This is a genomic window from Aestuariimicrobium sp. Y1814, assembly GCF_050113895.1.
GTDB lineage: Bacteria > Actinomycetota > Actinomycetes > Propionibacteriales > Propionibacteriaceae > Aestuariimicrobium.
Window position 1 is genome coordinate 1 of record NZ_JBNJRW010000006.1, and the last position, 111,236, is coordinate 111,236.

The following is a 111,236-nucleotide window of genomic DNA, read 5'->3' on the forward strand; positions in this document are numbered from 1 at the left end:
CCTAGGTGTTGGAGCGCATGACGTTGGTGACGCGTGCCGGGGTTCGGGTGGCTGGGGGTTGGTCTCGGCAGGCGGTGTGGGGTCGATGGTAGTTGTAGTGGATGTTCCAGATCTGTATTGCCCGGGTGCGTTGGTCCTCGCAGTTGTAGGGCCGGGCGTAGAGCACTTCTTCGGCCAGGATCCGGTTGTAGCGCTCAACTTTCCCGTTGTGGCGAGGTGTGTAGGCGCGGATGAACTGGTGTTGGCGTGCCCAGCCCCGCAGCGAGCGTTCGACGATCGCTGCCCTGTAGGGGTTGCCGTTGTCGGTGACCACGCGGGTGACGCGGGTGATCCCGTGCGCGGCGAACCAGGCCCTGGCCCGGTTGATGAACCCGAGCACGGTGGTGGCCCGCTCGTCGGTCAGGGACTCGGTGTAGGCGAGCCGGGAGTATCCGTCCACGGCGGAGTGGAGGTAGCGGTAGCCGACCCGGGTGCGGTGTTTCGCCTTGTCCTGGTTCGATCCGCGGCCATGGGCCCGCCAGCCGCCGCCCTCTCGCAGCGCGCCGACCTTCTTCACGTCGACGTGGACCATGTGGCCGGGGTAGCGGGCGATGATCCGTGCCGGCGCACGGGTCGGTTCTCCCTCGACGTCGAGCCAGCGGCGATGGTTGAGTCCCAGCCGGGTCAGCCAGCGTGCGACGGTGGCGACGCTGGTCCGGTGCCCACGCTCGTGCAGTTCGGCGGTGATCAGCCGGGCCGACCACTTGTGGTCGCGGCGTAGTTGCTCGATCAACTCCACCACCTGCGGTGGGGTCTGGGTCGGTGAACTGTGGGGTCGGCTGGAACGATCCAGCAGGCCTTCCTCGCCGTGGAGGCGGTGACGGTTGACCCATTTCGACAGACAGGCCCTCGACACTCCGGCCTCGGCGGCGACGTGGGCGATCGGGCGGTGTTGGCACCGGATGACCAGGCGTCGACGTGCTTCAAAGGTCAGCGCGGCATTACGGTGGTGAATCAAGGGCGGGCTCCTCGTTCCGATGGTTGTCTCGCAACTCCCATCCTGCCGAGGACCCGCCCCCTCTCACGTCCCGGCGCGTGCAATCAACCTCATGACCCGCAACACCTAGGCGCTGGCGACCGCCCGCGGACCGCGCGTCAGTTCCGCCAGGGCATGACCCGTGGGCTCCTCGACCAGCAACGGGATCGTGGCGATGCGATCGGTCTGGGCATGGACGCGATCAATGTGCACTGCCTCTCCAGCCGCCCTGGCCGCCAGCAGCGGGTGCGTCGTTCCTGCTGCGGCGATGGACTGATTGATGACCCATGCCCACGGGGTAATCCCGGCACGCCGCAGATCTGCATCCAGATCCACGGCCTCCTGGACCGGGGTGGCATCCGGAAGGGTGACAATCAGGATCCGGGTCAGGTCGCGATCCTGGAGCCGCATCAGCGGGGTGACAACATTCGTCGTCTCACTCACGCCGCGCACGATTTCGCGATGGTACGAACCAGCGGCATCCATCAGCAACAGCGTGTGCCCCGTCGGAGCCGTATCGATGACGACGATCTCCCGCTGAGCACGTGAGACCAGGTGGGAGAATTCCCCGAAGACTGCCACCTCTTCAGTGCAGGGCGAGCGCAGATCTTCGATCAGTTGCGCACGGCCCACCTCGTCCAACCTTGCCCCCTTGGTTGCAAGAACCCGCTCGCGATAGGCGCGCGTTGCCACCTCTGGGTCAACTCGGGACACACTGAGGTTGTCATCAACGGCACCAGACAGGACAGCGTCAAGGTGCGCAGCAGGGTCAGTGGTGGACAAATGGACACGCTTGCCACGCTTGGCCAGGGCCAACGCGATGGCTGCCGCCGAGGTGGTCTTGCCAACCCCGCCCTTGCCCATGCACATGATCAAACCGTGATCCTGCGCAGCAAGTTCATCGACCAGTGCCTCGAGATGCTGGGGGTCTGCCTGGGTGAAACTCACAGGGTCGACCAGGGGCGCAGTCACCGTACTCGCGGCCCCATCGGCAGCCAGCAGTCGCCTCACCGCAGCCAGACCGACGATGCCACCGGCGCGCAACGGAATGTGCGAACACTCGAGGTTTCCCAACGGGTCTGGCAGCCGGGAGATCGCGCCCTGTTCGCGGTCAATGACTGCGCGCGCGAGAGGGTCGGAGCCAGCATCTTCACTGAGGATTCCATTGATCACCAAGTGCTGTTCGGTGATGCCCAACACAGCGAGCTCCTCGGCGGTGCGAGCAGCCTCCTCCAATGTGGCGGTCTGAGCTCGAGCCACCAGAACCAACCGGGTGAGGGTCGGATCACTGAGTCGCAGCAGAGCCTGGGCATACTGCCCACGAGTCTTGTCAAGCCCGGACAACGGGCCCAAGCAGGAGGCGTCACCCTTGCCTTCATCCAGGAAGCTCGTCCACTCCCCGGGCAATTGCAGCAACCTAATGGTGTGCCCCGTCGGCGCCGTGTCGAAGACGACATGGTCATAGGCGAGCTCAACGTTTCGGTCAGCCAAAAGGTCGGTGAACTCGTTGAACGCGGCGATCTCGGTCGTGCACGACCCCGAAAGCTGCTCGGTCACGTTGGCGATCTCGGCCTCGGGCAGGAGCCCACGAACCGGCCCAATGATCTTTTCGCGGTAAGCCTCGGCCGCTGCTTCTGGGTCGATCTCGATGGCGGAGAGGCCCGGCACCTCGGTCATGCGGGTGACCTGGCTGCCGATGGCCTGCCCGAAGACCTGGGCGACATTGGACGCCGGGTCGGTGGAGACGAGGAGTACTCGTCGACCAGAATCGGCGAGGTGAGTGGCGGTGGCACACGCGATCGACGTCTTGCCCACACCACCCTTGCCCGTGAAGAAGGCGAAGCGGGGAAGGTCGTTGAGGAATGCGTGGCTGCTCATGGCGTCGTTACCCATGGTTCAGCAGCACCCCGACTTGGTCTCATCCACGGGGCCGCAGCAGCTCGCCGCCTCCAGGCCAAGGTCACGCGGCTCCTCGTCGCCGAGTCCCGCCAGGCGTCGGAGCTCAGCGCGATCCGGATAGCGACCGGTCGCCACGGTGACATCGTCGACCAGCACCAGCGGCAACCCCGAAGAACCGACAACACGCATGAAGTTTGCGACGACGGGAGTGTTGGCGAAGGCCAATGGATCATTGGCCAAATTGTGACGCTCCAGATCCACACCCATCCCCTGCAAGTGACCAAGATCCGCGGTGAACTTCACCAGCGCATCCTCGACATCCGGTCCACAGACACCGGTATTGCAGCACAGCGCGGGCTCGAAGACGCGAATCCTGGGCCCGACGGCCTGCCCGACGAGCTCCTGCCTCAGCGCCTCAACACGGCCAGCGATGTCATCACGCACGAGTCGCATCCGCTCCATGCCCGTGATCCCTCGCTGCGAAGGCTCATCGGTCACCCACGTGACGATCTCGCCACGCATACCCTCGACTGGGTCCACGTGAGCCTCAGCACCAAGGACCACGACGCGATCGACACGCGCCAGCTGCTCCTGGTCAATCATCTGGGGCGACAGCCCAGCCATCGAAGCACCGATCTCTTCAACGGCTGCCGCCGCTTCGGCATTCACCACCGCACCCGGGGCTGTCCCCGCCGAGTACACCTCGACACCACCCAGACTCCGCATCACCGCTGCCGCGATCTGCGACTTGCCGCCATTTTTCACGCACACGAACAACACCGAGGGCTGAGCGCTCATCACTACCTCCACATATTGAGAATCGTCTATACATCGATTCAACTGGTCGCATCGACACTTGTCAATATGGCGTACTCTGGACCCCATGAAGGACATGACCGACACGCGGGGCGACCCGGGGGACGGAACGGGGCATTGCAGCCCCGAGGGATCAGGTGGTCTGCTCGGGACCGGCGCAGCGACGTCCTTGGCAGCGGTTTTCAAGGCCCTCTCGGACCCCACGCGCGTTCGACTGCTGAGATACCTGGCGGACTCCGCTGGAGGAACAGTCTGCGCCTGCCACCTTCCGGGCGCGCTGGGCATCACCCAGCCAACCCTCTCTTTCCACATGCGCAAACTGCAGGACGCCGGTCTGGTCGACCGCGAACAGCGCGGGCGCTGGGCGCACTGGTCAGTGAGCGCGCAGGCGTTGGTGCCGATTCGCGCCTTCCTCGCCCTGGATCCGTTGCCGTCTACGGGCCAGACAAGCCAACATGAAGATGGTCATCTATACTTCAGCTGATGTCCACTGAGCTTGCCGCTCACCAAGGAGTTCCACAGTGACACCAGCACCCCAGCCCTACCCGAGACCTGACGCGTTTGACCGCCGGCCGATGTCGCGCGAGGACGCCGAAACGATCGCCCGCACCCTGCGCGCCATCGCCGACCCGACTCGACTGCAACTGCTGAGCATGCTTCACGGCAGCAGCGACAAGGAGGCCACCGTCGGCGATCTGGCCGAGCGGCTGGGACTGCGCGCACCGACGATCAGCCACCATTTGAAGATCATGTTCGAGGATGGACTGCTCGATCGAGACCAACGAGGCAGGCAGGTCTGGTACAGCATCCACCCCAACCGTCGCGCCTCCATCGCTGACCTACTGAGGTGAGTCATGAGTGTCCCGCCGAAGGGTTTCGGCGTCCCCCTCGCATCTGAGGACGCGACTGTTCGCGTGACTCAATTGCTGGCATTGGGCGACCCCGACCGGGTACTCCTCCTGTCCCACCTGGCACGCGAGACAACACCACAGTCGGTGGAAGATTGTGCGGCCGTACTGGACTTGGACACGGGCATTGTCACCGACCATCTCAACATCTTGTTCCAGTCGGAACTGGTGACCCTGACCCCTGGTCGCGGTGGACCGCGGTTCAGCCCTGCTCCCGACGCCTTGATCCGCTTCGGCAGGCTCGTGTCAGTGCCCATGAACAGAGACAGCCACGGATCGGCGGCCCAGGTCCCACTCGAGCGACTGGTCGACCGCCTAGCCTATCGATTCGAGTCAATCTTCTCGCGGGAAACCATCGAGCGCTACGTCCACGAGAGTCACGACCTCCTGGCTCAACGAGCCACTGTGACCCAGCACCTGACCGTGCTCACCAGCAAATTCGCCACCGACCGCTTGGCGGCACTAGCCGTCGCCCAAGGACACCGTCGGGGAGTTCCCGAGGTGCTGTTCGTCTGCACACAGAACGCGGGACGGTCCCAAATGGCCGCGGCCTTTCTGCGCAGGATTTCTGGACAACAGGTCCACGTACGCTCAGCTGGCACCACGCCGGGTGGCAGCATCAACCCCGTCGTGGTCGAGGCGCTCGCAGAAGTGGGCATTCCCTTGCTGGTCGAATTTCCCAAACCATTGACCGACGAAGTCGTCATGGCCGCCGACGTTGTCGTCACCCTGGGATGCGGCGACGCCTGCCCAGTACATGCAGGCAAGCGCTACATCGACTGGGTCATTGAGGACCCTCAGGGCATGGCACTGTCTGATGTGCGCACCATTCGCGATAACCTCTACAGCCGGGTTCGGCAGTTGGTTGCTGAGTTGGGGATTACTCCAGAGTGGGAGATGCCAGCGGCTGGACAGCAGCCGACGACATGAGATAACCAGAGCGGTGCACGGTGCGCAGTACATCCTCGGCATCAGTGACGAACAAGGGTTGGATGCGACGCCGAATTCTGCGAATGACAGCACGCAGGTTCCCCACGGCCTCCGCGGTGGGGTCACCATGCCCCAAAGCGATGACCAAATCGGAGACATCGACCACCGACGGCGCGGCCGCCATCAGGCGCTCCAGCACGCGGAACTCCTGCAGGGACGGATGGACCGAACGGTCGCCACAACCGAAGCGGCGTTCCACCGGGTCGAGCCAGAGCCGCCCGCGAACCGTGACCTGGTGACTCGTGCCGAAGCCCAAGTTCGCCAGCGCCCCCGACAACTGGGCCGTATTTGCCGGTAGAGGGAGCAGGCTGGTGGCCCCATTGTCCAGCGCGGCGTATGCCTCGGACGGATCACCATCAGCCGGGAATGCGACGATCACTGCGGTCGACGTCCATCCTGTCACCGCGCGGCAGATCTCGGCCAGCGCAACACCTCGCACGGCCGGCACGACGATGGCATCGGGCTGATCCTCCCCCACGGCGACCAGAGCGACTGCCACGTCCGGGAAGACCTGCAGGTCAATGCCCTGCTCCTGTAATTCCTGACCGGTCCCGACAAATGACGCGCCGCCAACCGCGACAAGAATGACGCGCCGTGGCCAGCGGCGAGGTTCAACCGGGATAGACACGAGCCACTCAGCCAAACTTGCCGGAGATATAGTCCTCGGTTCGCCTGTCGGCAGGGTTCTCAAAGATCTTCGTGGTGTGGTCGTACTCCACCAGGTGACCGAATCGTTGGCCGGTCACAGGATCGGCACTCGCGGTGAAGAATGCCGTCCGGTCAGCAACGCGGGCAGCCTGCTGCATGTTGTGGGTCACGATGACGATGGTGTACTCATCCCGCAGTTCGAGCATCAGGTCCTCGATCGCCAGGGTGGAAATCGGGTCCAGCGCAGAACAGGGTTCGTCCATCAAGATGACGTCGGGTTTCACTGCGATCGTCCTCGCAATGCACAGACGCTGTTGCTGCCCACCGGACAGGCCAAGCGCCGACTGCTTCAGCTTGTCCTTGACCTCGTCCCACAACGCTGCCCGTCGCAGGCATTGTTCAACCCAGTCGGCCATGCTGTCGACCTTCATGTTGATCACCCGCGGTCCGTAGGCAATGTTGTCGAAGATCGACTTCGGGAACGGATTGGGCTTCTGGAAGACCATACCGATACGACGTCGCACCTCGATCGCATCGACATCCTTGGTGTAAATGTCCTGGCCGTGGTAACGGATCACTCCCTCCACCTTCGACCCCGGGATGAGGTCGTTCATACGGTTCAACGACCGAAGAACTGTGGATTTGCCACAGCCCGAGGGGCCAATCAGTGCGGTGATCTCGTGAGCAGCGAACCCCAAGGACACGTCCTTGACGGCCAGGAAATCGTCGTAGTAGATCCTGACGTCATCGCACTCCAACACAGTGCCGGCAGGTGTCGGACCACTCTCGTGGAGGGGCCGAGCCTCGATCCGCTTCATGGTGGTATTCATTGGGTTCCGTCCGTCTCACCAGCGCTGCTGGTACTTGTTACGAATGAGGATCGCGATGGAGTTCATCACCAGCAGCATCCCGAGCAGCAGGATGCTTGCCGCAGCAGCCAGCGTGTGAAAGCCAGCTTGTGGGCGTCCCACCCAGTTGAAGATCTGGATCGGCATGGTGGTGTAGCCGCTCAACAACCCATTGGGGTCAAAGCTGAGGAACACCAGGCCCCCGAGCAGCAACAACGGCGCCGCCTCACCCAGGGCCCTGGACAGAGCCAGAATCGCTCCCGTTGCGATACCCGGGATGGCACTGGGCAGCGTCTGTCGCCACACTGTTTGCAGGGGCGTCGCTCCCAGGGCCAGGGAGCCTTGACGTATCTCACCAGGCACACCTCGCAATGCCTCGCGTGTCGAGATGATGATGACCGGCAGGATCAGCAACGCCAACGCGGTGGCCCCGACGATGACCAGGTTCTTGTTGCCCAGCCCAATCAAACCGAGCAGCGACAGGGTCAGCAGGCCGTAGACGATGGAGGGGATGGCCGCCAGATTCTGGACGTTGACCTCAATGATCTGGTTGATCTTCTTGCGCGGGTCAGCGAATTCTTCGAGGAATACCGCCGCGGCAACACCCAACGGAATCGCTAGCACGGCGGTGGCGCCGATCACCCAGATCGACCCAATGATCGCTGGCCTGGCGCCAGCACGTTCGGGGTTGCTCGCCGGGTACCTCGTGAACAGCCGGGAGTCCATGCGGGACAATCCGTCCATCAGTGTGGTGACAACCAGAGTGACCAGGAAGACCATCCCCACCGCCAAACACAGCCACAGCACCCCGAGGAAGACAAGCGAGCGCAAGCTTCGCTCCCCTCCACTCGCCCGTCCCAGTACCTTCGGGACGCTCGCTGGTTCGGCGGCACCGGCCTTGTTGTGCGCACTCATCAGTAGGCCTGCCTAAACTTGCGAACTACAGCGACGCTGATGAAGTTGATCACCAAGGTGATCGTGAACAGCAGCAGCCCCACAGCGAAAAGGGTGTTGTACTCCAGAGATCCCACGCGGGAGTCTCCCAGCGCTGCGTTGGCGATGAATCCCGTCATGGTCTGACCCTGCTGCATCGGGTTGGTCACGACCTGTGCCAGGTTTCCCGCGGCGATCGCGACGATCATGGTTTCCCCCACCGCGCGCGAGACACCCAAGATCACCGAGGCCAGAATGCCCGAGATGGCGGCTGGGAAGACGACCCGCAAAGAGGTCTGCATGCGATTGGCTCCGAGGGCCGCCGATCCCTGACGCAGCGAGTTGGGCACAGCCGACATGGCATCCTCACTGATGGAGGCGACCGTCGGCAGGATCATGACGCCCATCACCAGGCCTGCCGCCAGAACGCTGAAAGCCCCACCTGACAAGTTGAGCCACCCCTTCAGCACGACACTCTGAATGAAGGTGAGGGCGAAGAGGCCAAAGATGACCGTCGGAATACCTGCGAGAACCTCAAGCACCGGCTTGAGGATCTTGCGCACGGCAGGCTTGGCATACTCCGAAAGATAGATAGCCGCGCCGAGCCCCAAAGGCACAGCAACGAGCAGGGCGATCGCTGCACACCACAAGGTTGCAGTCACCAATGGGAGGACTCCGAAACTGGCTTCGGCGAATCGTGGAGCCCACCGCGTCCCCAACAGGAAGTCTGAGATCGGCACCTCGCGAAAGAACCCTATCGAGGGCACCAGCAGCGCAAGCACGATGCCGAACGTGATCAGAACAGAGAGCAGAGCCGCCAGGCGCAGGAGCGCCATCACGACGATTTCTCCCGGACGTCGTCGCGGCCGAAGCAACCACGCCATGTCAACAGCGGCACCTTGTAGGCCCGCGCCGGCAGGCGTGCCAACCACTGCCGTGGCTGGCACGCCGCCCTCGTCAAGAGATCGAGGCAAGGGAATCCTCGGCGGTCTTCTTCTGCTCAGGGGTCAGGCCGATGAACAGCGCAGCCTCGGCGATTGAGGTCTCATTCTCGACGTAGAAATCGACGAATGCCTTCACCTGAGGCTTGTCCGTGTAGGATTTGTTGGCCACGTAGATGAACAGCGGACGACCCAGCGGGGTGTAGGTGCCGTCCTGAACGGTCGTCTTCGAGGGGGCGACGCAGCCATTGCCCGCATCGATCTGGACAGCCTTGACCTTGCCGGGGTTCTCCTCGACGTAGCTCAAACCGAAAAAGCCCATGGCACCCTTGTCGCCCTGGACGCCCTGGATGGTGATGTTGTCGTCCTCGGACGGTGAGTAGTCAGTGCGAATTGCGCCCTCCTCACCGTTGATGGCCTCGGTGAAGTAGTCGAAGGTCCCCGAGTCCGTGCCAGCGCCAAACAGGTTCAACGGCACGTCGGGAAACTTCGGGTCAACCTGGTTCCAGTTGGTGATCTTGCCCTCTGCGGCAGGCTCCCAAATCGTTTTCAGGTGCGCGAGGGTGAGGCAACTGGCCCAGTCATTCTCAGGATTGACGACGACCGACAGTCCGTCATTGGCCATAACGATTTCAGTGAACTCGACACCGTTCTTGGCGCACTCGGCCTTCTCTTCGTCCTTGATGGGGCGCGAAGCATCCGAGATGTCGGTCTCACCGGCGCAGAACTTCTTGAAACCGCCTCCCGTGCCAGAGGTGGCGACGGTCACATTGACACCCGCTTCCTTGTCCCGGAAGAGATCGGCCGCAGCCTCACTCAACGGGGCCACGGTTGACGAGCCGTCGATGGCGACGCTGCCAGACAGGGAGCTTCCATCTGAATCGGTGGCTGCGGGGGTCTGCTGGCCTCCGCAAGCCACGAGGGTGAGCGCGACAGCGGCAACAACCGCAAGCTTGGGGATCCTGGACAGGGGGTGCGTCACGATGCGTGTTCCTTCCGATACGAACTGGCCGGGCGGCCACGTCATACATAGAAGTCCATCGAAATGAACGCAGGGTTACGCGCCGGATACCAAAATATGCATAGACAGTTATCTACGTAACGATCTGATCACCAGCGGTCGGAGATCGCCCGGTAGGTGGCCATCTTGGTTGCGATGTCGAAGGTGGTGGCAGTCAACATCAGCTCCTGCACCCCAGTCCCCTCGACCAGTGCCCTGAGTTGCTCGGTGACGTGATCATGGGTGCCGACGAACTTGGTGGCCGGGCTCTGCGCCAGCATGATCTGGTCGGTCGCCGACAACTCGTGGGCGGCTGCGGCCTCGGGGGTGACAATGGGCTCGCGGGCGCCGGTGCGAATCGAGAGCCACATCTTCCGAGCAGGTCCGGCCAGGAAATCAGCCTCCTCTTCGGTGTCAGCGGTGATGGCCGAGGTGCAGATCATGGCGTGCGGTGCATCCAGCGACGCCGAGGGCTCAAAGCGGCTGCGATAGGCCTCGAAGACCGAGACGGGGTCCATGCCACCGAAGTGGTGGGCGTAGCAGTAGCGCACCCCGAGCATGCCGGCCAGTTGGGCCGAGTAGCCCGACGAACCGAGCAGCCACACCTCGGGGAAGGAGGTGGGTTCGGGGGTGGCCACCAGGCGCTGCACCATCGGCTCGTCGAGGCGTTCGTCGCCAAGCCAGTGCAGCAGCTGCAGCACGTGGTGGGGGAACTCCTCGACCGAGAGCGCGTCGGTGCCGCGGCGCAGGGCGGCGGCGGTGAGTTGGTCGGTGCCGGGGGCTCGTCCGATGCCCAGGTCGATGCGACCCGGGTAGAGCGCCTCGAGCATCGCGAACTGCTCGGCGACCACGTAGGGGGCGTGGTTGGGCAGCATCACCCCACCCGAGCCGACCTTGATGCGCTTCGTGTGCGCCCCGAGCGCGCTGACCAGCACCGGCGGGTTGGTCGAGACCACCGACTTGGTGTTGTGGTGCTCGGCCACCCAGAAGCGGTCGAAGCCTGCCTCATCGGCCTGCTCGGCCAGCCAGATGGTGTCGTTGAGGGCGTCGGTGGAGGTGTGGTCGGCCTTCAGGCTGGCCAGGTCAAGGATCGAGAGGGGCACGCGGGTATCGGACACAGGAGCATCGGGCATGCCCCCACCCTAGTTGGCCCCGGATTCGGCCTCGATCGCGTCGGGGTCGACGGCGAAGACGACCTTGTGGCCGGCGCCGACGGCCTCGATGCCCTCTTCCCACGACTCCAGCGGCAGCACCTTGCTGATCACCGGCAGCGGGTCGACGACCCCCTCGGCCATCAGCCGCAGCGCGGTCCGGAAGCTGGACGCCTTCTTGCCGCGCGAGCCCACCAGTTCGAACTCGTTCTGGACGAGTTCCATCACGTTGATCTCGGGATTGTCCTTGTAGAACGCGACCAGGACGATCCGTCCGCCCTTGGACAGCACCGGGCCGATCGACTCGAGCACCCCCGGTGCGCCGCTGCACTCGAAGACGGTGTGGGCGCCGTCGCCACCGCTGACCCGGGCCACGTACTCGGCCAGGTCTTCCTGGTCGGTCCGCACGAAGTGCTGGATGCCGGCCGCCCGGGCCTGGTCGAAGCGCGCCTCGTGGCGCCCCAGGCCCGCCATCACGACGATCGCGCCGGCGGCACGGGCCACCTGGGCGCACAGCTGGCCGACGGCTCCCGGGCCGGTGACCACGACGACCTCACCGGCCAGACAGGGGCTCTGTTCGATCACGGCGTGGACGGCCACGGCGGTGGGTTCGGTGAGTGCGGCCGCCAGCAGCGAGACGTTGTCGGGCAGGCGGTGCAGCGCGCGGGCCGGCATCGCCAGGTAGTCGGCCAGGGCACCGTCAGCGGTTCGTCCGATGCCCTTGCGTTCGGGGCAGCGCTGGTACTGCTCGGTGCGGCACCACCGGCACCGCCCGCACAGGACGGCGTCGGTCTCCATGGTGACCCTGTCGCCGACCACCAGGTCGGTGACCACGTCGTCGCCGAGGGCGGCGACCACCCCGGCGGCCTCGTGGCCGAGCACGCGCGGGGCCAGCCCGGTGTCCTTGCCGGTGATCTCCGAGCGGTCCGAGCCGCAGACTGCTGCCGAGACGATCCGGACGAGGACCTGGTCGGCGGCCGGTTCGGGGGCCGGCCGTTCGGTGAGGCTCACGTCATGGGGCTGGGCGGAGTGCTTCACAAGGGCGCGCATGCGACCTATCGTAAGCGAGGGCATCGTCCGCGATGTGACACTTGTCACTACATGTGCGGACATGTATAGACTCACCGCACCACTGTCCCTCAACGTAGAGGTAACCCCATCATGGAACGCAACTTCATCCTTGGTATTGACGCCGGCACCTCGGTGATCAAGGCCGCCCTGTTCGACCGGCAGGGCAACGAGGTTTCCCGCGGGGCGCGCAACGTGCCCGTGCACAACCCCACCCCGCAGCAAGCCGAAGAGAACATGTACGACGTCTGGGAGGCCGCTTCGCTGGCCATCCAGGAGGCCCTCACCGGCTCGGGCGTCGACCCCAGTGACATCCTGTCGGTCGGCCTGACCGGCCAGGGTGACGGCTCGTGGATGATCGGCCCCGACGGCGAGCCCGTGGGCCCGGCCATCCTGTGGACCGACGGCCGCGCCGGCGACATCGTCGAGGGCTGGCTCGAGGACGGCAGCGTCACCAAGCAGTTCCCGATCACCGGCAACGGCCCCTACGCCGGCACCGCCAGCGCCATCCTGAAGTGGCGCCTCGAGAACCAGCCCGAACTGATGGTCGAGGGCAATGTCCACCTGTGGTGCAAGGACTGGGTCGGCTACAAGCTGACCGGTGTGGCCAATGGTGACCCCTCGGACGCCAGCCTGATGGGCATCAACATGACCACCCGCAACTACGACGACGAGGTGCTCGAGATCCTCGGCATCAGCGACGCCAAGGTGGTCCTGCCCGAGCTGCAAAACTCGCACGAGTTGCTCGGCGAGATCACCGAGGAGGCCTCGGGCGTCACCGGCCTGCCCGTCGGCCTGCCGGTCTACAAGGGTTCGGTCGACATCTCCGCCTCGTCGCTCGGCGTCGGCGTGGCCCGCCCCGGTGACTGCATGGCCGTGGTCGGCACCGCCGGCATCGTCACCGTGGCCACCACCGACCCTTCCGGGTCGACCAATCCCCCGGACGTCGGCTGGATGATCCCGCACACCCCGGAGACCTCGATCCGTTCGATGGGCCTGAACTTCTGCACCCCGAACCTGGACTGGTTCCTGCGTGAGCTCGGCGGTTCGTTCCGTCGCGAGGCCGACGCGCAGACCCAGGGCAACCTGTATGAGTACCTCGACCAGGTCGTCGAGTCGACCCCGGTCGGCTCCAACGGGGTGATCTACCACGGCTACCTGGCCCCCGGTGGCGAGCGCGCACCGTTCGTCAAGCCCGACGCCCGCGGCATGTTCAACGGCATCAACAACGCCCACACCCGCAATGACCTGCTGCGCGCGGTCTACGAGGGCGTGGCACTGGGCATTCGTGACTGCCTCGACGCCATCCCGACCGAGGTCAACGTCGTCCGCATGGCCGGCGGCGGCGCAAACTCGCCGGTCTGGGCGCAGATCTTTGCCGACGTGCTGGGCCGCACCATCGAGGTGCCGGCCGGTTCGGAGTTCGGCGCCAAGGGTGCCGCCATCGTCGCCGCCGTCGGCGCCGGGCGGTTCGAGTCCTTCGGTGAGGCCGCTGACGCACTGGTGCACGTGCGCCGCACCTACAAGCCGAACAAGGCGAACACGGCCAAGTACGACAAGTTCTTCGCCGTGTACAAGCGCCTGCGCGAGTCGGCCCTGGACATCTGGGACGACCTGGCTGACGCGGTGGACTTCGCCAACGCCAACTGAGTTGTCTGCGGGGGGCGACCCCCTGCACCCCCGCGGGACCCAGCCCGCGGGGGCGCCCCCGCGGCTTCACTGAACACCCCTTGGGGGCGAGTCACCTGTTGGCTCGCACCCAAGGGCTTTCCCTTTCATGGCACGCTGGGACGAACAGGCAGGAGGAACCATGGCCGTCTTCTACGACTCCATCGAACCCAAGCTGGTGGACTTCATCAACCGCCAGCACATGTTCTTCGTCGGCACCGCCGCGGCCGACGGCAGGGTGAACGTCTCCCCCAAGGGGCTGGACTCTTTCCGGGTCCTCGGTCCCCATCAGGTCGCCTGGCTCAGCGGCACGGGCAGCGGCAACGAGACCGCCGCGCACATCCGCCAGGTGCCGCGGATGACGATCATGTTCTGCTCCTTCGAGCACCGCCCCTGGATCCTGCGGCTCTACGGCACCCCGACCATGGTCCAGCCCGGCGATGACCGGTGGGACGAACTGCTCGCGCTGTTCCCACCGATGCTGGGCGCCCGCCAGATCTACCTGCTCGACGTGGACGAGGCCATGACCGCCTGCGGCTACGGCGTCCCGCTGTACAGCTTCGAGGGTGAGCGGGAGACCCTGCACCTGTGGTCGAAGAAGAAGGGCCACGACGGACTGGTGCGCTACCAGCATGAGAAGAACTCCGTCTCCATCGACGGCTTCGACACCGGCCTGCAGACCGAGGACCTGCTCGGCGAGGACGAGGACGAGACTGTGCCCGCGCAGAGCGGCTCGTCCGCCTGAGCATCTTGTATGAACATGTATAGCCCGGTCGGGTAGGATGTACGCATGCTTCCGAAAGTCCTGATTGGTCACAGCTCCAAGAGCTACTTCTCACTGGCTGACGCCCACCGTTGGGCCGATGTCGTGGCTGGTGAGTTGCAGAACCGCTACGCCGACCGGCCGCACCCCGGCGACGGCACCTTCCTGTGCGTGCCCTACCCGCTGCTGCCGCTCATGATCGACAAGCTCGGCCCCAGCGGCATGGCCCTGGGAACCCAGGACCTGTCGCAGTTCGGCCCCGGCGCCTACACCGGCGAAGTCAGCGCAGAACTGCTCTCGGAGATCGGCAGCCGGCTCACCATGCTGGGTCACCCCGAGCGGGTGAACCTGCTGGGCGAGACCGAAGAGGTCATCGGCATCAAGGCCGGCCAGGCCGCCGGCCACGGCATCACACCGATCCTGGTGGCCGGCGAGCCCGACCCGAGCCACGACCCCCGCGAGGTCATGCAGGCCCAGTTCGACGTCCGGCTCAAGGACGTGCCGCTGGACGCCGAGGTGATGATCGCCTACGAACCGACCTGGGCCATCGGCGCCCCCGAGCCCGCTCCCCCGGCCCACGTGGTCAAGGTGGTCGCGACGATCCGCGAGATGCTGGCCGATCGTCCGAACCTGCGTCTGGTCTACGGCGGCAGCGCCCAGAAGGGCACCTTCAAGGCGATCGTCGACCACGCCCGCGAGGTGGGCAGCACCGAGGGCATCCCGGACGGGGTCTTCCTGGGCCGCTTCGGCCTCGACCCGCACGCCTTCCTCGACGTGGTGGACGAGGTGCGCACCGCCCTGGCCTGACCCCCGGCCGGATTGCCTCCGAATCCCCCCAAACAAGTAACCAGCGGCCTGAACCCCGGGTTTGTCCACCAGCTGAGGCCGCTGGCTTCTACTGTCAGATTCCGGCCGGGCAATCCGGCCCCGACGTCAGGCCAGCACACCCCAGCGGGCGATCGCGGCCCGCAGTTCCTCACCGTCGGCCTCGTCCAGCGGGACACCGGCGGCGGTGGCCTCCATGGCCTGGAACATCGCCCGGACCCCGGCGGCAGCGCCCATCGGGTGGCCCTGGATGGCACCGCCGACACCGAGGACGATGTCACCGCCCAGGTCCTTGACGTAGCGGGTGACGGTGCCCGGGTGCACGCCGCCACCGACGATCGGCATGGTGGCCTTCAGCCCGCCGAGGGGCTCGGTCAGCCGGGCCGAGGTCTGCAGGTAGCTGTTGATCGTGATCGGGTAGCCACCGAAGGGGGTGTTCACCAGGGCCAGGTCGGCCCCGGCGAGGCGGGTCAGCAGGCCGCAGGCCAGGTCGCCGGCCATGCCCGAACCGGCGCTCTCGTAGAACGGGGCGGCACCGGCGAAGTGGCCCAGGATCGGCACCCCGACCTCGTCGCGCAGCATCTGCACCGCGCCGTAGCCGACGGTGGTGTAGGCGACCATCAGCGCCTCGGCGCCGGCATCGACGGCCCGCTTCGCCGTCGCCAGCATCCGGTCGGGACGATCGGTCACGTTCGGCAGGTAGATTGTCCGCTTGCCCGTCTCCTGGGCGGCGCGGTCGGCGGCAGCGCGGAACGCCTCGACGCGCTGCAGCACGGTCGAGTAGCCGGTGTTGCCCATCAGCTCGTCGTCCTTGATCAGGTCGATGCCGCCGCGGGCGGTGTCCTCGAAGATCGCCGCGGCGGCCTCGGGCGAGAGCCCGACGCAGGGCTTGAGCATGTTCAGCAGCAGCGGGCGGTCCTGCACACCGGTCAGTTCACGCAACCCGGACGAACCGTGGCCGGGTCCTCCGAACTGGCTGAGCAGCTCGTCGGGGAACTCAAGTCCGACCAGCTTGGCCTCCATCGAGGTGGAGGCGTCATTGCCGATGACCGTGTTCAGCAGCTGGGCCAGCGAGTCACCCACGTTGACCGCGGGGATGCCGATGGTGGCCAGGTAGCCGACCGGCCCTTCCGGCTGGGTGGTCGTGGTGTCGGCAGCGGGCACCGAGAACAACCGCAGCACCCGGCCCTCGTGGCGCTGCTTCAGTTCCGGGGTCAGCCCGGGCACCTCGACCCACGTCCCTGTGGTCTGGCCGACGGCGAACTTGCCGACCACGGCCCGCACATCGGCCTCGGGTGGCAGGGTGAAGGCGTAGGTGGCTTCGATGAACTCGGACATGCTGCTCCTCTGGTCGTCCGGCCCATCGTACCGAGCAGCAAGACATGTATGTACATGTCTTGACAAGTATGAGAAGGCTCACATAACGTGGTGACCACCGCGATCATGGCGTGATCGGCACGCCTGCGCAACATGATCACGAGAAAACTCCACGCAACGATGCGTCCCCCCAGGAAGCGACAGCCGTGAACTACATCCTTGGAATCGACGAAGGCACCACCAGTGCACGTGCCTTCATCACTGACCTTGCAGGCAACGTCAAGGGCATGGGCCAGGCCGAACTGACCCAGATCTACCCGCGTCCGGGCTGGATCGAGCACGACCCCAAGCAGATCATCAACACCCAGCTCGAGGTCATCCGCGCCGCCCTGCGCCAGGCGGGCCTGTCCCCCAGCGACATCTCGGCTGCCGGCCTGACCAACCAGCGCGAGTCCGCCCTGGTCTGGGACAAGAAGACCGGCGAGCCGATCTACAACCTGATCGTGTGGGCCTCGCGCCAGTCAACCTCCATCGTCGAGGGCTGGGTCGAGCAGGGCCTGGGTGACCTCATCGAGGAGCGCACCGGTCTGATCCCCGACGCCTACTACTCGGCCTCCAAGATCCGCTGGATCCTCGACCACGTCGAGGGCGCCCAGCAGCGCGCCGAGCGTGGCGAGCTGCTCGCCGGCACCGTCGACGCCTGGCTGATCTGGAACCTCACCGGCCGCAAGGAGTTCAAGACCGACGTCTCGAACGCCTCGCGCACGATGATGATGAACTTCCGCTCCCTCGAGTGGGACGACGAGCTGCTCGCCGCCTACAACATCCCGCGCAACATGCTGCCCGAGATCGTCCCCTCGAACGCCCTGTTCGGCGACCTGGAGGACACCTTCGGCACCGCCATCCCGCTGAACGGCGTGCTCGGCGACCAGCAGTCGGGCCTGTTCGGCCAGGCTGCCTACAAGACCGGCCAGAACAAGATGACCTTCGGCACCGCCGGCGTCATGAACATCAACTGCGGCACCGAGCCGCAGCGTGTGGCCGGCCTGACCCCCTCGGTCGGCTGGAGCATCGACGGCCAGACCACCTATGAGATCGAGGGCGTCGTGTTCTCGATGGGCAAGACCATGCAGTGGCTGCGTGACGACCTGCAGCTCATCCACGCCGCCCCCGACTCCGAGTGGTACGCCGGCCAGGTGCCCAGCACCGACGGTGTCTACCTGGTGCCGGCCTTCACCGGCTTCGCGGCCCCCCACTGGGACCCGCACGCCCGTGCCTCCATCATCGGCATGAGCAACGCCACCAACCGCCTGCACATCATCCGCGCCGCGGTCGAGTCGATGGTCTTCCAGACCCGCGACCTGGTCGAGGCTGCCCGTTCGAGCGTCGAAATGCCCGAACTGCGCATCGACGGTGGTGCCGTGAAGAACAACCTGCTGGGCCAGATGCTGGCCGACCAGCTCGGCATCCCGGTCATCCGCCCGAAGAACGCCGAGGCTGCCGTGTACGGCGCCATCACCATCGGTGGCCTGGGTGCCGGCCTCTACAGCGGCTTGGACCAGCTGGCCGAGCAGTGGCAGGTCGACCGGGTCTTCGAGCCCGAAATCAGCCGTGATGAGGCTGACGCCAACTACACCGGCTGGCGTGAGGCTGTCGAGCTGTCGAAGGGCTGGGCCCGCAAGATCAACCGCGAAGCCTGATCCTGCCTCGAGGGGGCGCCATGGGGGCGCCCCCTCGTGCCATGCTTCAAACATGGCCCTGGCCCACCCGGGTCGACGCAACAAACTGATGTGAATGGAGCCACCCGTGAACACCCGCAGCAAGAACCCGAGCACCCTGACCCTCGACGAACACGCCGTGGCCGCCTCGGGGGGTGAACTCCAGCACATCATCACCGGCACCGGGGCGTTGAACAGCCTGGCCGAGGTCGTCACCACCCTGCACCCCGCTGGGCAGGTGCTGTTGCTGCGTGATGCCACCCCCAAGACCATCAACGGTGTCGACCTGGTCGAGACCGTCCGCGGGATCATCACCACCGCCCTGGTCGAGCTCGAGGCCGACCCCGAGTCGCTGGTCGAGTTCGTCGTCCCGGCCAAGGCGGGCCACGACGTGGTCGCCAACGAGGAGACCATCGCCGCCGTGCAGGAGGCCGCCCAGGAGGCGACCCTGGTCATCGGCCTCGGCTCGGGCACCATCGGCGACATCTCGAAGATGGCGCACCACGACGCCCCGCTGGTGCTCGTCCAGACCGCGCTGTCGGTCAACGGTTTCGCCGACCCGCTGTCGGTGCTGGTGCTCAACGGGGCCAAGCGCACCTCGCCGTCGCGGTGGCCCTCGGTGCTGCTGATCGACGACGATGTCGTCTCGCAGGCGCCGGCGCGAATGGCACAGTCCGGCGTCGGCGATGCGGTGGCCATCTGGTCAGCCCCGGCCGACTGGTACCTGTCGAGCAAGCTGGGCATGGGCGGGAACTACGACCCGAACATCTACCTGCCGATCCGCGAGGCCGGCATGGTGCTGCAGGACCCGGACGATGCCGTCGCCCGTGACGGCCTCGTTCACGCCCTGACCCGCGGTGGACTGCAGATCGGCATGGCCGGCAGCACCGCCCCGCTGTCGGGGGTCGACCACCTGGTCAGCCACGTGCTCGACATGGCGGCCATGGCCGAGAACGCCGAGCACGACTACCACGGCACCCAGGTCGGCGTGGCCACGGTGATCGCGCTGTCGCTGTGGGAGATCATCCACGAGCGTGACCTGCTCAACGTCGACACCGTCGAGCTCGAGTACCCCGATGACCTCGAACAGCGCACCCGTGAGACCTGGAACCGCATCGACCCGACCGGCAGCCTGGGCGACGAGTCCTGGAGGGCCGTCGGCAACAAGGCCAAGAAGTGGGCCAGCGCCACCCGCGCCGCGTTCGATGCCGCCGGCGACGAGCACCGCGAACACCTGACCGGTCTCACACCGACCGCCCACTTCGCGGCCGACACCCTGCTGCGCTGGGACGCCCCGACCAAGTTCAGCCAGCTCACCCCGCCGGTGGACGAGGACCGCGCCCGCTGGGCCCTGCTCGCGCTGCCGTTCATGCGTGACCGGCTGACCGTCTGCGACCTGCTGCTGATGCGCGGACTGTGGAACGACGAACTCATCGACGAAGTCTTCGCCCGCGCCGAGCACGCCGGCGGCGGCCTGTGACGTGCTGAAATGGGGGCTGGTGGTCACGCTGACCGCCAGCCCCATTTCTTGCGTTGCACCCGGGGGGGGACGAATGGACGAGCAGACCCGCAGCACGCGCGATTCCTACAACCGGATCGCCGGCGCCTACGACCGCTCCGAATGGCTACAGCGCCCGTTCCTGGGTGGGGCGCGCCGCGAGGTGCTCGCCCATGCCCATGGGCGGGTGCTGGAGGTGGCCGTCGGCAGCGGCCACAACCTGCGCCACCTGCCCGCCGACACGCAGGTCGTCGGCCTCGACGTGAGCACGGCCATGCTGTCCCGGGCCCGGCAGCGCGCCGATGCCCTGGGCCGGCAGGTGGAACTGGTCGAGGGTGACGCCCAGTCGCTCGGTCTGCCAGACCAGGACTTCGACACCGTCGTCTGCCTGCTGGCCCTGTGCAGCATCCCCGACCAGGCCCGTGCCCTGCAGGAGATGTGGCGGGTGCTTCGTCCGGGTGGCCGGCTGCTCACCCTCGACCACATCGAGTACACGCGGCGACCCTGGCGTGGTTTCGAGGCCCGCAAGGCCCGCCCGCGACGACTCCCCCGCGCCGTAGCCGCCGAGGTCGGCTTCATGATCGACAAGCACCGGCGCCGCGGGTTCGGCTTCCTGGAATCGGTGGTGGCGCACCGGCCCGCGTAGGCTTGGCCACCATGACCACCCAGACCCCCCAGCCCCCCAGGGCCGATGTGGCCGATGTGTCCGATGTGCTCGCCGAGCTTGCCGCACTGGACGACCCCAAGGTGCGTGCCATCAACGAACGCCACGGTGACGACCACGGGGTGAACCTGACCGCCCTGCGCGCGGTGGCCAAGCGACTGAAGACCAACCACGAACTCGCCCAGCACCTGTGGGCCACCGGTGACGGAGCCGCCCGGCTGGTGGCACTGCTGATCGCTCGTCCGAAGTTGTTCGGGGCCGACGAGCTCGATGCCATGCTGCGCGAGGCCAACGGGCCCAAGGTGCACTACTGGCTGATCAACTACGTGGTCAAGAAGAGCGCGCACAAAGAGGCCCTGCGGCAGCGCTGGTTCGACGACCCCGACCCCGCGGTGGCCAGCGCCGGCTGGGAACTGACCACCGAGCGGGTCCACAAGAATCCTGAGGGGCTCGACCTGCCGGGCCTGCTCGACCTCATCGAGCAGCAGATGAAGGACGCCCCGGACCCGCTGCAGTGGGCCATGAACGAGACCCTGGCCCAGATCGGCATCCACCACCCCGCCCTGCGCGCGCGGGCCATCGGCATCGGCGAACGCCTCGAGGTGCTCAAGGACTACCCCACCGCCCCGAACTGCACCTCACCGTTCGCTCCGACCTGGATCGCCGAGATGGTGTCACGCCAAGGCTGAGGCCAGTTCCACACCCTCCCCGGACGCAGACGTGCCCGGACCACGGGGGTCCGGGCACGCCGACTCGATCGTCCGAGTGATCAGATCACGATCTGCAGCGGGTTCTCGATGATCTCCTTGAAGCGGGCCAGCCACTGGGCGGCGATGGCACCGTCGGCGGCGCGGTGGTCGACCGACAGGGTGACATTGCACAGGGTGGCGACGGCCGGCTGGCCATCCGCACCCACCACGATCTGCGGCTTGGCCGCACCGACGGCCAGGATGCCGGCCTGCGGCGGGTTGATGATGGCGCTGAACTCGTCGACGCCGAACATGCCGAGGTTGCTGATGGTCAGCGTGCCACCCTCGAGCTCGTTCTGCTGGAGTCGTCCCTCGTTGGCGCGGGCCACGGCGTCCTTGATGGCGCTGGCCAGGCCGGTGAGCGAGGTGTTGGCCACGTTGCGGAAGACCGGCGTCACCAGACCCTTGTCGGAGGCAACGGCGACGGCCACGTCGACCTGCTGGTAGGTGATGGTCGCCTCGTCGGTCCAGGTGACGTTCAGTTCGGGAACGTCGACCAGGGCACGGGCGGCGGCCTTGACGATCAGGTCGTTGACCGAAATCTTCACCGGCGAGGCCTCGTTGAGCTGCTTGCGCAGCCCGAGCAGGGCGTCCATGTTGAGCGCCGACTTCAGGTAGAAGTGCGGGGCGTCACGCTTGGACTGCTGCAGGCGAGAGGCGATCAGGCGACGCAGCTTGCTGTTCGGCACCGGGGTGCCACCCTCGGGGATGGGCTGGGCGGCAACCGGGGCAGCCTCGGCCGGAGCCGCAGCGGCGGCAGGTGCAGCCGCGGCCGGGGCCTGGGCACCGCCGTCGATGGCGGCCTGCACGTCGACCTTGCGGATGCGTCCGCGCGGTCCCGAACCGGTCAGCGTCTCGAGGTTGATGCCGTGCTCGGCGGCCATCTTGCGGGCCAGCGGGCTCACGAAGATGCGCTCACCATCGGCACGCGCCGGGGCCGGGGTCGCCGGGGCAGCTGCAGCGGGGGCGGCTGCCGGGGCGGCCGGAGCCTCGACCGTGGTGGCCGGGGCGGCCAGGTCCTCGGCGATGACCTCGGCCGGGGCCTCCTCGGCGGGGGTGGCCGGGGCGGCTTCGGCGGCCGGGGCAGCCTCGGCGGCGGGGGCGCCACCGAGCTGGGCGAGCAGCGCGTCACCGGCGGCCTTGTCATCGCCGACCTCGAGCAGCACGCCGACCGGGTCACCGACGGTGACGGTCTCGCCACCAGCCCGGACGATCGTGTGGATCGTGTAGTCGGCGTCAGCATCCACGTCGACCAGGGCCTTCTCGGTCTCCACGCAGATCAGCGGCTGCCCCTTCTTCACCGAGTCACCCTCGGCGACGTACCACTTGTCGAGGACGGCTTCGTCGGAGTCTGCCGAAACTCCGGGCATGCGCAGGAAGGTTGCCATGGGTCAGTTCCCCTTCACGATCTCGTTGAGGGCAGCCACGATGTCGGGGGTGTTGGCATTCGCGGCCTGCTCGAGCGCCTTGGAGATGCTCGGCGAGGCCTCGCCACCCATGACCCGCGCCACCGGGGCGTCCAGGTAGTCGAAGAAACGACGCTGGATCTCGTCGGCCACCCAGCCACCGTAGGAGGTGCCCTGGGCACCCTGCTCGACGATCACCACGTTGTTGGTCTTCTTGATCGACTCGCCGACGGTGTCCCAGTCGAAGGTCGCCTTGTCGAGCCAGCGCAGGTCGATGACCTCGCCGTCGACGCCGGCCTGCTCGACCGCGTCGAGGCAGCGCTGCACCATGGACAGGTAGGAGATGACGGTCACGTCAGCACCCTCACGACGCACGGCGGCCTTGCCGAAGGGCAGGACGAAGTCGAGGTCCTTGGGGGCCAGCTGCTCGGTCTTGTACAGGTCGGCGTCGTGCTCGAGCACCGCGACCGGGTCACCGGTCTGCATGGCGGCGTTGATCAGGCCGACGTAGTCCAGGGCGTTGGACGGGGCGATGATGCGGAAGCCGACCGAGGTGGCGAAGATGCCGGCCGGGTCCATCGAGTGCTGGGAGCCGTAGCCGGTGGTGGTGCCGATCTTCATGCGCAGCAGCATGGCCATCGGGTGCTCACCGCCGAACATGTGGCGGGCCTTGGCGATCTGGTTGAAGATCTGGTCGGCGGCGACCCAGATGAAGTCGGCGTACATCAGCTCTACCACCGGGTAGAAGCGGCCGTCCAGGGCGATGCCGCCACCCAGGCCGGTGAAGCCGGCCTCGGAGATCGGGGTGCCCAGGGTGCGGTCGGGGAAGCGGTCGGCCAGGTTCTTGGTGGCGCCACGCGAACCGCCCGACAGCTTGTGGACGTCCTCACCCATGACCACGATCTTGTCGTTGGTCTCCATGCGGCGGTTCATGACGTCGGCGACGACGTCGACGAACTTGCGCTTCTCGAGTTCAGCCTCGGTGAAGTCGGCGGTGTCCTTGACGGTCAGGCCCTCCAGGCTGGGCAACTCGCCACGGATGTTGACATCGATGAAGTCGGGCGAGGGCCACAGCTGGGGACGAATGCGCAGCGCGCCGGGCTTGCCGTCGGGGTCGGCCTCGGTCAGGCGGGCCGAGATGTCCTTGTTGGCCTTGACGCAGCGGGCGGCCAGGTCGTCGAGCTGCTCGCGGGTGGCGAGCTTGCGGCGGATGAGCTGCGCCTCGAGCAGCTGGATGGGGTCACGCTCGCGCCACTCGGCCTCCTCGTCCTTCGAGCGGTAGCCGAACGCCGAACCGGGGAACGGGCCGTTCTGGTGGAAGTAACGGTAGGTGTCGGCCTCGATGATGGCCGGGCCCTTGCCGGAACGCATGTGCTCGAGGGCCTGCTGGGTGGCCAGGTACACGGCCAGGGTGTCCTGACCGTCGACGCGCCAAGCGGGGATGCCGAAGCCGATGCCGCGGCTCGACAGGCGGGGCTCGCCGGTGGCCTCGAACACGTTGGTCGAGACGGCGTACTGGTTGTTCTCAATGAAGAACAGGGTGGGCAGGTCCCAGGCGGCGGCCAGGTTCATGGCCTCCAGCACCGAGCCGATGTTCGAGGCGCCGTCGCCGAAGTAGGTGACCGCCACGTTGTCGGTGCCGGCCTGCTTGTGCGACCAGGCGAAACCAGTGGCGAAGGGAACCGCACCGCCGACGATGGCGTTGGTGCCCATGGCACCCATTTCCTTCCACTGCAGGTGCATTGAGCCACCACGGCCCTTGCAGTAGCCGTCGCTGAGGCCGGCGATCTCGCTCATGGTGCGGTACAGGACGTCGACGACCTCGTCGCTGAACTCACCGTCGATGGTGAAGCCGTCGGGGTTGACGCCGTTGAAGACCTTGGCGAGGAACTGGTGGTGGCCGCGGTGCGAACCGTTGATCTGGTCGGCGACGACCAGGGGCAGCGCGGAGCCGACAGCACCGGCCTCCTGGCCGATGGACGAGTGGGCCGGGCCGTTGATCAGCTTCTGGCCGGCCAGGTTGAGCACCTCTTCCTCGAAGGTGCGGATGAGGTGCAGCTGGACGATGGCGTTCTGGAGCAGCGCGGGGTCGGCCGCGTCCCAGTCTGCTTGGGTCGTCTTGAGTTCCACCCAGGGGGTGTTCGGCTTCAAATTCTTGACGGTAGGCATGGATCCTTGTCCTCATCGAGGCGACATGCGCCTGGGTGTGCGGATGGCACCACCGGGGTGCCGACGTCGGTACGAAAGCGTTTCCCTTAAGCTTGAAGGACAAAACCTTGCTGATGTCCCGTTCCGACGGACAACTGGGAGTATACATGCCTATACATGTATGCACCACGCGTCGGCTGATGCGAGACACCGGCACGGCGACGAAGTTCCATCCACTTCTAGAGAAGGCGCCACGGTGGTAGTCGAAACCCTCAACCGCAAGTCCGCGGTCCCACTGTACGTGCAGCTCGCCGACATCCTGCGCACGAAGATCCAGCACGGCGAGTGGGAACCGGACGAGAAGATCCCCTCCGAGAATGAGCTCAACCGCATGTACGGGCTGAGCCGCATGACCGTGCGGCAGGTGCTCACCAACCTGGTCGACGAAGACCTGTTGTACCGCGTGCACGGCAAGGGCACGTTCGTCGCGCACCGCAAGATCTCGACGCGGTCCCCCTCCTACCAGGGCATCCGTGAGCAGCTCGAGGCCCAGGGCTTCGACACCGACACCGAGATCCTGAACGAGGACCTCTTTCCCGCCGATGCCCGGGTGGCGCGCCACCTCAACATCGAGCAGGGCGACAACGTCTACCGGATCCGTCGGGTGCGGCGGGTCGACAACTCCCCCATCTCGATCCACGAGAGTTTCGTCCCCGAGAAGCTGGCCCCCTCGCTGCTGTCGGCCGATTTGGCCAAGCAGCAGTTGTGCACCGTGCTGGAGCGCGACCACGGCCTGCGGATGGCGAAGGTGCAGGAGTCACTGGAGTCGGCGCTGGCCACCAAGTCGGAGGCCGAGGCCCTGGGTGCTCGCCCCGGCACCCCGGTGCTGCTGCTGCAGCAGCACATCCGCCATGACGACGGGCAGATGTTCGAGTTCACCAAGATCGTCTTCCGAGGCGACAAGGTGAAGCTGGAGTTCCACTACGACTTGTGAGCTTCGGGCTCACTCACCGGGGCAGGACGACGGCGTTGCTGCTCACTGAGGGTGACCCCTGCGCTGGCACTGATCACCAGCACGATCGCCACCCAGGAGCCGACGCCCAGGGACTGGCCCAGGACCAGGGCCCCGATGCCGGCAGCGAAGCCGGGTTCGAGGCTGAGCAGGATCCCGAAGACATTGCGCGGCAGTCGCCGTAGCGCGGCGAACTCCAGGGAGTACGGGATGACCGAGCCGAGCAGGCCGGTGAGCACGGCCAGGCCCAGCAGTTTGGCGTCGACCACCAGGGTCAGTGCGCCGGAGAACCCGATGGGGAGCATGGCCAGGGCACCGATGGACATCGCGACCGCCAGCGGCCCCTGGCCGGGCACCATCGACCCGACCCGGGCGCCGACCAGGATGTAGATCGCCCAGAAGGCCGCCGCCACCAGCGCGAAGAACACCCCCAGCGGGTCGAGGGACGTGGCGCCGCGGAAGGAGTCGAGGCCGAGCAGCGCCACCCCGGCCAGGGCCAGGCCGACCCAGACCAGGTCGCGGGCCCGACGGGAGAGTGCCGCCGAGAGCGCCAGCGGGCCCAGGAACTCGAAGGTGACCGCAATGCCCAGGGGTAGTCGCTGGACGGCGGCGTAGAAGAACCCGTTCATCCCACCCAGGGACAGGCCGAACAGGGCGAGCCACCGCCAGGTGTGCATCGTCCAGCCCCTGACCCGGGGGCGGGTAACGACCAGCAGGATCAGGGCCGCGCTCACCAGTCGGATGGCGCTGACCCCCCACGGGCCGGCCACCGGGAACAGCCCGTTCGCGATGGCGGCGCCGAACTGCAGGGACAGGCAGCTGCCGAGCACCATCAGCACGGCCACCGGCTGGTACCGGTGGCCGGCGGGCTGGGATTCGGTCATCGGGACAGTCTCCCACCACCGGCGGGTGTTCCCGAATCCTGCCCGCCACAGCCAGTTGCCCTAGAAAATTGCAGTTGCCCCCGTTCCGGAACGGGGGCAACTGCAATTTTGTAGGGCAAGTAGGGGTGCCCAGGGGCCGGGTCAGGACTGGCGGGTCTTCAGGGCGTCCTCGAGCGAGGCGAGGCTGATGACCCCGTCGTGGGTCAGGTCGGGGCCGGCCAGGGTGACGGCCGGGTCGTCCGACTCACCCAGGTAGTTGACCACGGTGGCGGCTGCCGGGAACGGGTCCTCGGTGGTGTAGTGGCTGACCGTCACGATGTGGGTGAGGTTCGCGTTCTCGGCTGCCTTGGCGCCGGCCTCGGAGTCCTCGATGACGACGGCCTGGTCCTCGTTGACGCCGAGGGCTTCCAGGGCCATCAGGTAGATGTCCGGGGCGGGCTTCTTGGCCTTGACCATGTCGCCGGCGAAGACACCGGCCATGCGGGCGCGGTTCTCCTCCCCGATGACCGAGGCCAGCACGGCCTCGACCGAACCGACGGCCGAGGTCGAGGCGACCGCGACCTGCCAGCCGGAGTCCAGGGCCTCCTCGATCAGGCGACGCACGCCCGGTCGTCCGGGCAGCTTGCCGGCCTCGACGATCTCGACGTAGGCCGCCGACTTGGCCTTGTGGAACTGCGCGATGCGGGCGTCCAGCTCTTCGCCCTGGCCCAGGTCGTGCTCGGGGTGCTGGGAGAGGTAGTGGCGCAGGCGCTCCTTGCCACCGCCGATCTTGAGCAGCTGGCCATACTCCTCGACGCCCCACTGGAAGCCCACGCCGGCGTCGGCGAAGACCTTGTTGAAGGCGACCAGGTGGCCGTCGAGTTCGGTGTCGGCGAGCACGCCGTCGCAGTCGAGGATCAGTGCGGGGCTCATGCCTGTGCCTTCCCAGCCGAACCGAACAGGTTGATGTGCTCGGTGACAACGGTCTTCATCGCCTCGATCTGGTCGGCGAAGAGCTTGACCGGCTCCCACTTGCCCGACTCCTCGGCGGCCTTCAGGTGGTCCAGCGCGCTGTGCATGTAGGCGAGCTTCAGCGCGGTGGAGATGTTGATCTTGGAAACGCCGGCCTTGATGAAGCGGTCGAACTCCTCGGCCGACAGGCCGGTGCCACCGTGCAGGACGATGCCGATGTCGGTCTTGGCGGCGAACTCCTCGACGCGCTCGAACAGCAGCACCGGGGAGGCCTTGTACAGGCCGTGGGCGGTGCCGAGCTGGGGGGCGATCAGGTCGGTGCCAGTGTCGGTGGCGACCTCGATCAGCTTGTCGACGGAGTAGCTGTGCTTGGCGGTGTCGGAACCGACGCCGTCCTCGACGCCGATGATGTTCTCGATTTCGGACTCGACCTCGACACCGGCGGCGTGGGCCTCTTCGACGACCTCACGGGTCTCGGCCACGGCGGCGTCCAGGTCACGGTCGGAGGCGTCGAACAGCACCGACGACCAGCCCTGCTGGATGGCCTCGGTGATCACGGCGCGGTCGGGGCAGTGGTCCAGGTGCAGCACGACGGGCACGTCGACCCGGGCGGCGGCGAGCTTGGCAGCGGCGGCAAGCTCGGCGGCACCGATGACCTTGAGGGTCTTGACGGAGGTCTGCAGGATGATCGGCGACTTGGCTTCATTGGCGGCGTCAACCACGGCGTTGAGCGAGAGCTGGTCGACGATGTTCACAGCCGGCACGGCGTATCCGCCGGCCTTGGCGGCCTTGGTCAACGCCTTGATGCTGGCGAAAGTCATGGGGGGCTCCTGGTGGGTTCGCGATGGGTTGGTTGAATCATACATGTATATACGAGTGCATACAACATGGCGTGATCTCCCGGACACCAGGGCTGCACCCGGGCCTGCGAACCTATTCGGACGACTCCGCGGACGACTCCTCGGACGACGCCTCGGCGGCCCTGACCCGGGCCTCGAGGGCGCGCAGCGCCTCCCGGCCCGCCTGGTCGGCATCGATGCCTTGGGCGTGGGCACGCAGGACCAGCTCGAGGATGCCCTCCCCCACCTCTTCGGCCGTCACCGGGTCGTCGGGCAGGTCGATCGGCACGTGGTGGTTGCGGGTGCGGCTGGCGACCTTGGTGGCCCGGGCGAGGACCGACAGTGAGTCGGCGATGCCGTCCAGTGCCGAGGTGCGGCCCTTCTCGAGGCGCTTGCGGGCCTCCCAGGTGCGGGTGGGGTCCTCGGGCACTTCGTCGGCGCCGAACACGTACGGATGACGCGCGACCAGCTTGTCGGCGATCCCAGCGGCGACGTCGTCCAGCGTGAAGCGGCCCTCCTGGTCGGCGATCTCGGCGTGGAAGTAGACCTGCAGCAGCAGGTCACCGAGCTCCTCGCGCAGGTCGGCGTCGTCCCCGGTCTCGATGGCGTCGACCACCTCACCGGTCTCTTCGACCAGGTAGGTGACCAGGCTGCGGTGGGTCTGCTTGGCGTCCCAGGGGCATTCGCGTCGCAAACGGTGCATCACCTGCTGCAGCCGCAGCAGTTCGCCACCGGCCGCCGACATCAGCCCTGGGAGTCGAGCGTCGCGGGGCCGACCTTGGACAGCGACCCGTTGGTGTGGCGCAGCGCCAGCTGCTCAGCGTCCCAGCTGCCCACCCGGGGGTTGACCCGCACGTCCATGGCGCTGATCTGCTCGATGCCCTCCTCGGCGCCGACCTCGGTGGCGGCCAGGAAGAAGATGCCGTAGTCACGCACGATCGGGCCGCAGCCCGGGTCGGCCAGGGCGGCTGCCATGTCCTCGTCCTCGGAGACCACGTCGCTCACCTGCCCGTCGGTGAAGGCCAGGTCGTTCTGCTCGACCAGGGCCTTGCCGATCAGCCCCTGCAGCACCATGGTGCGCAGCGCGGGGTTGGGGCTCGACGCGTCGAAGCCGAAGACCCCGGCGCAGGCGGTCTGGGCGTCCTGCAGTTCGTTCAGGCTGGCGCTGTGACCCTCGACCTCGAAGGCGGTGCTGCCCCCGGGCTGGGTGCAGCCGATCATGGTCAGGGCGGCGACGGCAGCCAGCGGGGCGGCAACGAATCGGGCCCGGCGAGAACGGGCGGTGCGTGGCATGGGTTTTCCTCCGCAGTGGTCCGGGATGGTGGCGATGCGACGATCCTAGCCAGTGGTGGCCTCGACCGGTTCGGGGGCCACCACCGGGAAGATGTCGGTGACCAGGGCGGTCACCCATTCCAGCAGTTCCTGGTCGGCCATCAGCCCGCTGGTCACCGAGGCCCGCGGACGAGGCACCAGGACCACATTGAGGGCCTTCTTGATCACGCTGCCGGGGTAGAGCCGCTCGAGCCGCAGCTGGCGCGACTCGGGCAGCTGGGCCGGGGCCAGGCGGACGTTCGTCCCGACCGTGGTGACCTCCTGGATGCCCCGCTCACGGCACAGCAGCCGGAAGGCCGCCACGTCGAGCAGCGCCTGCACCTGCTCGCCGAACTCGCCGTAGCGGTCACGCAGTTCGGTGGCCACCTCGTCGATGTCGGCCTGGTCACGCACTTCGGCCAGGCGCTTGTACATCTCCAGCCGCAGGCGTTCCGATTCGACGTAGTCGGTGGGCAGGTGGGCATCGATCGGCAGTTCGATGCGCATGTCGGCCTCGGGTTCGGTGTCCTCGCCGCGGAAGTTGCTGACCGCCTCACCGACCAGCCGGATGTACAGGTCGAAACCGACGTCGGCAATGTGGCCCGACTGCTCACCGCCGAGCAGGTTGCCCGCCCCGCGGATCTCGAGGTCCTTCATCGCGATCGCCATGCCCGCCCCCAGGTCGGTGTGGGCGGCCATGGTCGACAGCCGGTCGTGGGCGGCCTCGGTCAGCGGCTTGTCCGGCGGGTAGAGGAAGTAGGCGTAGCCGCGCTCACGCCCTCGTCCGACCCGACCACGGATCTGGTGCAACTGCGACAGGCCCATCAGGTCGGCCCGATCGATGATCAAGGTATTCGCCGTCGAAATGTCCAGGCCGGCCTCGACGATGGTGGTCGAGACCAGCACGTCGGCGCGCCGCTCCCAGAAGTCGACCATGATCTGTTCGAGCTGCTTCTCCCCCATCTGGCCGTGGCCGGTGACCACCCGGGCCTCGGGCACGAGTTCCCGCAGCCGGCGCGCGGTCTTCTCGATCGACTGCACGCGGTTGTGGACGAAGAAAACCTGACCCTCACGCGCGAGCTCACGGCGGATGGCGGCGACCACCTGCCCCTCGTCGTAGGGCCCGGCGAAGGTGAGCACGGGGTGGCGCTCCTCGGGCGGGGTGGCGATCTGGGACATCTCGCGGATGCCCGTGATCGCCATCTCGAGCGTCCGGGGAATGGGGGTGGCGCTCATCGACAGCACGTCGACATTGAGGCGCATCTTCTTCAGCGCCTCCTTGTGCTCGACGCCGAAGCGCTGCTCCTCGTCGACGATGACCAGGCCCAGGTCCTTGAAGGCCACGTCGCTGCCGAACAGGCGATGGGTGCCCACGACCACGTCGACCTTGCCGCTGGCCAGGCCGTCCTTGGTGCGGGCGATCTCGGCGTCGGTCTGGAAGCGGCTCATCGGGGCCACGGTCACCGGGAAGCCGGCGTAGCGCTCGGAGAAGGTCTGGTAGTGCTGCTGCACCAGCAGGGTGGTGGGCACCAGCACGGCCACCTGCTTGCCGTCCTGGACGGCCTTGAAGGCGGCGCGCACCGCAATCTCGGTCTTGCCGTAGCCGACGTCGCCGGAGACCAGGCGGTCCATGGGCACCACCGATTCCATGTCGCGCTTGACCTCTTCGAGGGTGGCCAGCTGGTCGGGGGTTTCGACGTAGGCGAAGGCGTCCTCGAGTTCGCGCTGCCAGACGGTGTCGCTGCTGAAGGCGTGCCCCTTGCTGGCCTGCCGGGCCGCGTAGAGCTTGATCAACTCGGCCGCGATCTCCTTGACGGCCTTGCGGGCGCGGGACTTGCGCTGGCGCCAGTCGGCCCCACCCATCCGGTCGAGGCTGGGGTTCTCACCGCCGACGTAGCGGGTGACCAGGTCGAGGGCGTCCATCGGGACGAACAGTCGGTCGCCGGGCTGGCCCCGCTTGGACGGCGCGTACTCGATGACCAGGTACTCGCGGGTGGCGCCCTGGACGGTGCGGGTGGTCATCTCGACGTAGCGGCCGACCCCGTGGTGTTCATGGACGACGGGGTCCCCGGGCACCAGCTCGAGCGGTTCGATCTGGTTCTTGCGCCGGGCCGGCATCCGCCGGGCGGACTTGTCAGCGGCTTGCCCACCGGACAGGTCGCCGGTGGTGAACACGGCCAGGCCGATGGCGGTGGCGCGGAAACCGTGCTGCTGGGTGGCGCTGACGATCGTGATCGTGTGCGCCTCGGGAGCATGATCAAGATCTTCGGCCAGGTGCGAGGGCAGGTCATGTTCGGCGAGCACCTCGTGCATGCGGGAGGCCAGGCCGGGGCTGTCGGCGGTGAGCACGACGCGCTCCCCCCGCGCCAGGGAGTCGGCCAGGTCATTGACGGCACCCTCGACGTCCCCGCGCCACAGCTCGGTCGCCACGATGGCGAGCTGGTGCGACTCGACGTCGTGGGGGTCGTGGGTGGGCTCTGGCTCGGGGGTGGGCTGGGTGTCACCGGCGGTGTCGGTGGTGTCGGTGGCGGTGGGCAGCACGAAGGGTGACAGGGTCCACCAGGACTGCCCGCGCGCCAGGGAGACGCTGCGCACCTCACCGAGCTCACGGTAGGCCGAGCTCGACACGTCGATGGGGGCGCGGCCCCCGCCGGCTGCCCCCGACCAGGACGCCTCGAGGAACTCACGGCTGGTGCGGACCAGGTCGATGGCGCGGCTGCGGACCAGCTCGGGGTCGCTGACCAGGACCAGGGCATTGGTGGGCAGCACCTCGACCAGCAGTTCCAGTCCGTCGACCAGCACCGGGGTGAGGGCTTCCATGCCCTCGACGGCCTGGCCCTCGGCGAGGCGGTCGAGCATGTCGACCAGTTCGGGGTGCTCGGGGATCAGTGCCTTGGCGCGGGCCCGGACCTCGTCGTTGAGCAGCAGTTCGCGGCACGGGCTGGCGGTGACCTGCTCGAGCACGGTGTCGGTGGAGCGCTGGTCGGCGACGGTGAAGGTGCGGATCTCATCGACCTCGTCGCCGAAGAAGTCGATGCGCACCGGGTGTTCCTCGGTGGGCGGGAAGACGTCGACGATGCCGCCGCGCACGGCAAACTCGCCGCGCCGCTCGACCAGGTCGACGCGGTTGTAGGCGGCCGCCACCAGTGCTTCGGCGAGGTCGCGCAGGCTCAGTTCATCACCGGTGCGGATCTCGACCGGCGCCAGGTCGGCCAGGCCGCGGGCCTGCGGCTGCAGGATCGAGCGCACCGCTGCCACGACGACCTTCGGCTTGGGCTCGGTGGAGTTGCCGACGATGCGGCGCAGTACGTGCAGCCGGCGCCCGACGGTGTCGGAGCGGGGGCTGAGGCGTTCATGCGGCAGCGTCTCCCAGGCCGGGTAGTAGCAGACCTGGTCATCGCCGAGCCAGGACTGCAGGCTCGCGGCCAGGGCTTCGGCCTCGCGGAAGGTGGAGGCCACCACCAGGGTCATCCGGTCGGTGCTGGCGGCCAGGGTCGCCGCGATCGCCGCCCGGGAGCTCGCGGGGGTGGTCAGGTCGAGCGCGGGCGCGCCAGCCCGGGCCTGTTCCACGGCCTCGGCCAGTTGCGGATCGGTCGCGAGCAGGTCCACGAGTCCGGTAAGAGTCACCAGAAGAGTTTAGGTGATCGGCGCAGGGCCCTCCGCCACCCGCTACCTGCCCGCCCCCCATTCGGCGGATGCGCAGGTTTCTGCACGGAATCTTCGCCACCAGTGAAGGAAGTGTGACGGAACCTGCGCAAGCGCGGACGTCAGGGGGCCCCATGCCCGAGGTGGTCACCAAGGCCCTCCGTCGCCTGGGTCGGGAGCGTCAGCGGTAGCTACTCGTTGGCGTCGGTGGCCACCTGGGACAGGGCATGGACGAGCTTCTGCAACTCCCGGGCCTGCTTGGTGCGCAGCCGGATGGTCCGCACCGTGCCGCGGGCCACCACCCGTTCCGAGCGTTCCTGGTCGACCCAGCGGCGGCCCACGACCTCCCCCACGCCGAACTTCTGCAGGCTGTCCTCATCGGCCATCAACTCCGCACGGCCCTCGATGATCACGTGCACGAACTGGGTGCCCGCCTCATCGACGATCACCTCGCCGTCGGTGAACCGCATGTGGTGCAACTCGAAGTCATCGGCATCAGAGACGCTCATCTCGACGGCATCACGGCCCACCAGCGGCCAGATGGTCCAGTCGGCCAGCAGCCTGAGCTTGCGGTCCCAGGTCGGGACGTAGCGCCACAGCAATGAGCGCCACATGACCCAGGCCAGGAAGCCGGTGAACTCGCGCCCGTAGAGTTCGGCGATCGCGCTGCGCCGCCCGAGTGAGGCCCCCTGCCCGAAACCGGCGAAGCCGAACTTGTCGGGCTGCTGGCCGCGCGCCCACCGCAGCGTGTTGCGGGCCACCAGGGCACCCTGCTGCAGCGCGAAGATCGCCACCGCCGGGCAGGTGCCCCCGCGTGGGTGCGGGACCACGGCGCAGTCACCGGCCGCCCAGACGCCCGGATGCCCGGCCACCTGGCAGGTCTCGTCAGTGACCACCCGCCCGTTGGCTGACAGCGGCAGCCCCGGGACCTGCGCCACCACCGGGTGCGGTTTGGCGCCGATCGCCGAGATCACCGTGGTGGTGGGGATCGCGGGGGCATCCCGCAGTTGCACCGAGAACGGGGTCACCCCGGTGACCCGCTCGGCATCGACCAGTTCCACGCCCAGCTGCTTCAGCCGACCGGTGGCATAGGCCACCAGTCGGGGGTGGTTGGTGCGACCGCTGGGCCCGAGTTCGGGTAGCACCGCCTCACCGGGGTGGACGAGCACGACCCGCGGGTCCTCAGCCCCGACCCCGGGGTAGATCTTGCGCAGCAGCCGGGCGTAGTCGCTCAGCTCGCCGGCCAGCTCGCAGCCGGCGTAGCCACCACCGGCCACCACGAAGGTGAGCAGCCGTTGCCGTTCGGCCGCATCGTCGGTGTGGTCGGCCTGCTCGAAGCGGTTGACCAGGTGGTTGCGCAGCCGGAAGACGTCGTCGAAGGTTTTCATCATGAACGCGTGTTCGGGCAGGCCCGCGAAAGTCTCGTGCCGGTCGGCGGTGCCGATGCCGATGACCAGTTGGTCATAGGGCAGGCTGCGCCGGCGACCATGATCATCTTCAATGTCGACGGTATGCGCTTCCAGGTCGACGCCGGTGATCTCGGCCACCAACAAGCGAGCCGGGCGCACCATGCGGCGGGCCGAGTTGAGGATGGTGTGCGGCGAGATGCGGCTGGTCAGCATTTCCCCGATGAAACCGTGCCAGACCTGGTAGTTCTCCCGGCTGACGACGGTGACTTCGACCCCGCCGCGCCGGATGGCCCGGCGCAGGCCACGGGTCACGGTGATGGCCACGTAGCCACCCCCAAGCACCACGATCCGGTGGGTCATGTCTCACTGTGCACCCTCGACGGCGCGGCTGTAAATGCCCACTGCCTGTGAATACCCGGCGTCGACCCCAGCGCCGCCGCCAAAGGATCAGGTGTTGAACTTGTTCTGCGCCGCGGGCAAGCCCTCGTTGATGAGGGTCTCGATGGCATCGCAGGCGCGGGCGGCCTCGACCAGCACGTCTTCCCGCAGCTTCGAGGGGAACGGCTGCAACACGTAGTCCGAGGCGGCCTGGCGCCCGGGCGGGCGGCCAATGCCGTAACGCACCCGGTAGAAGTCCCCGCTGCCCAGGTGGGCGCGGGTCGACTTCAGTCCGTTGTGGCCGTTGTCCCCGCCGCCGAGCTTGAGGCGCATTTGCCCGAAGTCGATGTCGAGTTCGTCATGGACGACGATGACCTGCTCGAGCGGGATCTTGTGGAACGAGCACAGCGCCCGGATGGAACGCCCGGACTCGTTCATGTAGGTGCGGGGCTTGGCCAGGACGACCTTGACAGCGTCCCCGACGGCACCGAAGCCGGTGGCCCCGAGCCGGGTCTCGGCCACATCGGCGTACATGCCGCGCGGCGCGGAGAACGAGGCGTTGCCCCGCCTGGCTGCCTCGTCCGCCACCAGGAAACCGACGTTGTGACGGGTCGCGGCGTAGGCGGGGCCCGGGTTTCCGAGCCCCGCCACCAGCCAGGGTGCCGTCATGACGCGATCACCTGAGTCCTGCTCACTCCTCTTCGGCAGCAGCCTCGGCCTCGCCGGCCTCGGACTCGGGAGCGTCGTGCTCGATGCCGGCCTCGGCCTCAGCCTCGGCCAGCTCGGCATCCAGCTGCGCCTGGGTCGGGGCGTTGGTGATGTTGACCACCAGCAGCTCGGGGTCGCCGTCGACCTCGACGCCCTCGGGCAGGGTGACCTGGCCCTGCAGGATCTGGGTGCCGGCCTCGAGGCCCTCGATCGAGATCTCGATCTCGCCGGGGATGGCGGTGGCCGGGGCGAGCACGGTGATCGCGGTCAGCTCCAGGCCGACCAGGGTGGTCGGGGCGGCCTCGCCGACCAGGCTGACGGGCACCTCGACGGTGACCTTCTCGCCACGCTTGACAATGACCAGGTCGACGTGCTCGATGGAGCCGCGGATCGGGTCACGCTGCACCTGCTTGGGCAGGGCGAGCTGGGCCTCTTCGCCGGGGATCTCGATCGACAGCAGGGCGTTGGCGGCGCGCAGGGCCAGCAGGGTGGCGTGCCCGGGCAGGGCGATGTGGACGGGATCGGTGCCGTGGCCGTACAGGACGGCGGGCACCTGGCCGGCGCGGCGCAGGCGACGGGCAGCGCCCTTGCCGAACTCGGTGCGGGTCTCTGCGTTCAGAGTGATTTCTGCCATGACTTCTTCCTCAACCTCGACATTGGATGGCTCGCGAGGGAGGGCGGACAAACTCCTGGTGGAGCTCGTCGATCACGGACAGGCGTCCCTCGCCAAGCAGCCCAGCCATCCTAACGGTCGGCGCGCGGGGCGAACAAATCCGGCACGGGGATTTTCAGGCGGGTTCGGTGACGTCGGCCACCTGCGCCTGCAGCACCTCGATGACGTCGTCACCGGCCATGGTGGCGGCCACCCCGTGGGCCCCGGCACCCAGCGAGACGGTGCGTCCCCGCATGGTGGCATCGGCCACCACCGGCCAGGCGGTGAGCGACCCGAAGGGGGTGATGGTGCCGCGCTCGTAACCGGTGGCCTCGCGGGCCGTGGTGGCATCGGGCATCGAGAGCCGGTTCACGCCCAGCAGCTCACGCAGCTTGGGCCAGCTGATCTCCCGGTCGCCGGGCACGAGGACGAACAAGTAGTCGCCCTCGCTGCGGCGCACGACCAGGCTCTTGATGATGTCGCCCGGCTCGACACCGCGGGCTGCGGCGGCCTCGGCCAGGGAACCGACTCGTCCGTGCCGGGTGATGGTGAACGCGGCACCCGAGGCCACCAGGGCGTCGTGGGCGCGCTGCTCGGGGCTGGGTTGGCTGGTCACCCGGCCCGGCCTCAGGCCTGTCCGTTGAACAGGCTGGTCACCGAACCGTCCTCGAAGACCTCGTGGATCGCCTTCGAGATCAGCGGGGCGATCGAGAGCACCGTCAGCTTGAGGATGTCGACACCGGGCGGGGTCGGCAGGGTGTTGGTGACGATGATCTCTTCGAACGGGGAGTTGTTCAGCCGTTCGGCGGCCGGGCCCGACAGGATCGGGTGAGTGGCCGCGGCGATCACCTTGGCCGCGCCGCGCTGCATCAGCGCCTCGGCGGCCTGGCAGATGGTGCCGGCGGTGTCGATCATGTCGTCGACCAGCAGGCAGGTCTTGCCGACCACGTCACCGACGACCTCGTGCACGTCGACCGTGTTGGCCTTGTCGGGGTCGCGGCGCTTGTGGATGATCGCCAGCGGGGTGTGCAGCCGGTCGGTCCACATGTCGGCGAGGCGCACTCGTCCGGCGTCGGGAGAGACGACGACCAGGTCCTCACTCGAGCTGTACTTGTTGCGGACGTAGTCGGCCAGCACCGGCAGCGCCCACAGGTGGTCGACGGGGCCGTCGAAGAAGCCCATGATCTGGGCGGCGTGCAGGTCGACCGCCATGATGCGGTTGGCGCCGGCGACCTTGAACATGTCTGCCACCAGCCGCGCCGAGATGGGTTCGCGTCCGAGGTGCTTCTTGTCCTGTCGCGCGTAGGGGTAGAACGGTGCGACCACGGTGATCCGCTTCGCGGAGGCCCGCTTCAGCGCATCGACCATGATCAACTGTTCCATCAGCCATTCGTTCACCGGGGCACAGTGCGACTGGATGACGAAGGCATCCGAACCACGCACCGACTCCTCGAAGCGGACGTAGATCTCACTGTTGGCGTAGGCCAGTGACCGGGTGGGCACCAGCGGGACGCCCATCAGGTCGGAAATCTCCTGGGCAAGTTCAGGATGGGCGCGCCCCGCGAAGAGCTTGATCTCCTTGTCATTGGGGCGCTTGACACCAGTGGTGGTCGTCACTGCTGGTCCTCCGGACGGTTGGTCTGGGCGTTCACATGGATGGTCTCGGCGTCGATCAGGATCGCACCGGGCTGAAGAACAGTACCGCTCTCGACCTCGACACCGCCCACGTAGCTCAGCGGCGCGACGGTGGTGTTCTCACCGATGGTGGCGTTGCGGACCGCCACAAAACCTGCAGCGGTGGTGTGCTCCCCGAGGACGGCGCCGGGGCGCAGGTGGGCGTAGGGCCCGACCACGGCGCCGGCGCTGACCACGGCCAGTTCGGCGTGGCTGCGGATGATGGTGGCGCCCTCCCCCACCTCGACGTCACGCAGGGTGGTGTCGGGGCCGATGGTGGCGCCGGTGGCGACCGAGGTGGCGCCGGCCAGTTGGGTGTTGGGCAGCAGGGTGACGTCCTGGGCCAGGTCGACCTCGGACTCGATCCAGGTGGTCGCCGGGTCGAAGACGGTGACCCCGGCACGCTGCCACTTCTCGACGATGCGGCGGTTCATCTCGGCGTTCATCCGGGCCAGCTGCACCCGGTCGTTGACGCCCTCGGTCTGCCACAGGTCGTCGATGATGTGCGCGCCGACGCGGTGGCCCTCGGCGTTGGCGATGGTGATGACGTCGGTCAGGTACAGCTCGCCCTGGGCGTTGTCGGTGTTGAGGTTGGCCAGGCCGTGGCGCAGCACCTGCGCGTCGAAGACGTAGATGCCGGAGTTGATCTCTTGCACCTCGAGCTCTTCGGGGCTGGCGTCCTTCTGTTCGACGATGCGGGCCACCCGGTCACTATCGCGGATGACGCGACCGTAGCCGGTCGGGTCGGTGATCACCGCGGTCATCACCGTGGCCTGGTTTCCGGCCTCGCGGTGGGCCTGGACGAGTTCGGCGAGCGTCTCGCCGGTCAGCATCGGCACGTCACCGTAGGTGACCACGACCTCGCCCTCGATGTCCTCGAGCCCGGTCAGGCCGCAGCCGACGGCGTGCCCGGTGCCGCGCTGTTCCTCCTGGACGGCGGTGCGGACCTCGGGGGCGATCTCACCGAGGTGCTCCAGAACCTGTTCGCGGTTGTGGCCGACCACCACGACCAGGTTCTGCGGGTCGAGCGCCGAGGCCGCCGAGACCGCGTAGCTGAGCATGGTGTGCCCGGCGACCCGGTGCAGCAGCTTCGACAGGGACGACTTCATCCGGGTGCCGCCGCCGGCCGCGAGCACGACGACGGCGGCGACGGGCTGCGCTCGTCCGGGGTCTGGGGTGGTCGGGTCCTGGGGTGGCTGGGTCACGGGGTCCTCCGCTTCACGGCTGTACGGGCTGCCGGACTGGCGCTGCCCACTCTAGTGGTTCGGCACCTCGGCGAAGTCAGCCAGTGGGGGGTGGTGCGCGACGAGGTCGTCCAGCACCTGGCAGGCCAGCGGGTAGGAAGCGACCAACGGGTGGTGCAGCAGCGCGAGCAGCGCGTGGCGACGTGACCGGGTGAGGGCGGCGGTGATGGTGGTGTTCTCGACGTACTTGGCGTTGGTGACGATGCCGCGGGCGTGCGGCCACAGGTCGTCGACCGGCAGCGGGTGGACCCCGTCGCCGTCGACCCGGCAGGGCACCTCGATGACATCGTCGTCGGCCAGGCCGGCGATGGTGCCGCGGTTGGCGACGTTGAGCACCAGTTCGGCGGGCCGGTCGTTGGCGATGGCACCCATGATGGCCAGGGCGACCTGGTCGTAGCCGCCGGTCTGCAGGTCGGCCTGGTCGCGTTCAAAGGAACCGGCCGCCTCCCGGTTGCTGGCCATGTAGGTCTGTTCCCGGTCGAGCCGCGTCGCCTCCCACAGGGCGTGGGCGCCCGGGGCCCCACCGAGGGCGGCGACCGCGTCGTAGAAGCGGCCCTGCTGTTCCTGCAGGTAGGCGCCACGGGGGGCGGCTGCATGCAGGTCGGCGGCCAGCGCCTCGCGGGTGAAGTAGTAGAAGTGCAGGTACTCGTTGGGGATCGCCCCGAGGGTCTGCAGCAGTGGCGTTCCGAACAGCCTGCCCTCTTCGAAGGTCTCGAGCAGGTCGGCCCGCTCCAGCAGCAGCGGCAGCACGTCGGTGCCGTCGACGTGGAGCCCCCGCAGCCAGCCCAGGTGGTTCAACCCGAGGTAGTCGAGTCGGACGCGGGGCTCAGCGGTGGTTCCGGCTGGCCCGGTCGGCCCGGTGGCGCCCGTGCCGACGGGGCCCAGGTCGTCGGGGACGAGGCCGCCGAGCTGCAGCGCACCGAGCGCCCGCCGGGCCAGCCCGACCGGGGAATCGCAGATGCCGATGACCCGCTCGCCCAGGCCGTTGCCGTCGCGGCCGTGGCGCATCACCTGGGTGATCACCCCGGCGGGGTTGGTGAAGTTGATCACCCAGGCGTCGGGGGCGTGGGCCTTGACGGTATCGACGAAGTCGAGGGCCACGGGGATGCTGCGCAGGGCGTAGGAGATGCCACCGGCACCGACCGTCTCCTGCCCGATGATGTGGTGGTCGAGGCAGATCCGTTCGTCGGTGGCGCGGGCTGCGGTGCCACCCACCCGCACGGCCGAGAAGACAAAGTCGGTGCCATCGAGGGCTCGTCCGAGGTCAGTGGTGGAGACAACAAGCGGGGCGTCGGGGGCGCCGTCGGCGAGTTCGGCCAGCACCTGGGTGATGGCCCGCAGGCGCAGACGGTCGGTGTCGTGCAGGCGGACCTCGGTCACCCGCCCGGGCAGAGTGTCGGCCATCAGTGCGCGGTAGACCAGCGGGACGCGGAAGCCGCCACCGCCGAGCAGGGTGAGTTTCACCCCCTCAGCTTGCCACCAACTGTCGCCCCATTTCAGGCTGGTGACGGGTCGTGCAACAAAGCTCCCCGGGTAGGAGTCGAACCTACGTCGCTTGTCCTGATTCAAAGTCAGGCGGGCCCTGCCGGCAGACCAACCGGGGAATGTTGCCGGCCACTGGCCGAGCAACAACGACACTCTACGGAATGCGCGCACGGAAAGCATGTCGGCGATGACACGCCGCACCGGGGCGGCCTTTGGCGCCGGCCCGCCCGATCGGGGAGACTGACCGGGTGACCCACCAGCCCGATTCGTCCCTGCCCAGCGCCCGGCCCGCGTCGGGGCAACGGACGAACGGCCAAGCACTCCCCCGGGCCCGACGCGTCCGGGTGCGGATGACCAGCGCCGAGCGCCGCGAGCAGTTGATCGAGGTGGCCAAGTCGCTGTTCGCCGCCAACGGCGTCGAGGGCACCTCGGTCGAAGAGATCGCGGCCACCGCCCAGGTCTCCAAGCCCGTCGTCTACGAACACTTCGGCGGCAAGGAGGGGCTCTACGCGGTGGTCGTCGACCGCGAGTCACGCAACCTGCTCGATTCCATCCGCACCTCGATCATGGTCCAGGGCAGTTTCCGCGAGCTGATCCAGCGTGGTGCGATGGCCCTGCTCGACTACATCGACACCGAACCCGACGGCTTCCGGATCCTGGCCCGTGACTCCTCGGTGGGCAGCAGCGGCGGTTCGTTCGCCAGCATCCTCAGCGACATTGCCGCCAAGGTGGAAGACCTGCTGGCCCGGCCGTTCGCGCGGCAGGGCTATGACCCCGCCTTCGCGGGCCTGTACGCCCAGGCGCTGGTCGGGCTGGTCGCCATGGCCGGGCAGTCCTGGCTCGACGTGCGTGAGCCCGCCAAGGAAGTGGTCGCCGCGCACGTGGTGAACCTGGCCTGGAACGGCATGCGCAACCTCGAGTTCGAGCCCGGGCTGATCGACACCGACCCCCCGCACCCGACCGACTGAGCCCGACTCGCCCCCTACTGCTGGGCCGCCGCCTGGGCCAGCAGCAGGACCCGCAGGTCGTCCCCGATGCGTTCGAGCCGCTCACTCGACAGCGACCCGAGCAGCGACTCCTCGGTTGCGAGCAGGCTGTCCAGCGCGGCATCGACACGCAGCTTGCCCTGCTCGGTGAGCACCACCAGCACACCCCGGCCATCCACCGGGTGGCTGTCGCGGACGACGAAGCCGCGCTCGACCAGGCGGTCGACGCGATTGGTCATGGTGCCGGAGGTGACGTGGGTTTCCTTCAGCAACTGCCCGGGAGTCAGGTGGTAGGGGTCCCCGGCCCGCCGCAGGGCGGCCAGCACGTCGAACTCCCAGATCTCCAGGCCGTGCTCGGCGAAGGCGCTGCGCCGCGCCATGTCCAGGTACTGCTCGAGGCGTTTGACCCGTGACCACAACGCCATCGGTTCCAGGGGCAGGTCGGGCCGCTCACGACGCCAGGCAGCAATCAGTTCATCCACTTCGTCCTGCATGCCCTGCATTCTTTCACGGAATCTCTCCACGTCGAGAAACCCCCCTGGGCTCAACTGACCGGCCGCGCCCCCGGCACCGGGCCCACCGCCCGGCGCACCGACCACACCGCCGGGTGAGTCTTCAGGTGGCCGGCCAGGTCCATGGCGACCTCCTCCGACCTGACCAGGAAGGCGCAGGTCGGCCCCGAACCCGACAGCACGGCGCCCAGCACGCCGAAATCACGACCGTGGTCGAGCACCGACCCCAGTTCGGGACGAAGGCTGATCGCCGGCGCCTGCAGGTCGTTGACCAGCGCCCCGCCCACCCCGGCCACGTCGCCGGTGGCCAGGCTGTTCATCAGTTCGGTGGGGATTTCGGTGCTGGGTTCGAGCTCACCGGCGGCATGCATCTCGTCGAAGCGTCGGTACACCTGGGGCGTGCCGAGTCCGTCGCGGGCCATCGCCAGCACCCAGTGGTAGGAGCCGCGGCTGATCATCGGCACCAGCTCGGTGCCTCGTCCGGTGCCGCGCGCGGTGCCACCGATCAGCGCGAACGGCACGTCGCTGCCCAGTTGGCTGGCGAGTTCGTGCAGGTCCTGGGGCTGGGTGTCGAGGTCCCACAGCATCGCGCAGGCCAGCAGCGCCGCGGCGGCGTCGGCCGACCCGCCGGCCATGCCACCGGCCACCGGAATGGTCTTCAGCACCGACATCAGGGCGCCAGCGTCGACCCCGTAGCTCTCGCGCAGCAGTTGGGCGGCCTTGACGGCCAGGTTCGCCTCGTCGCGCGGCAGTGTTTCGGCGCCCTCGCCGCGCAGCTCGACGGTGATTTCGTCGGCCGACCTGGCCTCGATGTCGTCGTACAGCGAGACGGCGTGGAAAACCGTGCCGATCGGGTGGAAGCCGTCCTCGGCGAGGGCCCCCACCTTCAACGCCAGGTTGATCTTGGCCGGAACCCTGACCTTCACCCGGCCCAATCCTGTCTCTTGCACCCGCTCAACCTAGCCCAGAGTGCAGGGACTCGGCGATCTTCGCGAACGCTGTGATGTCGAGCGTTTCGCCGCGCGCCTGCGGGTCGAAGCCCGCCCGTTCGATCACCTCGGACGCCGCGGCCGAGCCGCCGCACAGGCCGGCCAGCGCGGCTCGCAGCATCTTGCGGCGTTGCGCGAAGGCGGCGTCGATGACCTGGAAGACCTGTTCGCGGGTGGCGGTGGTGGCCGGTGGGTCACGCAGGACCAGCCGGACCAGTCCGGAGTCGACGTTGGGCACCGGCCAGAACACCTTCGGCGGCACCGTGCCCACCCGGGTGGCCTCGGCGTACCAGGCCAGCTTCGCCGAGGGCACCCCGTAGACCTTCGACCCGGGGGTGGCGACCAGCCGGTCGCAGACCTCCAGCTGCACCATCACCAGGCCGGTGCGCCAGGTGTCGAACTGGGCCAACAGGTGCAGCAGCACCGGCACCGACACGTTGTAGGGCAGGTTGGCCACCAGCGCACTCGGCGCCGGGCCGGGCAGCGTGGCCACCGCCAGCGCATCGGACTCGACCACCCGCAGCCGTTCAGCCGCCTCGGGCATCCGCTCGGCGATGGTGTCGGGCAGCTGCCGGGCGAGCCGGTCGTCGATCTCGATGGCGGTCACCTCGGCGCCGACCTCGAGCAGCCCCAGTGTCAGCGACCCCAGGCCGGGGCCGACCTCGATGACCACGTCGTCCGGGCCGACCCCCGACAGGGCGACGATGCGACGGATGGTGTTGGCGTCGATGACGAAGTTCTGCCCGCGCTGCTTGGTCGGGGTCAGGTCGAGCCGGGCCGCGAGCTCACGGACGGCGGCCGCCCCCAGCAGCTTCGAGTCCCCGTTCACCGCTGCGCCCCGGCGCTGGTGAGCTGCTGGTGGGCAGGGTCGATCTCGTCCCATTCGCCGTTGAAGGCGGCGAAGGTGTTGGCCCTGACCTGGTCGCACAACTGCTCCAGGCCCACCCCCAGGTGGTCGGCGACATAACGGACGGTGTGGGCGAGCACGTAGGGCGCGTTCTTGCGGCCGCGGGCGGGCACCGGGGTCAGGAAGGGTGCGTCGGTCTCGACCAGCACCCGGTCGAGCGGGGTGATCGACAGCGCCTCCCGCTGGGGGCCGGCCGACCCGAAGGTGACCACCCCGGGGAAGCTGAGCCAGGCACCCCGGTCGAGGCATTCACGGGCGAAGTCGGCATCGCCGCTGAAGCAGTGCATCACGATACGGTTCGGCAGCCCGACCCGGTCGAGCATCTTCAGGATGTCGGCGTGGGCGTCGCGGTCATGGATGACCAGCGTCAGGTCGTGCTCAATCGCCAGCTCGATGTGCCGGGTGAAGCTGTACTGCTGGCGTTCATGACCCTCGGGGTCCCGCGTGCGGTAATAGTCCAAGCCGGTTTCGCCGATCCCCCGGACGACATCAGCCGCGCTGGTCGCCAGTTCGGCGACCTGGGCGAGTTGGTCGTCCAGCAGGTCAGCGGCGCGGGCGGCCTCGTTCGGGTGGATCGAGACGGTCGCCACCACCCCGGGGACCCGGCGGGCCAGGTCGACGGCGTACTGGTTGCCCTCGACGTCGCAGCCGACCTGCACCAAGCGGGTGACCCCGACCCGGTGCGCCAGGCCCAGGCTGGTGTCGGCGTCGAGGCCGGTGTACTCGGTGGTCGTGTCGGCGTGGGTGTGTGAGTCGATGACCGGACGCGGCAGCGGCTCGGGCAGCGGAGGCAGGCCCCAGCCGTCCAGCCGGGCGTCGAGGCCGGTGGGTGTGCTCATCGGTGTCCTCCTGGGCTCGAGTCACGGTCGGCGATCGCGGCAGCGTAGAGCTGCTTGCGGTTGGCGCCGGTGGTCGCCGCCACCTCGGCAACAGCAGCAGACAGCTTCTCACCCTGGGCCATCCGGGCACGCACCAGGTCCAACGGGTCGACCTCGTCGTCGGCTTCCTCGGCGCCCGCGACGACCACGCAGATCTCCCCGCGGGCGTGTTCACCGGCCCACTCGCCCAGGGCGCCGAGCCCGTCGCGGCGGACCTCTTCGAAGGGCTTGGTCAGCTCCCGGCAGACGGCGGCGGGGCGTTCGGCCCCGAAGGCATCGGCGGCGTCGACCAGGAAGTCGACCAGCCGGTGCGGGGCCTCGAAGAAGACCATGGTGCGGGGTTCGTGGGCCAGGTCGGCCAGGCGCCGGCGCCGCGGGCCGTCCTTGCGGGGCAGGAAGCCCTCGAAGCAGAACCGGTCGGTGGGCAGGCCCGAGACGGCCAGTGCCGTCAGCACTGCCGAGGGCCCGGGCAGCGCGGTCACCTCGTGGCCGGCGGCCAGTGCGGCCTGGACCAGCCGGTAGCCGGGGTCGGAGACCAGCGGCATGCCCGCGTCGGAGACCACCAGCACGTCACCCTCGGCCAGGGCGGCCACCAGCTCGGGCGTGCGGTCGGCCTCGTTCTGGTCGTAGAAGCTGACGATGCGGGCCTCGGTGCGCAGGCCGAGTCGGCGCAGCAGGGTGGTGAACCGCCGGGTGTCCTCGGCGGCAATCAGCGGCGCGGCGGTGATGGCGACCCGCAGCGCGTCAGAGGCCTGGCTCGAGTGCCCGATGGGGGTGGCGGCCAGCACCACCCGCCCGGGGCTGTTGCTGGGCCGGGGGCTGTTGCTGGGCCCGGGGCCGTCGGGCTGCGAGCCGTCGGGCTGCGGGCTGTCGAGGTCGTCCGGGCTGGTCACCTGTCCATCCTGCCCGACCCTGCCCTCGCATGCGCATACGATGGCACGGTGACCCGCATGCCCGAGCAGGAGGACACCAGCACCGAACCCGGTGCCGACGAGGTCGTCGCTACGACTCGTCCGGCTGGTTCGGTGGTCTACGGACCGGTGAGCCCCGACCTTGACCCCGCGGACCAGGCCGACCTCGACAGCCTCGACGACGGCGACGACCCGTTCGACGCGGCGTCCCCGGTGAGCGGGTCGAAGCGCGTCCTGAAGCCACTGCCGGTCGGTGAGCCGATCACGCCGGCCACACCGATGACCACCATCGAACGCCTCAAGGACGGCCCGCCGCGCTCGGGGCTGGTCGGTTGGGTCGTCACGATCGCGATCACCCTGTTCGCGTTGGGCCTGCGGCTGTGGCACCTCGACTTCCCGCGCAAGCTGGTCTTCGACGAGACCTACTACCCCAAGGACGCCTGGGCGCTGCTGAACCACGGCTTCGAGCACGACTTCGTCTCCGACGCGAACGACAAGATCGCCAACGGTGACCTGACGGGGCTGTTCATCCAGGGCCCCTGTGCCCGGCCGAACGCCGTCGACGACATCTGCTCGGCCTATGTGGTGCACCCACCGCTGGGCAAGTGGCTGATTGCCTCGGGTGAGTGGCTGTTCGGCATGAACTCGTGGGGGTGGCGGGTGCCCTCGGCGATCTTCGGCGCGCTGATGATCTTTCTGGTGATCCGGCTGGCGGCGCGGCTGGGCCGCTCGATGCTGGTCGGCGCCATCGCCGGCATCCTGCTGTGCTTCGACGGGCTGCACTTCGTGATGAGCCGCATCGGCCTGCTCGACATCTTTCAGGCCACCTTCCTGGTGGCCGCGGTGGCGGCGATCGCCGCCGACCGGGACTGGTTCCGACAACGCCTGGGCAGACACCTGGAGAAGATCGGCCAACCCGACCTCGACGGGAAGTTCGGGCCCGCCCTGTGGTGGCGGCCCTGGCGGGTCGTCTCCGGGATCATGTTCGGCTGCGCGATCGCCGTGAAGTGGAACTCCATCTACGCCCTGGCCGCGATCGGGCTGCTGACCGTTTTCTGGGACGTCTCGGCCCGCCGCCTGGCCGGGGCCCGGGCCCGCTCGTGGTGGGCGCTGCTGCGTGACGGCATCCCGGCGTTCATCTCGATGGTGGTGCTGGCGGTGCCGGTGTACATGGCGAGCTGGATCGGCTGGTTCCGCACCACCGGCGGGTGGGACCGCAACTGGGCGGTCAACCCGAACAACTCCGGCTCGGTACTGGCCGACCTGCCCAACTGGCTGGGGTCGTGGCTGGCCTACCACCGCTCGATGTTCGAGTTCCACACCGGTGACTTCATCAACAACGCCACCCACGTCTACGAGGCCCACCCGGCCGGCTGGCTGGTGATGGCCCGCCCGATCGGCATCGACGCCCAGAACGGCATCCAGCCCGGTGAACAGGGCTGCGAGGCGGTCGGTGACACCTGCCTGCGGGTGATCACCGCGCTGGGCACCCCGACCCTGTGGTGGTTCGCCGCAGCGGCGCTGATCGCCGGGTTGATCTACTGGATCGCCGGTCGCGACTGGCGCTTCGGCCTGCCGATCGTGGCAGCGCTGGCGATGTACCTGCCCTGGTTCCAGTACACCGAGCGACCGCTGTTCTTCTTCTACGCGGTCTGCATCATCCCGTTCACCGTGGTCTGCCTGGCGCTGGTGCTCGGCAAACTGCTGGGGGCACCCACCGACCCCGACCGCAAACGCAACTCGTGGATCGTCTCGTCGGTGGTCGGCATCGTGGTGCTGAACTTCGCCTTCAACTGGCCGATCTACACCGACCAACTGCTCACCCGCCGCCAGTGGATGATGCGGATGTGGTTCGGCTCCTGGATCTGACGCCTGCCCGGATCTGACGCCTGCTCAGACCAGCAGCAGGACTCAGATCAGCAGCAGGAACAGCGCCAGGCCGGCCACGATGGCACCCAGCGCGAGCAGTCCCCAGCCCACCGATTCGGGCAGGGCGGCGTACTTCTGCAGGAACGTGCGGCTCCCCTGCTGGTGCTGGGCGACCTGCCCGTAGCCACCCTGGGGAGCCACCTGCTGGGCGGCGGGGCGGTAGCCCTGCCCGACCAGCGGCTGGGCCGGGATCGGCTGGGACGGCATCGGCCGCGAAGACGGCGAGGCCATCCCCTGCGGCACCTGCTGCGGCTGGTTCGGGGGCGGCTGGGGAGTCCGTCGTCCGCTCACCGGGGAGTTCTGGTACTGGCCGGGGGTGTCGGTGGGCGCCCACCCCGGGGCGGGTCGGTGCTGCTGGGCCCCGCTGGGGGCCTGCTCCATCGGGAACTGCTGGCCCGGCAGCGAGGTGACCGAGCCGCCCGCCGGGATCGCGCCGGGGCGCGCCTGGCTGCCGGCCTGGGCGGACATCGGCCCGGCCTCGTTCCAGCCCTCCGGGAAGTCGGGGATGCGGTCGGGCACCACGATCGGACGATTGCCCGTGCGCGGCAGGGTGGTCGCGTGCAGCGCATCGAGCGCCGAACGGGCGGTCTGGTAGCGCTTGGTCTCTTCGTCGAACAGCTTCGCGATGAAGCGACCCAGGGGCACGTTCGCCGCGGCGGCGGGGATCTCGGGGGTGCCGTCGGCCGGGGGGCGGCGCCCGGTCAGCATCTCGAGCAGCACCACGCCCACCGAGTACAGGTCCTGCTGCGGGGTCGGGTCTGCGCCGTACTGGGCCTCGGGTGACATGTAGCCCGGGGTGCCGATCACCTCGGTGGCCCGGGTCATCCGCGGGTCACCGATCGGGGCGGCGATGCCGAAGTCGGACAGGTAGGTGAACGGGTCGGGCTTGCCGGGGCTGGCGCTCGGTTCCATCAGGATGTTGGCGGGCTTCACGTCGCGGTGCACCAGCCCGGTCTCGTGGACCGCGACCAGTGACTCGAGCAGCTGCTCGATGATCTTGACAGCGAAGGCGGGCGGCAGCGCGCCCTGCTCCTTGATGATCTGGGCGAGGGAACCGCCGCGGATCAGCGGCATGGTGAACATCACCTTGTCGTCCTCACCGGCCCAGCCCAGCGGGGTGATCACGTGCTCGTGCTCGACCCGCCAACTGGTCTCACGCATGAACCGGATCAGGGAGTCGGAGTGGGACTGCTTGAGCACCTTGCCGGCGCGGTACTCCTGGACACGCAGGTCCCAGACGCGCCAAATGACGCCGCCGCCCCCGCTCGCCAGCGGGTCGACGAGCTCGTAACGACCCGCGAAGACTTCACCCATCGCGCTCCATCTTGCCAGTTGTCGGGCCAAACATCCCCATGCAATCCCCGCCCGCGGGTTGCGCGCGGCGTGGGCAGGGGTGCCGCGGCTGTCTAGACTCGCTGTCATGACCTCACCGCGCTGGACGACCAGACTGCTCGCTGCCCTGGCGGCGGGCGTGGTCCTCCTGGTCAGCGGGTGCGGGTCGGGTGAACAGAACCCCTACGGCCAGCGCATCCAGGGCACCGGCGTGTCGACCGGCGCGCCGCTGCTGCCCGAGGGCGACTCCTGGGACGAGCTGGGCACCGCCGGCACCGATGAGGGTGTGCGCGTCTACACCGTGGAACGTGACCTCGGTACCGATGTCACCATCTCGGTGACCGCGCCCAGCACCCCCGGGGCCGATGACGGCCTGCAGGTGCAGCTGACCGATGCGGCCGGCAACCGGTGCTCGTCGGCGGCCGCCAGCAGCTACGCCTCGGTGCGCGACCCGGTGATGTCGGCCACCGTGGAGTCGACCCGGCGCGAAGGTGACCAGTGCCTGACCGCGACCCGGCTGCTGTTGAGCGTCAGCCGCAGCGGTGAGGCCGAGCAGGCCACGCAGGTGCGGATCAGGCTGTTCACCGTGGCCGGGGTGGAGGACAAGGACTACCCCGAGCACGACGTGGAGCACCAGTTGTCGCCGATCAGCGTGGGCAACAGCACCCCCGGTGAACCCGGCAGTTGGTTGGACGACGCGCAGGTGCTGGAGCCCAACCAGACCGTGAGCGGCTCGATCGGCACCGGTGTGCTGCATACTTACCGAATCGGTTTGGAGTGGGGCCAGGGCATGCAGGTGCAGTTGGTGTTCCCCGACCCCCCGCCGTCGGTGCGCGATCAGGTGGGTGAGGCCGGCCTGCGTGGCGGGCTGTACCTGGTCAACCCGGCCGGGGAGTTCGGTTCGCTGAACCCGGTCTGGTTGTCCCCGGGTGGTGCGACCGATGCCACGCTGGACCCGGCGTTCTACGTGTCCAGGAGCCTGGCGAACCTGCCCGGGTATTACACGCTGGTCGTCAGCGTGTCGAGTACGAAGGAGACCACCGCAGTGCTGCCCTACCAGTTGATCGCCTCGCCCTTCGGCGCCACCAACAACGGCCTGGGCCCGCAGGTGGTCTACGCCACCAGCTCGTCCGGCCTGCCCGAGGGTGTGCTGTGGTCGATGCTGGTGGTCGGTGTGCTGCTGATCATCGCCGGCATGGCGCAGGTCACCCTGCATCGCCAGCAGCACTGACCGGGGTCGGCCACCATGACTGAGGACCGCACCGTGGCGGCGAGCCGTGTCGTCCGGGCCACCCCGCAGCAGGTGTTCGCGGTGGTCGCCGACCCCCGTCGGCACCCCGACATGGACGGCCGCGGCAACACCACCGCCGCCCAGGACGCCACGCCGATCACCGCAGCGGGCGTCTCGTTCCTGATGTTGAACAGCAACGGCAAGGTGCGTGAGAACCGGGTGGTCGAGTTCGAGGCCGACCGGCTGGTGGCGTGGATGCCCTGCCCCGTGGGCGGTGAGCCGTTCGGGTTCCTGTGGCGCTGGGCGGCGGTGCCGAACCCGGACGATTCGGCCACCAGCGTGGTCACCCACAGCTACGACTGGACGACCCTGACCCGCGAGGACCTTTTCGAGGAGGCCCGCTCGGTGAGCGTGGCCGACCTGGACCGTTCCCTGGCCCGGTTGGCCGCCCTGCTCGAGAACTGAGCGGGCGCCGACTGGGCCTGGCTCAGTCGGCGGGGCGCAGGAGGCGTCGTCCGAGCAGGCCCACGACGAGCACCGCGATGCCGGTGAGCAGCACCGGCCAGGTGAGGGTGGCCACCAGCAGCAGGCACAAGGCGATGCCGAGGACCTGCAGCGCGCGGGGGTAGCGGCGGCCCTCGCGCTGCCGCAGCGCGGCCAGGTTGGCGACGGTGTAATAGAGCAGCACCCCGAAGCTGGAGAAGCTGATCACCTCACGCAGCCCACCGAAGGCCACCAGCACGCTGACGACCACCGCCAGCACGACCTCGGCGCGGTGCGGCACCTGGAAGCGCGGGTGGATGCCGGCGAACCAGGTCGGCAGGTCACGCTCGCGGGCCATCGCCAGGGTGGTGCGCCCGATGCCGGTCATCAGGTTCAGCAGCGCGCCGAGGCAGGCCAGGGCGGCGGCCACGGTCACCGCGAGCGCCAGCGCCCCGGAGGGGTCGATCATGGCGGCGGCCTCGTGCACCGGTCGGGTGCTGGCGGCCAGCGCCTCGACGCCGAGCCGGTCGAGCAGAGTCAGCGCCACCACGGTGAAGACCACCAGCGCGATCGCCAGAGCGGCCAGGATCGCCCGGGGAATGGTGCGCGCGGGGTCACGCACCTCCTCCCCCATGGTGGCGATCCGGGCGTAGCCGGCGAACGCGAAGAACAGCAGGCCGGCCGACTGCAGCACGCCCAGCAGGCTGGGTTCGATGCTCAGCCCGGCCAGGTGGCTCGGCCCGTCGGCGAGCAGGTTGCCGGTGGCCCAGACCAGCAGGACGGCCAGCACGACGGCCACGATGATGCGGGTGGCCAGCGCCGTGCGGGTGATGCCGCGGTAGTTGATGGCGGCCAGCACGAGCACGGCTGTGACTGCCACCAGCCGCTGGGCCCACCCGCCGGGCACCACGTAGGCGGCGAAGGTGAGCGCCATCGCCGCGCACGAGGCGGTCTTGCCGATCACGAAGCACCAGCCGGCGGCGAAGCCCCACCACGGCCCGAGCTCGGCTCGTCCGTAGGCATAGGAGCCGCCGGCGACCGGGTGGACGGCGGCCAGCTGCGCCGAGGAGGTGGCATTGCAGTAGGCCACGACGGCGGCCAGCAGCAGGCCGACCAGCAGTGCGGCCCCGGCCGCCTGGGCTGCCGGGGCGAAGACCGCGAAGACGCCGGCGCCGACCATGGACCCGACGCCGATGACAGTGGCGTCGCCCAGCCCGAGTCGCCGGGCAAGCGTGGATTGGCTCACGTCGGCTGACCCTAGTGGCGCAAGGTGTCCCCCGGGTGAACGCGACCGCCGCGGGGTGGACGGGCTGCGGGTGAACGGGCGCATCCCCCCAGCAGTGTGCATCGACCGGCCGACAACCGGCCTTGACAGCCCTTTCCACCCCGGTCGATGCACGTTGCTGGGGCCAGGGCCGACGGAATGGGTACCGCGGCCGGCTCGTGATAGAACGGCCCGGTGACCGATCCCAACCTCATCCGCGTCGAGGGCACCGAGCGGACCTTCCACCGGCTCAAGGTGTTGGCCGTGCTGCTACTGCCCCTGTCGATGTCGCTGATGGCGCTTTCGGCGGTCAATGTGGCGCTGCCCACCATCGAGGTGGGGTTGGGGGCCAGCCCGACCGATGTGCAGTGGATCCTGTCGGGCTATGCGCTGGCGTTCGGGGTGTCGCTGATCCCGGCCGGCCGCGCCGGTGACGTGCTCGGACGAGGCACTTGGTTCCTGATCGGGTTGGTGCTGTTCCTGGGTGCCTCGCTGGTCTGCGGGCTGGCGCCGAACCCACTGGTGCTGAACGCCGCCCGCATCGTGCAGGGGGTCGGGGCCGGCATCTTCTCACCGCAGGTGACCGGCATGATCCAGCAGTACTTCACCGGGCAGGGCCGGGCGAAGGCCTTCGCGCTGTTCGGGCTGGTGATCTCGGCGTCGGTGGCTGTCGGGCCGGTGCTGACCGGCACCATCATCCAGGCCATCGGCCCCGAGGACGGCTGGCGCTGGGCGTTCTTCATCTACATCCCGATCGGGCTGCTCGCGGTGGTGCTCGGGTTGCTGTGGTTCCCCTTCGAGAACGAACGCCGACGCCGCGCCGGCGCCCCCGAGCTGGTGGGTCGCAAGCTCGACCTCGACCCGGTCGGTTCGGTGATCCTGACCCTGGCGATCCTGTGCCTGATGTTCCCGTTCATGGCCCACGCCGCGTGGGCGTGGTGGCTGCTGCCGGCCGCCCCGGTGCTGGCCTGGCTCTGGGTGCGCTGGGAACGGGCCTATGCGGCGCGTGGTGGGGCCCCGATGGTCGACCTGTCGCTGTTTGCCTACCGCTCGTTCCGCAACGGCATGCTGGTCTCGGGCACCATGTTCCTCGGTGTGGCCAGCACCTTCGCGGTGGGGGCGATCTTCCTGCAGTCCGGTCTGGGGGTGGCCGTCGTCCTGGTCGGGCTGGTGGGCCTGCCCAATGCGATTGTCAGCGCGTTCTCGTCGGTGTGGTCGGTCAGGTACGTACTCAGCCACGGCCGCCAGCTGATCGTGGCGATGCTGCTGCTGATGGCCACCGGCACCCTGCTGAGCATCGGGGTGGGGTTGCTGGTGCCGCACGGGGCCCCCTGGTGGCTGCTGTCGTTGACGTTGATGCTGAACGGCTTCGGCATGGGTGTGGTCGGTTCGGCCAACCAGACCCTGGCAATGCAGGACGTGCCGCCGCAGCACGGCGGCACCGCCGGCGGCATCAAGCAGACCGTCGAACGCATCGGGGCCGCACTGGGCAACGCCATGGTCGTCGGGGTGCTGTTCACCCTGGTGCCGCGGGGGTGGACGACTGCCTTCGCCGGCGCCTACGGCATGATCCTGGTCTGCATCCTCGCTGCGGCCGCGCTGGCCGTGCTGGACGAGCGCCAGCACCGTCGTCCGGTCGGCCCTTCAGCCGCGGCCGGCTGATCAGCCGCGCCCGGCGGTGCGGCGCCCGAGCAGGGTCGCGACCACCGCACCGACCAGCAGCATGCCCATCGGGATGAGCAGCGCCGAGCGCAGGCCCACCTCGTCACCGACCAGTCCGAGCAGCGGCGGCCCGACCAGGAACGCCAAGTAGCCGATCGTGGACGCCAGGGCCACCCGGGCGGCCGGGTTCGGGCCGGAGTCACCGGCCAGCGACAGGGCCACCGGGAAGCCGAGTGCCGCGCCCAGCCCCCACAGCACCACCGCGGCCGACGCCACCACGACGTTGTCGACCACGCTGACCAGCAGCACTCCGACTCCGCCGAGCACGGCGCTGGCGGCCAGCGCTTGGGCTCGTCCGAGTCGGGCAATGACCGGGCCACCGGCGAACCGGCCGAGGGTCATCGAGGCGGCGAACACCGCGTAGACCACCGACCCGAGGGCCGGGTCGAGGCCGTGGCCGTCGACCATGACCAGCGGCAGCCAGTCGTTGGCCGCACCCTCGGCCAGGGCCATCGCCAGCACCACCAGGCCGGTCAGCAGCAGCCGCGGGTCGCGCCACAGCCCGGACTTGTCGGCGGCACCGACCGGCCGGTCGCCGGGCTCGGCTCGTCCGGTGGCAGGCGGCAGGTGGCGGATCGCCCACAGGAACAGCACCAGCCCGACCGCGCCGACCGCGATCAGGTGCCAGGTCACCGGCAGCCCGGCGGCGATCGCGACGATGCCGGCCACCGCGCCGACGACCGTGCCCAGGCTGAAACCGCCGTGCAGCAGCGGCAGGAAGGGGCGCTGGATGATCTTCTCGACGTCGGCGCCCTCGACGTTCATGGCCACGTCGGCGCCACCGGAACCGGCGCCGAACAGGAACAGCCCGGCCACCACGAGCCCGGCCGAGCCGGCGGCAGCACCCAGGCCGATGGTCGGCATGCTGGCCACAATCCCGATGTTGCCGACGGTGATCACCGGCCGGGCACCGAAACGGATGCACAGCGGGCCCGAGGACAGGATGCCGACCATCGAACCGGCCGACAGCCCGAGCAGCACCAGGCCCATCTCACCGGTGCTGGCGTCGAGCAGGTCGCGGATCGCCGGTGTGCGAGTCACCCAGGACGACAGGGCCAGCCCGGCGAGGAAGAACAGCGAGAACAGCGCCCCCCGGCGCTGGGCAATGGTCGAGGTCACCCGCGGAGGGGCTCAGTCGCGGTCGAGCAGGTGGCGCAGTACCGTCACCACACCCTGCTCGGCGTTGGTCGGGGCCACGTAGCGGGCCCGTTCCTGGATGCCGGGGTGGGCGTTGCCGATCGCGAAGGACAGGTCGGCGGCATCGAGCATCTCGGCGTCGTTGTAGTAGTCGCCGAAGGCCACGGTCTGGGCGCGGGTCACCCCGAGGGCATCCTGCAGCGACTGCACGGCAGTGCCCTTGTTCGAGCCGGCGGCCATGATGTCGATCCAGTGCTCGGCTGAGTGCACGACCTGGTGGGTCCGGCCGACCGGGGCCAGCTGCCCGTTGATCAGTTCGGTGGGGTCACCGAAGTCGTAGATCGCCACCTTGAGGATGTCGTCGCCGATCTCGCGCAGGCTCTCGACGCCGGTCAGCTGGCTGAAGTACTCCCCCACGTGCTCGACGAACGCCTCGTCGGTGCGCTCGACCCAGGCCCCGCCGCGCCCGCAGAGGATGACACCCAGGTCGCGCCCGGACTGCTCGGCGATGTCAATGATCCGTTCGACATCGACGGGGGCCACGGTGCTCATCGAGACGATCGTGCCCTCACGCACCACCATGCAGCCGTTCTCGGAGACGAGGGTGTTGATCTTGGGGAAGTCGGTGAACATCCCGCTGAGGGTCGGGTAGGGACGTCCGCTGGCGGGGACGAAGCTGATGCCGGCCTCGTCCAGGTCGTCGATCAGCTCGGCGAAACCCTGCGGGATGCGGCCGGACTCGTCGAGCAGGGTGCCGTCCATGTCGCAGACCACCAGGCGCACCTCGTGGTCGCGTGGGTCGACCTGGTGCCAGGTCTCATGGGGGCTGTGGACGGGGGTCTGCTTGGTCTGGGTCACCCGTCGAGGCTAGCTGTTGCCCGTGAACGGCAGGTGACGAGCCCGGTGGGCGGGACCGTCGTCGGCCCCCCGGCGGGTTAGCGTGACCGGGTGAACCCGAGCACCCAGAACCCGTATGCCGCCTTTCTGGCACCGTCCCGGCAGCGGGACTGGGTCGAGCCCGAGCACGACTGGTGGCACTGGCGAGACCAACGGGTGCACGTCGCCCGGGCCCGGCCCGCCGAGGCTCCGGTGCGGGTCATCGTGGTGCACGGCGCCGGTGGGCACAGCGGGGCGTTGTGGCCGTTGGCCGGGCTGGTCGCCTCACGCGGGCTCGACGTCGCCGCCCCCGACCTGCCGCTGTACGGCCGCACCGAGGTGGCCGACCCGGCAGGGGTCCGCTACGGCGACTGGGTGGACCTGTTGGTCGACTTCGTCACGGCCGAGGACGACGGACGACCGCTGCTGCTGCTCGGTGCCAGCATCGGCGGGCTGCTCGCGGCCGACGTCGCTGCCCGCAACCCCCGGGTCGACCACGTGGCCGCGACGTGCCTGCTCGACCCCTCGGACTGGCGGGCGATGGCCGCCATGACTCGCTTCGGACCGCTCGGCGTGGTGGGTCGTCCGCTGTCGTTGCTGGTCGAACGGTGGTTGGGCGACTCGCGACTGGCGCGGGTGATGCTGCCGGTCAGCTGGGTGGCGAACCTGGCCCGGATGAGCCGCAACCCCGAGCTGTCCCGGATGTGCGCCACCGACCCGCTGGGCGGCGGCGTGCGGGTGCCGGTCGGGTTCCTGACCAGCTACATCGGGTTCGGCCACACCCCGCCGGGGCAGGTGACCACACCGGTGAGCCTGCTGCACCCGAGTCGTGACGCCTGGACGCCGGTGGCGCTGAGCACCCGTTACCTGGCCCGGGTCGCCGGCCCCAGCCGGATGGTGCTGCTGCGTGAATGCGGCCACTTCCCCATCGAGGAACCGGGTTTGGACGACCTGGTCAGCGCCATTGACGAGATCATCGCCGGGCTCAGCCAGGTGTGACGTCTGGCCCACGGCCGGGCACCCTCGTCCGAGTTTGCGCAGGTTTCGACACGGTCCCATCTCTGGTGGCAGTGATTCCGTGATGGAACCTGCGCATCCGCGAATCTGGGGGCGGCGAGGCTGGGGTCGGACGACCGGGTCCGCGCGATGAGGAGCCCAGCCGCGAGGGGTCAGGCGACCGACTTGGCCCGCCATTCGGCCTGCTTCTGCTTCCACAGCTCGCGCAGGTCGGGGTCCTCCATCACCAGCCGGACGGTCTGGCAGTCCTGCGGGCCCGTGGCTCCCGGCACACACAGCGAGCAGGGGTCCCCGGGTCGCAGCGGACACTTGGGGGTCGCCAACTTGCTTGCCATGGTTCAAAATTCTACGAACCCGCCCTGATCCTCCGAGCACCGCCCCCGGCAAAGGCCCTGTCGGCCCCACGGCCGGGAGCGTATCCTCAACAGAGTCGGACGACGGCGTCCGCGACGAGAGGCAGCAATGCGCAACGTCACCTATTCCCTCGCCATGTCCCTGGACGGCTACGTCACCGACACCGACGGGTCCCTCGACTGGAGCGCCCCCGACGAGGAACTGTTCCGGTTCGCGACCGAGGAGGTGCGCCGGGTCGGCGTGCACCTGCTGGGGCGGCGGCTCTACGAGACCATGCGCTACTGGGACGAGCAGGACCCTGCCGGGTTCACCCCGGACGAACGCACCTTCGCCGACCTGTGGAACCCGCTGCCGAAGGTCGTGTTCTCGGCCTCCATCACCGAGGTCGACGCCAGCGCCCGGCTCGCCACCGGCACCCTGCAGCAGGAGATCGCCGCACTCCGCGCCCAGCCGGGCGAGGGGTCCATCGGCATCGGCGGGGCCAACCTGGCCGCCCAGGCCGCCGACCTGGACCTGATCGATGAGTACCACGTCAGGGTCTGCCCGGTGCTACTGGGCGGTGGCACCCCCTTCTTCGCCCACCACGGCCACCTCAGCAGGCTGGAACTGGTCGAGTCACGGTCGTTCGACTCGGGTGTGGTCTACCTCGGCTACCGCGTACTGCACTGACCCTCACTCGGCGCGGGACTGCTCCTCGAGTCGGTCGAGTTCGGCGTCCAGCAGGTGCGCCCGGTCCTGGGCACGCTGCAGCACCACCCGGAAGGCCAGCACCAGCAGCACGAACCCGCCACCCAGCGGCACCACCCACCACCAGCCCCAGCCCAGCGAGTCCTGCCAGATCGCGATGACCACGGTGGTGACCATGAACGCCACCAGCAGGCTCACCAGGACGGCAAGGGTGCGGTTCACGGGTCACTCCTGGGGCGGGTCGGTTCGGCCCGATCCTAGCGAGCAGGCGATCGCCGCCCCGGCGCCGGCCACGCCCGACGCCCGACGCCCGACGCATCATCCTTTTGGCTGACCTGTCAGCCCGCCCAGTGCCCGATGTCCGGACCCCACCCGGCGAGGTGGACTCGATGTCATGGCACAACCTGGCTTCCTGTCCCGTTTCCCTGACCTGTTGACCTCACGTCGCGGTGCCCGGGTCGCGCTCGTCCTCGCGGCGGTCGCGTTCGTGGCGCTGTTCGGCCTCTTCGCCGGCGCCGAGGCGCCCGCGCGGTCGGGTCAGGCCCCCGCGACCGCCGAGTCGTCACGGGTCGCCGCACTGCTGAATACCTTCCCCGACGCCGACCGGCAGTCGGTGCTCGTGGTGGCCGTCCGCGAGGACGGCGGCCCCCTGACCAGCGCAGACCTCAGCGCGCTGACAGAACTGCTGCCCCGGCTCGCCCCCTCGTCCGCCGGTGGGGCCACTGGTGGGGCGACCGGGCCGATGGTCAGCGACGACCAGCAGGCCGCGCTGCTGGTCACCCCGATCACGGTCGGGGCCGACAACACCGAGACCGCCGAGGTCATCGCCGGGCTGCGCGCCACGGTCGGCGAGCACACCCCCGACGGGCTGGTGTTGCAGGTCACCGGTGGGCCCGCCTTCGGGGCTGACGTCGCCGCCGCGTTTGACGGCGCCGACCTCACCCTGCTGCTGGTGACCATCGCCATCGTCGCGGTGCTGCTGGTGGTCACCTACCGTTCCCCGGTGCTGTGGCTGGTGCCGCTGGTCGTGGTCGCGCTCGCCGACGGCCTGGCCGGACGAGTGGCTGCCGCGGTGGGCTCGTTCTGGCACCTCGAGTTCGACGCCGGGATCATCAGCGTGCTCGTGTTCGGCGCGGGCACGAACTATGCCCTGCTGCTCATCTCGCGCTACCGCGAGGAACTGGGGCACACCAGCGACCACCGCGCTGCCCTGGCCACCGCATGGCGCCACACGGTGCCGGCGATCCTGGCCTCGAACGTGACCGTGGTGCTGGCCCTGCTGGTGCTGCTGCTGGCCGGCATCCCGATGACCCGCGGGCTGAGCATCCCGGCCGCCGCGGGGCTGCTGGTCGCGCTCGCCGCGGTGTTGCTGGTGCTGCCGCCGCTGCTGGCGGTGTGCGGGCGCCGGGTGTTCTGGCCGTTCATCCCCCGCCCCGGGGACGAGGCTGCCGGGCCGGGCCCGTGGCGGGCCGTCGCCGAGCGGGTGGTGCATCGTCCGGTGGTGGCGCTGGTCGCCGGGCTGGTGCTGCTGGGGGTGATGGCGCTGGGGCTGCTGGGCACCTCGGTCGGGCTCGACCAGTTGCAGAAGTTCCGGGTGCAGTCGGAATCTGCCAGCGGCCTGCAGACCCTGTCGGCCCACTTCCCGGCCGGTGAGGCCCAGCCGATCCAGGTCGTGGCCGACAGCGACGCGGCGGCCGCGGTCGTGGCCGCCGCCGGCCAGGTCGAGGGGGTGGTGCGGGCCCACCCGGTGGCCACCACTGCCGACGGCACCCTGACCCGGATCATGGTGACCAGCCAGTACTCCCCCAGCACCCCCGAAAGCCTCGAGCAGGTCAACGCCCTGCGTGCCGCGGTCCACGCCGTGCCGGGTGCGAATGCGCTGGTGGGCGGCGCGGTGGCCACCGAACTGGACGCGCGGGCCGGCAACCAGCACGACCTGTGGCTGGTGGCACCGCTGGTGCTGGTGGTCTGCTTCCTGGTGCTGGTCGGGCTGCTGCGCTCACTGGTCGCGCCGGTGCTGCTGTTGCTCGTCAACGCCGCCAGCGCGGTCGCGGCCATCGGCGCCGGGGCCTGGTTGAGCCGGGTGCTGTTCGACCAGCCGGCACTCGACTTGCAGGTGCCGATCCTGGCGTTCCTGTTCCTGGTGGCGTTGGGCATCGACTACACCATCTTCCTGGTGCACCGCGCCCGCTCCGAGGTGGACCGGCTCGGCACCCGTGCGGCGATGGTCGAGGCGATCGCCCACACCGGCAGTGTGATCACCAGCGCCGGAATCGTGCTGGCCGGGGTCTTCGCCGCCCTCGGCGTGCTGCCCCTGGTCACCCTGGGCCAGCTCGGCCTCGTCGTGGGTGTCGGGGTGCTGGTCGACACCCTGGTGGTGCGCACTGTGATCGTCCCGGCGATCTTCAGCCTGGTCGGCGAGCGCAGCTGGTGGCCCGCCCGGCCCGGGGCCGGGGCGCCGTCGCGGTCGGCCGGTCGTCCGGTCGAACACGGCCACGCCGAGCAGACAGAATGGGTCCATGAGCCTGGTGCACCTGCCGCTGTCCAGCGCTGAGGGTGCCCTGCCCCGCGCGGGCGGCACCGTGCGCACGATGACGATCGGGCAGCACGTGATGGCGGTGCTGCTGAGCGTGATCGGTGCGGTGCGGGCGGTCGCCGCGGGCGTCGGCTGGCCGGTCGCGGTGGCCGCCGCGGTGGCGGTGGTGGCCTGGCACACCGCCGGGGCCGCGCTGGCCCGCCGCTCGGCCCCACCGCGGGTGGTGGTCGGCTGGCTGGTCGGCCTGGTCGTGGTCTGGGTCGGCGCGGTGGTGGTGTCGTCGGAGTTCGTCTGGTTGGCGTTCCTGCTGTGGCTGCTGGCCGGTCACCTGCTGCCGCTGCGCTGGGGGTTGCTGCTGTCGGTGGGGGTGCTGGTGGTCACCGTGGGCGCCCCGCTGCTGCACCACGGCACCACCAGTTACGCCGACGTGCTGGGCCCGCTGGTCGGTGGCGTGTTCGCGTTCGCGATCTCGCGCGGCTACCTGCAGCTGCTGCGTGATGCCGCCGAACGGGAGCGGCTGTTGACCTCGCTGACCCGCGCCCAGCAGGAAATGTCGGACCTCCAGGACGAGCTGGCCCTGGCCCAGCGCGAATCGGGCGCGATCGCCGAACGCATCCGCATCTCCCGCGACCTGCACGACACCGTCGCGCAGGAACTGTCCTCGATCAGGCTGCTGTCGCATGCCGGCAGCCAGCGCAGCGACGACCCGGACGCCACCCGCACGCTGGCGCTGGTCGAGTCGTTGGCCGCCGACAGCCTGTCGGCGGTGCGCCGCATCATCGCCGCCCTGGCGCCGGCCGAACTGGACGATGCGGCGCTGGTTGCGGCCCTGCAACGGATGCTCGACCGGGCCCGGGCGGAGGTGGGGCTGGCCACCGAACTGCACGTGGACGAGTCGCTGCCGCAGTTGCCCACGACCGTCGAGGTGGCGCTGTTGAGGACGGCCCAGTCGGCGCTGGCCAACGTCCGGCTGCATTCTGCGGCGCGGCGGGTGGTGGTGAGCCTGGTCGACGACGATGGCACGGTCCGCCTCGACATCACCGATGACGGGGTGGGTTTCGACCTCGCCGGCTGGGAGCGGGCCGGGGAGACCTCGGGCAGCTACGGCCTGCGGTTCATGCGGGCCCGGCTGCGTGACCTGGGCGGTGGGCTCGACATCGACAGCAGCCCCGGTGCGGGCACCTCGGTCTCGGCGCACGTGCCGTTCGAGCGCTTCCGCGCTGAGCCGGTCCAGCGCGTCCGCGCTGAGCCGATCAACCCAGAACCGCAGGAGAAGCCATGACGACCACCGTGCTGCTGGTCGATGACCACCCCGTCGTCCGCAGTGGGTTGCGTGCCGTCGTTGACGGTGGGGACGTGCGGGTGGTCGGCGAGGCGGCCACCGGTGAAGAGGCGATCACGCTGGCCGCCGAACTGCACCCCGACGTGGTGTTGTGCGACCTGCGGCTGGGTGAGGGGCTGGACGGCATCCAGACCACCGCGCGGCTTCGTGCCCTCGACCCGGCCCCGGCGGTTCTGGTGCTGACCACCTTCGACCGTGATGCCGAACTGCTCGGTGCCATCGAGGCCGGGGCGACCGGCTACCTGCTCAAGGACGTCGACCCGTCGGCGATCATCGACGCGATCCGGCGGGCGGCTGCCGGTGAGATGGTGCTCGCCCCGGAGCTGGCCACCCGCGTGTTCAAGACCATGCGCAGTCCCCTGCCGAAGCTCACCGAGCGGGAAGTGGACGTCATGCAGCTGCTGGCCGAGGGGGCCACCAACCGGCAGATCGCCCGGCAACTGTTCGTCACCGAGGCCACCGTCAAGAGCCACCTGGCGCACATCTTCACCAAGCTCGACGTCGACAGCCGTTCGCGGGCCGTGCACGTGGCCCGCCAGCGGGGCCTGGTGTGAACCTGCACCGGGGTCCAGATTCCTGCCGGTGGTTCCGCAGCCGGTGGACGACGGGTTACTATTCCGGCATGGCCACGACCGCACGCACCCACGCGATGCCGTCCTTCGTCATGCCCGCGGGCTGTTGTTCGTGTTGTCGCGACTGACTCCCTGACGCCGTTGGCTCGGGAGTCGCGCACCGCAACCCTCCCGACAACATGCCAGCACCAGGAGCACAGCCATGACCCTCGACCTCGTTTTCGTCGGCGCGAACGCCGGCCGCACCGCCCTCGCCCAGTTGACCGCCGAGCTGGGTGTCTCCGTCCGCATCCTCGCCGAGCGCGTGACCGTGATGGAGATCTTCCCGGTCAACATCCTCACCATCGAGCTGGCCGCCAGTGACCCGCAACGCGACGAGGCTGCGTCCTGGTTCGCCCGCCGCGGCATCCACCAGCTGGCAACTGCGGCCTGACCCACCCGAACCCGCGTCATCTGCGAGGATTCGACCATGACGCAACGCACCACGTACCTGCTGGTTGACGGCGAGAACATCGACGCCACGCTGGGCGCGTCCATCCTGCAGCGGCGGCCGACGCCGGCCGAACGCCCGCGCTGGGAGCGCCTGCTCAACCACCTGCGGGACGCGTGGGACCAGCCCGTCACCGGGCTGTTCTTCCTCGCCGCCAGCAGCGGCGAACTCCCCCTGCCCTTCGTGCAGGCGCTCACCGCCATCGGCTACCGGCCGGTCCCCCTGTCCGGGGCGCCCGACCAGAAGGTCGTCGACATCGCCATCCAACGCACCCTGGGGGCGCTGCTCTCCCGGGACGCCGACGTCGTGCTCGCCTCCCACGACCGCGACTTCCAGACCGACCTCGAAGCCCTGATCGACGGACGACGGGTGGGCCTGGTGGGCTTCGAAGAACTCTTCAGCGCCGGCCTGCGCGACCTCCAGCAGCAGGGCGTCCAACTCTTCGACCTGGAAACCCACGTCGGCGCCTTCAACGAGAAGCTGCCCCGCCTGCGGATCGTCCCGATCGACGAGTTCGACCCGAACGACTACCTCTGACCTGCAGCGTCGCGGACGAGGTCGAGGATCGCGGCCTGAGCAGCGGCGACCTCGACCGGGGTGGACACCTTGACGTGGCGCATGGCGGTGCTGCCAGTCAGCAGCCCGGCGGGGTCGTCCAGACGCGAGCCCTGCAGCAGGGTGAGCGAGACCCACTTGCCGAACGGGGTGAGCGCCGCCATCCCCCAGCCGTTGTAGCCGTACTGGTGGGCGCCGTAGCCGATGGCGTGGTCGACGGTGTCGACCGAGAACCTGACGTCGGGCAACGCCCCGAGGACCATAGGGTGACACACCATTATCTTGCTTGAAGAAAGCTGTGCCGTGACAACCACCCCGCCAGCGGAGGGCACCCGAGCCCGTCGCCGCATCCACCCCGCCTGGTGGGTCGCCGCCGTCACGTTCCTGGCCCTGTTCGGGGCCGCCGGGTTCCGCGGGGCACCCGGCGCACTGATGGTGCCGCTGAACGAGGAGTTCGGCTGGACGATGAGCGAGATGTCGGTGGCGGTCAGCCTCAACCTGGTCCTCTACGGCCTGATCGCCCCGTTCGCCGCCGCACTCATGGAGCGATTCGGCATCCGCCGCGTCGTCTCGACCGCATTGGCGCTGGTCGCCCTCGGCGCGATGGGCAGCGTGTTCATGACCGCCTCCTGGCACCTGCTGGCGTTCTGGGGGGGGTCCTGATCGGCGGCGGCACCGGCTCGATGGTGCTGGTGCTCGCGGCCACGATCACCGACCGCTGGTTCGTCACCCGCCGCGGGTTGGTGATGGGCGTACTGACGGCGGGCCAGGCGACCGGTCAGCTGCTGGTGTTGCCCCCGGTCACCATGATCGCCGAGAACATCGGCTGGTGACCCGCCACTCTGATCATCGGTGCCGTGGCGCTGGCGGTGATCCCGCTGGCGGCCTGGGTCCTGCGCGACCACCCCTCCGACGTCGGGGTGCTGCCCTACGGCGCCGAGCCCGAGACCTGGGTGGCGCCGCCCCGGGCGTCCGGTGGGGCGATGGCGCGGGCACTCGACAGCCTGCGGTTCGCGGCCGGGCACCGGTCCTTCTGGGCGCTGGCCATCGCCTTCGCGGTGTGCGGGGCGACCACGAACGGGCTTGTCGGGGTGCATTTCATTCCGTCGGCGCATGACCATGGCATGCCTGCGGCCACGGCTGCCGGGTTGCTTGCCGCCGTCGGGGTCTTCGACATCGTGGGCACGGTCTTCTCGGGGTGGTTGACCGATCGGTTCGACCCGAGGGTCCTGCTGGCGGTCTACTACACCTTCCGCGGGGTGAGCCTGTTGCTGTTGCCCTGGCTGTTGTCGGACGCCCTGCACGTGAGCATGATCGCGTTCATCTGTTCTACGGCCTTGACTGGGTCGCCACCGTTCCCCCCACCGCGGCGCTGTGCCGGACCATCTTCCGGGAGCGCGGCACGATCATCTTCGGATGGTCTTCGCCTCCCACCAGGTCGGCGCGGCAGTCGCCGCGTTCGGCGCGGGGGTCGTCCGGGATGCCTTCGGCGAGTACACCTACGCCTGGTGGGCGGGTGCGGCGACCTGTGTCATCGCCGCGGTGCTCTCGATCGTCACCCGGGAGCCGCGTCCGGTTGAGGTGGCGCCACGCGCCCCGATGCCAGCACCACGCTCGTGAGGTCGCAGCAGGTGTCGTCCCACTAGGATCAGCGCATGTAGGCACGGTGACACCCGAGCAACGCGAGCTGGTCAAGCAACTCGCGCGCTACCAGGGGCACATCCCGATCTCTCGTGATGAGTTCCTGAACCGCTACCCCGCCACGGACGGGGCGCAACTGGGTCGAGACCTGCTGCGCGAGGCCATCGCAGACCGCGACCCGACCCGATTCGTCCTTGCCATGACGCTGGGGGACAGCTTCGGGGCCATCGACGCCTCCTTGGCCCCCACCCTCGCCGAATTGACCTACGAGGACTGGCACCAGTCCAACGAATGGGTCGTCGACCTCCTGGATGACCTCCGAGACCCGACCACTGTCCCTGCGCTGCTGCAGGCCGCCCGCTGGCTGCCGGACTACATGCTCCAGGAGGACGAGGTTCGAGCGCTGGCAGTCAAGGCAGTCTGGGCGCTGCGCCACAACCCGTCCCCGGACGCGATCGATGCCCTGCGCGAACTCACCACGCATGAGCACCCCAACATCGCCTGGAACGCCACCGAGAGACTCCACGAACGCTGCGTGATGACGACCTCGGGGGGTAAACCTGCACTCCTTGCGCACGTGCAACGAATACACGCCGCCGGCGCTGATCGGGCTGCATTCCTTGCACTGGTGCAACGATCGCAGCCTGGGCCGTTCAGCCGGGGACGACGAGGCCCGACCTGAGGAACGACGAAACCCCGCCCAAGCACGACGAAGCCCCCGACTCGGCACAACACCTGTCGGGGGCTCTTCTTGTGGTGGAGCTAAGGGGATTCGAACCCCTGACCTTCTCATTGCGAACGAGACGCGCTACCAACTGCGCCATAGCCCCTGGATGCCACGGGACGACGCCCGGACAGCGTCGTCCACATTACCACCGCCAACCGCGCCCATGCCAATGACGGCATGGGCGCGGCCTGAGGGGATGTCACGACGCGTCACTGGCGAGGGTTTGGACCTCGTGACGCGCCGCCAGGAGAAACGCCTTGGCGATCGAGGACCCCGGGGTCCGGCGAACATCTTCAACCACGGCTGAGGTGTCGCCCTGCAGGAAGCTCAGCCCGTTCTGCAGCGACATCAGAGCATTCGAGACGGTCGGCACCTCGTCGCGCAGCAGGTCCAGGTCAGCCTGAACCTTCTGCTGTTTGGTGGCCTGGCCGCGCAGGTTGCTCACCTGGCTGCGCAGGCTGTCGACCTTCTTCTGGGCCTCCACGATCAACGCGATGCAGGCGGCCAGGCCGACCGCCCCGAACGGGCCGAGGATGAGGTAATACCACTTCTTCTTGTCCAGGGCATCAGCCGCCCGGGCGGCCTCGTCGGCCTTGGCCTGGGCTCGGGTGATGTCGGCCGCCAGGTCGTTGCCGATCCCCGCCAGGGTGTGGCAGTCGTCGATGATCGAGTTCAACGATGCCTTGACCTGGTCGTTGGCGGCGGTGACCTGTTGGCTGACCTGCGCCATGTTGGCCTGGATCTGGCCGAGCGCGGTGGCCAGGTTGTCCGCATTGCCCGCCTCCACCGCCGCATCGGCGGCATCCAACGGGGCCGTGGAGGCGTTGGCTGCCGAGACGATTGCCGTGCACGCCCCCTCGACGTGGCCGACCATGGCGTCCATGGTGGTCGCCATGGCCGACTGGATCGCCGCCGCATTCCCCGGCAGACCGGTCACCGCCGACGCCGCCGCCTGGGCCGAGCGCACGTTGGCGATGGCCGCCGACATCAACCCGGTCATGCTGCTGCATCCAGCTTCTGGGCCGTGTCCTTGACGAACTCGCTGATGATCACGCCCTGCGGCGCCTGCTCCTTGGTCACGCCGGTCATCTGCTGCTTGATGATGCCGATGTCGCCCTGCACCCGGACAATGGCGCTGTTGGCAGTGGTCAACCAGATCTGGCGCATGATGTCGGTGCTGATGATGCCCTTGTTGAGGTTGCTCGACAGCGTCCCGAGGTCTTCACTGAGGAAGCTCCAGGCGTTGCGCATGTCTGAGGCGGCGTCGACGGCCGTAAGGGCCTGGTTGCCCAGCGCCTTGAATCCTGACCTCATGCCCTGCGCGAGCTTCACCTCGGCCTGGAGGTGCGCCTTCTTGGAAATCAGGTCGGCCTTCGCATCCAGCAGGCCGGCCAGCGCCAGGCCCGACCCGACCGCGCCGCCGACGCCTGCCACGATCACCGCGGCGCCCCCGATCATCAGGGCCGTGGACAGGCCGGCGGTGGCGATCTCGGCCAGCGCCCCCACGAGAATCATGATGCTGCCACCGACCACGGCGAGGCCGCTGAGGACGATGCCGGTGATGGCGCCTGCCACCTTGCCGTCGATGTCGCTGACCTGCTTGTCGATACCGGCCAGCACACCGTTGTCACCGTCCACGGCAGCATTCAGGTTGGTGACGGTGGAGCTGAACGATGCGACGTCGCCGGTGAGATCCGTGTTCAGGCCCTGCAGCAGCACCACCACTGCCTTCGCGTCGTCCTGATAGCCGTCGGCGGTCTCCTTGACCGCGGCCAGCGCGTTCAGCCACTCCTGCTTCGTGGCACCGGGCGGCAGGCTGGTGGCCACCGCCTGGTGCACGTCGAAGTAGTTCGACATGTTGGTGATGTTGCTGATGATCTGGGGCTGGATGTCATTGAGGTAGTGGTTGGCATGGGCCTTTGCGGTGGCGATGCCGGCGTTGACCTCAGTCTCGAACTTGGCCAGGGTGTCGAAGCCCTTGAAGCTGACATTCGGCTGGCTCAGGACGGTGTTGCAGTAGCTCTGCATCTGCATGCCCACGCTGAGCTGGGTGTTGTTGGCAGTCATCAGGTCTTCGATGACCGGCGGCTTGGTGGGGGCGAGTAGCAGGGACATGGCGGGACTCCTTGGGGGTGAGGGGTAACGGAGGTGAGGGGTTGGTCGGACGAGGGGGGTCGGCGGACGAGGGGTTGGTCGGACGAGGGGTTGGTCGGACGAGAGGTCGGCGGACGATGGGCTTGGCGCGCGGGGGCACCAGCTACACGAGGCGCGCCCCACGGACATGGGTGAGGTGGCGCTTGATGCGCTCGGCCTCGGCGGTGAGCTTGTTCCACTGGGCCATCGCCCCCGGTTGGAGTCGGGCGAACTCGGTGCGGTCGTCGGTGTGGCTCCACTCCTCGTAGCCGGCATGGACAGCCGCCCAGCCGTCACGAATGCCGGTGACGGCGGTGAGGGCCTCCTGCATCGAGGTGGCGAAGAGGTTCTTCTGGGCCTGGGTGGCGCTGGCCACAGCAATGAGCAGGTCGACTGCGGCGATGGCCTGGTAGGCGATGGCGAGTTCGTCGTTGTTGGCCTGCAGGTCTTTCAGGGCCGAGGCGTACTTCTCCGTGCCCTTGAACCCGGCCTTGATGGCGCTGACCACGAAGCTCACGTCGGGCACCTTGCCGTCGGAGTTCTTCGTGCCGGCGTCCTTGGTGGCCTCGGACTTCTCGGCGGCACTGAGCGAGCCCAGCAGCGCCTCGGACTCGAGCACGCCGTCGTCGGAGTCCGCGCCGCCGGCATCGGCCGCATCGGCGTCGTCGTCCGACTCCCCGTCACCCGAGTCCCCGTCGTCGTCCTTCTTGTCGCCGTCGTCCTTCTTGTCGTCCGGCTTCTTGTCGTCATCGGGCAGGCCCTTGGTGATGGTGGTCAGCAGGCCGATACCGAAGTCGGTGAAGGCATCACCGGTGGCCAGGGCTCCGTCGACGATTGCCTGGATGTTCTCGGAGATCTTCCTGGTCAGCTCTTCCACCCGGGCCAGGGTCTGCTTGGCCTCCGCGGCCAGGGAGTCCTGGGCCAGCTTCAGGGCAACGTCAAGCCTCTTGCTGACCCGGTCGATCTCGGCGTTCACGCTGGTCAGGCGGTCGACGGCGGCATCGGCACTGACCAGCGTTTCGCCGGTGCTGTCGGCGACGGCCTTGAGCGTCTCGGTGACGCCCTGCCAGCACAGTTCGGCGTCGGCGGGGGCCCGGTGGGACTGGTCAGCGGCCTTCAGCAGTTCCACCAGGTTGCTCAGTTCGACCGTGAGGTGAACGAAGTCGGGTTCCACCAGTTCGCCGAACTGGTAGGACAGCTGCTTGAGGTCTCGCTGGTGGGCCGCGACGGTGACCGCCAGGCCGGCGTCAATGCCGGTGAGGTCGAGGCTCTGCTGGGTGGCGACGAGCAGCGAATCGGCGCGCCCGGTTTCGATCGCGGTCAGGGTCGAGGAGTACGAAGTGAGGATCCCGCGCGGGCCCAGGGGGTTGTCGCGGCCATAGGGGTCTGTAGGCATGAGGGTCTACCCAACTGTGAGGGGATGTGGTGGCGACTGCCACGATGTTGAGTAACATCGTTACCCAGTGATCGGCGACCCGCCACCCCTTTGATCATGAGAATCACGTAATGAAGCCCGACTCCGCATTCAGCGTTGTCAGGCTCGACAACCGCGGTGAACGCCCGGGCGGTCAGTGCCGGGCGGCGGGGCGGTACTCGCTCAGGTCGACCTCGATCAGCGGGTCACCGCCGTCGATGAACAGCCGTCCCTCGGGGGTCAGCGCCGCGGCGATTCGCCGCAGGGCCTGGGCCCGGTTGCGGGGGTGGCGCCCGTCGAAGGACCCCACCCGAATCGCGAACGCCAGGTCGAACGGCTCCAGGTCGAGGATGTCGAAGTCCTCGGCGGCGACGCTGCGCACGCTCATCCGGCCGGCATCGATCTCGTCGGTGGCCAGGTGATAGATCTGCAGCACACCCTTGTCGGAGCGGTCGATCACCATCACATGCCCCTCGGGGCCGACCTTCCCGGCGACCGCGCGGGCTGCTGATCCCGGCGCTCCCCCGATCTCGAGCACCCGCATGCCCGGCTCCAGTGGCAGCGCCTCGACGATCTCGCTGAGGCGGGCGGACAATCCGGTCATGGCTCCCCCATCGGCACTGATGGTCCCGGAGACGCGGCCCGTCGCCGGTACGCAGATGCTAGTCAAGCCACAGTCGCGATGGCCGGCTTTCAGCGTAATTCACAGGCAGCCGTCCCACCGGGCAGCTCGTGGCGGTGGGCCGCGACCCAGCGGTAGACCGGACGAGCCAGCCCCTGCCCCACCCGGCCGGCCAGCGCCCATCCGACCCAGCACCAGGGCACCGAGCAGGTCCGCAGGGCGGCCGTGATCGCCGCCGCCCCCCAGCTGGTTCGTCCATCGGCACCAACGAAGGGCACCTCACGACGGCAGCGCTCGGCGTCCAACCCATAGGCAGTGACAGCGGAAGGCGACAGCGGGCGCACCGCGCACCGCGAGCGGCGTTTCAGCCAGGTCGCGGTGCGGGTGCAGAAGCCGCAGTCGGGGTCGTACAGCAGGACCGCGACGCCACTGGTCGTGGTGTTCAGGCGTGCTGGTCCTCGGCCAGGTGCGGCGGCTGCACCGACCAGGCCGGGGGTTCGTCGTTGCCGGCCTCCTCGTCGGACTCGGCAATCTCCTTGGTGGCATGCACCTTGCCGGCGGCGTGGTGCACCGGCGCGTAGATCGTATACAGCTGCAGCGGTTCGTCCCCGATGTTGGTGACGTTGTGCCACGACCCGGCCGGGATGATCACGCAGTCACCGTCACCGAGCTCGGCGGTGAAGTCCAGGTTGTCCTGCGACGGGCCGATCTCGGCGCGCCCCCGGCCGGCGTCGACGCGGATGAACTGGTCGGTCTCGGGGTGTTCCTCGAGGCCGATGTCCTCACCGACCGGGATGGACATCAGGGTCACCTGCAGGTAGCGCCCGCTCCAGACCACGGTGCGGTAGGTGGCGTTGTGGACGGTCGCCTCCTCCAGGTTGAAAGAGGTGGGGTGGGGGCCGTTGTCGCTGATCGTCATGGGTCATGTCCTTCCGGTCGCCGGTCTGGTTCCGACTCTAGCCGTGCCGCACCGCCGGATGCCCTCGGGACCGGCGAACGGGGGCCACGCAACGCCCGGCAGGCACACTCCGCGACCATCGCCGGGCACCCGCCGATCCCCGGACCCGCCCGGCGCCGACACCCGCCGACGACATACCCTCGAAGTCATGCGACTCGGAATTGACCTCGGCACCACCCGCACCCTCGTGGCCCGCGTTGATCGGGGTAACTACCCGGTGGTGAGCTTCTTCGACACCGACGGCGACGCCCACGACCACTTCCCGAGCGTGGCAGTGGCTCACCCCGAGCGGGGCCTGCTGTTTGGTTTCGAGGCCATCGCCGCCGCCCGCGACGAGGACCTGCGCCTGATCCGCTCGTTCAAGCGGCGGTTGGCCTACCCCGATGTGAATGCCGAGACCACCATGAGCGTCGGCGGCAAGTTGGTGCCAGTGGTCGATGTCATCACCGGCTTCCTCGGCGCGCTGCGCACCGCGCTGGCCGAGCGCTCCTCGATCAGTGACGAGTTCGACGGCGACGAGACGATGGTCGCGGTGCCCGCCCACGCGCCCGGCATCCAGCGCTTCCTCACCCTGGAGGCGTTCCGCCGCGCCGGGTTCACCGTGCTCGGCGTGGTCAACGAGCCGTCCGCGGCCGGCTTCGAATACACCCACCGGCAGGGGCGCACGCTGAATTCGCGGCGCACCAGGGTGATCATCTACGACCTGGGCGGTGGCACCTTCGACTCGTCGCTGATCAAGGTCGACGGCACCGCCCACGAGGTGCTCGACACCGCCGGCCACAACCGGCTCGGCGGTGACGACTTCGACGCGGCGCTGGCGCAGGTGGCCGTCGCGCAGGCCGGGCTGCCCTGGGGTGAGCTGGGTCGGCGCCCCTACGAAGACCTGGTCGACGAGTGCCGCACCGCCAAGGAGTCGATCAACGCGCAGACCCGGCGGGTCACCGTCGACGTCAACGACGCCCCCGTGACGGTCCGCATCCCCGACTTCTACGAGGTCGCCGGTGAGCTGGTCGACCGGACCGTGGCGACCATGTCACCGCTGATCGGGCTCGACGCGCAGGGCAACCCCAGCCTCAACGACACCGAGGTCGCCGGCATCTACCTGGTCGGCGGCGCCTCCGGCCTGCCGCTGGTGGCCCGCCGCCTGCGTGAGCAGTTCGGACGACGCGTGCACCGCTCCCCCTACCCCGCTGCCTCGACGGCGATCGGGCTGGCGATCGCGGCGGACGAGTCGGCCGGGTTCAGCCTGCAGGACCGGCTCTCGCGCGGCTTCGGGGTCTTCCGGGAGGCCGACGACGGCCAGGGCATCAGCTTCGACCAGATCTTCGACCGCACCACGGTCACCGGCACCGACACCTTCGAGGTGATCCGGCGCTACCAGCCCCAGCACAACATCGGCTGGTTCCGGTTCGTCGAGTACGCCTCGGTGGACGAGCAGGGCCTGCCCACCGGCGACATCGTCCCCTTCGCCGAGATGCTGTTCCCCTACGATCCCGCCCTGCGCGGGCAGGACCTCGAGGGCCTGCCGATCACCCGCATCGGCGAGGGCGGCATCATCGAGGAGCGCTACCTGATCGACCCGCACGGCATCGTCGAGGTGCATGTCACCGACCTGTCCAGGGGGTACCAGATCAGCCGCGTCCTGGGCGAGAACTGAGGTTCGTCCGGCTCACTCGCCGACGGCGCGACGGTAGTCGTCCGAGTCGACCGAGAGGGTCTCTTCGGTCACCGGCACGTCGGAGTCGATGGGCTCGGCGGTGACCGGGGTGGTGTCGGGCGCCTGCAGAGCCGGCATGGCCAGGTCGATGGTGCGCACGGTGCGCGGCACCATCGGCCTCGAGACGTAGGTGGGGGCGGTCACCGGGATCGGGTCCCACAGTGAACCGGTGGGTTCGATCGGCCCGCTGAGTTCGATGGAGTGCTCGACCCCCTCGGGTTGGGCGGCCTGGCGCAGCGGCGCCACGTCGAGGGCGATGGTCTCGTTCTGCCAGCCCCTGGTGAGCTGTTCCATGCGCGCGTCGAGCACCTTGTTCAGCGAGATGACACTGAAGCGGGCCACGACCAGGAACGCCGCCAGCAGTCCGGCGGGGATGACGGGCACCCACCAGGCCACCCGCACCGCGGGGATCGGCTGGAACGCGAACAGTCCCACCGTGACCAGCAGCGCGGCCAGCAGGACGAGGACGACGCGGAGGCGGCGACGGGCCGCCAGCCGGTGCGACTCACGGATCTCGTGGACGCCGGCCGAGCGGGTCAACGGGGTCGAGACCTCCAGCAGCGGGTCGTGGCTCTCGGTCGACAGCGGGTCGCTGGAACGCTTCAGGACGGTCATCGACTCGGCGAAACGATCAGTGGTCTCGCCGGGGACGGTCTCGCGACGCGACGCCAGCCACGGAATCAGGTAGGCCAACCAGCCCACCACGAGGATGGCGAAGATCAGTCCTGAACCCATGCCGACAACCGTAGGGGCCCCGGCGCCGGGGTCCGGCGACCGGCGGCGGCGTGTTGGCCGAAACGTGGCCGACGACCATGATCGGCGACCGTCCACCATGATCCGTTCACCATGATCGGGGGGCTGGGCGCCGGCCTGGTCGATGGGGGCCGCACCGCGGCTCTGCCAGGCTCGGGGGGTGACCGATCTCGAACGCGCTGCGGACGCTGCTGCCCGGCAGCCCTCGCGGCGTGACCCGGTCGCGGGGGCGCTGGCGGCCGAGGGCCCGCTGCGGCTCGCGGAGGCCGAGGCGCGGCTCGTGCTCCAGGACCGCTCCCTGGTGCGGGTGGTGCGCCTCGGCGGTGAGAAGCTGCGGGCCGAGCGCGGGGGCCGGGCACCGGACCCGGAACAGTGGCGGCGTCGCGGACGCCCGCCCCGGTGGTCGGCGATCGTCGGGCTGCTTGTCGTGCTCCTGGCCCCGTTGCTGTCCGCGCCGTTCAGCCGCTGGTTCCCGTATGCGGATGCGGGGGCGGCGCGGCGGTTCTTCCTCCTGCTCGGTGCGAGTTACGCGGTGGTGTGCTTGCTGCAGCTGGAACTGCTGGTGCGCTGGGTGCGTGATCCCCTGGGCTGGGCCGGGACGCGCCTGGTGGCGTCGCTGCTGGTGCTGCTCATGCTGGTCGTCCTGCCGTGGTTCGTGGTGCCGGCGCTCGCGATGGTGCCCGGGAAGGTGGCCGTGCTGGGGGTGGTCCCGTTCACCCTCGCGATGGTGCTGGCGGCCGCGAACCTCTGGGCGGTGGGTTCCGAGCGGACGAGGGCCCATGCGTAGCGTGCGGCGATCGAGGAGGTGACCTCCCTGCTGCGGGAGGACTCGCCCGTCGTGGGCGCGGGTGCCGAACCTGCGGCGGACGGGGTGCGCGGCGCCGCCGGGGAACTGCGCCGCACGCTCAGGCGAATGCCCGAGGCCGACCGTACAGCGCTCGAAAGCACCTGCACCGAAGTGCTCGATGCCCTCGAGCACCGGGGAGCGGTGTCGCCGCAGCTCGTAGCGCAGGCCCGGACGACGCCGCTCGGGCGCTGGCACGAGCTGGACTGACGCCCGGGCTGGGCTGGCGCCCGAGCTGGGTCAGAATTCGACCACCTGCACCTGCTGGCCTGCCTGCACCGCCTCGACGGACTCGTCGAGCACCACCAGGGCATTGATGTTGGCGAGGTCTGCCAGGTTCGCCTGTTCCCGGCGGGGGCTCACCTCCACCGAGCGGGTGCCCCGGTCGGTGGTGAGCGTGGCGCGGGCGAACTCGTGCACGCCGGGCAGTGACCGGATGACGCTGCGGGTGATGGCCCGCACCGGTGGGCGGACGACCGGCTCGGTGCCCATCAGCTTGCGGATCAGGGGCTGGACGAAGGCGTGGTAGGACACATAGGCGCCGAACGGGTCGCCCGGCAGCATCACCATCGGCACCTTGTCCTCACCGATCAGCGCGAAGCCCTGCTGGCGCCCCGGCACGATGTTGACCTCGGCGAAATCGGCGGCCCCCAGCGAGGGGACGACCTCGCTGAGCAGGTCCCCGTCCTCTTCACGGAAACCACCGGTGGAGATCACCAGGTCGGCGCGGATCAGCTGGTCGGAGATCGTCTCGCGGACCTCGTCAAGGTCTTCGGAGACCACCCCGATGCGCCACACCTGGCAGCCCTCGGCCTTGGCGGCGGCGGCGAGCATGTAGCCGTTGGCATCATGCACGTGGCGGTGGCTGGGCAGCGGTCGGCCGGGTTCGACCAGCCCGCGCCCGGTGGAGATCACCACGATGCGGGGGCGCGGCCGGGCGAGCACCTTGTCGATGCCGGCGGCGGCGAGCAGGCCCAGCAGGCGGGGGTCGAGCGAGACGCCGTGCGGCACGAGCACCTGGCCGTCAGCCACGTCGGAGCCGGCCGCACGCACGTGGCTGCCGACCTGGACACGGCGGGTGACCTCGAGCTGGGTGCCCCCGATGCCCTCGGGGTCGGGGGCGACGGCCTCGGTCATCGACTCGACCATGACGGTGTCTGCGCCGTCCGGCAGCACCTGGTGCTCCTCGACCCACAGCCCGGCGTTCTCGGGCAGAGTGCCCTCGACCGACTCGACGACCTGCAGCAGCGGCCACTCGCCGTCGGCGAAGTCATCGGTGAAGTCCGCGGCGCGCACGGCGTAACCGTCGGCGGCGGCCGTGCTGGCCCGGGGCAGCGGGGCCGGGGCGATGATCTCTTCGCAGATGGCCAAGCCGTCAGCGTCGAGCAGCTGCATGCCGAAAGGGGTGAGTGGTTCGACCAGGCTCAGAAGGTAGTTGCGGTGATCGGCCAGGCTGCGCAGCCCGTCGGGGCCGACCTCCGGGCCCGGGGGCAGCGTCGGGCGTGGCGCCTCGACCACGGGCTCTTCTACTGGCTTCTTCCTGCCGAACAGTCGCATGCGACCTACGATAGGTGAATGCCCTCCGTTCCCCTCGACGCACACTCGGAGCCCCCGCACTCCCACGTGACTCGGGTGGATTTCCCGGTGGCAGCAGCCAAGCGGGCATTGCGCAGCGAGGCCCGTCAGCGGCGCCGTGAGACCCCACCCAAGGTGCGCCAGGCCCGTGACATCGCCCGGCTGCGCCACCTGTTGCCGCAGGTGCCCAATGACGCGGTGGTGGCGTTGTACCTGTCGCGCGGGGACGAGCCCTCGACGCTGGAGGCGGCGGCCGTGCTGTGGCGACGTGGCCAGCGGATCCTGGTGCCGGCGTTGACCGACACCCCCGGCGCTGCCCGGCGGGACCCGACCTGGGCCTGGTACCGCGGCCCCTCGGACCTGCGACCCGGCTACCTCGGCATCCCCGAACCCACGGGGCCGGCCCTGCCCGCGGCGACCCTGCACGAGGCCGACCTGGTGCTGGTCTCGGGCCTGGCCGGTGGACGAGACGGTTCCCGGTTGGGCGCCGGGGCGGGCTGGTTCGACCGGGCCCTGGTGCACACCCGGCCGGGAGCGCGGGTGCTGCTGGTGGTCGACGAGCAGGACGTGTTCGACACCCTGCCCCACGCGGAGCACGACCACCGGGTCGATGCCCTGGTCACCGAGGTCGGCACGATCCACGTGGCCGACACCGGGACGACGGTTGAGCTTGTCGCCGCCGGTGAACAGCACGCTGCGGGTGAACAGCGGTCGGTGGAGCACTGCGCGAACACGTAGAATGCACGGTGGCCACCGTGAAGGTCGGCCCGTCTGCCCGCTGTCACCCCAGGATGAGTCGATGCCCACGTACCAGTACCGCTGCAAAGAATGCGCCAACGACCTCGAGGTCGTGCAGAAGTTCACCGATGCCTCGCTGACCGAGTGCCCGCGATGCCGTGGCGAGCTGCGCAAGGTGTACAACGCGGTCGGGGTCGTGTTCAAGGGGTCGGGCTTTTACGCCACCGACAACCGCAGCAAGAACACCGCCTCGGTGCCGGCCGGCGGCGACGCGGGCAAGAGCGCCAGCAGCAGCGACACCTCGGCGTCGACCACCTCGAGTTCCTCGGACTCGTCGCCTTCGTCGAGCAGCCCCGCCCCCAGCTCGAGCAGCACCACTTCGTCCTCGGCGCCCGCCAGCGCCTGAGCCTGTTCCCGGCCCGCTTCTCCGGGCCGGCCGGTGACGTCCGTGGGGGATCAGCGAAGATTTCCTGTGGACAACTGAACACTTGGGCCGGTCCGGCGCCATGACCGTGGTGTGAGCGAGAACTCCCCTCCGCGCCCCTGGCGCACCCGGTTGACCACCTTCCTGCGCTGGCACCGCCGCTGGGTGGCGGCGGTGGCGGCCGGGGTGGCCGTGCTGGCGAGCCTGACCGTGCTGTCACCGGCGGCACCCGATCATGTCGAGGTGGTGGTCACCACCGCCGACCTGCCTGCCGGCCACCGCCTCACCGCCGGCGACCTGCGGGTGGTCGGCTACCCGCCCGAGCTTGTGCCCGGTGGGGCTGCCGGCACTTCGGACGAGTTGCTGGGCCGGGTGCTGGTGGCCGCGTCGCCGCGGGGTTCGCCGCTGGGCAGCCACTCGGTCATTGATTCCACCCGGGTGCCCGAGGGGCGTCTGCTGGTGCCGGTGCGGGTCGACGACCCGGCGGTGCTGGCCCTGTTGCGAGTCGGCGACCAGATCACGGTGATCGGTTCGGACGACGCGGGCACCCCCGTGGTGCTGGCCAGGCGTGTCCGCATCGCCGCGGTGCCGCAGGTGGTCGACGAAGGTGTGCTCGACACCGGCGGTTCGGCCAGTGGCGTGGTCGTGGTCGACGTGGACGAGCAGACGGCCGTGCGGTTGAGTGCCTGGGCATCGAACCCCGGGCTGTCGGTGTCCCTGGGCTGAGGTGTCCCTGGGCTGAGGGGGATCGCTACTCCTTCAAGGGAAGCTCTTTCCTGAGAAATCGCGGAACATTGGTCCAGTCAGACTGGACTTTCGGCCCTTTCGTGTCGAGACCACCGGGTGGCCTCATGTACCGTACGTCGGCGGTACTGGACCCCAATGCACACCCGGCCACCCCGGCCACCAGTCCCGCACGAAAGGACACCCATGAAGGGCTTCAAGGAGTTCATCCTGCGCGGCAACCTGATCGAGCTCGCCGTGGCCTTCATCATCGGCGGCGCGTTCGCGACCGTCGTCGAGTCATTCACCCAGATCGTCATCGAGCTGCTGGCCAAGGCCGGCGGCGCCCCCAACTTCGACGAGTGGCAGCCCGGTGGCCTCGTGTCGGTCGGCCCGTTCCTGACCGCCCTGGTTGCCTTCCTGCTGCTGGCTGCGATCGTCTACTTCGGCATCGTGAAGCCCTACACCGCGGTCGTCGAGCGCATGAAGAAGAACGACGAGGCCGAAGAGGTCGTCGCCACCGAGGTCGAGGTGCTCACCGAGATCCGCGACCTGCTGGCCACCCGCCAGAACCCCACTGCCTGATCCCCTTCCTCCCCCCGGGCAAGCAAACAGCCCGCGTCCTCCCGGTGGACGCGGGCTGTCTCGTTCCCGGGCACTTCAGCCGTGGTGGGGTGGTTTGTCGGCGAGCAACCTCAGCTCGGCCGGGCCCAGCACCCTGGGGCCGTGGCGCACCTGCTGGTGCAGGCCGTGCAGGTCGAGGGCCGCCCGCACCTGGGCCAGCAGGCTGGAGTACTGCCCCCAGGCGGTGACCAGTCCTTCGGGCACCGAGTGCGGCCAGGGTTCGCGCTCATGCTGGCACAGCGCCCGGTGGGCCTGCAGCCGGGTGGCGTCCCACCCCGAAGCCGCCAGCCAGGTGACCACCCCGGCGGCGTCCGGCCTGCCCGCGGGTACCACAGCCTCGAGTCGTTCCCCGGTCAGCGCGTGACCGATGGCCAGGTGCAGCGCCGCCTCGGCAGGTCCGGCCCCCGCCGGTCCCCCGGGCTCATTCACCGCGCAGCACGGTGCCGTCGGCCACCGGGCCTGCCTGCTCGGCATCCAGTGAGACCGCGCCGACCACCGAGATGTCCTGCCCGAAGCTCCAGTCCCCCGCCACGTCGAACGACGTCGCACCGCGCAGGCCGATCGGGGCCGGGAAGCGGGCATCGAAGTCATGGACCAGCTTGTAGTGGTCCGGGTCGAGGTTCACCTTGACGGTCGCATCGGTGGTGGCCACCAGGCGGAAGGCCTCATCGAGTTCATAGAGGTCGGAGCGCAGCAGCAGCAGTTCATTGGTGGTCTTGACCGGCAGGAAGCGGTCTCGTCCGACGCAGATCGCGGTGGCCCCCTCGAAGACCTCCACCGCCGCGCCCATGGCGCTCTCGATCTGGATGACCTTCGTCGAGGTCTTGTCGGCCGGGTCGACCGTCTTCTCGTTGCGGATCAGCGGCAACCCCAGCACCGAATCGCGGTCGGCCAGCGCGTCGCGCAGCACCACCAGGTCGAACCACAGGTTGTTGGTGTGGAAGAAGGGGTGGCGGTGCTCGTCGGTGAAGTAGTGCAGTTCGTCGTCGGCGGTCTGCGCGGTGTCGCGCAGGATCAGCTGTTCGTCCGCCTTGCGGATCGCCAGGTGACCGCCCTTGCGGTCGTTGACGGTGCGCCGGCAGACCTCGGCGGCATAGGGGGCACCGCTGGCGGCGAACCAGCCGGCGATCGTCGGGTTCGGCGAGGTGCCCAGGTTGTCGCCGTTGCAGACGTTGGCGTAGCGGTAGCCGTTGTCGATCAGCTGGTCGAGCACACCGGAGGCCTGCAGCGCGATGTAGAGGTCACCATGACCGGGCGGGCACCACTCCAGGCCGGGGTCGGCGGGCCATTCCACCGGTTCCAGGTCGTCGGCGGTGAGCTTCGGCTCCCGGTTCTGGACGAAGCCGAGCGGCAGCCCATCACGGGCCAGCTCGGGGTAGGCGGCCAGCGCCTCCTCAGTGTCCGCGGCGGTGCGGAAGGAGTTCATCAGCAGCAGCGGCAGCCTCACGCCGTAGCGTTCACGGGCGGCCAGCACCTGCTTGACGATGATGTCGAGGAAGGTCATGCCCTCACGCAGCGGCAGCAGGTTCTTGGCCTTGTCGAGGCCCATCGAGGTACCGAGCCCACCGTTGAGCTTGATGATGACCGTCTTGTCGAGCGCGTCGCGGGCGGCGTCCTCGTCGACCTCCACGTCGGCCAGCATCGGCGGGTCGAGCAGCGGCTCGATCGTGTCCTCGCGGATCAGGCCGGTCTGGCCCGTCTCGAGCTGGCGGTAGTAGTCGCTGAACACGGCAATGGCTGCCTCGGGCTGGCCATCGGCGCGCATCTTCTCCTGGGCACGTGCAAGTCCGGCATCGCTCATGGCGCCACCCTACCGAGGACGTCACCGGGTTGGTCGCGATCGCCGCCGGGGACTACTCTGGATGGGCCGATGGCCCTGTAGCTCAGGGGATAGAGCAGAGGTTTCCTAAACCTTGTGCCGCAGGTTCGATTCCTGCCAGGGCCGCCCAGCATGCAGAACGCCGCCACGCCCCTCGGGGCAGTGGCGGCGTTCCTCGTTGGTGTTCGACGCGGCGGGCGGTGCGGGCTCAGCCCTGCTGGGCGGCCGCGGCCTCAGCCTTGAGCGCTTCGACGTCGAGCGCCTTGACCTGCTCGATCAGGCTGTCGAGCTGCTTGCCGTTCAGCATGCCGGCCTGGCGGAAGACCAGGGTGCCTTCCTTGAAGGCCATGATCGTGGGGATCGAGGTGATCTCGAGCCCGGCCGCGACGTCACGCTCGGCCTCGGTGTCCAGCTTGGCGAAGGTGACGTCCTCGTGGCGTTCGGACGCCTCGTCGTAGATCGGGGCGAACCGCTTGCAGGGGCCACACCAGTCGGCCCAGAAGTCGATCAGCACCACATCGTGGGCGTCGATGGTCTCGGAAAAGTTGCCGGCGTTCAGTTCGACGGTCTTGTCACCCATGGTTGGGGTCCTCTCTGCAGATGGCGGGCACCCCGTTCGAGGCGCAGACATGTGGTCCAACACCCGGGGGGCTGGTTTGATTCCGGAGGCTAGTTTGGTGCCTCTGTACCTGGTCCCTCGGTGCTTGCAGGAGCAGAAGAGCATACATCTGGAAGCAAAGCCAGGAAAGCGGCCTATGGAGCTGTGCGGCAGCGCTCAGTAGGCAATTTTTCAAAATATTGTTAAGCCTTTTCTGAGCATGGTATTTTTCATGGTATTACCAATTAGCAGGAAAATAAGCCATTGAATATAAAAGATAAAAATGTCTTGTTTACAATAGAGTGGGTTTTCTTTACGATTTAGCTTTTGTATTTCGTTGAAATTTTCACCGTGCAGGATTACCGCATTTGCAGCTGAATTGGCAATGAAAGCAATATTGTTCTTAAAGAAAAGTATTGAATTAATAGGGTTAAATGCTTTATCGAAGCGAATTGTTTTGCAGCGGCTGCGGCGGCGCCATGAAAGTCATCGCCTGCATTGAAGACCCTATAGTGATCAAGCAGATCCTTGATCACCTGAAGCACAAAGCCGAAACCAGCGGGACCAGGGCGTTACCCGAAAGCCGGGCGCCACCGGCTGAGCTGCTCCTGGGTCTGTTTGACTGACGAGCCTGAAGGCCAACGATACCAATCAAAATGCTGCGTTCACAGCGCCGCGGCAGGGATCCGCCGTGCTGGTTGTCGGAAAAGGAGCCGCTAGTGGGAAAGAGGAGGGTAAATTTTCAGCGTTGCTGGCTCCCCGTCAGCCGGATTGGGTTGCATCGCAGGGGTGTCGAAAGAGTCAACTGCGGTCCAAAGCTGTTGGACTTGGGTGAAAAGGGCGTTTATTCTTCCTATACGTTGTCGGCAGCGGGCCAAAAAGGAATACGTCCATGCCCATCGAGGTGAAACCGGCTGTGAGCGCGGGTTCAAGCATATAGCCCGACAGGCGCGTATCCTTGCCGATCACGACACGATGGCGGTGGTCACCGCGACGAAAGACACGGCCAGCCGCCATGCCGACGCGCAAGGCGGTTTCCGCCGTCATCGCGCCTTCGTTGGCTTTGCCACGAATACCGTCTGTGCCGAAATATTTGCGCACCATAAGGTCGATTATCCTGTCGTCGGGTCGCCCTCAAAGGGGACATGCCTGCTGAACCGCGAATATAGAGAAATATCCCGAATGTGCAGTTAACGAATTCTTGCGGTTTCTTTCAGCGCCGCCAATACCGCCAGCCCGTCGCGCAAGGGGCGCGGCTCGTGTGTGCGGATGAAGTCAGCTCCACCTGCGGCGGCGGCAAGCTCTGCAGCGAGTGTCGCGGCCCCGACATCCCCCGGACCACGGCCTGTGAGCGCGCGCAGAAAGGATTTGCGCGAAACAGACAGAAGCACCGGCAAATCGAAGCGCAGCCGCAATTCATCGAACCGCGCCAGCACCGAGAGCGAGGTTTCGGGAGCAGCCCCCAGAAAAAACCCCATGCCGGGATCAAGGACAAGGCGGTTGCGTTTGATACCGGCACCCGTCAGCGCCGCGATGCGCGCGTCAAAGAACGCCGCAATGTGATCCATGATGTCGCCAGCGGGTGCCTCGCGCCGATCTGCCTGCCCGTCTTGCACCGAATGCATAACGACGAGTTTGGCAGATGATTTCGCCAATTGCGGATAGAACGCAGCGTCTGGAAAACCGCGAATATCATTGAGATAGGCCACACCACGCGACAAGGCATAGGCTTGCGTCGCGGGTTGATAACTGTCGAGCGAGACGGGAATGCCATCTGCCTTGAGCGCGTCCAGCACCGGCGCGATACGCGCGATTTCTGTGTCGGACGAAACAGGCGCGGCGTCGGGATTGCTGGATGCCGGACCGAGGTCGATCACATCTGCCCCCTCGGCCATCAGCTTACGCGCCTGCGCAATGGCTGCGTCTGGCGCCAGATACCGGCCTCCATCGGAGAAACTGTCCGAGGTTATGTTGACGATGCCGAAAATGATGAGCGATTTATTCATGGGGGCTTCTATAATAATAATAATCGAGCATGAGTCTCATACGGATGCTCGGGTCGAAAGGGAATCCCCAGGCGAGTAACCTGTTTGCGGTGATCCATTAGCTGATTCCTCGGCGCGCATCTTGATGGCCACCACCCGCCGCATCGGGATCGGCACCCGCACCGGCTCACCCTCGTCCGCAGCCCGCTTCGCCAGCCAGGCCGCCGCCCGGCGTACGGAGAAGTCGCCGATGGTCGGCAGGTAGAGCGCGTTCAGCAGGGCCTCGGCGTCCTCCAGGTTGCTGACGTCGAAGTAGTAGCGCTCGCGGGCGTCCTCGATCTTCTTCAGCCCGTGCTCCAGCAGGATCGGCCCCATCCGCATGTCGAGGCGCACCGGGAACCGGGGCGGGCCCTTCAGCCGGGCGGTCAGCGGCCCCAGCAGCTTCATGTCGGTCACGTTGATCGGACGATAGGTCGGCGTGATGGCCGCGAACATCCCACCCGGGCGCAGCACCCGGGCTACCTCGTCGAGCAGGGCGCCGGTGTCCTCGATCACCGACAGCGCCAGCGACGAGATCACCGCATCCACCGCACCACTGCCGACCGGCAGCGCCAACCCGTTGGCCTGCACGAAGGGCCCGGGGCCCAGCCGGTGCGCGGTCTGGATCTCCTCCCAGGACAGGTCGAGGCCCAGCACGGTGCGACCGTCACGTTCCAGCATGCGGCTCATCGGGCCCGACCCGCAGCCGATGTCGACCACCCGCCGGGACGACCCGCTCACTGCCCGGGCGAGCCAGGTGTGCGGGTTGTGCTCACCGGCGCGACACCGGGCGAGCACCTCGGTGGCCAGACCGGGGCGCTCGTGGTGGAACCTGCTGATGTACTCGGTCCAACGGCCCATGCCCACAGCCTACTCAGCGCCCGGCGTGCTGCAGGGTGGTGACGATGTCGTCGGCAATGTCGTGCAGCACGTGGCCCGGGCTGATCTGGCGTTTCGCGACCACCGACACCAGCAGCGACAACCCGGGCAGGGCCTCGTCGGGGTCGGTGCGGTAGGTGCCCTCCTCCAGTGCATGCAGCAGCGGGTTCGTGCCGTCCTTCCATGGCTGGGTGAGCTTCTTCCAGGACGCGATCCAGCCGTCGGAGATCTCACTGATCGAGGGCACCCCGAAGAAATGCCCCACCGGCGCGTGGTGGCGCAGCGACACCAGCGGCGAGTCGAGGTAGATCAGGGCCAGCCGCAGCCGGGCGTCCAGGTCGCGGCGTTCCTCCAGCGAACCGCGCACCGCCCACGAGCACGGGTTGGGGCAGGTGGGGCCCACATCGGGACGCTGGCCGGCATCGATGGTCTCGTGGTTCATCCCGCACACGGCCAGGGTGTCACCCAGCCGGGAGTGGAACTTGTCCAGGTAGTTCGTGTACCCGGCCACGTCACCCTTGCCGGCGTTGATCGACCGCTTGGCGGTCGAGCGCATCGCCGAGGAGTGCGGGCAGTCGGGGTCGTCGGTGCCCCACCGCTGGCCCACGTCACGGGGCATCTTCAGCGGGTCACCACCGTGGCCCAGCCGCGGTTCCCAGGCCAACTGGCAGAGGTACTCGGCGATCAGGTGGGCGGTGACCACCAGTGCTTGCGGCTCGTGGCGCTCCGAACGCAATTGGATGACCTCGAGCATCAGCTCGTACAGGGGCACCAGTGAGCCGAGGGCGCCGCGCTCCCGGGCGCGGGGTTCGATCGGGAAGCAGCTGCGCTGCAGTTGGCGGCTCCAGTCGCGGCCACTGGCCTGCTTGGCCAGTTCCAGAAAGTCCTCGGCGTCCAGCGAGATGACGCGGTGGCCGATCGAGGCGAACTGGTGGGCGAGCTTCAGGGCCGGGTCGTCCTCGCCGCGGGCCAGCCGCTGGCGCAGCATGGCCTCGGCGGCGTCGAACCAGTGGCCATCGGCCAGGGCGATGAGCCCGGCATTGTCCATCACCTGGTCAAGTGGGGCATTCATGCGGGGCGGCCGAACAGGGCGTCGACCACCCACGCGTGCGGCACCGTCACCGGTTCGTGCCCGGCAACGGTCAGGGTGAGGGGCTGGGCGGGGTCCAGGTGCACCTCGGTCCCGGGGCGTAGGCCGGCGGCAGCCAATTGGGCCAGCAGGTCGTCGTCGGCCTGCACGGCCTCGCTCATCCTGACCAGGACGACGCTGGTCGGCCCGCCGCCCTCCGCCAGCAGTTCACCGAAGGGACGGTTCCCCTCCCGGAACCCCGGGGCCGGCTCGGTCAGGCCGAACACCTCCATGCCGGGGATCGGGTTGCCGTAGGGGGATTCGCGGACGTCAGGCAGCAGTTCGAACAGCTTCTTCTCGACCTCGTCGGAGATGACGTGTTCCCAGCGGCAGGCCTCGGAGTGGACCAGTTCCCAGTCCAACCCGATGACGTCGGTGAGCAGGCGTTCAGCGAGCCGGTGCTTGCGCATCACGGCCTCGGCCAGGGACTGGCCCTCGTCGGTGAGCAGGATGGTGCGATCCTTGGCCAGGTGCAGCAGGCCATCGCGTTCCATCCGGGCGACGGTCTGTGAGACGGTCGGGCCGCTCTGGTGCAGGCGCTCGGCGATGCGCGCCCGCATCGGCGGCACCCCCTCCTCGTTCAGCTCGTAGACCGTCCGCAGGTACATCTCCGTCGTGTCGATCAGTTCACTCATGAGCCAGCCCCTTCCACCCAGACACCACGCCGCATGACCTTCTGCAGCGCACCTCCATCATCGACGATGCACAGGTCGGCCAGTCGTCCTGCCACCAGTTGGCCGACCTGGTCGACCCCGAACCTGCGCGCAGGGGTGGTGGCGGCCATGATGGCGGCCTCACCAACCTCGCGCCCGACCTGGCTGACGACGAACTCGACCGCTGCGCCCATCGTCAGGGTCGACCCGGCAATGGCCCCCAGGGAACCGTCGTCGTTCAGGATCTTGGCCACCCCACCCCGCACGCCCACCCGCAGGCTACCCAGGCCGTAGTCCCCGTCGGGCTGCCCGGTGGCACTCATCGCGTCGGTCACCAGCCCCACCCGGTGGATGCCGGCGGCGTCGATGGCCATCGCGATCACATCGGGGTGCAGGTGGGTGCCGTCGCAGATCAGTTCGACCATGGCGCGGGGGTCGTCGAGCAGCACCGGGATCGGCCCGGGCTCACGGTGGTGGATGGGGCGCATCGCGTTGAACAGGTGGGTGACCACCCCTGCCCCGGCGTCGAGGCTGGCGCGGGTGGTCACGTGGTCGGCATCGGAATGGCCGAAGGCCACCATCACGCCGGCCTCGGTGAAGGCGGCGGTCGCGGCCAGGCCGTGCTCCCGTTCGGGGGCCAGGGTGATCGAGCGCACCGACCCGCCGGAGGCCTCCAGGATCGCCGAGACCCGTTCAGGGGTGGGGTCGACCAGCAGGTCGGGGTTGTGCGCGCCCTTCTTCGCCTCCGACAGGAACGGCCCCTCCAGGTGGATGCCAGCCAACTCCCCCGCCTCGACCAGCGGACGAAGTCGTCCGACCTGCGCGACGACCTCGTCCATCGACTCGGTCACGGTGCTGGCGAACTGGGTGGTGGTGCCGTGGCGGCGGTGGTGGGCGATCGCCGCGGCGACCCCGTCGGGGTCGGCGGCGGCCAGGTCGGTACCGGCGGCCCCGTGGCAGTGGGTGTCGACGTAGCCGGGGATGACCCAGCCGTCGACCAGCTCGGCGGCGGCATCGATCCCGTCACGCACGTCGAGGACCCGCTCGTCCTCGATGCGCAGGGTCAGGGGGCGCGGCTCCGGGCCGGTGTCCCCCGTGACGACCTTGTGCGATGCGATCAGAGTCACGACCGAACCCTCCATCCCCAGTCTGTTGTTGGTGACAGCCTAGGCCGCTGCACCGACAAGGGTGGCGAGATGCCCACGGCTGGGGCACTGTGGGTGCGTGAATGGATCCCCCGGTTCGCCGACTGCTGAATCCCCCGAGTGGGTCAAGCGGGTGAGCGTCAGCCCTGAGCGGTTGTCCGGGTGGGTCGACCGGTTCCGGCAGGGACACGGCCCCACCACCTGGGTCGTGGCCCCCCGGACGGTGCTGCTCACCGCCACCGACGGCGCCCACGCGCTGCTGCACAACCCGTGGGAACCGCTCGCCGAGGACGCCTCACCGGGGGCAGTTGTCCGCCACCTCACCCGCGACCGAAGGATCGGCCTGCTGCTGGGTCGCAAGTCCGCGCACGCGGTGGGGATCGCCGAGGGCGGTGAACTGGTCGCCTCGAAGGTCGACACGTCCTATGTTCAGGGCCGGACGAAGGCCGGTGGCTGGTCGCAGCAGCGCTACGCCCGCCGCCGCGGCAACCAGGCCGACAAGGCGGTCGAGGCCACCGTCGAACGGTGCCTGACCCGGCTGCTGCCCGAGGTGGGGTCATTGGAGGGCCTGGTCTGTGGGGGCGACGCCGCGTTCGTGGCGGCGGTGCTGGACGATGCGCGGCTGGCACCGCTGGCCGCGTTGCGCACGGCCCACCCGGTGCTGCCGGTGCCCGACCCGCGGCTGGACGTGCTCAAGGACGCTGTCGGCCTGGCCCGGGCGATCACGATCGACCTGGACGACCAGGCGATCAGGGGTCGAGCCGCTCGCTGAACCAGGCCTCGTCCGGTTGCAGGGTGCAGGCGACCCGGTCGTGCAGGCGACCCGGCAGGCCCTGCCAGAACTCGAAGCGGTGCGGGCTGACCCGGTAGCCGCGCCAGTCCGGCGGGCAGGGCACTTCACGGTCGGCGTACTCGGCGGTGGCGGCAGCGAACTCGGCCTCCAGCGAGGCCCGGGAGTCGCGCGGGTGCGACTGGTGCGAGACGACGGCGGCCACCTGCGAGGCCTTGGGCCGCTCGTGCCAGTACGCCTCGGCCTCGGCGGCGGGCTGGGTGGTGACGGTACCCTCGATGCGCACCTGGCGGTTCAGTGCCGGCCAGTAGAGCAGCAGCGCGATCCTGGGGTTGTGTTCCAGGGCGATGCCCTTGCGCGAGGTGGCGTGGCTGTAGAAGTCGAAGCTGCCGTGCTCGCCCCGCTCGGCGTCGAAGGCCTTCAGCAGCAGCACCCGCGCGCTGGGCTGCCCGTCGGCATCGACGGTGACCACGGTCATCGCTGCGGGCTCGATCAGCGCGCCGTCCCGCTCGGCCTGCCGGGCCTGGTCGAACCACTGCTCGAACAGCGGCCAGGGTGAGTCGATGTCGCCGGGAATGGGTTCCCCGGCATACTCACGCCGGGCGCTGTGCAGGTCGACCATGGGCCCATTCTGGCACCCGTGCCACAGTCGATTGCCTGCTGCCCCGAGGAACAGTTCGTGCGCCGACGAGGCACCGTGTGCGGGGGTTGGACCTGCGGTGACCGCGCTCGTCACGGGTGGGAGAATCCCCCCATGACGCTGCGTATCCCCACCGACCTGCTGCCCCGCGACGGAAGGTTCGGCAGCGGCCCGGCCAAGGTTCGTCCCGAGGCCGTCGCCGCGCTGGCCGCCAGCCCCCTGCTGGGCACCTCGCACCGCCAGCCGGGCGTGAAGAACCTGGTCGGACGCATCCGCGAACAGGCCGCCGAGCTGTACCAGGCGCCCGAGGGGTACGAGCTGGTGCTCGGCAACGGTGGCGCGACGATGTTCTGGGACGTGGCGAGCTGTTCGCTGGTCACCGAGCGCAGCGCCCACGGGGTCTACGGGGAGTTCAGCCGGAAGTTCGCCGCCGCCGCGCAGCGCGCGCCATTCCTGGCCGAGCCCGTGGTCTTCGAGTCCGAGCCGGGCACCGTCGTACTGCCCACGGCCACCGAGGGTGTCGACCTGTACGCGTGGGCGCAGAACGAGACCTCGACCGGCGCGGCGGCCCCGGTCGTCCGCCCCGAGGGCACCGAGGACGGACTGGTGCTCGTCGATGCCACCAGTTCGGCCGGCGGCATGGCCGCCGACCTGGCCCGGACCGACGTGTACTACTTCGCCCCGCAGAAGAACCTGTCGTCCGACGGTGGGCTGTGGTTGGCGTTCTGCTCGCCGGCGGCGCTGGCCCGGGCCGAGGAGCTGACCACCCGCACCGACCGCTGGGTGCCCGAGTCGTTGAACCTGGCGGTGGCGGCGACCAACTCGCGCGCCAACCAGACCCTGAACACGCCGGCGGTGGCGACCCTGGTGCTGCTGGCCGAGCAGTTGCAGTGGGTCCTCGACAACGGCGGCATGGGCTTCGCCACCGGACGAACGGCTGAGTCGTCGGGCCGGGTCTACGCGTGGGCCGAGGCCCACGAGCTGGCCACCCCCTTCGTGGCGCCGGAGTTCCGCTCCCCGGTGGTGGCCACGATCGACTTCGCCGACACGGTGGACGCGAAGCAGTTGGCTGCCGACCTGCGTGCCAACGGAATCCTCGACACCGAGCCCTACCGCAAGCTGGGTCGCAACCAGCTGCGCATCGGCTGCTTCACCAGCGTCGACCCGGACGACGTGAGCGCCCTGCTGGCCAGCATCGACTGGCTGCTCGGGCAGTACTGAGGCATTCGCCCCAGCCGGGGCGCCCCCGGGGCAGCGGCCCCGGTCAGACGCCTCGGCGCGGGCCGCGGCGGTGGCGCACGGGCCAGAAGGCGGTGGCGACCCCGGCCAGCACGGCCAGCCCGGCAGCGCCACCGATCGCGGCCATCGTGCCGGTGCGCCGCGCGGCCGCCGAACCGTCCGGCACCTGCTCATCACCCGGGGTGCCCGAGGCTGAGGGGCTGGGCGTCGGGGTCGGCGTGGGGCTCGGGGCGGGGGTGATCGAGGTCATCCCGGTCGGGCGGGGGGTGGCCACCACCTGGGCCGGGTTGCCGCCGGTGCCCAGCATGAGCAGTTCTTGTTCCAGGCCCACGGTCAGCGCTTCGCCGGTGCGGGCCACCGGCGAGACGGCAGTGACCCGGAAGTCGAAACCGTTCAGCAGGAACAGCCCCGCCTCACCCCACAGGGCGATGGTCGAGCCGTCGGCCAGGAAGGTCATGTCGCTGACCCCTGCCGGGGCGTCGGCCAGCCGGGTGAGGGTGCTGGTCACCCCGACCTCGGGCTGGGTGTTGGCGCGGTAGATGCCGGGGTTGGCGCCGCGGGTGATGACGTACAGGTTGCCTCGTCCGGACACGCCGAAGGCGCCGGCGTCGTGCGGGCCGTCCTCGTAGGTGAACTCCCATTCCAGCGGGGTGACCTGGTGGTAGCCGGGCTCACCGACGCGCAGCACGGTGATGGTCTCGCGGTTGGCCTGCGGGTCGCCGATGTCGGCGACGTAGAGCACCCCGTTGCGGCTGGCCAATGCCTGCACGCTGGTGACCGGCTCGCTCAGCGTCATCGTCCCGGCGACGGTGCCGGTGGAGTCGACCGCGATGATGTTGCGCGACGCTGCCCCCTGAACGGCCCAGTAGATGCCCAGGTCCTGGTCGACGGCCAGCCCGGTCAGCTCCAGCTGTGAGGTGACGGCGAAGGTGGTGTCCTCCGCGTGCGCGGGCAGGGCCTGGAAGGACAGGCTGGTCGCGAGGACGGCGGCCACGAGGGCGGCCCGGCACCGGCTCAGGCGAGCCATGCGCCCAGCACGACCAGGACCACAAGCGCGACGAGCCCCAGGGACACGACGGCTTTGCGGCTACGGGGGTTCATTCCAGTTACCTTAGCCGCCATCGGCTACCGTTGGCACATGGGTGAGCTACGGCTGCATGCCATCAGCGTCTATGACATCCGGGACATGTTCGGAGCCGATCCGGGCCTGGCCGCGCAGTTGCGCCAGATCGCCTCGGACGCCTTCGTCGTGCCCGCCACTGAACAGCAGCGCAAGCCCAGCATGATCCAGCGGATCGGGCCCATGTTTCGGCGTGACCCGCTGGCGGTGGTGGTGCCGCATGACCACCCGATCCCCTCGGACTGGGAGGCGCTGATCCAGGGCCGCTATGTCGAACCCTCGCGGCTGGTCGCCAGCTGGCGGGTGGTGGATGCGTGGGTTGATGCCAGGGACTACGGGACGACCACGCTGGCGCTGGACCCCGGCCAGGCCGAGGCTTTCGACTTCGCCCTGACCAAGGCTGGCCTGGCTTCGCAGTTCAGCCTGCGGGGCCTGATGGCGTTGGATGCCTCGCTGCCGCTGCGCCCGGCCCACGGCATGCACGTCGGCTACTCGAAGAACCCGCACGCCCTGGCCACCGCCGAGGCCCTGCGCAGCATCGTCGACCAGGTCGACGAGGACTGGCGTGGTGGCGCCGAGCACCTGCTCGCCTTCCTGGACGCCTTTGCCGAGTGGACCCGCCAGGCCCAGCAGGCCGACCGGATGCTCCCGGACCTGTACGTGACCTGGTGGGAGACCAACCGCGCCGAGATGACCACCCAGCAGCCGCAGGCTGAGGCCGGCTACCAGACCGGTTCGCAGCCGCGCCACGGGCAGGGTGAGTGGGACCCGACGGCCCCCATCGTCACCGGACGACAGACCCGCTCGCACCATCCCCGCGACCTCGACCCGACGGCCCCCATCGTCACCGGACGACAGCCCCGCCAGCCCGGCCGCTGACCCTTACGGGTTTCCCAGCACCACTTGCCCCTGAACGGTGCACTTGCCGCCGTTCCGGAACGGGGGCAAGTGCACCGTTGTAGGGCATTTGGCGGTTGGGCGGCGGTGAGGGCCGGAGTGATCAGGCCTGCTTGATCACCAGCAGCAGGTCGCCGCCCTCGGCCTGGACGGTGTCGGTCACCACGACCCGCTCCACCACACCGGAGACCTGCGCGTTGATCGAGGCCTCCATCTTCATCGCTTCGATCACCGCCACCGGGTCGCCCGCGTTGACGGTGTCGCCCTCGCTGACCCGCACGGTCACCGCACCAGAGAACGGGGCCGCGACGTGGCCGGGGTTGGCCGCATCGGCCCGCTCTGCGGCCTGGATGTCGGGCTTGATCGAACGGTCACGCACCCGCACCGGACGCATGGCCCCGTTGAACTGGGTCATCACGACGCGCTTGCCCTTCTTGTCGGGCTCGCCGATGGCCTCCACCGACGCGATCAGGGTCACGCCCTTGTCGATGGTGATGCCCTGTTCGACATTGGGCTGCAGGCCGTACAGGTAGGGCACGGTCGGCACACCGGTCAGGTCGCCGAACTCCTCGCGTGACTCGTTGAAGTCCTTGGTCGGGCCGGGGAACAACAGCCGGTTGAGGGTCTGCTGGCGGTCTCGTCCGGGGGTGTTCAGCAGCGCCTCGTCCTCCGGCTCCACTTCGGTGACCCGCACGGGGGCCGCTCGTCCGACCAGCGCCTTCGAACGGAACGGTTCGGGCCAGCCGCCGGCCGGGACACCCAGCTCGCCGTTGAGGAAGCCGATCACCGAGTCGGGGATGTCGAACTTCTGCGGGTCGGCCTCAAACTCGGCCGGGTCGGCGTCCACGGCCACCAGGTGCAGGGCCAGGTCGCCGACCACCTTGGACGAGGGCGTCACCTTCGTGGGACGACCCAGGATCTTGTTGGCCGCCGCATACATCGCCTCGATCTGCTCGAAGCGGTCACCCAAGCCCAGGGCGATGGCCTGCTGGCGCAGGTTCGACAGCTGCCCACCGGGGATCTCGTGGGTGTACACGCGACCGGTCGGGCTCGCCAGCCCGGACTCGAAGGGGCTGTAGACCTTGCGCACCGCCTCCCAGTAGGGCTCGAGGTCGCTGACGGCTGTGGGGTTGAGCCGGGTGCTGCGCTGCGAGTGGGCCAGGGCGTTGACCAGCGCCGAGGCCGGCGGCTGGCTGGTGGTGCCCGCCATCGGGGCGCTGGCCACGTCGACGGCATCCACCCCCGCGTCGATGGCCCGCAGCAGGGTCGCGGTCTGTCCACCGGCGGTGTCATGGGTGTGCAGGTGCACCGGCAGGTCGAAGTTCTGGCGCAGCGCGGTCACCAGGTCGAAGGCTGCCGGGGGCCGCAGCAGGCCGGCCATGTCCTTGATGGCCAGCACGTGGGCCCCGGCCTCGACGATCTTCTCGGCCAGCCGCAGGTAGAAATCGAGGTTGTAGACGTCCTCGTCCGGGTTGTTCAGGTCAGAGGTGTAGCACAGCGCCACCTCGGCCACCGAGGTGCCGGTCTCGAGCACCGCCTCGATCGCCGGGCGCATCTGCTCGACGTCGTTGAGGGCGTCGAAGATGCGGAAGATGTCGATGCCGGTGGCCGCAGCCTCTTCGACGAAGGCGGTGGTCACCTTGGTCGGGTAGGGGGTGTAGCCGACGGTGTTGCGCCCGCGCAGCAGCATCTGCAGCGCCATGTTCGGCATGGCCTCACGCAGCTGGGCCAGCCGCTCCCACGGGTCCTCCCCCAGGAAACGCAGCGCCACGTCATAGGTGGCGCCACCCCAGCATTCGACGCTGAGCAGTTCGGGGGTCATCCGGGCCACGGCCGGGGCGGCGGCGAGCAGGTCACGGGTGCGCACGCGGGTCGCCAGCAGCGACTGGTGGGCGTCTCGGAAGGTGGTGTCGGTGACCTCGACGTGGTCGGAATCCCGCAGCCACTGCGCGAAACCGGCGGGGCCCAGCTCGGCCAGCCGTTGCCGCGAACCGGCCGGCGGCGGGGTCTTCAGGTCGAGCTCGGGCAGCTTGTCGGCCGGGTCGAGCAGGGTGACCGGTTCCCCGTTGGGACGGTTGACGGTCACGTCGGCCAACCAGCGCAGCACCTTCGTCCCCCGGTCGGCGGGAGCGCGGGAGGTCAGCAGGTAGGGCCGTTCGTCGATGAAGTGCGTCGAGGTGTTGCCGGCCTGGAACTCCGGGTCGTCGAGCACGGCGCGGACGAAGGGGATGTTGGTGGAGACGCCGCGCACGCGGAACTCGGCCAGCGCGCGCCGCTGGCGCTGCAGGGCGGTCTCGAAGTCGCGGCCGTGGGCGGTCACCTTGACCAGCAGTGAGTCGAAGAAGCCGCTGATCTCGACGCCGGTGGCGGTGGTGCCGCCGTCGAGGCGGATGCCGGCACCCGAGGCGGAGCGGTAGGCGGTGATCACGCCGGTGTCGGGGCGGAACCCGTTGGACGGGTCCTCGGTGGTGATCCGGGCCTGCAGGGCGTGGCCGCGCACCTGGACGCTGTCCTGGCTGAGGCCGAGGTCGGCCAGCGACTCCCCGGCGGCGATCCGCATCTGTGAGGCGACCAGGTCGACGTCGGTGACCTCTTCGGTGACGGTGTGCTCGACCTGGATGCGCGGGTTCATCTCGATGAACACGTACTCCCCGGCGCGGGGGCCGGCGGTCTCGAGCAGGAACTCGACCGTGCCCGCGTTCTGGTAGTTGATCGTCTGGGCGAACTTCACCGCGTCGGCGCACATGGCATCGCGCAGCTGCGGGTCGAGGTTGCGGGCCGGGGCCATCTCGATGACCTTCTGGTGGCGCCGCTGGATCGAGCAGTCACGCTCGAACAGGTGGATGACATTGCCCTGCTGGTCGGCGAGGATCTGCACCTCGATGTGGCGGGGGCGCTGCACCGCCTGCTCGACGAAGACGGTCGGGTCACCGAAGGCACCCATGGCCTCACGCATGGCGGCGTCGAGGGCTTCACGCAGGTCGGCGGGGTCCTCCACCATGCGCATGCCGCGGCCACCGCCACCGGCGACGGCCTTCACGAAGACGGGGAACCCGATCTCTTCGGCACCCTTGACCAGTTCCTCGATGTCCTGGGACGGGGCTGAGGAGTTCAGGGTGGGCAGGCCGGCCCGGCGGGCGGCGTCGATGGCGCGCACCTTGTTGCCGGCCATCTCGAGCACCCCGGACGGGGGCCCGACGAAGACCAGCCCGTTGTCCACGCAGGCCTGGGCGAGGTCCGGGTTCTCGGACAGGAAGCCGTAGCCGGGGTAGATGGCATCGGCGCCGGCCTCCTTCGCGGCGCGGATGATCTCCTCGATGTCGAGGTAGGCGCTGACGGGGTGGCCCTTCTCACCGATCAGGTACGCCTCGTCCGCCTTGATGCGGTGCTCGGCCTTCCGGTCCTCATAGGGGAAGACCGCGACGGTCCGCGCCCCCAACTCATAGGCAGCGCGGAACGCCCGCACTGCAATCTCGCCACGATTGGCCACCAGCACCTTGGAGAACATGGGCACAAGACTAGTGGCCAGACCTTCACCAGCAGGCACGCAACCATCGACGCGGGCACCTGGCGCAGGCAGGATGGTGTCATGGAAATCACCGTGCGCGCCGCCGCGCAGGGACGTCGCGTCCCCGAAATTGCCGTTCTGACCGTGCGGGTCAGCCGTGAATCGGCCAACCAGCAGCAGGCTGCCAGCGCCGCGCACACCCTGATGCGCCAGCTCTCCGACCAGGTGCGCCAGATCCAGGCCGATCGTCCCGAGATCGTCGACCGGCTGGTGGTCTCGCCGGTGGGCACCCGCAGTTGGCGTCCGTGGAACAAGGAGGGCAAGCAGTTGCCGATGCAGCACGAGTCGAGCGGACGAGTACAGATCGCGCTGACCGACTTCGACCTGGTGGCCAGGCTCACCCAGGAGTGGAGCGGCGTCGACGGCCTGAACCTGTCCGCGCCGCACTGGGAACTGACCGAACAGTCGCAGCGTGAACTCGAGACCGAGGTGACCACCGAGGCGGTCAAGTTGTGCCGCCGGCGTGCGCAGGTGATGGCGACCGCGTCCGGCTTCGACCAGGTCACCCCGCTGCAGGTGGCCGACACCGGGCTCCTGGAACGCCCCCAGGCCGAGGCTGCACCGGCCCCCATGATGGCCAGGGCCGGCGCGGCATCGGCGGCCGACGAGGGCTTCGACCTGTCCCCCCGCGAGATCCAGGTCCGCATCCAGGTGGAGGCCCGCTTCCGCGCCGACTGACTCGTCCCCTCATCGCCACATGCCCCTGAAAATTGCAGTTGCCCCTGTTCCGGAACAGGGGCAACTGCAATTTTCAGGGGCAACCAGCGGGGGCGAACCTCAGATTCGTCCGATCAGGTCCATCAGGATGCCCTGGGCGAAGTAGACCACGAAGGCAATCGCGGTGGCCCACATCAGCGGGTGGACCTGCTTGGCCTTGCCCTTGAGCACCTTCACCAGCACGTGGACGATGAAGCCCGCGCCGATGCCGACGGTGATCGAGTACGCGAAGGGCATCAGCGCGACCACCAGGAAGGCGGGGATGCCCTCTTCGATGTCGTCCCAGCTGATGGTGGTGGCCTGGCCCATCATCAGGAAGCCGACGTAGGCGAGCACCGGGGCGGCCGCCTCGGCGGGCACCAGCGCCACGATCGGGGCCAGGAAGATCGCCAGCACGAAGGCCGCACCAGTGACCACCGAGGCCAGACCGGTCCGGGCACCCTCGGCCACACCCGAGGTGGACTCCACAAACGAGGTGTTCGACGAGACCGACCCCAGGCCACCGGAAACGGCGGCCAGCGAGTCGACCAGCAGGATCTCGCGCAGCCGCGGCGGGTTGCCCTTCTCGTCGAGCAGGCCACCCTCGGCACCCACGGCCACGACGGTGCCCATGGTGTCGAAGAAGTCAGCCAGCAGCAGTGAGAAGACGATCAGCACCAGGCCGAGCAGGTAGCCGAGGTTGAAGTTGCCGTCGGGCCCGTTGAAGGCACCGAACATGTCGACGCGGCCCAGCAGCCCCAGGTCGGGGGCAGCCCAGGCCGAGGCGTCCGGCAGCACCGGGCCGGGCGGGGACCAGCCGGTCGCGGTCTCGGCGTCGACCCGGGGGCCGATCTTGAAGACGAGTTCGAGGACGACGGCGACCGCCGAGGTCACCAGCATCGCGATCAGCATCGCGCCGGGCACCTTCTTGGCCACCAGTGTGACCAGCAGGAAGAACCCGAACACGGCCACGGCGATCGGCCAGCCGACCAGGGAGCCACCGACACCCAGTTCGAGCGGGGTGCCCGCACCGGGGCGGATGACGCCGGCCGAGACCAGGCCGACCAGGGTGATGAACAGGCCGATGCCGATCGAGATCGCCGAGCGCAATGAGCCGGGCACCGCCCGGAAGATCGCTTCTCGCAACCCGGTCAACACCAGCAGGGTGATCAGGATGCCCTCCCACACGATCAGGCCCATGGCCTGCGGCCAGGTCATCATCGGGGCGAGGGTGAAGGCCAGCATGGCGTTGAGGCCGAGACCGGCGGCCAGGGCGAGCGGGAAACGCCCGACGACGCCCATCAGGATGGTCAGCACGCCGGCGACCAGCGCGGTGGCGGCAGCCACCATCAGCTTCGACTCGTTCATGGCCGCCTCGTTCAACTGGGTGCCGGCGGCATCCAGGAACATCGGCTGGCCGGTGATCAGGTTGCCGTCCTTGTCGGCGGCGGTCCCGATGATGAGGGGGTTGAGGGCGATGATGTAGGCCATCGTGAAGAAGGTCACCAGCCCGCCGCGAACCTCGCGGGCGACGGTCGAGCCGCGCTTGGTGATGTCGAAGAAGCGGTCGAGTTTGCCGGTGGCCGCTTCGGGTTCAGTGGTGGTGTCAGATGGAGTTGGGGCCATGGCCCGAATGCTAGGACCTGTGGCCGGGGCCCATCCAACCAGGATGGGCCCTGTGGGCACCTGTGCAACCAACCCCCTGCCGCCGGGCGGCAGGCGTTCAGGCCGCCCTAGAATGGGCCCATGCTGACCCAGGCCCCCGTGAAACCGTTGGACGAGGACGGCGTGCAGGTGATGGCGATCGGCACCCTCGCGTGGGTGGTCGCCGCGGTCGTGCTGCTGCTGCGCGGAGCCGGCAGCGACTCCAGCGACCAGACCTGGTGGCTGTGGACCTGCCTGGCCGGGGCCGGGGTGGGCGTGGTCGCGCTGGCCTACTGCCTGCGCCGACGCAGCCGTCGCCGGGCAGCCGCGGACGAGGGGCTGGGCGCCCCCGCCGCCGCGACCAAGCAGTAGTCCCGCGCTCGCCCGACCAGCGGTCAGTCGAACAGGATGAAGTCGGGTTCGATGGTGTGGTAGACCGGCAGCGGCAACTCGATGCCGCGCTCCTCGGCCACCACGGCGGAGTGTCCCCCGCAGCCGTGGTCGACGCTCACCACTCGTCCGTCGGCGTCGCTGAACTCGTTGGTGCAGACCCCGAACTGCATGCCCAGGCTGCCCTGGATGCGCTGGAAGTAGCCGCACGAGACACAGTTGTCGGGCGCCTGCCGGGTCATCTGGTTGTCGGGGCCACCGTCACCGGCGAGCCACCGCTCGGCCGCCATCTCACGACCCTCACGGCTGAGGACCCGTTCGCGGCCCAGCCCCAGCTCGGCGACCACCGCGCGGGTCTGGGACCACTCGGCCGGGTCGGCGTCGGCGGCCAACTCACCGCCGGTGAAGCCGGGCTCGAGGCGCGGGTCATTGTCGAGGGTGGGCAGCAGGATGCCGACGCCGATGTCGCCGCCCTGGATGCGGTTCTCCCACGGCAGCCAGTCGGGCGGCAGCAGCGCGGAATCAGTCGGCACCAGCTCGACCTCGTTCACGGTGGCGTACTTGCCGCGGGAGGCCCGCGCCATCGACACCGCCCAGTGCCAGCCCTGGTAGCCCGGGTGCTCGCAGGTGAACAGGTGGGTCACTGCCCGTTCGTCATCGGCGAGCATGCCGATGTGCTCACCGACACCGAAATCCTTGGCGTAGGCCTGGGCGGCCTCACGGGCCTGGTCGATCGCCGCTGCCAGGATGGCGTCAATCTTCGGCTTCCTACGAGTGGCGAGTGCCGCCATTCACAGCTCCAGTTCGTCAGCGACAGCACGCAGCACCGAAGCAATCTTCTGCGCGTGGCGTGAGTCGGGGTGTCGTCCGCGGCGGTAGTCGTTGCCGATCCCGTCCAGCAGTTTGATCAGGTCCTCGACCATGACAGCCATCTGGTCGGGCTTGCGGCGCGAGGCCTTGGACAGTGACGGCGGGACGTCGATCAGGCGCACCGACAGCGCCTGTTCACCCCTGCGGCCCTCGATGACCCCGAACTCGACCTTCTGGCCGGCCTTGAGGCTGGTCACCCCCGGTGGGAGCACGTTGGCGCGCACGTACACGTCGCCGCCGTCCTCCTTCTGCAGGAAGCCGAAGCCCTTCTCCGCGTCATAGAAACGCACCTTGCCGATCGGCACGTCAACCTCTGTCCATTCCGGCCGGAAACCCCGGCATGTTCAATGAGCCCCCAGACTACCGGCTGGCTCACGGTGGGCTCCACCCTGATCCCGTCGATCCTCGCAACCCTTCAGCGGGACCATGACCGGCGCCCGACCAGGACCCGGCCATGACCCGGCCACGCCCGGGAAGCGCTCACCGGGAGCGACCGGGACTCGCCGCCCCCACCGGCTGGCCCTAGAGTTCCCAGGTGGGGTGCCTCCCTGCGGTCGTCCCAGCAGAGCCCGCCCCGCCACCTCAAGACCCCGGACTGCTGCCCATGCCTGAACACCCGACCCGCCGCCCGCCCTGGCGCCGCGGCGCCCTCGGCCAGCGCGGCTACCCGCTGTACCTGCTGTCGATGGTGCAGGGCTCGACCGGGTTCTGGATCTCGAAGATCGCCCAGGACTGGCTGCTGCTGCGCCTGACCGGCGACGTGCAGGCGGTCGGCATCAGCACGGCCCTGCAGTTCGCGCCGGTGCTGTTCTTCGGCCTCTACGGCGGGGTGCTGGCCGACAAGTTCAACGCCAAGTGGCTGGTCGTGCTCGCCCAGGCGATGACCGGCATGTCGGCGCTGGCGATGGCCGTCCTGGCGATCAGTGAGCGGATCGCACCCTGGCACGTGTTCATCGCCGCCACCTGGATCGGTTTCGCCAACGTCATCGACCAACCCGGCCGCGCCCGCATCATCACCGCCCTGTCGGGCCGCTACATCGGCCAGGCGATCTCGTTGAACTCGATCGCCTTCCAGGTCTCCGGCTCGTGGGGCCCGCTGATCTCGGCGGCGGTCGTGGGCGCTTTCGGCCCCGGCTGGGCCTTCGCCATCAACGCCACCGCCTGCCTGGTCAGTTGCCTGCTGCTGGCCCGGCTACCGGTGGACGACCCACCCGGGCGCACCGTCGAGAAGGTGGGCCTGCGCGAAGGCTTGGCGACCATCCGGCAGACCACCGAGATCGGCTGGGCGCTGGCGCTGCTGGCCTGCATCGCGGTGCTGGGCCTGAACATGCCGTTGATCTATGCCGGCATGGCCAACGAGGTCTTCCACACCGGCGTCGAGGGCTACTCGCAGTTCAACTCCCTGGCCGCGGTCGGCGCGGTCACCGGTGGCCTGATCGCCGCCCGACGCCGCGGGACGAGCCGGCTGCGCGAACTGGCGACCTGGCTGGGCCTCTACGGCCTGGTGCTGGTGCTGACCTCACAGGCGGAGGGCCCCTTGGTGTTCGGGTTGTTCGTGATCGCCATCAACACGGTCGTGGTGCTGTTCCAGTTGCTGGCCAACACGCTGGTGCAGGCCAATGCCGACCCGGTCGCCCTGGGCCGGGTGATGAGCCTGTTCACCCTGGTGACCTTCGGCGGCAATGCGCTGGGTGGGCCGCTGATCGGCGGGGTGGTCGACCTGATCGGGCCGCGGGCGACGCTGGCGCTCAACGGCACCCTGCTGCTGGTCGCCATGGTGCTCACCAGCCTCGCGATCGGACGATTCACCGGTCAGCGGCTGCGGATCGGTCCCCGGGGCCTGGTCATCATCGAACCGGAGGTCCCCCGGCACGTCCGGCTGGGGCTGCCGCCGCGTCGTCGGGTCACACCGGACGACGACCCTGGGGCAGCAGGGCGAACGAGTCGCGATAGTAGTCCTTGAGCTGCAGGTGGGAGGCAGCGTCTTCGTCGACCACCACGGTGGCGTAGCGGTGGAACTGCAGGATGCTGGCCGGGCACATCGCCGACACCGGTCCCTCGACGGCAGCAGCCACCGCCTCGGCCTTGGCCTCCCCCAGCGCGGTGAGGACGAGTCGTCCGGCGTCCATGATCGTGCCGAGCCCCTGGGTGACGCAGTGGGTGGGCACGAAACCCGGCCCGAAGAAGCGCGCGTTGTCGGCGCGGGTGCGGGCGGTCAGGGTCTTGGTGCGGGTGCGGCTGGTGAACGACGAACCGGGTTCGTTGAAGCCGATGTGGCCGTTCGACCCGATCCCGAGGATCTGCACGTCGATGCCACCGGCCGCAGCGATCGCCGCCTCGTACTGTTCGCAGGAGGCATCGGTGTCCTCGGCGTCACCGACGGGCACGTGCACGCGCTGCGGGTCGACCCCGAGTGGCTCGGTGAAGGTGCGTCGGATGGTCTCGGCGTAGCTGTTGGGGTCGGTGCGCGGCAGCCCGAGGTACTCGTCCAGGGCGAAGAAGGTGGCATTGGACAGGTTGAGGGTGCCGGCGTCGACCCGCTCCTTCAAGGCGGCGTAGGTGCCGAGCGGCGAGCTCCCGGTGGCCAGTCCCATGACGGGGTCGGGGCGCCGCGCCAGCGCGCTCGCGATGCGGGCTGCAGCAATGCGTCCGACCTGCTCCTCATTGGCGCAGATGATGACTTCCACAGCGTTCCCTTCCACTGACGGTACCGGGGCAGCTTCGCCCCGCCCCTGGGCACCCGTCCTTGGTCACCCGGCCATCACCCAGCGTAGGAACGTGAGCGCCCAGCAGTCGGCATCCGCCCACAGATTCCGAGCATTCGCTCACCGCAAGAGCGCAATTCGATCACTGGCGCGACCACCCGGCGGCAGGCCCGGGGGCTGGGTAGGATCCCGGTATGGCTTCATGGACCGACGGCGCCGAGTACGCGCCCACTGAGCGTCCTGACGGATTCGCGACCCCCCGCACGGCGCCCCTCGACCAGGCGCCGCCGGTGGTCCACCTCGCCAAGGACCGGCCCGTGGACCAGCCCGAGACGTTCCAGCCCAGCGCCCAGTTGCCTCCCCTGGGGAGCCACGGTGTGCCGACCGGCCCCAGCCGTGACCCCAAGCAGGCCTTCGGCACGGTGAGCACGGTGATGACGACCAGCGCGTGGGGTTCGACCCATGCCTCGACCACCACCCTGGACAAGCCCTTCGACCCACATGCCCCGATCAGCACCGGTGACCCCGAGGCGGAACTGGCGACCCTGCCGCCGCCCACCGGGCAGCCGGTCGCCCCCGCCGGCCCCGGCGCCCAGTCCGACCCCGGTCCCCAGCAGGGCCCGGGCGGTTACTCCCCGGGCAACGCTGCGACGGCCGCCGGCCCGGCCCGCTACGACGCCACCGGGCAGCCGCTGAACCCGCTGGGCAGGGCGCTGGCGATGGCCCAGTTCCTGGTCGGCCGCCTGGGCGCGCCGCTGGTGGTCAGCCTGGCGGTGGGGGTCCTGATCTCCCAGTTGTCGTTCGTGATGGTGGTGGTGGCGGTGCCGCTGGCCATGCGCGTGCCCCGCTTCGGCCCCCGCCTGCGGCAGTTCACCGGCCTGGCGGCCGCGGTGGCGCTGCTGCTCGCCTTCGTGTGGAACATCCATGAGGACGTGCTGGCGAGCCTGGGCACCTGGTCGCGCCTGGGTGCCCTGGCTGCGCTGGCCTACGGCATCTACCTGGCCTGGCCGCGCAGCTCCCAGCCGCGGGCACCCCAGCAACCCCGCGCACCCCAGCAACCCCGCGCACCCCAGCAACCCCGGCCGTGAGCGACCAGCCGCGCACCCTCGCCGACGCCATCCGCGGCATGGACGAGCGGCAGCTGGTCACCCTGCTGCTGGCTCGTCCTGACCTGGCCCAGCCCCGCCCCAGTTCGCTCGGCGAACTGGTGGAACGGGCCGGCTCACCCACGTCGGCCGGCCTGGCCGTCGACCGGCTCGACACCTGGCAGCGTGCGGTGGCCGAAGCACTGGCGACCTGCACCGAACCCACCACGGCACGCGCCCTGGCCGGGGCCCTGGACGCCGACCAGTCCGCGGTGCAGTCGGCCCTCGACACGCTGCTGGCCTGGGCGCTGGCCTGGTCGCCGAACAGCCGCACCGGGTCGGTGCTGCTGACCCGGTCGGCCGCGATGGCCTTCGGCCCCTACCCCGCTGGCCTGGCCCCGCCGAGCCCGGCGCCCTTGTCCACCATCGCCATCGACCAGGCCCTGGCCGAAGCCGACCGGGAGCAGCACGAGGTGCTGCACCGGCTGATGTGGCAACCGGTCGGCAGGCTGCGCAACGCGCAGCGCCCCATCACCACCGCGAATGCGGTCACCGCCTCGGAGCGGCTGGTGGCAGCGCGGCTGCTGCGTCCGGTCGCCGATGATGCCGTGGTGCTCGCCCGCGAGGTGGCGATGCGGCTGCGCGAAGGACGCCTGTTCCCCGAACCGGTGGCCCCGCAACCGCCCGCGCTGCCGGCCGCCCAGCCCGACCGGGTGCAGGCCAATGCCGCCCTGGGCACCGCCGTCGAGGCCCTCGAGACCTTCACCACCATCGTCGAACAGCTGGCTCTGCTCACCCCGAAGGTACTGAGCACCGGCGGTCTCGGCCGGCGCGACCTGAAGACCCTTTCGGTCGGTGCGGACGAGGACACCGCCGCGCTGATGCTGGCCCTGGCCCGGCAGGCCGGCATGATCGCCAGCCACGGTCCGCGCTGGCTCGCCACCCCCGCCTTCGACCGGTGGGCCGAGCAGGACCCCTGGCACCAGTGGCGCGACCTCGTCCGCGCCTGGGCACACCTGGACCGCTGGCCGAGCGCGTCGTCCGACCCGCTGCTGCCCGCGGGGCAGCGCAGCATCGTCGGCATGCGCCGAGCGGTGCTGGCCGAGTGGCGCCGGGCACCGGCCGGCACCGCCATGGACCCCGACCTGCTGGCCGCACGCGTGGGTTGGCGCCAGCCCAGCTGGCCCGCAGAGCAGACCAGCCACGCGGCCCGGCAGCTGAGCGCTGAGGCCGCTGCCCTCGGCGCGCTGGCGCTGGGGCGCACCTCGCAGCTGCTCGAGGCCACCGACGACCCCGGCTTCCCACCGCCCACCCACCAGTTCGTGGTGCAGGCCGACCTGTCGGCCACCCCGGTCGGGCCGCTGCAGGTCGCCGTGCGCCGCCGCCTCGACCAGCTCACCGACCGTGGCCCGGACGGACGCCGCTTCACCCCCGCCAGCATCCGCCGCGGCCTGGACACCGGGCTGGGCTCGGAGCAGATCGTCGACTGGCTGACCGCCCATTCGATGACCCCGCTGCCGCAGCCGCTCACCTATCTCATCGCCGACGTCGCCCGCCAGCACGGCCAGATCAGGGTGATGCCGGCGGCGGCGATCATCACCATCGAGGACCCCGCGCTGCTGGAGTCGCTGCTGCGGTCCCCAGAGGCATCGGTGCTGGGGCTGACCAAGGTCGGGCCGCAGGCGGTGGCCGCTCAGGGTGACGTCGTCGAGGTGGTCGAGGTGCTGCAGGGGCTCGGGCAGGCCCCGGTGGCGCAGTCGGCCGAGGGACAGGTGATGCAGGCACCGCGACCACTGCGGGCCACCCACGCCCCGTCGCCGCCCACCGAGCCCGGACCACCGACCCGCGACCAGGTCACCGTGCTGGCCAGGCAACTACTGCTGCCCGACCCGGTCGCGGCCGCCGACGACCTGGTGGCTGCGCTGCAGTCGGCGCAGCGTTCGGGTGACTGGGTGCACGTGACCCATGTGGACGACCAGGGGCGCCCGCGTACCGACACCGCGCGCATCCTGGGAGTTGCTGCCGGGCACGTCAGGTTGGTCCGCCGGGCATCGCCCCCGGTGACCCTGCCGCTGGCCCGGGTCGTCTCGATGGTCACGGACTGATCACGATCACCCAAGAGTCATGAAGAGACTCTGAAGAGTCCCTCAGAACGGCCGGGCTGAGCGGGTTGTTGACGAGGGCTCACCGTAGGGTGTATGCGTGCGATGGGTCATGGTGCAACGGATCTCCGCCATGGTGATCTGTGCCGTGGGCGGAGCCGCGCTGTACCTGTCCCCCACCCAGTTGGGCGACGCCGGCACCCAGTTCGACCAACGCACCCCGTCGGCGAGCGCCAGCACCACCGGCGCGACGGCCGCCCCGAGCGAGGCGAATCGACGCATGGCCGGCACCCCGAGTGCGACCCCCAGCCCGAGCCTGCATGCCGACCGGACGCTGCCGACCCCGATCCGCAACCTGCACCTGGCCAGCAACACCGGGCAGACCTTCACCATCGCCTGGCGGCCCAGCTATGACGCCGCCGGCATTCGCCACTACGTGGTGCTGGCCAACGGATTCCTGGTCGGGCGCACCCAGCAGCCCAGCATCACCCTGGCCTGGGTCAACAGCAACCAGCGGGTGCTGGTGCAGGTGGCCCCGGTCGACGGCAACGGCCTGCAGGGCGAGTGGCGTGCCCTGATGATCGTGCCGCCGCCGGTGACGCTGCCGACCACGGCCCCGCCCACCACCGAGGACCCCACGTTGCTGTCGGTCTCGCCGACCCCGTCGGAGACCCTGCCGGGCACCCCGTCGCCGTCCCTGAGCCCCAGCGTGAGCCCGTCGGTCTCGGCCAACGTGACGCTGGACCCGTGCTCGACCGAGGACAACACCCCGACGGCCACCGCCACCACCTCGACGGCGCCGACCGTTCCCAGCCCGTCGCCCTCGGCCCAGCCGAGCGGTTCAGCTGAGCCGACCTCGTCCCTGTCGAGCGAACCTGGTTCCCCGACCGGCTCCCCGAGCGAACACCCCTCCTGCTGACCCCTCATGGGGTCCCTGGGCACGACGGCGTTCAACGTGAAGGTCGTGCGAACCGCTGGACGATGACATCCGCCGCGAAGCGGTCCTGCTGTGATGGCGGGACGCATGGTGGTCGGACGCGCGGCGGCCACCCGTCTCCCGGGGCGGCACGCCGGCTCGATAGCCTACGGATCGTGAGCGACCGAACCACCAGTCAGACCGAGCAGCAGCAGGACCAGGTACCCATCATCGAGGCGAGCACCCTGCGCCGCGTCGTGCTCACCGTGGCACTGCTGAACTTCGCGTACTTCTTCGTCGAGTTCAGCGTGGCGCTGGTCGCCGGGTCGGTGTCGCTGTTGGCCGACAGTGTCGACTTCCTCGAGGACACCGCCGTCAACCTGCTGATCTTCATCGCCCTCGGGTGGTCGCTGGCCAGTCAGTCGCGACTCGGAAAGCTGATGGCGCTGATCATCCTGGGGCCGGCACTGTTCGCTGGCTGGGAGGCCATCAAGCGGTTCGGCGACCCGAGTGCCCCGGCCGTCGTCCCCGTGGTGCTCGCCTCACTGGGTGCGATCGTGATCAACGGTGTCTCGGCCTGGCTGCTTGCCCGGGTCCGCCACGCGCGTGGCTCGCTGAGCCGGACCGCATTCCTCTCGGCCCGCAACGACGTGCTGGTGAACCTCGCGGTGATCGCGATGGCGCTGGTCACCCTGAGGACAAAGTCCGGGTGGCCCGACCTGATTCTCGGCTGCGGCATCATCCTGCTGGCGCTGCACGCCGCCAAGGAGGTCTGGGAGGTCAGCGAGGAGGAGCGCCTGGCTGCCAAGGCGCTGGCCGGTGAGGACATCGACTGAGGACCCTCACTCCGGGTTCGTCCACCTGTACACGTCGTCAGCACGTCCGCTGAACATGTACGAATTCCGGCGAGACGTGTACATATCCAGTACGTACACCCGTCGGCATCACCCACCCGCCACCCGAGGGGAGCTAGGCGGCCCCCAGCGCCCGGACGAGCCGGTCCTGGATGTCGGCGTCGAAGGCCACCAGTGTGACCTCTTCGACGGCGGTCGGGGTCGCAGCAATGGTCTCGACCGCAGCGGCGACTGCGTCGTCCAAGGGCCACCCGTAGACCCCCGCGCTGATCAGCGGGAACGCGACCGTGCGGGCGCCGAGGTCGTCGGCGACCTCAAGGCTGCGGCGGTAGCAGGAGACCAGCAACGACCGGTCGCGCTCACCGGCGCGGTAGTTGGGCCCCACAGTGTGGATGACCCAGGTCGCGGGCAGGTCGCCCGCCGTGGTGGCGCCGGCATCGCCGGTGGCCAGGCCGTGGGGGAACTTCGCGATGCAGTCGGCGAGCACCGCGGGGCCGCCGGCGCGGTGGATGGCGCCGTCGACTCCCCCGCCGCCGCGCATCGCATTGCTGGCGGCGTTGACGACGGCGTCGACGTGCAGCTGGGTGATGTCGCCGCGGACGATGATCGGGGTCACCATGGGTCTGAGCGTAAGCGCGGGGCGTGGATCACCACGCCCCGCACCACGCACTCTTCTCAGAAGATGCGGTTGACGATCTCGGCCGGGGCCTCGAGCAGGCGCTCGATCTCGTCGTCCAGCTTGACCAGGGTGATCGACGCCCCGGCCATCTCGAGCGAGGTGCAGTACTCGCCGACGTAGCTGCGGGCCACCGTGATGCCCTGGTCGGCCAGCTTCTCGGCCGCGATGCCGAACAGCAGGTACAGCTCGCTGATCGGGGTGCCGCCCAGGCCGTTGACCATCAGCGCCACCCGGTCACCCGAGCTGAACGGCAGGTCGCTGACCACGGGGGTGAGCACCTCGTCGACGATCTCGTTGGCGCTGACCAGCTTCGCGCGGCGACGGCCCGGCTCACCGTGGATGCCGACACCCAGCTCGATCTCGTCGTCGCCGAGCTCGAACAGCGGGGAGCCCTTCGCGGGCGGGGTGCAGGCGGTCAGCGCGACACCCATCGTCCGGGTGACCGAATTGACCTTCTCACCGATGGCCTTGACCTCGGCCAGGCTGGCGCCCTCTTCGGCCAGGGCCCCGCAGGCCTTGATCACGAAGAAGTTGCCGGCCACGCCACGGCGACCAACCGTGTACAGCGAGTCCTGCACGGCGACGTCATCGTCGATGAACAGGGTGTCGCACTCGATGTCATCGGCCGCAGCCATCTCCTGCGCCATCTCGAAGGCCATCTTGTCGCCGGTGTAGTTGTTCACCAGCAGCAGCACGCCCTTCTTGGAGTTGACCCGCTTGGCGGTCTCGTAGACGTAGTCCGACGGCGGGGCCGCGAACACGTCACCGGGACACGCAGCGTCCAGCATGCCCTTGCCGACCACCATGACGTGGGCTGGTTCGTGGCCCGAGCCGGAGCCCTGCACGATGCTGACCTTGTTGTCGTTCGGGGCGTCCGAGCGCATGATCAGGTTGTACTCGGGGACGTAGGTGATGGTGTCGGGGTTGGCCAGCGCGATGCCCTTGAGCATCTCGGGGACGAACTGCTGGGGGTCGTTGACGAACTTCTTCATTGTTCTCTCCTGTGAGTGTTGCGAAGTTGGGGTCAGTGGTCGGACGGGGCTGTCGGTCGGGTCAGTCGGTCGGCCAGGAATCGGCCAGGCTCTCGGCCAGCACCGCGACCGCCATGGCGCCGGCGTCGACCGAGCCGATGCTGCGCTCACCGGTGTAGGAGGCGCGACCGCGGCGGGCCTCCAGGTCCTTGGTGGCCTCGGCCGCCTCACGGGCGGTGGTGGCGAAGGCCCGCACCGCCTCGGCCGCTGAGCTGCCCTTGGCGACCTCGGCCTCCAGGGTGTCGATGGCCGGCACCAGGGCGTCGAGCAGGGTCTTGTCGCCCAGTTCGGCGCTGCCGCGCTGCTTGATGCCCTCCACCGCGGCACGCAGTCCGGCGACCACGTCGTCGGCACTGAACTCATCGGAGCCCTTCAGCTTGCCGCCGAAACGAAGGAAGGCGGTGCCCCAGATGGGTCCCGAGGTGCCGCCGATGCGTGCCGAGAAGGCCATCGCGACCTTGGTAATGAACACGCCCGGGTCGGTGCGGTCGAAGTCGTCCCACTTCTCGTGGACGATCTCGAACCCGCGGGCCAATGAGTACCCGAAGTCACCGTCACCGACGACGGCATCAAGGTCCCCGAAGTACTTCTCGTTGTCGAGGATGGTCTGGGTGAGCGTCGAGATCACACGTTCGACGTCGGCAAGTGTTCCCGGCATGGGCTGCTCCTTCGTCCCGCTCGCAACACCCACGCTCACCCGTGAGGGTGGGAGTGCGAGGGGGTGGTAGGGATATCTGGGCCAGGCCCGACCGGCAGCACTGCAGGACGAGGACCTGTACCCAGAGCCTAGCGACGGCTCCCCCGTGGCGTAAGGGGGTTGACCTCTGGGGGATACTCGACGGTGATGAATCCCACCTCACCGTTGATCGTGCAGTCCGACCGGACCCTGCTGCTCGAGGTCGACCACCCGGACGCCGAAACCGTCCGCATGGCGATCGCCCCCTTCGCCGAACTTGAACGGGCCCCCGAGCACGTGCACACCTACCGGATCACCCCGCTGGGCCTGTGGAATGCGAGGGCCGCCGGCCACGACGCCGAGCAGGTGGTCGATGCCCTGCTGACCTGGTCGCGCTACCCGGTCGCCGGTTCGCTGCTGATCGACGTCGCCGAGACGATGGGACGATACGGTCGGCTGCGGATCGAGAAGCACCCGGTGCACGGGCTGGTCATGGTCAGCCAGGACAAGGCAGTGCTCACCGAGGTGCTGCGTGCCAAGAAGGTGAAGGGCCTGGTCGGTGAACGCATCGACGACGAGACGGTGCTCGTCCACCCCAGTGAACGCGGCCACCTCAAGCAGGTGCTGCTGGGGCTGGGCTGGCCGGCGGAGGACCTGGCCGGTTTCGTCAACGGTGAGGCGCACCCGATCGCGCTGGACGAGGACGGCTGGCAGGTTCGTCCGTACCAGAAGGTCGCCGCCGAGTCGTTCTGGCACGGCGGGTCGGGCGTGGTCGTGCTGCCCTGTGGCGCCGGCAAGACCGTCGTCGGGGCGGCGTCGATGGCGCTGGCCGGGGCGACCACGCTGATCCTGGTGACCAACACCGTCGCCGCGCGGCAGTGGCGTGACGAGCTGGTGCGCCGGACCACCCTCACCGAGGACGAGATCGGTGAGTATTCCGGCGCCCGCAAGGAGATTCGTCCGGTGACCATCGCCACCTACCAGGTGGTGACCACCAAACGTGGCGGGGTGCACCCGCACCTGGAACTGTTCAGCGCCCGCGACTGGGGCCTGGTCATCTACGACGAGGTGCACCTGCTGCCGGCCCCCGTGTTCCGGATGACCGCCGACCTTCAGGCCCGCCGACGCCTGGGCCTGACTGCGACGCTGGTCCGTGAAGACGGACGAGAGGGTGATGTGTTCAGCCTGATCGGGCCCAAGCGCTATGACGCGCCGTGGAAGGACCTGGAGTCGCAGGGCTGGATCGCCCCGGCCGACTGCGTCGAGGTCAGGGTCAGCCTGGACGACGACGAACGGATGGCCCAGGCCCTGGCCGAACCCGACCTGCGCTACCGGTTGGCCTCGACCACCGCGTCGAAGCAGCGGGTGGTGGAGGAACTGGCCGAGCGGCACAAGGACCAGCCCACGCTGGTGATCGGGCAGTACGTCGACCAGTTGGAGGAACTCTCACGCGCGCTGGATGCCCCGCTGATCACCGGCGCCACCACCAACAAGCAGCGTGAGGCGTTGTACAACCAGTTCCGCGCCGGTGAGATCAAGCGGCTGGTGGTCTCGAAGGTGGCGAACTTCTCGATCGACCTGCCGACCGCCGAGGTCGCCATCCAGGTCTCGGGGGCATTCGGGTCGCGCCAGGAGGAGGCCCAGCGACTGGGGCGACTGCTGCGTCCGAAGGATGGCCTGGTGGCCCGCTTCTATGCGGTGGTGGCCCGGGACACCGTCGACGCCGACTTCGCCCAGCACCGGCAGCGCTTCCTGGCCGAGCAGGGCTACTCCTACCGGATCGTGGACGCCGAGGACCTGGACCAGCTCGACCAGGACTGAGCGGCAGCCAGCTGCCCCGTCCGCCCCGCCAACCGCCTCGTCCGGCCCGCCCAACTTCCACATGCCCCTGAACGCACTTGCCCCTGAACGGTGCACTTGCCCCTGTTCCGGAACAGGGGCAAGTGCACCCTTCTAGGGCATGTGGGTGCTTCAGGAGCTGGTGTAGCGCTCGGTCTCGGCCCGCAGCAGGTCCGGGTCCACCGGCACCGTCGACTCGTCCATCACGCCCCACTCGTCCGCGGGTTCGCCGGCCCAGGCGAGGTAGTCCCCCAGTTGCGCCGGCCAGACCACGCGGGTGGCCAACTCGTCCGCGTCGAACCAGCCGTGGGACAGCAGGGTGCGCTGCTCGAGCTCGGTGAAGCGCGAGGTGTCGACCTCGAAGCGGTCCACGTCGACCAGGAAGAACTGTTCGTGCTGCACCAGCACCTGGTCGGAGTAGCCGTGCACCGCAAGCCGCGAGGCCACCGGGCCCTGCAACTGTGACTCGCCCACGACCAG

General features: G+C 69.0%; 111 protein-coding genes, 3 tRNA genes and 2 pseudogenes (1 of these 116 running past the window's edge). 48 read left to right on the plus strand and 68 right to left on the minus strand.

The features are described from left to right. Position 1: 1 nt before the first annotated feature. From ACQE3C_RS08280 to arsD, 3 genes are all read right to left on the minus strand, one after another. Complete coding sequence (locus ACQE3C_RS08280) at positions 2–994, minus strand: IS481 family transposase (RefSeq protein WP_434537931.1); 993 nt, start codon at positions 992–994, stop codon at positions 2–4. 108 nt (positions 995–1,102) lie between these two features. After that, on the minus strand, positions 1,103–2,893 hold the full coding sequence (gene arsA / locus ACQE3C_RS08285; RefSeq protein ID WP_434538717.1) for an arsenical pump-driving ATPase: 1,791 nt from the start codon (positions 2,891–2,893) through the stop codon (positions 1,103–1,105). A gap of 18 nt (positions 2,894–2,911) precedes the next feature. Then, the gene (gene arsD, locus ACQE3C_RS08290; RefSeq protein ID WP_434538718.1) at positions 2,912–3,712 is read right to left on the minus strand and encodes an arsenite efflux transporter metallochaperone ArsD; all 801 of its coding nucleotides are present in this window, start codon (positions 3,710–3,712) and stop codon (positions 2,912–2,914) included. 85 nt (positions 3,713–3,797) lie between these two features. Here arsD and ACQE3C_RS08295 point away from each other — a divergent pair, with 85 nt between their 5' ends. From ACQE3C_RS08295 to ACQE3C_RS08305, 3 genes are read left to right on the plus strand one after another with little or no spacing between them, the layout of a single operon-like run. Beyond that, complete coding sequence (locus ACQE3C_RS08295) at positions 3,798–4,214, plus strand: ArsR/SmtB family transcription factor (RefSeq protein ID WP_434538719.1); 417 nt, start codon at positions 3,798–3,800, stop codon at positions 4,212–4,214. Positions 4,215–4,251: 37 nt separating this feature from the next. Next, a complete protein-coding gene (locus ACQE3C_RS08300) occupies positions 4,252–4,581 on the plus strand; it encodes an ArsR/SmtB family transcription factor (RefSeq protein ID WP_434538720.1) in 330 nt (109 codons plus the stop codon). A gap of 3 nt (positions 4,582–4,584) precedes the next feature. Then, positions 4,585–5,568 (plus strand): three-helix bundle dimerization domain-containing protein, encoded by a 984-nt coding sequence (locus ACQE3C_RS08305; protein ID WP_434538721.1) that lies wholly within the window; start codon positions 4,585–4,587, stop codon positions 5,566–5,568. On the opposite strand, the gene ACQE3C_RS08310 is transcribed toward ACQE3C_RS08305, so the two are convergent. The 7 genes from ACQE3C_RS08310 to ACQE3C_RS08340 form a co-directional block, all read right to left on the minus strand. Next, entirely contained in the window at positions 5,519–6,271 is a 753-nt protein-coding gene (locus ACQE3C_RS08310; protein ID WP_434538722.1) for a winged helix-turn-helix domain-containing protein, read from the minus strand. The genes ACQE3C_RS08305 and ACQE3C_RS08310 overlap by 50 nt on opposite strands. Next, on the minus strand, positions 6,264–7,094 hold the full coding sequence (pstB, locus tag ACQE3C_RS08315; protein ID WP_434538723.1) for a phosphate ABC transporter ATP-binding protein PstB: 831 nt from the start codon (positions 7,092–7,094) through the stop codon (positions 6,264–6,266). Before pstB ends, ACQE3C_RS08310 begins: the two co-directional genes overlap by 8 nt. A gap of 27 nt (positions 7,095–7,121) precedes the next feature. Further along, complete coding sequence (pstA, locus tag ACQE3C_RS08320; RefSeq protein ID WP_434538724.1) at positions 7,122–8,039, minus strand: phosphate ABC transporter permease PstA; 918 nt, start codon at positions 8,037–8,039, stop codon at positions 7,122–7,124. Beyond that, positions 8,039–8,893 (minus strand): phosphate ABC transporter permease subunit PstC, encoded by an 855-nt coding sequence (gene pstC, locus ACQE3C_RS08325; protein WP_434538901.1) that lies wholly within the window; start codon positions 8,891–8,893, stop codon positions 8,039–8,041. Before pstC ends, pstA begins: the two co-directional genes overlap by 1 nt. A gap of 121 nt (positions 8,894–9,014) precedes the next feature. Next, on the minus strand, positions 9,015–9,980 hold the full coding sequence (locus ACQE3C_RS08330; protein ID WP_434538725.1) for a PstS family phosphate ABC transporter substrate-binding protein: 966 nt from the start codon (positions 9,978–9,980) through the stop codon (positions 9,015–9,017). A gap of 128 nt (positions 9,981–10,108) precedes the next feature. Next, a complete protein-coding gene (locus tag ACQE3C_RS08335; RefSeq protein ID WP_434538726.1) occupies positions 10,109–11,131 on the minus strand; it encodes an LLM class flavin-dependent oxidoreductase in 1,023 nt (340 codons plus the stop codon). Positions 11,132–11,140: 9 nt separating this feature from the next. Next, positions 11,141–12,199, minus strand: a complete 1,059-nt coding sequence (locus ACQE3C_RS08340; protein WP_434538727.1) for a zinc-binding dehydrogenase — start codon at positions 12,197–12,199, stop codon at positions 11,141–11,143. Between the two features lie 111 nt (positions 12,200–12,310). Between ACQE3C_RS08340 and ACQE3C_RS08345 the strand changes: the two genes are divergently transcribed. From ACQE3C_RS08345 to ACQE3C_RS08355, 3 genes are all read left to right on the plus strand, one after another. Next, entirely contained in the window at positions 12,311–13,867 is a 1,557-nt protein-coding gene (locus ACQE3C_RS08345) for an FGGY family carbohydrate kinase (RefSeq protein ID WP_434538728.1), read from the plus strand. A gap of 160 nt (positions 13,868–14,027) precedes the next feature. Then, positions 14,028–14,630, plus strand: a complete 603-nt coding sequence (locus ACQE3C_RS08350; protein WP_434538729.1) for a pyridoxamine 5'-phosphate oxidase family protein — start codon at positions 14,028–14,030, stop codon at positions 14,628–14,630. 45 nt (positions 14,631–14,675) lie between these two features. Continuing rightward, the gene (locus ACQE3C_RS08355; RefSeq protein WP_434538730.1) at positions 14,676–15,455 is read left to right on the plus strand and encodes a triose-phosphate isomerase family protein; all 780 of its coding nucleotides are present in this window, start codon (positions 14,676–14,678) and stop codon (positions 15,453–15,455) included. Positions 15,456–15,581: 126 nt separating this feature from the next. On the opposite strand, the gene ACQE3C_RS08360 is transcribed toward ACQE3C_RS08355, so the two are convergent. Continuing rightward, entirely contained in the window at positions 15,582–16,811 is a 1,230-nt protein-coding gene (locus ACQE3C_RS08360; protein ID WP_434538731.1) for a RuBisCO large subunit C-terminal-like domain-containing protein, read from the minus strand. Positions 16,812–16,996: 185 nt separating this feature from the next. Between ACQE3C_RS08360 and ACQE3C_RS08365 the strand changes: the two genes are divergently transcribed. The 4 genes from ACQE3C_RS08365 (at position 16,997) to ACQE3C_RS08380 (ending at position 21,359) form a co-directional block, all read left to right on the plus strand. After that, complete coding sequence (locus ACQE3C_RS08365; protein ID WP_434538732.1) at positions 16,997–18,490, plus strand: FGGY family carbohydrate kinase; 1,494 nt, start codon at positions 16,997–16,999, stop codon at positions 18,488–18,490. A gap of 94 nt (positions 18,491–18,584) precedes the next feature. Further along, complete coding sequence (locus ACQE3C_RS08370; RefSeq protein WP_434538733.1) at positions 18,585–19,988, plus strand: iron-containing alcohol dehydrogenase; 1,404 nt, start codon at positions 18,585–18,587, stop codon at positions 19,986–19,988. A 73-nt stretch (positions 19,989–20,061) separates the two neighbouring features. Beyond that, entirely contained in the window at positions 20,062–20,652 is a 591-nt protein-coding gene (locus ACQE3C_RS08375; protein WP_434538734.1) for a methyltransferase domain-containing protein, read from the plus strand. A gap of 11 nt (positions 20,653–20,663) precedes the next feature. Further along, positions 20,664–21,359: a DNA alkylation repair protein gene (locus ACQE3C_RS08380; RefSeq protein WP_434538735.1), complete on the plus strand. Its 696-nt coding sequence runs from the start codon at positions 20,664–20,666 to the stop codon at positions 21,357–21,359. Positions 21,360–21,439: 80 nt separating this feature from the next. Here the strand turns inward: ACQE3C_RS08380 and ACQE3C_RS08385 are convergent, their stop codons facing one another. Together ACQE3C_RS08385 and ACQE3C_RS08390 are read right to left on the minus strand one after the other, a co-directional pair. After that, positions 21,440–22,807, minus strand: a complete 1,368-nt coding sequence (locus ACQE3C_RS08385; RefSeq protein ID WP_434538736.1) for a dihydrolipoamide acetyltransferase family protein — start codon at positions 22,805–22,807, stop codon at positions 21,440–21,442. A 3-nt stretch (positions 22,808–22,810) separates the two neighbouring features. Beyond that, positions 22,811–24,994, minus strand: coding sequence for an alpha-ketoacid dehydrogenase subunit alpha/beta (locus ACQE3C_RS08390; RefSeq protein ID WP_434538737.1), 2,184 nt, complete (start codon positions 24,992–24,994; stop codon positions 22,811–22,813). A gap of 235 nt (positions 24,995–25,229) precedes the next feature. Here ACQE3C_RS08390 and ACQE3C_RS08395 point away from each other — a divergent pair, with 235 nt between their 5' ends. Continuing rightward, entirely contained in the window at positions 25,230–25,967 is a 738-nt protein-coding gene (locus tag ACQE3C_RS08395; protein WP_434538738.1) for a GntR family transcriptional regulator, read from the plus strand. Here the strand turns inward: ACQE3C_RS08395 and ACQE3C_RS08400 are convergent. From ACQE3C_RS08400 to ACQE3C_RS08465, 14 genes are all read right to left on the minus strand, one after another. After that, positions 25,955–26,869, minus strand: a complete 915-nt coding sequence (locus tag ACQE3C_RS08400) for an EamA family transporter (RefSeq protein ID WP_434538739.1) — start codon at positions 26,867–26,869, stop codon at positions 25,955–25,957. The genes ACQE3C_RS08395 and ACQE3C_RS08400 overlap by 13 nt on opposite strands. Before the next feature lie 141 nt (positions 26,870–27,010). After that, the gene (locus tag ACQE3C_RS08405) at positions 27,011–27,781 is read right to left on the minus strand and encodes an HAD-IA family hydrolase (RefSeq protein WP_434538740.1); all 771 of its coding nucleotides are present in this window, start codon (positions 27,779–27,781) and stop codon (positions 27,011–27,013) included. Then, on the minus strand, positions 27,778–28,641 hold the full coding sequence (locus ACQE3C_RS08410; protein WP_434538741.1) for a class II fructose-bisphosphate aldolase: 864 nt from the start codon (positions 28,639–28,641) through the stop codon (positions 27,778–27,780). Before ACQE3C_RS08410 ends, ACQE3C_RS08405 begins: the two co-directional genes overlap by 4 nt. 112 nt (positions 28,642–28,753) lie before the next feature. Then, positions 28,754–29,404, minus strand: a complete 651-nt coding sequence (locus ACQE3C_RS08415; RefSeq protein WP_434538742.1) for a MazG family protein — start codon at positions 29,402–29,404, stop codon at positions 28,754–28,756. Next, positions 29,404–29,952, minus strand: coding sequence for a hypothetical protein (locus tag ACQE3C_RS08420; RefSeq protein ID WP_434538743.1), 549 nt, complete (start codon positions 29,950–29,952; stop codon positions 29,404–29,406). The genes ACQE3C_RS08415 and ACQE3C_RS08420 overlap by 1 nt, the downstream gene beginning before the upstream one ends. Before the next feature lie 45 nt (positions 29,953–29,997). Continuing rightward, the gene (gene mfd, locus ACQE3C_RS08425; RefSeq protein WP_434538902.1) at positions 29,998–33,600 is read right to left on the minus strand and encodes a transcription-repair coupling factor; all 3,603 of its coding nucleotides are present in this window, start codon (positions 33,598–33,600) and stop codon (positions 29,998–30,000) included. A gap of 206 nt (positions 33,601–33,806) precedes the next feature. Beyond that, positions 33,807–35,384, minus strand: a complete 1,578-nt coding sequence (locus ACQE3C_RS08430; protein ID WP_434538744.1) for an NAD(P)/FAD-dependent oxidoreductase — start codon at positions 35,382–35,384, stop codon at positions 33,807–33,809. A gap of 87 nt (positions 35,385–35,471) precedes the next feature. Further along, positions 35,472–36,071 (minus strand): aminoacyl-tRNA hydrolase, encoded by a 600-nt coding sequence (gene pth, locus ACQE3C_RS08435; protein WP_434538745.1) that lies wholly within the window; start codon positions 36,069–36,071, stop codon positions 35,472–35,474. A 22-nt stretch (positions 36,072–36,093) separates the two neighbouring features. Continuing rightward, positions 36,094–36,744 carry a 50S ribosomal protein L25/general stress protein Ctc gene (locus ACQE3C_RS08440; RefSeq protein ID WP_434538746.1) on the minus strand — a complete coding sequence of 217 codons (651 nt, stop codon included), beginning with the start codon at positions 36,742–36,744 and terminating at the stop codon, positions 36,094–36,096. Between the two features lie 154 nt (positions 36,745–36,898). Next, the gene (locus ACQE3C_RS08445; RefSeq protein WP_434538747.1) at positions 36,899–37,378 is read right to left on the minus strand and encodes an aminoacyl-tRNA deacylase; all 480 of its coding nucleotides are present in this window, start codon (positions 37,376–37,378) and stop codon (positions 36,899–36,901) included. Between the two features lie 11 nt (positions 37,379–37,389). Next, complete coding sequence (locus ACQE3C_RS08450) at positions 37,390–38,379, minus strand: ribose-phosphate diphosphokinase (RefSeq protein ID WP_434538748.1); 990 nt, start codon at positions 38,377–38,379, stop codon at positions 37,390–37,392. Next, positions 38,376–39,641 (minus strand): bifunctional UDP-N-acetylglucosamine diphosphorylase/glucosamine-1-phosphate N-acetyltransferase GlmU, encoded by a 1,266-nt coding sequence (glmU, locus tag ACQE3C_RS08455; protein ID WP_434538749.1) that lies wholly within the window; start codon positions 39,639–39,641, stop codon positions 38,376–38,378. Before glmU ends, ACQE3C_RS08450 begins: the two co-directional genes overlap by 4 nt. A gap of 51 nt (positions 39,642–39,692) precedes the next feature. Beyond that, positions 39,693–41,144 carry a 6-phospho-beta-glucosidase gene (locus tag ACQE3C_RS08460; protein WP_434538750.1) on the minus strand — a complete coding sequence of 484 codons (1,452 nt, stop codon included), beginning with the start codon at positions 41,142–41,144 and terminating at the stop codon, positions 39,693–39,695. Positions 41,145–41,205: 61 nt separating this feature from the next. Continuing rightward, positions 41,206–41,284: transfer RNA gene (locus ACQE3C_RS08465), tRNA-Gln, on the minus strand. Between the two features lie 231 nt (positions 41,285–41,515). Here ACQE3C_RS08465 and ACQE3C_RS08470 point away from each other — a divergent pair. Next, on the plus strand, positions 41,516–42,133 hold the full coding sequence (locus ACQE3C_RS08470) for a TetR/AcrR family transcriptional regulator (RefSeq protein WP_434538903.1): 618 nt from the start codon (positions 41,516–41,518) through the stop codon (positions 42,131–42,133). Between the two features lie 14 nt (positions 42,134–42,147). On the opposite strand, the gene ACQE3C_RS08475 is transcribed toward ACQE3C_RS08470, so the two are convergent. From ACQE3C_RS08475 to rsmI, 5 genes are read right to left on the minus strand one after another with little or no spacing between them, the layout of a single operon-like run. Continuing rightward, complete coding sequence (locus ACQE3C_RS08475; protein WP_434538751.1) at positions 42,148–42,645, minus strand: MarR family winged helix-turn-helix transcriptional regulator; 498 nt, start codon at positions 42,643–42,645, stop codon at positions 42,148–42,150. A 50-nt stretch (positions 42,646–42,695) separates the two neighbouring features. Then, positions 42,696–43,613, minus strand: a complete 918-nt coding sequence (locus tag ACQE3C_RS08480) for a 4-(cytidine 5'-diphospho)-2-C-methyl-D-erythritol kinase (protein WP_434538752.1) — start codon at positions 43,611–43,613, stop codon at positions 42,696–42,698. Positions 43,614–43,617: 4 nt separating this feature from the next. Next, positions 43,618–44,481 (minus strand): 16S rRNA (adenine(1518)-N(6)/adenine(1519)-N(6))-dimethyltransferase RsmA, encoded by an 864-nt coding sequence (gene rsmA, locus ACQE3C_RS08485; protein WP_434538753.1) that lies wholly within the window; start codon positions 44,479–44,481, stop codon positions 43,618–43,620. Beyond that, the gene (locus ACQE3C_RS08490; protein WP_434538754.1) at positions 44,478–45,398 is read right to left on the minus strand and encodes a TatD family hydrolase; all 921 of its coding nucleotides are present in this window, start codon (positions 45,396–45,398) and stop codon (positions 44,478–44,480) included. The genes rsmA and ACQE3C_RS08490 overlap by 4 nt, the downstream gene beginning before the upstream one ends. Next, complete coding sequence (gene rsmI, locus ACQE3C_RS08495) at positions 45,395–46,228, minus strand: 16S rRNA (cytidine(1402)-2'-O)-methyltransferase (RefSeq protein ID WP_434538904.1); 834 nt, start codon at positions 46,226–46,228, stop codon at positions 45,395–45,397. The genes ACQE3C_RS08490 and rsmI overlap by 4 nt, the downstream gene beginning before the upstream one ends. Before the next feature lie 399 nt (positions 46,229–46,627). Here rsmI and ACQE3C_RS08500 point away from each other — a divergent pair, with 399 nt between their 5' ends. Further along, entirely contained in the window at positions 46,628–48,217 is a 1,590-nt protein-coding gene (locus tag ACQE3C_RS08500) for a dolichyl-phosphate-mannose--protein mannosyltransferase (RefSeq protein WP_434538905.1), read from the plus strand. Between the two features lie 42 nt (positions 48,218–48,259). On the opposite strand, the gene ACQE3C_RS08505 is transcribed toward ACQE3C_RS08500, so the two are convergent. Next, a complete protein-coding gene (locus ACQE3C_RS08505; protein ID WP_434538755.1) occupies positions 48,260–49,591 on the minus strand; it encodes a serine/threonine protein kinase in 1,332 nt (443 codons plus the stop codon). Positions 49,592–49,697: 106 nt separating this feature from the next. Here ACQE3C_RS08505 and ACQE3C_RS08510 point away from each other — a divergent pair, with 106 nt between their 5' ends. Continuing rightward, positions 49,698–50,840, plus strand: coding sequence for a hypothetical protein (locus tag ACQE3C_RS08510; protein WP_434538756.1), 1,143 nt, complete (start codon positions 49,698–49,700; stop codon positions 50,838–50,840). 15 nt (positions 50,841–50,855) lie between these two features. Next, on the plus strand, positions 50,856–51,305 hold the full coding sequence (locus ACQE3C_RS08515) for an SRPBCC family protein (RefSeq protein WP_434538757.1): 450 nt from the start codon (positions 50,856–50,858) through the stop codon (positions 51,303–51,305). A gap of 22 nt (positions 51,306–51,327) precedes the next feature. On the opposite strand, the gene ACQE3C_RS08520 is transcribed toward ACQE3C_RS08515, so the two are convergent. Further along, the gene (locus ACQE3C_RS08520) at positions 51,328–52,569 is read right to left on the minus strand and encodes an APC family permease (RefSeq protein ID WP_434538758.1); all 1,242 of its coding nucleotides are present in this window, start codon (positions 52,567–52,569) and stop codon (positions 51,328–51,330) included. Between the two features lie 213 nt (positions 52,570–52,782). Here ACQE3C_RS08520 and ACQE3C_RS08525 point away from each other — a divergent pair, with 213 nt between their 5' ends. Further along, entirely contained in the window at positions 52,783–54,249 is a 1,467-nt protein-coding gene (locus tag ACQE3C_RS08525) for an MFS transporter (RefSeq protein WP_434538759.1), read from the plus strand. Here ACQE3C_RS08525 and ACQE3C_RS08530 read toward each other — a convergent pair whose 3' ends face one another. Together ACQE3C_RS08530 and ACQE3C_RS08535 are read right to left on the minus strand one after the other, a co-directional pair. Then, positions 54,250–55,428, minus strand: coding sequence for an MFS transporter (locus tag ACQE3C_RS08530; protein ID WP_434538760.1), 1,179 nt, complete (start codon positions 55,426–55,428; stop codon positions 54,250–54,252). Between the two features lie 12 nt (positions 55,429–55,440). Then, entirely contained in the window at positions 55,441–56,304 is an 864-nt protein-coding gene (locus ACQE3C_RS08535; RefSeq protein ID WP_434538761.1) for an HAD family hydrolase, read from the minus strand. A 90-nt stretch (positions 56,305–56,394) separates the two neighbouring features. On the opposite strand from ACQE3C_RS08535, the gene ACQE3C_RS08540 reads away from it, so the two are divergent. Continuing rightward, positions 56,395–57,321, plus strand: a complete 927-nt coding sequence (locus ACQE3C_RS08540; RefSeq protein ID WP_434538762.1) for an alpha/beta hydrolase — start codon at positions 56,395–56,397, stop codon at positions 57,319–57,321. Positions 57,322–57,491: 170 nt separating this feature from the next. Here the strand turns inward: ACQE3C_RS08540 and ACQE3C_RS08545 are convergent, their stop codons facing one another. Then, positions 57,492–57,674, minus strand: a complete 183-nt coding sequence (locus ACQE3C_RS08545) for a DUF6767 domain-containing protein (RefSeq protein WP_434538763.1) — start codon at positions 57,672–57,674, stop codon at positions 57,492–57,494. 127 nt (positions 57,675–57,801) lie between these two features. Here ACQE3C_RS08545 and ACQE3C_RS08550 point away from each other — a divergent pair, with 127 nt between their 5' ends. Further along, entirely contained in the window at positions 57,802–58,362 is a 561-nt protein-coding gene (locus ACQE3C_RS08550; RefSeq protein ID WP_434538764.1) for a dihydrofolate reductase family protein, read from the plus strand. Positions 58,363–58,365: 3 nt separating this feature from the next. Here the strand turns inward: ACQE3C_RS08550 and ACQE3C_RS08555 are convergent, their stop codons facing one another. Beyond that, positions 58,366–58,602: a hypothetical protein gene (locus ACQE3C_RS08555; RefSeq protein WP_434538765.1), complete on the minus strand. Its 237-nt coding sequence runs from the start codon at positions 58,600–58,602 to the stop codon at positions 58,366–58,368. Between the two features lie 172 nt (positions 58,603–58,774). Here ACQE3C_RS08555 and ACQE3C_RS08560 point away from each other — a divergent pair, with 172 nt between their 5' ends. From ACQE3C_RS08560 to ACQE3C_RS08580, 5 genes are all read left to right on the plus strand, one after another. Beyond that, positions 58,775–60,934, plus strand: coding sequence for an MMPL family transporter (locus tag ACQE3C_RS08560; RefSeq protein ID WP_434538766.1), 2,160 nt, complete (start codon positions 58,775–58,777; stop codon positions 60,932–60,934). Beyond that, on the plus strand, positions 60,900–62,198 hold the full coding sequence (locus ACQE3C_RS08565; protein ID WP_434538767.1) for a sensor histidine kinase: 1,299 nt from the start codon (positions 60,900–60,902) through the stop codon (positions 62,196–62,198). Before ACQE3C_RS08560 ends, ACQE3C_RS08565 begins: the two co-directional genes overlap by 35 nt. Further along, the gene (locus ACQE3C_RS08570) at positions 62,195–62,812 is read left to right on the plus strand and encodes a response regulator (RefSeq protein WP_434538768.1); all 618 of its coding nucleotides are present in this window, start codon (positions 62,195–62,197) and stop codon (positions 62,810–62,812) included. The genes ACQE3C_RS08565 and ACQE3C_RS08570 overlap by 4 nt, the downstream gene beginning before the upstream one ends. A 220-nt stretch (positions 62,813–63,032) precedes the next feature. Further along, positions 63,033–63,263 (plus strand): NIL domain-containing protein, encoded by a 231-nt coding sequence (locus ACQE3C_RS08575; protein WP_434538769.1) that lies wholly within the window; start codon positions 63,033–63,035, stop codon positions 63,261–63,263. 36 nt (positions 63,264–63,299) lie between these two features. Next, positions 63,300–63,857, plus strand: a complete 558-nt coding sequence (locus tag ACQE3C_RS08580; protein ID WP_434538770.1) for an NYN domain-containing protein — start codon at positions 63,300–63,302, stop codon at positions 63,855–63,857. On the opposite strand, the gene ACQE3C_RS08585 is transcribed toward ACQE3C_RS08580, so the two are convergent. Next, entirely contained in the window at positions 63,848–64,153 is a 306-nt protein-coding gene (locus ACQE3C_RS08585; RefSeq protein ID WP_434538771.1) for a hypothetical protein, read from the minus strand. The genes ACQE3C_RS08580 and ACQE3C_RS08585 overlap by 10 nt on opposite strands. A gap of 25 nt (positions 64,154–64,178) precedes the next feature. Here ACQE3C_RS08585 and ACQE3C_RS08590 point away from each other — a divergent pair, with 25 nt between their 5' ends. The 5 genes and pseudogenes from ACQE3C_RS08590 to ACQE3C_RS08610 all read left to right on the plus strand — a co-directional run bounded on the left by ACQE3C_RS08590 (position 64,179) and on the right by ACQE3C_RS08610 (position 66,198). Continuing rightward, a complete protein-coding gene (locus ACQE3C_RS08590; RefSeq protein WP_434538772.1) occupies positions 64,179–64,538 on the plus strand; it encodes an MFS transporter in 360 nt (119 codons plus the stop codon). Between the two features lie 20 nt (positions 64,539–64,558). After that, positions 64,559–64,708, plus strand: coding sequence for a hypothetical protein (locus tag ACQE3C_RS08595; protein WP_434538773.1), 150 nt, complete (start codon positions 64,559–64,561; stop codon positions 64,706–64,708). Positions 64,709–64,744: 36 nt separating this feature from the next. Then, positions 64,745–65,167, plus strand: a pseudogene (locus tag ACQE3C_RS08600) (MFS transporter); the annotation flags it as partial. 124 nt (positions 65,168–65,291) lie between these two features. Beyond that, entirely contained in the window at positions 65,292–65,495 is a 204-nt protein-coding gene (locus ACQE3C_RS08605; RefSeq protein ID WP_434538914.1) for a hypothetical protein, read from the plus strand. 46 nt (positions 65,496–65,541) lie between these two features. Further along, positions 65,542–66,198, plus strand: coding sequence for a HEAT repeat domain-containing protein (locus tag ACQE3C_RS08610; RefSeq protein WP_434538774.1), 657 nt, complete (start codon positions 65,542–65,544; stop codon positions 66,196–66,198). Positions 66,199–66,270: 72 nt separating this feature from the next. Here the strand turns inward: ACQE3C_RS08610 and ACQE3C_RS08615 are convergent. The 7 genes from ACQE3C_RS08615 to ACQE3C_RS08645 all read right to left on the minus strand — a co-directional run bounded on the left by ACQE3C_RS08615 (position 66,271) and on the right by ACQE3C_RS08645 (position 71,331). Continuing rightward, positions 66,271–66,346 (minus strand) — tRNA-Ala (locus ACQE3C_RS08615). Between the two features lie 96 nt (positions 66,347–66,442). Beyond that, the gene (locus ACQE3C_RS08620; protein WP_434538775.1) at positions 66,443–67,243 is read right to left on the minus strand and encodes a hypothetical protein; all 801 of its coding nucleotides are present in this window, start codon (positions 67,241–67,243) and stop codon (positions 66,443–66,445) included. Next, a complete protein-coding gene (locus ACQE3C_RS08625; RefSeq protein WP_434538776.1) occupies positions 67,240–68,358 on the minus strand; it encodes an HBL/NHE enterotoxin family protein in 1,119 nt (372 codons plus the stop codon). The genes ACQE3C_RS08620 and ACQE3C_RS08625 overlap by 4 nt, the downstream gene beginning before the upstream one ends. A 142-nt stretch (positions 68,359–68,500) precedes the next feature. Then, positions 68,501–69,772, minus strand: coding sequence for a hypothetical protein (locus ACQE3C_RS08630; RefSeq protein WP_434538777.1), 1,272 nt, complete (start codon positions 69,770–69,772; stop codon positions 68,501–68,503). 172 nt (positions 69,773–69,944) lie between these two features. Further along, on the minus strand, positions 69,945–70,394 hold the full coding sequence (locus tag ACQE3C_RS08635) for an SAM-dependent methyltransferase (protein WP_434538778.1): 450 nt from the start codon (positions 70,392–70,394) through the stop codon (positions 69,945–69,947). A gap of 89 nt (positions 70,395–70,483) precedes the next feature. Continuing rightward, positions 70,484–70,900: a thiol-disulfide oxidoreductase DCC family protein gene (locus ACQE3C_RS08640; protein ID WP_434538906.1), complete on the minus strand. Its 417-nt coding sequence runs from the start codon at positions 70,898–70,900 to the stop codon at positions 70,484–70,486. Continuing rightward, on the minus strand, positions 70,855–71,331 hold the full coding sequence (locus ACQE3C_RS08645; protein WP_434538779.1) for a cupin domain-containing protein: 477 nt from the start codon (positions 71,329–71,331) through the stop codon (positions 70,855–70,857). The genes ACQE3C_RS08640 and ACQE3C_RS08645 overlap by 46 nt, the downstream gene beginning before the upstream one ends. 187 nt (positions 71,332–71,518) lie before the next feature. Between ACQE3C_RS08645 and ACQE3C_RS08650 the strand changes: the two genes are divergently transcribed. Beyond that, positions 71,519–73,027, plus strand: coding sequence for an Hsp70 family protein (locus tag ACQE3C_RS08650; RefSeq protein ID WP_434538780.1), 1,509 nt, complete (start codon positions 71,519–71,521; stop codon positions 73,025–73,027). A gap of 12 nt (positions 73,028–73,039) precedes the next feature. On the opposite strand, the gene ACQE3C_RS08655 is transcribed toward ACQE3C_RS08650, so the two are convergent. Beyond that, complete coding sequence (locus ACQE3C_RS08655) at positions 73,040–73,822, minus strand: hypothetical protein (protein WP_434538781.1); 783 nt, start codon at positions 73,820–73,822, stop codon at positions 73,040–73,042. Positions 73,823–74,000: 178 nt separating this feature from the next. On the opposite strand from ACQE3C_RS08655, the gene ACQE3C_RS08660 reads away from it, so the two are divergent. Together ACQE3C_RS08660 and ACQE3C_RS08665 are read left to right on the plus strand one after the other, a co-directional pair. After that, the gene (locus ACQE3C_RS08660) at positions 74,001–74,627 is read left to right on the plus strand and encodes a hypothetical protein (protein WP_434538782.1); all 627 of its coding nucleotides are present in this window, start codon (positions 74,001–74,003) and stop codon (positions 74,625–74,627) included. Positions 74,628–74,645: 18 nt separating this feature from the next. After that, on the plus strand, positions 74,646–74,894 hold the full coding sequence (locus ACQE3C_RS08665; RefSeq protein WP_434538783.1) for a hypothetical protein: 249 nt from the start codon (positions 74,646–74,648) through the stop codon (positions 74,892–74,894). Between the two features lie 30 nt (positions 74,895–74,924). Here ACQE3C_RS08665 and ACQE3C_RS08670 read toward each other — a convergent pair whose 3' ends face one another. Next, positions 74,925–76,241 (minus strand): molybdopterin molybdotransferase MoeA, encoded by a 1,317-nt coding sequence (locus ACQE3C_RS08670; RefSeq protein ID WP_434538784.1) that lies wholly within the window; start codon positions 76,239–76,241, stop codon positions 74,925–74,927. An 87-nt stretch (positions 76,242–76,328) separates the two neighbouring features. On the opposite strand from ACQE3C_RS08670, the gene ACQE3C_RS08675 reads away from it, so the two are divergent. The 4 genes from ACQE3C_RS08675 to ACQE3C_RS08690 all read left to right on the plus strand — a co-directional run bounded on the left by ACQE3C_RS08675 (position 76,329) and on the right by ACQE3C_RS08690 (position 78,729). After that, complete coding sequence (locus tag ACQE3C_RS08675) at positions 76,329–76,997, plus strand: 5-formyltetrahydrofolate cyclo-ligase (RefSeq protein WP_434538785.1); 669 nt, start codon at positions 76,329–76,331, stop codon at positions 76,995–76,997. Between the two features lie 61 nt (positions 76,998–77,058). Continuing rightward, complete coding sequence (locus tag ACQE3C_RS08680; RefSeq protein ID WP_434538786.1) at positions 77,059–77,403, plus strand: FmdB family zinc ribbon protein; 345 nt, start codon at positions 77,059–77,061, stop codon at positions 77,401–77,403. Positions 77,404–77,514: 111 nt separating this feature from the next. Continuing rightward, positions 77,515–78,147 carry an SAF domain-containing protein gene (locus tag ACQE3C_RS08685; RefSeq protein WP_434538787.1) on the plus strand — a complete coding sequence of 211 codons (633 nt, stop codon included), beginning with the start codon at positions 77,515–77,517 and terminating at the stop codon, positions 78,145–78,147. A gap of 204 nt (positions 78,148–78,351) precedes the next feature. Further along, positions 78,352–78,729: an MscL family protein gene (locus ACQE3C_RS08690; protein ID WP_434538788.1), complete on the plus strand. Its 378-nt coding sequence runs from the start codon at positions 78,352–78,354 to the stop codon at positions 78,727–78,729. A gap of 75 nt (positions 78,730–78,804) precedes the next feature. On the opposite strand, the gene ACQE3C_RS08695 is transcribed toward ACQE3C_RS08690, so the two are convergent. Both ACQE3C_RS08695 and ACQE3C_RS08700 read right to left on the minus strand, forming a co-directional pair. Further along, positions 78,805–79,197 carry a hypothetical protein gene (locus tag ACQE3C_RS08695; RefSeq protein ID WP_434538789.1) on the minus strand — a complete coding sequence of 131 codons (393 nt, stop codon included), beginning with the start codon at positions 79,195–79,197 and terminating at the stop codon, positions 78,805–78,807. Further along, positions 79,190–80,569 carry a UTP--glucose-1-phosphate uridylyltransferase gene (locus ACQE3C_RS08700; RefSeq protein ID WP_434538790.1) on the minus strand — a complete coding sequence of 460 codons (1,380 nt, stop codon included), beginning with the start codon at positions 80,567–80,569 and terminating at the stop codon, positions 79,190–79,192. The genes ACQE3C_RS08695 and ACQE3C_RS08700 overlap by 8 nt, the downstream gene beginning before the upstream one ends. Positions 80,570–80,640: 71 nt before the next feature. On the opposite strand from ACQE3C_RS08700, the gene ACQE3C_RS08705 reads away from it, so the two are divergent. After that, positions 80,641–80,713, plus strand: a tRNA-Arg gene (locus ACQE3C_RS08705). A gap of 82 nt (positions 80,714–80,795) precedes the next feature. Here ACQE3C_RS08705 and trxA read toward each other — a convergent pair. Continuing rightward, entirely contained in the window at positions 80,796–81,167 is a 372-nt protein-coding gene (gene trxA, locus ACQE3C_RS08710) for a thioredoxin (protein ID WP_434538791.1), read from the minus strand. Between the two features lie 476 nt (positions 81,168–81,643). Here trxA and ACQE3C_RS08715 point away from each other — a divergent pair. Next, positions 81,644–81,811, plus strand: a pseudogene (locus tag ACQE3C_RS08715) (IS91 family transposase); the annotation flags it as partial. 175 nt (positions 81,812–81,986) lie between these two features. Here ACQE3C_RS08715 and ACQE3C_RS08720 read toward each other — a convergent pair. From ACQE3C_RS08720 to ACQE3C_RS08745, 6 genes are all read right to left on the minus strand, one after another. Beyond that, on the minus strand, positions 81,987–82,289 hold the full coding sequence (locus ACQE3C_RS08720) for a phosphoglucosamine mutase (RefSeq protein WP_000251875.1): 303 nt from the start codon (positions 82,287–82,289) through the stop codon (positions 81,987–81,989). Positions 82,290–82,375: 86 nt separating this feature from the next. Further along, complete coding sequence (sul2, locus tag ACQE3C_RS08725; protein WP_001043260.1) at positions 82,376–83,191, minus strand: sulfonamide-resistant dihydropteroate synthase Sul2; 816 nt, start codon at positions 83,189–83,191, stop codon at positions 82,376–82,378. Between the two features lie 36 nt (positions 83,192–83,227). Continuing rightward, complete coding sequence (locus tag ACQE3C_RS08730) at positions 83,228–84,070, minus strand: class I SAM-dependent methyltransferase (protein ID WP_434538792.1); 843 nt, start codon at positions 84,068–84,070, stop codon at positions 83,228–83,230. A 13-nt stretch (positions 84,071–84,083) separates the two neighbouring features. Next, positions 84,084–85,160 carry a hypothetical protein gene (locus ACQE3C_RS08735; protein ID WP_434538793.1) on the minus strand — a complete coding sequence of 359 codons (1,077 nt, stop codon included), beginning with the start codon at positions 85,158–85,160 and terminating at the stop codon, positions 84,084–84,086. Beyond that, on the minus strand, positions 85,157–85,852 hold the full coding sequence (locus tag ACQE3C_RS08740; RefSeq protein ID WP_434538794.1) for a metal-dependent transcriptional regulator: 696 nt from the start codon (positions 85,850–85,852) through the stop codon (positions 85,157–85,159). The genes ACQE3C_RS08735 and ACQE3C_RS08740 overlap by 4 nt, the downstream gene beginning before the upstream one ends. After that, positions 85,849–87,012 (minus strand): N-acetylglucosamine-6-phosphate deacetylase, encoded by a 1,164-nt coding sequence (locus ACQE3C_RS08745; RefSeq protein ID WP_434538795.1) that lies wholly within the window; start codon positions 87,010–87,012, stop codon positions 85,849–85,851. The genes ACQE3C_RS08740 and ACQE3C_RS08745 overlap by 4 nt, the downstream gene beginning before the upstream one ends. Positions 87,013–87,094: 82 nt before the next feature. On the opposite strand from ACQE3C_RS08745, the gene ACQE3C_RS08750 reads away from it, so the two are divergent. Beyond that, positions 87,095–87,787: an acVLRF1 family peptidyl-tRNA hydrolase gene (locus ACQE3C_RS08750; RefSeq protein ID WP_434538796.1), complete on the plus strand. Its 693-nt coding sequence runs from the start codon at positions 87,095–87,097 to the stop codon at positions 87,785–87,787. On the opposite strand, the gene pdxH is transcribed toward ACQE3C_RS08750, so the two are convergent. Beyond that, entirely contained in the window at positions 87,765–88,427 is a 663-nt protein-coding gene (gene pdxH, locus ACQE3C_RS08755; protein WP_434538797.1) for a pyridoxamine 5'-phosphate oxidase, read from the minus strand. The genes ACQE3C_RS08750 and pdxH overlap by 23 nt on opposite strands. Positions 88,428–88,559: 132 nt before the next feature. Between pdxH and serC the strand changes: the two genes are divergently transcribed. Beyond that, entirely contained in the window at positions 88,560–89,666 is a 1,107-nt protein-coding gene (gene serC, locus ACQE3C_RS08760) for a phosphoserine transaminase (RefSeq protein ID WP_434538798.1), read from the plus strand. A gap of 43 nt (positions 89,667–89,709) precedes the next feature. Here serC and ACQE3C_RS08765 read toward each other — a convergent pair whose 3' ends face one another. Further along, positions 89,710–90,711, minus strand: coding sequence for a hypothetical protein (locus tag ACQE3C_RS08765; RefSeq protein WP_434538799.1), 1,002 nt, complete (start codon positions 90,709–90,711; stop codon positions 89,710–89,712). 111 nt (positions 90,712–90,822) lie between these two features. Between ACQE3C_RS08765 and ACQE3C_RS08770 the strand changes: the two genes are divergently transcribed. After that, positions 90,823–91,683, plus strand: coding sequence for a DUF7691 family protein (locus ACQE3C_RS08770; RefSeq protein WP_434538800.1), 861 nt, complete (start codon positions 90,823–90,825; stop codon positions 91,681–91,683). 121 nt (positions 91,684–91,804) lie between these two features. Here ACQE3C_RS08770 and ACQE3C_RS08775 read toward each other — a convergent pair whose 3' ends face one another. Next, positions 91,805–95,209 (minus strand): pyruvate carboxylase, encoded by a 3,405-nt coding sequence (locus ACQE3C_RS08775; RefSeq protein WP_434538801.1) that lies wholly within the window; start codon positions 95,207–95,209, stop codon positions 91,805–91,807. A gap of 81 nt (positions 95,210–95,290) precedes the next feature. Here ACQE3C_RS08775 and ACQE3C_RS08780 point away from each other — a divergent pair, with 81 nt between their 5' ends. Then, complete coding sequence (locus ACQE3C_RS08780; RefSeq protein ID WP_434538802.1) at positions 95,291–95,947, plus strand: SIMPL domain-containing protein; 657 nt, start codon at positions 95,291–95,293, stop codon at positions 95,945–95,947. Between the two features lie 99 nt (positions 95,948–96,046). On the opposite strand, the gene ACQE3C_RS08785 is transcribed toward ACQE3C_RS08780, so the two are convergent. Next, positions 96,047–97,591, minus strand: a complete 1,545-nt coding sequence (locus ACQE3C_RS08785) for an NCS2 family permease (RefSeq protein WP_434538803.1) — start codon at positions 97,589–97,591, stop codon at positions 96,047–96,049. A gap of 120 nt (positions 97,592–97,711) precedes the next feature. On the opposite strand from ACQE3C_RS08785, the gene ACQE3C_RS08790 reads away from it, so the two are divergent. Then, positions 97,712–97,981: a DUF2530 domain-containing protein gene (locus tag ACQE3C_RS08790; RefSeq protein WP_434538804.1), complete on the plus strand. Its 270-nt coding sequence runs from the start codon at positions 97,712–97,714 to the stop codon at positions 97,979–97,981. A gap of 23 nt (positions 97,982–98,004) precedes the next feature. Here the strand turns inward: ACQE3C_RS08790 and ACQE3C_RS08795 are convergent, their stop codons facing one another. After that, positions 98,005–98,790: a DUF3027 domain-containing protein gene (locus ACQE3C_RS08795; RefSeq protein ID WP_434538805.1), complete on the minus strand. Its 786-nt coding sequence runs from the start codon at positions 98,788–98,790 to the stop codon at positions 98,005–98,007. Continuing rightward, a complete protein-coding gene (locus ACQE3C_RS08800) occupies positions 98,791–99,174 on the minus strand; it encodes a cold-shock protein (RefSeq protein ID WP_434538806.1) in 384 nt (127 codons plus the stop codon). Between the two features lie 299 nt (positions 99,175–99,473). On the opposite strand from ACQE3C_RS08800, the gene ACQE3C_RS08805 reads away from it, so the two are divergent. Further along, entirely contained in the window at positions 99,474–100,832 is a 1,359-nt protein-coding gene (locus ACQE3C_RS08805) for an MFS transporter (RefSeq protein ID WP_434538807.1), read from the plus strand. On the opposite strand, the gene nagB is transcribed toward ACQE3C_RS08805, so the two are convergent. Then, positions 100,774–101,556, minus strand: coding sequence for a glucosamine-6-phosphate deaminase (gene nagB, locus ACQE3C_RS08810; RefSeq protein WP_434538808.1), 783 nt, complete (start codon positions 101,554–101,556; stop codon positions 100,774–100,776). The two genes, ACQE3C_RS08805 and nagB, sit on opposite strands and share 59 nt — an antisense overlap. Positions 101,557–101,768: 212 nt before the next feature. On the opposite strand from nagB, the gene ACQE3C_RS08815 reads away from it, so the two are divergent. The 4 genes from ACQE3C_RS08815 (at position 101,769) to ACQE3C_RS08830 (ending at position 106,513) form a co-directional block, all read left to right on the plus strand. Then, positions 101,769–102,662, plus strand: coding sequence for a hypothetical protein (locus tag ACQE3C_RS08815; RefSeq protein WP_434538809.1), 894 nt, complete (start codon positions 101,769–101,771; stop codon positions 102,660–102,662). Next, on the plus strand, positions 102,659–104,764 hold the full coding sequence (locus ACQE3C_RS08820) for a helicase-associated domain-containing protein (protein WP_434538810.1): 2,106 nt from the start codon (positions 102,659–102,661) through the stop codon (positions 104,762–104,764). Before ACQE3C_RS08815 ends, ACQE3C_RS08820 begins: the two co-directional genes overlap by 4 nt. Positions 104,765–104,861: 97 nt before the next feature. Further along, positions 104,862–105,680 carry a hypothetical protein gene (locus ACQE3C_RS08825; RefSeq protein ID WP_434538811.1) on the plus strand — a complete coding sequence of 273 codons (819 nt, stop codon included), beginning with the start codon at positions 104,862–104,864 and terminating at the stop codon, positions 105,678–105,680. A gap of 173 nt (positions 105,681–105,853) precedes the next feature. Then, positions 105,854–106,513: a cation transporter gene (locus ACQE3C_RS08830; protein WP_434538812.1), complete on the plus strand. Its 660-nt coding sequence runs from the start codon at positions 105,854–105,856 to the stop codon at positions 106,511–106,513. A gap of 133 nt (positions 106,514–106,646) precedes the next feature. Here ACQE3C_RS08830 and ACQE3C_RS08835 read toward each other — a convergent pair whose 3' ends face one another. The 3 genes from ACQE3C_RS08835 to dhaL all read right to left on the minus strand — a co-directional run bounded on the left by ACQE3C_RS08835 (position 106,647) and on the right by dhaL (position 108,899). Further along, positions 106,647–107,150 (minus strand): O-acetyl-ADP-ribose deacetylase, encoded by a 504-nt coding sequence (locus ACQE3C_RS08835; RefSeq protein ID WP_434538813.1) that lies wholly within the window; start codon positions 107,148–107,150, stop codon positions 106,647–106,649. A 56-nt stretch (positions 107,151–107,206) separates the two neighbouring features. Then, positions 107,207–108,202, minus strand: a complete 996-nt coding sequence (gene dhaK, locus ACQE3C_RS08840) for a dihydroxyacetone kinase subunit DhaK (protein WP_434538814.1) — start codon at positions 108,200–108,202, stop codon at positions 107,207–107,209. Positions 108,203–108,263: 61 nt separating this feature from the next. After that, complete coding sequence (gene dhaL, locus ACQE3C_RS08845) at positions 108,264–108,899, minus strand: dihydroxyacetone kinase subunit DhaL (RefSeq protein ID WP_434538815.1); 636 nt, start codon at positions 108,897–108,899, stop codon at positions 108,264–108,266. Positions 108,900–109,085: 186 nt separating this feature from the next. Between dhaL and ACQE3C_RS08850 the strand changes: the two genes are divergently transcribed. Beyond that, positions 109,086–110,738 carry a DNA repair helicase XPB gene (locus ACQE3C_RS08850; RefSeq protein WP_434538816.1) on the plus strand — a complete coding sequence of 551 codons (1,653 nt, stop codon included), beginning with the start codon at positions 109,086–109,088 and terminating at the stop codon, positions 110,736–110,738. Positions 110,739–110,888: 150 nt separating this feature from the next. On the opposite strand, the gene ACQE3C_RS08855 is transcribed toward ACQE3C_RS08850, so the two are convergent. Next, positions 110,889–111,236: the 3' portion of an NUDIX hydrolase gene (locus tag ACQE3C_RS08855; protein ID WP_434538817.1), read on the minus strand. It continues 270 nt past the right edge of the window; 348 of the gene's 618 nt are visible here — the last part of the coding sequence; its start codon lies off the right edge, out of view; the stop codon is at positions 110,889–110,891.

Bases quoted from the DNA above. Each gene is read 5' to 3' on its own strand.
- ACQE3C_RS08340 (WP_434538727.1), bottom strand. From the start codon at position 12,199: ATGCGCGCCCTTGTGAAGCACTCCGCCCAGCCCCATGACGTGAGCCTC.
- ACQE3C_RS08490 (WP_434538754.1), bottom strand. From the start codon at position 45,398: ATGAGCACACCCACCGGCCTCGACGCCCGGCTGGACGGCTGGGGCCTG.
- ACQE3C_RS08805 (WP_434538807.1), top strand. From the start codon at position 99,474: ATGCCTGAACACCCGACCCGCCGCCCGCCCTGGCGCCGCGGCGCCCTC.
- ACQE3C_RS08815 (WP_434538809.1), top strand. From the start codon at position 101,769: ATGGCTTCATGGACCGACGGCGCCGAGTACGCGCCCACTGAGCGTCCT.
- ACQE3C_RS08570 (WP_434538768.1), top strand. From the start codon at position 62,195: ATGACGACCACCGTGCTGCTGGTCGATGACCACCCCGTCGTCCGCAGT.
- pstA (WP_434538724.1), bottom strand. From the start codon at position 8,039: ATGAGTGCGCACAACAAGGCCGGTGCCGCCGAACCAGCGAGCGTCCCG.
- ACQE3C_RS08475 (WP_434538751.1), bottom strand. From the start codon at position 42,645: ATGCAGGACGAAGTGGATGAACTGATTGCTGCCTGGCGTCGTGAGCGG.
- ACQE3C_RS08780 (WP_434538802.1), top strand. From the start codon at position 95,291: ATGGAAATCACCGTGCGCGCCGCCGCGCAGGGACGTCGCGTCCCCGAA.
- ACQE3C_RS08430 (WP_434538744.1), bottom strand. From the start codon at position 35,384: ATGACCCACCGGATCGTGGTGCTTGGGGGTGGCTACGTGGCCATCACC.
- ACQE3C_RS08335 (WP_434538726.1), bottom strand. From the start codon at position 11,131: ATGCCCGATGCTCCTGTGTCCGATACCCGCGTGCCCCTCTCGATCCTT.
- ACQE3C_RS08575 (WP_434538769.1), top strand. From the start codon at position 63,033: ATGACCCTCGACCTCGTTTTCGTCGGCGCGAACGCCGGCCGCACCGCC.
- dhaL (WP_434538815.1), bottom strand. From the start codon at position 108,899: ATGCCGGGAACACTTGCCGACGTCGAACGTGTGATCTCGACGCTCACC.
- ACQE3C_RS08625 (WP_434538776.1), bottom strand. From the start codon at position 68,358: ATGTCCCTGCTACTCGCCCCCACCAAGCCGCCGGTCATCGAAGACCTG.
- ACQE3C_RS08470 (WP_434538903.1), top strand. From the start codon at position 41,516: ATGACCAGCGCCGAGCGCCGCGAGCAGTTGATCGAGGTGGCCAAGTCG.
- pstB (WP_434538723.1), bottom strand. From the start codon at position 7,094: ATGAAGCGGATCGAGGCTCGGCCCCTCCACGAGAGTGGTCCGACACCT.
- ACQE3C_RS08620 (WP_434538775.1), bottom strand. From the start codon at position 67,243: ATGACCGGGTTGATGTCGGCGGCCATCGCCAACGTGCGCTCGGCCCAG.
- arsA (WP_434538717.1), bottom strand. From the start codon at position 2,893: ATGAGCAGCCACGCATTCCTCAACGACCTTCCCCGCTTCGCCTTCTTC.
- ACQE3C_RS08655 (WP_434538781.1), bottom strand. From the start codon at position 73,822: ATGGGTTCAGGACTGATCTTCGCCATCCTCGTGGTGGGCTGGTTGGCC.
- ACQE3C_RS08765 (WP_434538799.1), bottom strand. From the start codon at position 90,711: ATGGCTCGCCTGAGCCGGTGCCGGGCCGCCCTCGTGGCCGCCGTCCTC.
- ACQE3C_RS08390 (WP_434538737.1), bottom strand. From the start codon at position 24,994: ATGCCTACCGTCAAGAATTTGAAGCCGAACACCCCCTGGGTGGAACTC.
- ACQE3C_RS08730 (WP_434538792.1), bottom strand. From the start codon at position 84,070: ATGGGCCGTTGGACCGAGTACATCAGCAGGTTCCACCACGAGCGCCCC.
- ACQE3C_RS08650 (WP_434538780.1), top strand. From the start codon at position 71,519: ATGCGACTCGGAATTGACCTCGGCACCACCCGCACCCTCGTGGCCCGC.
- ACQE3C_RS08670 (WP_434538784.1), bottom strand. From the start codon at position 76,241: ATGCGACTGTTCGGCAGGAAGAAGCCAGTAGAAGAGCCCGTGGTCGAG.
- sul2 (WP_001043260.1), bottom strand. From the start codon at position 83,191: ATGAATAAATCGCTCATCATTTTCGGCATCGTCAACATAACCTCGGAC.
- ACQE3C_RS08505 (WP_434538755.1), bottom strand. From the start codon at position 49,591: ATGGGTGAAGTCTTCGCGGGTCGTTACGAGCTCGTCGACCCGCTGGCG.
- ACQE3C_RS08375 (WP_434538734.1), top strand. From the start codon at position 20,062: ATGGACGAGCAGACCCGCAGCACGCGCGATTCCTACAACCGGATCGCC.
- ACQE3C_RS08400 (WP_434538739.1), bottom strand. From the start codon at position 26,869: ATGACCGAATCCCAGCCCGCCGGCCACCGGTACCAGCCGGTGGCCGTG.
- ACQE3C_RS08510 (WP_434538756.1), top strand. From the start codon at position 49,698: ATGACCTCACCGCGCTGGACGACCAGACTGCTCGCTGCCCTGGCGGCG.
- ACQE3C_RS08700 (WP_434538790.1), bottom strand. From the start codon at position 80,569: ATGAGCGATGCCGGACTTGCACGTGCCCAGGAGAAGATGCGCGCCGAT.
- ACQE3C_RS08415 (WP_434538742.1), bottom strand. From the start codon at position 29,404: ATGTCGGCGGCCGGTGGCGAACTGCTGCGGCTGCAGCAGGTGATGCAC.
- ACQE3C_RS08835 (WP_434538813.1), bottom strand. From the start codon at position 107,150: ATGGTGACCCCGATCATCGTCCGCGGCGACATCACCCAGCTGCACGTC.
- ACQE3C_RS08420 (WP_434538743.1), bottom strand. From the start codon at position 29,952: ATGCCACGCACCGCCCGTTCTCGCCGGGCCCGATTCGTTGCCGCCCCG.
- ACQE3C_RS08635 (WP_434538778.1), bottom strand. From the start codon at position 70,394: ATGACCGGATTGTCCGCCCGCCTCAGCGAGATCGTCGAGGCGCTGCCA.
- ACQE3C_RS08305 (WP_434538721.1), top strand. From the start codon at position 4,585: ATGAGTGTCCCGCCGAAGGGTTTCGGCGTCCCCCTCGCATCTGAGGAC.
- ACQE3C_RS08720 (WP_000251875.1), bottom strand. From the start codon at position 82,289: ATGGTGCGCAAATATTTCGGCACAGACGGTATTCGTGGCAAAGCCAAC.
- ACQE3C_RS08690 (WP_434538788.1), top strand. From the start codon at position 78,352: ATGAAGGGCTTCAAGGAGTTCATCCTGCGCGGCAACCTGATCGAGCTC.
- ACQE3C_RS08385 (WP_434538736.1), bottom strand. From the start codon at position 22,807: ATGGCAACCTTCCTGCGCATGCCCGGAGTTTCGGCAGACTCCGACGAA.
- ACQE3C_RS08785 (WP_434538803.1), bottom strand. From the start codon at position 97,591: ATGGCCCCAACTCCATCTGACACCACCACTGAACCCGAAGCGGCCACC.
- trxA (WP_434538791.1), bottom strand. From the start codon at position 81,167: ATGGGTGACAAGACCGTCGAACTGAACGCCGGCAACTTTTCCGAGACC.
- ACQE3C_RS08500 (WP_434538905.1), top strand. From the start codon at position 46,628: ATGACCACCATCGAACGCCTCAAGGACGGCCCGCCGCGCTCGGGGCTG.
- ACQE3C_RS08680 (WP_434538786.1), top strand. From the start codon at position 77,059: ATGCCCACGTACCAGTACCGCTGCAAAGAATGCGCCAACGACCTCGAG.
- ACQE3C_RS08580 (WP_434538770.1), top strand. From the start codon at position 63,300: ATGACGCAACGCACCACGTACCTGCTGGTTGACGGCGAGAACATCGAC.
- ACQE3C_RS08545 (WP_434538763.1), bottom strand. From the start codon at position 57,674: ATGGCAAGCAAGTTGGCGACCCCCAAGTGTCCGCTGCGACCCGGGGAC.
- ACQE3C_RS08550 (WP_434538764.1), top strand. From the start codon at position 57,802: ATGCGCAACGTCACCTATTCCCTCGCCATGTCCCTGGACGGCTACGTC.
- ACQE3C_RS08350 (WP_434538729.1), top strand. From the start codon at position 14,028: ATGGCCGTCTTCTACGACTCCATCGAACCCAAGCTGGTGGACTTCATC.
- ACQE3C_RS08360 (WP_434538731.1), bottom strand. From the start codon at position 16,811: ATGTCCGAGTTCATCGAAGCCACCTACGCCTTCACCCTGCCACCCGAG.
- ACQE3C_RS08850 (WP_434538816.1), top strand. From the start codon at position 109,086: ATGAATCCCACCTCACCGTTGATCGTGCAGTCCGACCGGACCCTGCTG.
- arsD (WP_434538718.1), bottom strand. From the start codon at position 3,712: ATGAGCGCTCAGCCCTCGGTGTTGTTCGTGTGCGTGAAAAATGGCGGC.
- ACQE3C_RS08735 (WP_434538793.1), bottom strand. From the start codon at position 85,160: ATGAATGCCCCACTTGACCAGGTGATGGACAATGCCGGGCTCATCGCC.
- ACQE3C_RS08740 (WP_434538794.1), bottom strand. From the start codon at position 85,852: ATGAGTGAACTGATCGACACGACGGAGATGTACCTGCGGACGGTCTAC.
- pdxH (WP_434538797.1), bottom strand. From the start codon at position 88,427: ATGGTCGACCTGCACAGCGCCCGGCGTGAGTATGCCGGGGAACCCATT.
- ACQE3C_RS08515 (WP_434538757.1), top strand. From the start codon at position 50,856: ATGACTGAGGACCGCACCGTGGCGGCGAGCCGTGTCGTCCGGGCCACC.
- pstC (WP_434538901.1), bottom strand. From the start codon at position 8,893: ATGGCGCTCCTGCGCCTGGCGGCTCTGCTCTCTGTTCTGATCACGTTC.
- ACQE3C_RS08380 (WP_434538735.1), top strand. From the start codon at position 20,664: ATGACCACCCAGACCCCCCAGCCCCCCAGGGCCGATGTGGCCGATGTG.
- ACQE3C_RS08410 (WP_434538741.1), bottom strand. From the start codon at position 28,641: ATGACTTTCGCCAGCATCAAGGCGTTGACCAAGGCCGCCAAGGCCGGC.
- ACQE3C_RS08645 (WP_434538779.1), bottom strand. From the start codon at position 71,331: ATGACGATCAGCGACAACGGCCCCCACCCCACCTCTTTCAACCTGGAG.
- ACQE3C_RS08605 (WP_434538914.1), top strand. From the start codon at position 65,292: ATGGTCTTCGCCTCCCACCAGGTCGGCGCGGCAGTCGCCGCGTTCGGC.
- ACQE3C_RS08345 (WP_434538728.1), top strand. From the start codon at position 12,311: ATGGAACGCAACTTCATCCTTGGTATTGACGCCGGCACCTCGGTGATC.
- pth (WP_434538745.1), bottom strand. From the start codon at position 36,071: ATGACGGCACCCTGGCTGGTGGCGGGGCTCGGAAACCCGGGCCCCGCC.
- ACQE3C_RS08355 (WP_434538730.1), top strand. From the start codon at position 14,676: ATGCTTCCGAAAGTCCTGATTGGTCACAGCTCCAAGAGCTACTTCTCA.
- ACQE3C_RS08295 (WP_434538719.1), top strand. From the start codon at position 3,798: ATGAAGGACATGACCGACACGCGGGGCGACCCGGGGGACGGAACGGGG.
- dhaK (WP_434538814.1), bottom strand. From the start codon at position 108,202: ATGAAGAAGTTCGTCAACGACCCCCAGCAGTTCGTCCCCGAGATGCTC.
- ACQE3C_RS08440 (WP_434538746.1), bottom strand. From the start codon at position 36,744: ATGGCAGAAATCACTCTGAACGCAGAGACCCGCACCGAGTTCGGCAAG.
- ACQE3C_RS08790 (WP_434538804.1), top strand. From the start codon at position 97,712: ATGCTGACCCAGGCCCCCGTGAAACCGTTGGACGAGGACGGCGTGCAG.
- ACQE3C_RS08775 (WP_434538801.1), bottom strand. From the start codon at position 95,209: ATGTTCTCCAAGGTGCTGGTGGCCAATCGTGGCGAGATTGCAGTGCGG.
- serC (WP_434538798.1), top strand. From the start codon at position 88,560: ATGACGCTGCGTATCCCCACCGACCTGCTGCCCCGCGACGGAAGGTTC.
- ACQE3C_RS08745 (WP_434538795.1), bottom strand. From the start codon at position 87,012: ATGGAGGGTTCGGTCGTGACTCTGATCGCATCGCACAAGGTCGTCACG.
- ACQE3C_RS08795 (WP_434538805.1), bottom strand. From the start codon at position 98,790: ATGGCGGCACTCGCCACTCGTAGGAAGCCGAAGATTGACGCCATCCTG.
- ACQE3C_RS08565 (WP_434538767.1), top strand. From the start codon at position 60,900: ATGAGCCTGGTGCACCTGCCGCTGTCCAGCGCTGAGGGTGCCCTGCCC.
- ACQE3C_RS08585 (WP_434538771.1), bottom strand. From the start codon at position 64,153: ATGGTGTGTCACCCTATGGTCCTCGGGGCGTTGCCCGACGTCAGGTTC.
- ACQE3C_RS08630 (WP_434538777.1), bottom strand. From the start codon at position 69,772: ATGCCTACAGACCCCTATGGCCGCGACAACCCCCTGGGCCCGCGCGGG.
- ACQE3C_RS08405 (WP_434538740.1), bottom strand. From the start codon at position 27,781: ATGAGCCCCGCACTGATCCTCGACTGCGACGGCGTGCTCGCCGACACC.
- ACQE3C_RS08560 (WP_434538766.1), top strand. From the start codon at position 58,775: ATGGCACAACCTGGCTTCCTGTCCCGTTTCCCTGACCTGTTGACCTCA.
- ACQE3C_RS08370 (WP_434538733.1), top strand. From the start codon at position 18,585: ATGGAGCCACCCGTGAACACCCGCAGCAAGAACCCGAGCACCCTGACC.
- ACQE3C_RS08595 (WP_434538773.1), top strand. From the start codon at position 64,559: ATGGTGCTGGTGCTCGCGGCCACGATCACCGACCGCTGGTTCGTCACC.
- ACQE3C_RS08770 (WP_434538800.1), top strand. From the start codon at position 90,823: ATGGGTGAGCTACGGCTGCATGCCATCAGCGTCTATGACATCCGGGAC.